This window comes from Microthrixaceae bacterium, assembly GCA_023957975.1.
Taxonomy (GTDB): domain Bacteria; phylum Actinomycetota; class Acidimicrobiia; order Acidimicrobiales; family Microtrichaceae; genus JAMLGM01.
Genome location: JAMLGM010000001.1, coordinates 343,686 through 459,028 on the forward strand (window position 1 = coordinate 343,686; position 115,343 = coordinate 459,028).

Below are 115,343 nucleotides of genomic sequence, written 5' to 3' on the forward strand. Positions count from 1 at the left end.
CTTCGCCGATCGTGGCCGACGAGAACCGTTCCAGCAGGCTGAGCCCCGCGGAGGCGATGGCCGCGACCACCACGAGGAGCGACAGCACGGTGAGCTGTCGGCGGTCCTTGGCTGGGAGCGCGTCGTCGATGATGGCCTTGAACAGAAATGGGGGTGCAAGCCCCAGGAGGGCTCCGAGCACGATCGTGGTGACGAACCCTACGAGTCGGCGGCGCTGCGGACGCGCATAGGCGGCGACGCGACGCGCCAAGCGGCGGTCGATCGAACGGTTGTTCGCTCCCTCGGCAGGGTTGGCCATGGAGTGTAGGACATGCACAGGTGGGCTCCAGCGGGAGGGGTGGTGTGCTCCGCGGCGAGCGGCAACACAACGTGGCTTGATCGGTTTCCCCGCTGACCCCGACGTTGCGGAGGCGAACCGGCCCCGATGCGGGGCTGACTCGCGCTCCAAGCCGTTCGTCTGGCGGAGAGTGGGGGATTCGAACCCCCGGAGGCCGTAACCTCAACGGTTTTCGAGACCGTCCCATTCGTCCGCTCTGGCAACTCTCCGCCGACAAAGATAGCGGAACGTCACCGGGGCCGTGCCAGTCGACCGATGCCGGAGCCCTCGGGCGACCGTGTGGTCAGGCGCCGCGACGGGCCTCGAAGAACTTGGTGAGGATCCCGGCACACTCCTGTTCGAAAACGCGGGGCCGTACGTCGAATTCGTGGTTCAGCCTGGGATCGCTGCCCATGTTGTACAACGAGCCGACCGCACCGGCTTTGAGGTCGGCTGCGCCGTACACGACGCCGCCGATCCGTGCAGCCCACATCGCTCCCGCGCACATCGGGCAGGGTTCGAGGGTGACGACGATCGTCACCTCGTTGAGGCGCCATTCGCCGAGGTTTCGAGCGGCCTGCGCGATGGCGAGCAGTTCGGCGTGGGCCAGCGGATCCGCATCGATCGTGCGACGGTTGTGGGCGCTCGCGATCACCTCACCGTCGTGGATGGCGAGCGCGCCGATGGGAAGATCCCCCGCCTCGATCGACGTCGCAGCTACCTCAAGGGCCTGGCGCATGAAACGTTCGGGGTCGGCGAGTACTGCGGGGTCGATGGGCATGAGGCCGATCGTAGGTGACTGATAGCGTGCGCCCGAGATGGTGCTCGCGACCGTGCTCGCTGTGGGATCCGCCGCGATCCATGCGTCGTGGAACCTGCTCATCAAGACCGGACGTGACCGCACACTGTCGGGTTGGGGACAGTTCAGCGCCGCGGCGGTCCTTGCAGGGTTGGCGCTGTGTGTCGTCGGATTCCCGGGGCGTGCCGCCGTGCCGTATCTCGTTGCCACAGCCACGATTCACATCGTGTACGTCGAGTGTCTGGTGGCGGCGTACCACCACGGTGATTTCTCCATCGCGTATCCGATCGCCCGGGGCAGTGGCGCTGTACTTGCAGCGCTGGCGGCGGTAGTTCTACTCGGAGACTCGATGTCCTCGTTGGCGTGGGCGTCGATCGCAGTGGCGGCCGGCGGGCTGATTTCTCTGCGCTGGGGTGCTGACCTCACCGATGCTTCCGACTCGCTGGCGATGGTGTTCGCGCTTGGCACCGGCGTGATGATCGCCGCCTACTCCGTGGTCGACGCCGCAGGGGCGCGGGCGGTCGACTCGGGTGTCTCCTACGGGTTGGCATCGGTCGGTGCCGCGGGTATGGCGGTGACGCTGGCCAACCTCGCCCGGCCCAGTCGCCGTCGTCGAGCGGGTGAATTGCTTGTCGATTGGCGCCGACACCTCGCCGGAGGTGCGGGCACGTTGGCGGCGTACACGATGGTGCTGGTGGCGGTGCGGCGGGCGCCGGTCGGGTACGTGACCATGTTGCGCGAGTCCTCGGTGGTGCTCGGCGCGCTCATCGGCTGGTTGGTGCTTGCCGAGCCGATGGGATCGCGCCGTGTCGTGTCATCCGCCGTCGTGCTTGCGGGCCTGGTCGCGCTCGTCGTTGTCGGTGCCTGATTCGACCGGGTCGCTCGCCGTGACAAACTGGCGTCGAATGTCCGCTGGCCCCGCACTCGACGCCATTCTCGTGACCTGTGACGTTTCGCCATGGGCCGAGGCCCAACGGGTAGCCCTGCTCGACGCGCTCGAGGCGCTTCACTGCAATGTGGAGGTCGCCTCGTGGGACGAGCAGCGGGACTGGGGTTCGGCGGCGGGCATCGTGGTGGTCAGTCCGTTCAACACCGCGCCGCTCCACGATGAATTCCTCGCGTGGGTCGAGCGGTGCGAGGAACAGGCCACGCTGGTCAATTCGGCGGCGTTGTTGAACTTGGACTCACATCGACGGTACCTGTTCGATCTCGAGGCGGCGGGTGTGCCGATCGTGGCGACGCGTCAGGTGGCGGGGGATGCTCCGTGGCAGTTCCAACGGGCGGTGTTGCGCCGTTTCGAAGGGACCGTCGTGATGAAGCCCGCAGTTGCGGCATCGAAGTTCGGCTATGGGATCGGTCCCGCAGACAGCATCGACACGATGGCGCACCTCGAGGCGCTCTGTCTTCTCGGCGATGCCGTGATTCAGCCGTACATCTCGACCGTCGATACGGTGGGCGTCGCGCAGATCGTGTTACTTCGCGGCGAGGTCCGTCATGCGGTGCGAAAGGTCCGCGACGTCACGGTGGAGCACACGGTGCAACCCGAGGAGCGTGAGGTCATCGCGGCGGCACTCGACGCCTTGCCGGAGATTCCGGTCGCGGCGTCGGTGGAACTCGTCTGGGTCGGCGACGAACCGGCGCTGCTGTCGTTCGATCTCGTCGGGCCGAACCTGCACGCCGGCGCTTCCGGCTCGATCGTGGACCAGTACGCCCGCGTTCTACTCGATACCATCCATCGCCCCCGCATCGGGGTCGTGACGCCCTGACCTTCCCGCCCCACTCGTTCTCCGATAACCAGTGGTCGTGATCACGACCACTGGTTATCGGAGAACGGTCACACAGCGGAGACGGTGGGATTCGAACCCACGGTGAGTTGCCCCACACACGCGTTCCAGGCGTGCCGAATCGTCCGCTCTCGCACGTCTCCAATGAATGTCGGCAGGCATCGTAGCGGCTCAGTCACGTCGGAGCGAAGGCGGTGCCGACTCACACGAGATGGCACCGGTGTCGGGCTCCGCTACACTTGCCACCGGTCCGTGCTCTGGTGAGACGGTCGGGTCCTGTGCAACGTCGGTCCGTGAACCGGGTCAGGGTCGGAAGGCAGCAGCCCTCAGCGATTTCCGGTGGGTGCCGCAGATCGCCTGACCGTCTCACCAGGGTCCGGGCCGATGCAATTTTCGGTCATCGATGCTTCCTGCGCACCGTCAGGCGGCAACGAGCCACAGCAGCAACAGGTTCGCCGAGTTGAAGATGGCGTGCGCGATGACCGCCGCGCCGAGCCGTCCGGTCGCCTTGGTGATGATGCCCAGACACAGGCCCAGGACGGAGAGCGACAGAATCAGATTGACGTTGCCCCAACCCTGATCCGGGGTGAAATGCATCGAGCCGAAGATCACCGATTGGACGATGAGCGACGGCCAGGTTCCCAGCTTGTCAAGGAGCCCGCGAAGCATGGCGCCGCGAAACAGCAGTTCCTCGGTGATCGGAGCGAGTAGACCCGCCAGGACCAACAGGAACAGGAAGTAACCACCGGAGATGCCGTCGGCCCCGACCCCCTCCAGGTTGGACCCGGTTTCGGCACCGAAACCCAGCGTCAACAGGTTGATCACGATCATCGCTGCGTACATGACGACCGCCGTGACCACACCGAGCGGGAGGTCGATCCACCGCACCCTTACCCCGATCGATCGCAGCGCTCCGCGCGAACCCCAGTGGTGAGCACACGCCAGGGCGACCGCCGGCATACCCAACACCGACATCACCAGCACCACGAGCCCGAGAACCGCAGTTCCCAGACCCATCTCGTCGGCGGAACCGGCGACCCACAGCTGGGTGGCGAACATCGCGACCATGAAGACCGCAGTGACGATCGCCGCGGGGAACCGGATCGGTGTCAGTGGCGGCCACCATCGTTCGGGGGCCTCGTCGGGATCCGACACCGCGTTCGGTGGGATCGGGGACCAGGTGGCAGCCGGATCGATCCAGCGGTACCCATCCCACCAGAGCCACCGGCCGACGCCTGGCTGGAAGTGCCACCCGGGCGGGGCGACTGGCGGGGATCCGGGCATCGACATGTCACCAGGATACGGACGGGGAGTCGGCGGTCCGATCGCGAGCCTGCGTGCCGTGCATGATTCGAGTCGTCCACTGGCCACCGCCTGCTCACCGGTGTGGACCCCGGTAGATTGTCGTGATGGCCCATCAGTCGCTCTATCGCCGGTATCGACCGCGTCGCTTCGCCGATGTTCGCGGCCAGGGCCATGTCATCAAGGCACTGCGAAACGCGGTCGCTCAGGGCACCGAAGGCCATGCCTACCTGTTCTCGGGGCCCCGCGGAACCGGCAAGACCTCGACCGCGCGGATCCTCGCCAAGGCGCTGAATTGTCCCAACCTCGTCGACGGTGAGCCGTGTGTGGAGTGCGACAGCTGCCGCTCGATCGAAAATGGCTCGAGCTACGACCTGTTCGAACTCGACGCTGCGTCGAACAACGGCGTCGATGCGATGCGCGACCTGATCAGCCGAACGGTCGTGGGGTCGCCGGGGCGGACCAAGGTGTACATCCTCGACGAGGTGCACATGTTGTCGCCGGCGGCGTCCAACGCATTGCTCAAAACACTCGAAGAGCCGCCGGATCACGTCGTGTTCGTACTCGCCACGACCGATCCGCAAAAAGTGCTCCCGACCATTCGCAGCCGAACCCAGCATTTCGAGTTCTCATTGCTGTCCGCGAACGAACTCGCCGACTACGTGCGGTGGATCGGCACCGATGCGGGCCTCGACATCGACGAGACCGCGGTCGAACACGTGGTTCGCCATGGTCGCGGATCGGCCCGCGACACGTTGTCGGCACTCGACATGGTGGTCGCCGCCGGCGGGGTGAGCGACCGGGCCGACTCGGTCGATGAGATCGTCGCCGCGCTGAGCGGGCGAGATACCGGCCGCGTGATGTCGGCGATCGCGGACGCTGTGGCACAGGGCCGCGAGCCGCGGGTGCTCGCGGAGAACCTTCTGACCACGCTACGCGACGCGTTTCTCACATCGGTCCACGCGACCCTCGATCATCTCTCGGACGCGGATCAGACCAAGATGGCAGAGACGGCAGCAGCGCTTGGCACGGCGACCATCACCAGGGCGCTTGAATCCATCGGTGCGGCGATCGTCGAGATGCGTCAGGCGGCGGATCCCCGTGTGCCCCTCGAGGTGGCGCTGATCAGACTGACGACACCGAGTGCATCTGCGGACCTCGACGACCTGCTGCAACGCATCGAGGACCTCGAGCGCCGAGTTGCCCGAGGCGCAGGCTCGGCAGGTCCGGCCGCCATCGACGCTGACGCATCGGATCAGCGAGCGAACACGCCAATCGACTCGCCGAACGACGCACCCCGTGGAGCGCCCTCCGCTCCGGCTGCCCCGCAGAGGCCCGTCGCTCCGGGAGCGGCGTCGAGCCCTGCCGACATCCGGGCGCAGCTTGCGGCCCGCAAGAATCCCGGCGGTCCCACTTCAGCGCCGCCGATTCCGTCACGTCGCGCCACCGGTGCCGCCGGTGCCGCCGGTGCCGCCGGGGACGACCCTGCCACACGTCGGCCACCCGAGCCGCCCCAGGCCGCGGCCGCCGTATCCGCCCCGCCCACCGTCGCAGCGGAGGAATCGGACCGACCTCAAACAGTCGCCGGTTCCGGGGCCCCGGTCACGCTCGAGCAGCTCGCGGCGGTGATGGCCGAGTCGGTCATCCCAACCTTGGGCGGGATGAACAAGTCGCTGTTCAACGCCGGGCGCTTCGTCGGTGAGCGCGATGGCATGTGGGAGTTCGCCCTCGACAACGCTCCGGAACGCGTGGTGAGCCGGGCCCAGGGGGCGATCGGCGATATCGAGGCCATCCTTGCGTCTCGGCTGGGCGTGGCGGTGCGGGTGCATCTGACGAGCACCACGGCGGGTGCTTCACCACAGGCCATTCGACGTGACGTCGGACCGGCTTCGACGCCGGCCGCGCCGGCGAGCCAGTCGAGCGGTGAACGCAGCGCGGCTGGCCCGCCCGCCACCACCGCAGCGGTCTCGCCCGAGGACGCGGCACCGCACGATGAAGATGACGACGAATATGTCGACATCGATGTCCATGAACTCGAAGACGCAAACGACACGGCAATCTCCGGCCTCGACAAGGTCATAGCGGCCTTTCCCGGCGCGGTGGTGATGGAGGAGGACCAATGACCGACGATTCGAACAACCCGCTCGGCGGGCTCGACCTTGGCGCGTTGCTCGGTGCCGCTCAGAACATGCAGGCACAGATGCACGAGAGCCAGCAGCGACTCGCCGAGACCGTGGTCGAAGGCAGCGCGGCGGGTGGACTCGTCAAGGTGGGGGTCACCGCAGCGTTCCAGTTCGAACACGTCGTGATCGACCCCGAGGCCATCAACCCGCAGGACACCTCCGAGCTGGAGGATCTGGTGTTGGCGGCGCTCCGAGACGCTGCCAACCAGATCGCCGAGTTGCAGGCAGCCGCGAACCCGCTGGCCGGGTTGGGAGATTCGCTCGGTGGCTCACTGGGCGGTCTCGGCGGTCTCCTCGGCGGAGCCTGATGGCCGACTACGCCCAGTCGATTCAGGAGTTGATCGACGCGTTTGGTCGCCTTCCCGGGGTTGGCCCGAAGTCGGCACAGCGCATTGCCTTTCATTTGCTGAAGGTCGACAAGGCTGAATCCCAGCGCCTGATAGCGGCCATCGCGGCGGCGATCGACAAGGTCGGATTCTGCGACCGCTGTTTCAACTTCGCGGAAGCCGAACTGTGCGCGATCTGCGCCGATCCAGGCCGTGACGCTCATCTCATCTGCGTGGTCGAGGAACCCCGAGACGTCGTCGCCATCGAGCGCACTCGAGAGTTCAAGGGCCGCTATCACGTTCTCGGAGGGGCGATCGACCACCTCCAAGGCGTCGGCCCAGAGCAATTGAAGATCCGCGAGCTGCTCACCAGGATCGGTGCCGAGGAGGTCACCGAGGTGATCCTGTGCACCAACCCCAACATCGAGGGCGAGGCCACCGCGCTGTATCTCCAGCGGATGTTGCAGATACCGGATCTGACGGTGTCGAGGATCGCGAGCGGTCTGCCGGTGGGCGGAGACCTCGAGTACGCCGACGAATTGACGCTCGGTCGAGCGTTGGAGGGTCGACGGGTCATCGGGGAGCAGGCTGGCGCGAGGTAACGTCGCCCCCATGTCCGCAGAACGTCAGCTGATCTCCTCCGGCTCACCCTGGGAACTCACCTACGGCTACTCACGGGCCGTGAGATTCGGCAGCCGCGTGTTCGTCGCCGGCACGGCGCCGCAGTACGAGGACGGAGTATGCCCGCAGGACCCGATACTGCAGGCGCGCCGATGTTTCGAGATCGTGGAAAAGGCGCTCGCAGATGCTGGCGCGTCGTTCAAAGACGTTGTGCGCACGCGGATGTACCTCGTCGATGTGGGCGATTTCGATGCGGTCGCGGCGGTGCACGGCGAAATTTTCCACGACGTCCGTCCGGCGAACACCACCGTGGTCGTCGCGGCGCTGCTGGACCCGGCGTGGAAGGTTGAAGTCGAGGTCGAGGCCATCATCAACAAGGACCGCTCGCCCCATTTCTGACCATCTCTGAGCCGCTGAGGTCGTCGGTCGAGTGGTCGCGCCGCTGGCACCGCCTTGGGAGGCGTGGTGGTCAGGAGGCCGTGTCGTCGAAGACGTAGAGGCTTCCGCCGTAACAGGCCACCCATACCCGGTTGTCGGTACGGTCGTAGGTGATGCCGATCGGGTGATGACCGGTCGGCAGGCGTTGAATCTGGGTCATATCCGAGGTGCGAATCTTGCTGACCGCGTCCGAGTCGTAGTTCACCACGTACAACGAGCGGCCGTCGGGCGCGATGGTCATCGAGCGGGGTTGGCTCGGGGAGGCAACCTTGGCAACGACGGTGCGGGTGGCCACGTCGATCTTGGCGACCTTGCCCTCACCGTTCAGCGTCGCGTAGAGAAACTCCCCGGCGGGGTCCAACACGAGATGTCGGGGACCCTGGCCGACTCCGGTGATCCACTGCACCGAGTCGTCGACGAGGTTGACCACGGCGATGTCCTTGGTTCCCATCACCGCCACGAACACGGTCGTGTTGTCGGGCATCACGGCGATGCCGCGGGGGAAACGACCGATCGGGATCCGACGGGTCTCTTTGCCCGTGGCGGCGTCGACCACGCTGAGGTCGTACCCACACCAGTTGGTGGTGAGCACCGTTGCGTCATCAGGGGTGACCGCCACGTACTTCGGAACCGGCCCAACCTCGATGACCTGATCGATCTCCAAGCTCGCGGTGTCGACGCGGTACAGGTACGAGTTGTCCCACGATCCCTTGCTGCACTTGTCGTTTCCCGGATTGGAAAAGCCAGGGCCGGACATCTCGTAGTTGGAGACATAGGCCTTTGTGCCGTCGTGGGAGAACGCCATCTCGACCGGTGAGCCGGTCGTTGTCCCCGCGTGGTCCGGATACCCCCAGTCGGCCGGGTTGATCGAGTCGGGGATCGACTTCACGAGCGCGAACGACCGGTCGTACACCGTGATCGTGTGGCTGTACATCATGTTCTGGGCGAAGAACAGCCCGTTCGCCGAGGCTTCGATCGACTTGGGGGTGAGCGGCCCATCGGTGATGACCGAGAGCTTGGCCATCTGGCGCTGATCCGATGGCACCGGGTGCAGCACCGCCGGAGCCGCGGCCTCGACCGTCGAGTCGATCACGGCTGGATCATCGCCGTCGGTCGCCGGGTCGGTGCTCGACTGTTCAGGTGGCCCAGCCGGAGCGTCCGCCGCTTCGGCCTCGCCAGACGTCGCGTCAGCGGTTGCGACCTGAAGGGCAGCATGGTCGGACTTGTCCTCAGCAGTGACCTCGTAGGCGCCGACGCACCCGCTGCAGACCACGACGACGCCAGCGGACAGTGCCGCGAGTCGGGTCGCGAGGTTGGGACCGCGGCGGGTTCGAATCACGGCGACAGTCTTGCATCCGCCGTCGCCGGCCAGCGACGTGGTGGGCTCACACCATGGTTCCGCACCGAGGTTCGGCGACGGTCGGCTACTCACGATGCAACGCTGCCCCAATCTCCTCGGAGGGTGGAGCCGAGGTTCGCGGCGCGAACATCGGCTGTTCAAAGACCACGTCGACGATGGTCCCATCGAAGGTGAACGGAATCTCGTAGTCGTCGCAGACCGGCAGGCCTGCATCGTGGCCGATCCGCAGCCCGGCACCGCCGATCTGCCAGCGGAACGGTAGGTCGTCGTCGATCGATCCCGCGGCGACCTCCGCTCCGTCGACCTCGATGCCGATCGGTCCGCCACCGGAGCCGTGACGGTCTCGGCGGTACCTCACGGTGACGCGATGGTCGCCGGGATCGAGGCTGATCGGCGCCCGCAGGGTGACCGGGTTGCCGAACAGGTTGAACGTCACCGTCGGTGCCCCTTCGATCAGGTAGAGCGCCCACCCGCTGTTCCAATCTCCGAGCGCGGCGATGATGCCGTCGGCGCGGTCGCCGACCTGCACGTTCGCGTGGACCACGATGCCTCCTCCCATCCCAGGCAGCGCATCTTCATTGATTGGGCCGGCGCCGGGGAGGTACCGCGACAGGTGGACGGGCGGATTCGGATTGGGTTCGAGCGCGATCGCTCGTCCGATGAAGCTGTCGTCGAGCGGGAGTACCTGATGGCGCCCCGCCTCGACCCACCATCGATCGGTGAGTGTCCGCAGGGTCTCCGGGTGGTCCGCGGCGAGGTCGGTCGATTCGGAGAAGTCGTTGCGCAGGTCGAACAGCGACCATCGGTCGGTGGCGAAATCCTGGCTGCCGGTGACCAGTTCCTGTTCGATGCTGACCTGGCGGCCCACGTGGTCGGTGGTCGCCTTCCAGCCGTCGTGGAAGATCGCTCGGCTCCCGAGCATCTCGAAGTACTGCGTGTCGCGGGGATCCGCGGCATCGACATCGTTGAGCGAGGCGACGAGTGAAGCGCCGTGAACCGGTTGCTGGTCGACCCCATCGACGGTGCTCGGAGCCTGCAGGCCGATTGCGTCGAGCAGGGTGGGGAACAGGTCGATGGCATGACAGAACTGGCTGCGAACAGAACCGCGCTCGGTCGACTCGATGGCTCCGGGCCACGAAACGATCAGCGGGGTTCGGGTCCCGCCGAGCCAGGCGAAGCGTTTCCACAGTCGAAACGGCGTGTTGCCGGCCCAGGCCCAACCCCACGCGTAGTGGTTGTAGGCACGCACGCCACCGAGCTCGTCGATGCGCGAGAGCGAGTCGTCGAAGTCGTCGAGGCGATCGTGGGTGAAGCGGTGCTCGTTGTGGCTCCCGATCGGCCCGCCCTCGGCGCTGGTCCCGTTGTCGCTGATGAGCATCACGATCGTGTTGTCGCGTTCGCCGATGTCGTCCAGCACCGACAACAGGCGTCCTATCTGGTCGTCGGTATGGCTGAGGAACCCGGCGAAGCACTCCATCTGACGGGCGAACAGGCGACGCTCGTCATCGCAGAGCGATGCCCACTCCTGCACCCACGGCGGACGCTCGGTCAACACCGTGTCGGCGGGGACCACTCCCTCGGTCACCTGCTTGGCGAACATGCGCTCGCGCCAACGATCCCAACCGTCGTCGAAGTGGCCGGCGTACCGATCGATCCACGGCTGCGGGGCCTGATGCGGTGCGTGCATCGCTCCCGGAGCGAAGTAGAGAAAGAACGGTTTGGCCGGTCGGGCGTGCTTCTGGTCGAGGATGAGCTGGCGCGAGCGTTCGACGAGGTCCTCGGTGAGGTGGTAGCCGTCTTCAGGAGTCGACGGCGGGTCGACGAAGGTGTTGTCGCACACCAGCTCGGGGGTCCATTGGTTCGCGTCTCCGGCGAGGAACCCGTAGTAGCGCTCGAAACCGAGACCGAGGGGCCACTGGTCGAAAGGTCCCGCCGCGGTCTGTTCCCATCGGGGGATGAGGTGCCACTTGCCGACGGCGAAGGTGGAGTACCCGTTGTCTTTCAGGATTCGCGGCAACGTTGCCGCCGACGAGGGGATTCGCCCGTCGTAGCCGGGAAACCCGATCGGAACGTCGCTGAGGAATCCCATCCCCACCGAGTGATGATTGCGCCCGGTGAGCAGCGCGGCACGGGTCGGAGAACACAGCGCCGTGACGTGAAAGCGGTTGTAGCGCAAGCCTTCGCCGGCGAGCGCGTCGATGTTCGGTGTGTCGATGTCGGAACCGAAGCAGCCGAGCTGGCCGAAACCGACGTCGTCGAGCACGATCACCACGACGTTGGGGGCGCCGGGTGGCGGAGTCGGCCGCGGCGAGAAGCTCGGCGTCGATTCGGCGATGGTCATTCCGATGCGTGCGGGCATGGGGCCTCCATGGAGATGGGCAGCGCGTCGGGGGGTGGTGAGGGTCGTTGGTTATGACTGGGGGGGGGGCGGGGACCGCGCCCCCAACAACGACAACACTGACGGAACGCTAGATGGTCTTGACGAGGAGGGCGTCGCCCTGGCCGCCGCCGCCGCACAACGCAGCAGCGCCGGTGCCGCCGCCACGCCGGGCGAGTTCGTTGAGGAGGGTCAACACGATTCGCGTGCCCGACATGCCGATCGGGTGACCGAGGGCGATGGCGCCGCCGTTGACGTTGGTGACGTCCGCGGTGATGCCGAGGTCGTTCATCGAGGCGACGCCGACCGCGGCGAAGGCTTCGTTGAGTTCGAACAGGTCGACGTCGCCGACCCCGAGCCCGGCGCGCTCGAGCGCCTGGAAGATGGCGCGGCTCGGCTGGGTGAGCAGCGAGGTGTCCGGGCCGGCAACCTGGCCGTTGCCGATGATTTCGCCAAGGGGCGTCACGCCGAGCTTGTCCGCAGCGGCCTTCGACGCGACCACGACAGCGGCACCGCCGTCGGAGATCTGCGAGGCGTTGGCGGCGGTGATGTTGCCGGCAGGGTCGAACGCCGGGCGAAGTGAGGCGAGGGATTCGAGCGTGGTCTCGGCACGAACACCCTCGTCCTCGGCGAACACGAGCGGGTCGCCCTTGCGCTGGGGAATTTCGACCTTCACGATTTCGGCATCGAACTTGCCGTCCTTCTGTGCGGCCGCAGCGCGTGCGTTCGACAGGTAGGCGACCTGGTCCTGCTCATCGCGGGTGAGGCCGGCAACTCCGGCGTACTTCTCGGTGGCAGCGCCCATGGCGAGGCTGTCGATGGCACACGTGAGTCCGTCGAACATCATCGAGTCGATGACCTTCTTGTCGCCCATGCGGTACCCGCCGCGGGCGCCGGGAAGCAGGTACGGGGCATTCGTCATCGACTCCATGCCGCCGGCGACGACGATGTCGGCCTGACCTGACTGGATCAGCAGGTCGGCCATCATGATCGAGTTGATACCGGACAGGCAGACCTTGTTGATCGTCGTTGCCGGAACCGTCATCGGAATTCCCGCGGCCACGGCGGCCTGGCGGGCGGTCATCTGGCCGGCCCCGCCGAGGAGCACCTGGCCCATGAAGACGTAATCGACCTGTTCGCCCGAGATCCCTGCGCGCTCGAGCGCGGCCTTGATGGCGAGTCCGCCGAGGTCGCTGCCGCTGAAGTTCGCGAGCCCGCCCGAGAGCTTGCCGATCGGGGTACGAGCCCCGCTGATAATCACCGATCCGGCCATATAGAGTCCCCTTGGTCGTGGATGGTTGTGATCGGTCGATGTTACCGGTCGGTAACCGGCCTCTGCCAACGCCGACCGGCGGCCGGGTCCGGTCTGGGCAAGAGGTATCGTCAGTCGTTATCGTCTTGCGCCATGTCGATGCAACACATCCTCGAAGCCATCCAGAACGGTGCCTCGGGCGAGGAACTCGCCGCGCTGCCTCTCCCAGAGTCCTATCGGGCGGCGTATGTGCTGCGCGACGAACAGACGATGTGGGACGGCGTCGAGTCCGAGGATAAGGACCCCCGTCAGTCGCTTCACGTGGGTGAGGTCGCCACGCCGGAGATCGCGCCGGACGAGGTGTACATCGCGGTCATGGCCTCGTCGATCAACTTCAACACGGTGTGGACCTCGATCTTCGAACCCCTGCCGACCTTCCTCTTCCTCGACCGGCTGGGTAAGGAATCGGTCTGGGGTGCGCGCCACGCTCAGGACTTCCACGTCGTCGGTTCCGATGCGTCGGCAGTGGTGTTGCGTGTTGGCTCCGCGGTGCGCAACTGGAAACCGGGCGACCACGTCACGGTGCACTGCAACTACCTCGACGACCAGGATCCGTCCGCACACAACGATTCGATGCTGGCGGCGAATCAGCGCATCTGGGGATTCGAGACGAACTACGGCGGCCTCGCGGACCTGTCGATCGTGAAGGCCAATCAGCTCATGCCGAAGCCGGCCCACCTGTCGTGGGAGGAAGCGGCGGTGAACGCGTTGTGCGCATCGACGTCCTACCGCATGCTCGTCGGCGATCACGCCGGACGCATGAAGCAGGGCGACAACGTGTTCATCTGGGGAGCGACCGGCGGTATTGGTGCCTATGCGGCACAGCTCGTCCTCAACGGCGGGGGAACCCCGGTTGGCGTCGTGTCCTCGGAGAATCGGGTGAAGCTCCTGAACGCGATGGGCGTCGAGCATGCGATCGACCGTCGCGAGGAGAACTACCAGTTCTGGAGCGACGAGCACACCCAGGACGAAAGTGAATGGCGCCGCCTGGGCAAGAAGGTCCGTTCGCTCATCGGCGATGATCCCGACATCGTGTTCGAGCATCCGGGCCGCTCGACGATGGGCGCCTCGGTGTTCATCACCAAGCGCGGCGGCAAGATCGTCACCTGCGCGGCGACTTCCGGCTACATGCTCGAGTTCGACAACCGCCACCTGTGGATGAAGCTGAAGAGCATCATCTCCAGCCATTTCGCGAACTACCAGGAAGCCTGGAACATGAACCAGCTCATCTCTCAGGGTCGTATCCAGCCCGTGATGAGCGAGGTGTTCTCACTCGACCAGGTCGGCGAGGCCGCCCTCAAAGTCCACCGCAACCAGGCCGAAGGCAAACTGGGTGTGCTGTGCCTGGCTCCGGAGGCCGGCCAGGGCATCACCGACCCGGAGTTCCGCGAGCAGGTCGGTGAGGATCGCATCACGTTGTTTGCCCGCCACGCCCGCGGCGAGCTGTAACGACCGGCGGCCAGGAGCCGCCGGTTTCAACCGAATGCGTCGATGAGGATCGACGCGACCCTCGTGACCGCCCAGATCGTCAACACGAGGATCGGAAGTGCGGCATACAAGCACGCCACGAGCGCAACGCCACGGCCGGCGTTGCGCTCGGCGTGCCAGCGGGTGTCGACGAGGCCCGCCCAACAAAGGCCGACGGCGGCCAACCAGATGGCCCCGCACACGACGAGGGCGATGGTGTTCGAGGTGGCGGAATCGGACCAGGCGAAAAGTCGCTCGAGCGGATCGCTCGCCCAGTCGAAATCGTCGTGGCGTCGATTGCCGAAGTCGAACGACAGGTCGGGCTCATCGGGGCGACCGAATGTCCAGGCTGTCGCGACCGACAGCAGGGCTTGGCCAATGACCGAACAGACGATGGCGGCGATATGGGCGATGTAGGACACGGGTCGTTCCACGATGACCCGTGTGGCCGTGAGCGAATCGGCGATACTGCGGTGCCCGGGCAACAAGATGAGCACGGCCGAGGCCACGATCACGACACCACCGGCGATGGCCACCCCTTGGATCACCCGGTCGAGCCACCCAGCCGGGCCGATCACCCATGAGAACAGCACGAGGATCAACACGATCGCCGAGGAATGGGAGACCCAGGCCCGTAGGTGAAACTGCCGCTGGCTGACGACCGCACCGTAGTGATGCGACACGATGCGTATCCCGACCTGGCGCATCCCGAGGGTCGCACCATTGCGCCACGCTGGCACGACGAGCACCAGGTGCACCGACGCCGCGATCCACATCGCCGCGAGAGCTGCGATGAACCGCGCGATCCAGATCGACGGTTCACAGTCGGCGGGCGCGTCTGACGTCGCGCAGCCTCCCAGTGTCGAGGTCATGATTGCGTCGATGAACGCGATGCCCAGAAGTCCCAACGCGATGCAGTAAGCGAGAACGGTTGCATCGATTCCGAAGGCGACCAGGCGTCGTCCGATCCGTCCGGTGCGCAGCAACGTGACGTCTGACCCGTCTGGCCGCTCGCCGATCGCGGTCATCGTTTCCATGGTTCGGGGACCCTCCTGTCCTCGGTCGGATCGTACCCACTTTGGCGCCGATGACCAGGACTGGGTTCTCGCATGGTCGCTGCGGCATCGGTCGTGGAACACTGGAGGCATGATTCTGACCGAGATTGATCACGTGGCCATTGCCGTCAACGACCTCGAGGCGGCGATCGAGTACTACCGCAGCGCATTCGGCGCCGAGGTGCATCACCGCGAGATCGTCGACTCCGACGGTGTCGAGGAGGCCCTGGTCAAAGTGGCCGATTCGTACATCCAGCTCACCGCGGCAACCCGCCCGGATTCGCCCATCGCCAAGTCGATCGAAAAACGCGGCGAAGGCCTCCACCACATCGGGTACCGCGTGGACGACTGCCAGGCCGCGCTCGACGCGATGGTCGCCGCGGGCGCGACCCCGATCGACAAGGCCCCACGCCCCGGCAGCCGTGGCACCACGGTGGCGTTCATCCACCCGAAGGGCAGCTTCGGGACGCTCATCGAACTCGTGCAGGAAAACTGATCGTCGGCCTCTCTTGAGGGCTTGCGGTCGACGCCTTGGCGTGCGGCGTCCGAGCCGTTCGAGTTGTCACCGTCGAGTTGTGGCAGGGTTCTTCCATGCAGGTCCACCTTGTCGATGGCACGTATGAGCTCTTTCGGTACTTCTATGCGCCGGGTGGCGGCAAGCACCTGAACGACGTCGGTGAAGAGGTTGGTGCGGTTCGCAGCGTGCTGCGCTCGGTCACCGCGTTGCTGGAGGACGGGGCCACCCACGTCGGGGTGGCCACCGACCATGTGATCGAGAGTTTCCGCAACGAGCTCTATGCCGGCTACAAGGACGGATCGGGAATCGACCCGGTGCTGTTCGGGCAATTCCCGCTCCTCGAGGCGGCGCTGGAGGCGGCCGGGTGCACGGTCTGGGCAATGGTGGAGTTCGAGGCCGACGACGCGCTCGGCGCGGCGGCCGCGGTCGCCGCGGCGGACCCCGACGTCACCCGCGCGTTGATCTGCACCCCCGACAAGGATCTGGCGCAATGCGTCGTCGACCCGAAGGTGGCGCAGTTCGATCGCCGGGCAGGCGTTATCCGCGACGAGGCGGCAGTGTTGGAGAAATTCGGGGTGATGCCAGCGTCGATTCCGGATTGGCTCGGGCTGGTCGGCGACACCGCAGACGGCTTTCCCGGTCTCGCCGGTTGGGGCGCGAAGTCGGCAGCGGCGGTGTTGCGACGCTACGAGCACATCGAGAACATTCCCCTCGCCCCGGGGCAGTGGGACATCACCGTTCGCGGATCACAGAAGCTGTGCTCCGTACTCGCCGAGCATCTCGACGACGCACTGCTGTTCCGAACGATCGCCACGATCCGGCTGGATGTTCCTGTCGGAACTCCGGCGCAATGGCGTTGGAGCGGGGTCGGTTCCGGGTTCGACGAAATGTGCGATCGTCTCGACGCCCACGACGTGCACCGCCGACTCACGAAGCTCGCCGGGCAGCGCTTCGGCTGAGGCGGGTTCGCGACCTGGGGCAACGGCTGGGGGTCAACGATCGAACTCTCCGTTGGAGAACAGGTGCGCCAACTCGATCGGCACCGGCGCGTCGAGTTGGTCGTAACGGCACTGATCGGGCGCCTTGTCGGGTCGCCAACGAAGGAACTTCGCCGGATGTCGAAGCCGACCGGCGGTAAGACCCTGATAACCGATCTCCGCGACGAGTTCGCAGCGAAGCGGCACCCATGATTGGTCGCGCTGTTGGTTCCAACGGTTGGGTGCGCCCGGCATGCGTCCAGACGTCGCATGCGCCTCGGCCTCGCCCCATTCGGCCCATGGGTGGCCATCGAGTCCGCCGTCGACGAATGGGGCCAACTCGTCGAGCAGTTCCACCCGCCGCGCCGCGGCAAAGCTTGAGGCCACACCGATGGAATGCAAGGTCGCGTCGTCATCGAGGAGACCCAACAGCAGCGACCCGACGCCGGCACCGTCCTTGTGAACCCGATAGCCGGCCACCACCACGTCTGCGGTGCGCTGGTGCTTGATCTTGAGGATCGAGCGCTTGTTTTGCAGGTACGGATCGCCGGTGGCCTTGGCCATCACTCCGTCGAATCCGGCGCCCTCGAATCGGGTGAACCAGTCGGCGGCCACGGTGCGGTCGGTGGTCGCCGGCGACAGGTGCAGCGGCGGCGACGTCGGGTCCATCACCGACTCCAGCAGCGCTCGGCGCTCGCCGAACGGTGTCGTCTGGTGGTCGGTGTCGCCGAGGGCGACGAGATCGAAGGCGACGAAGCTCGCCGGCGTCTCGACCGAGAGCTTGGCGATTCTCGATTCGGCCGGATGGATTCGTTGGCCGAGTGCGTCGAAATCGAGCCCACGTCCGGTGGCGACCACCACCTCGCCGTCGACCACGATTCGCTCGGGAAGCATCTCGCGTATCGGATCCATCAACTCGGGGAAGTACCGAGTCAGCGGCTTGTCGTTGCGGCTACCGAGCAGAACGTCGTCGCCATCGCGAAAGACGATGCAGCGAAACCCATCCCATTTCGGCTCGAACACGAAGCCGTGGTCCTCGCCGTCGGGAAGCGACGTTGCTGCCTTTGACAGCATGGGTCGAAAAGGGGGGACAACCGGCAACGTCATAGCGACATCGTGCCCGATGGATGGTGAGCAGCGACGGCGTTCAGTACGCGCTCCACCAGCCGTTGGGGATCGTCGTCGACGAAGAGCAACTCGAGGGTGGAGGGCGCCATGAGTCCGTCGGACGCCGCGCGCTGCATGAACTCGAGCAGCCGGTCATAGAAGCCGTTCACGTTCAACAACCCGAGGGCCTTGGGGTGCAGTCCGAGCGCCGCCCAGCACCACACCTCGAAAAGCTCCTCCATCGTCCCGATGCCGCCGGGAAGGACGAGAAACCCGTCGGCGCGCTCGAACATCTCCCGTTTCCGTTCGGGCATATCGCCGACGACGATCAATTCGGTCACGGCTTGATGCGCAACCTCGAGGTCGTAGAGGTGTTCGGTGATGACCCCGGTGACGCGACCGCCGGTGGCGAGGCACGCGTCCGCGATGTCGCCCATCAACCCGGAGCTGCCGCCGCCGTAGACGAGATCGGCTCCGGACTCGGCCACCGCTCGACCGGTGCGTCGGGCCATGTCGGAAAACGCCGGGTCCCCGCCGGGGCGCGACGCCAGGTAGGCGCAGAGTTGAGGACGTGACGTCTTGTTGGTCGAGGTCATGAGTCGCCACGGTAGCGATTCGGTGCGGTTTGGCGTTTCGCCGTAATCTCTCAAACCTATGGATCACTCGCTTGCCGAACGCGTCGACGACCTCCTCCGCCGCAAGGAAGAGGCCCGCCAACCCGGTTCCGAACGCTCGGTCGAGCGTCAACGTTCCCGGGGAAAGATGCTCGCTCGGGAACGGATCGAGTACCTCCTCGACGAGGGGTCGTTCCACGAACTCGATGGTCTTGCCCGCTCACGCTCGGCCTCTGCAACCGAACGCCCCTACACCGACGGTGTGGTGACCGGTTGGGGAACGGTCGAGGGGCGACAGGTCTTTGTCTTCTCACAGGACTTCACGCTGTTCGGCGGAGCGCTCGGTGAGGTCTACGCCGAAAAGATCCACAAGGTCATGGACATGGCGTTGAAGGTCGGAGCCCCCGTCATCGGGCTGAATGACGGCGCCGGCGCCCGTATTCAGGAAGGTTCGGTGTCGCTCGCCAGCTACGGCGGCATCTTCTATCGCAACGTGAAGGCCTCGGGGGTCACCCCGCAGATCTCGGTGATCATGGGCCCATGCGCGGGCGGCTCGGTGTACAGCCCGATCCTGACCGACTTCATCTTCATGGTCGACGAGACGTCGTACATGTTCATCACGGGTCCCGACGTCGTGAAGCAGGTCACCGGCGAGGACGTGAGCCAACAGGACCTCGGTGGCGCTCGGGTTCACAGCTCGAAGTCCGGTGTCGCTCAGTTCGTTTCCGCCGATGACAAGGGCGCCCTCGACGACGTTCGGTTCCTGCTCGGCTTCTTGCCCTCCAACAACCTGGAGGAAGCACCCCGGGTCGACACCGACGACCCCCACGACCGACTCGTGCCCGAGCTCATCGACATGATCCCCGCCTCGGCAAACCAGGCCTACGACATGCGTTCGGTGGTGGAGGCGATCGTCGATGACAACGAGTTTTTCGAGTACGCGCCGGCGTGGGCCCCTTCCATCATCTGCGGCTTTGCCCGCCTTGGCGGCCAGTCGGTTGGCATCGTCGGCAATCAGCCGATGGCGTTCGCCGGGGTGCTCGACATCGAGTCCTCCTCGAAGGCGGCGAAATTCGTTCGCACCTGCGACGCCTTCAATATTCCCCTCGTGACCTTCGTCGATGTCCCCGGCTTCCTGCCCGGCGTCGAGCAGGAACACAACGGCATCATCCGCCACGGGGCCAAGCTGCTGTACGCCTATTGCGAGGCAACCGTGCCCCGTATCTCGGTGATCACCCGCAAGGCCTATGGCGGCGCGTACGTCGTGATGGACTCCAAGTCGATCGGTTCGGATCTGTGTTTCGCTTGGCCGACCGCTGAGTTGGCGGTGATGGGCGCGGCTGGCGCGGTCGAGATCATCAACCGACGCGAGATCGCTGAGGCGGATGATCCAGTAGCCCGTCGCCAGGAACTCGTCGACGACTACACCGAGAACTTCTGCAACCCGTGGGAGGCGGCCGATCGCGGCTACATCGACGACGTGATCGACCCCACCGAGACCCGCATCAAGCTGATCGCCGGCCTGACGATGCTGCGCTCCAAGAGCGAGCAGCTTCCCCCTCGTAAGCACGGAAATATGCCGCTGTGATGTCCGGAACAACCGAGCCGACTTCGGCGCCCACCAATTCGACCATTACCCCGACCCCTACCGACGAGGAGGCCGCGGCGATCGCGGCCTGCCTCACGCTGTTCAGCGGGGCCGGGGCACCTGCCGATTCGAACGACGAGCCGTCGCGGTGGCGGTGGTCAGGGCGATGGTGGTCCAAGCCGGTGCCGCTGCGACGGCAACGGCCGTGGAAGTAGTTCGGCGACGAAGTTTCGCCAGGTTATTGGGCGTTTCGCGGCGATGGCAGGCGTGATCGCGCTACCGAAGGCCGTCGTGTTCGACTTCGACGGAACGATCGTCGACACCGAGACGCCACCGTTTCTCTGCGCCCGCAACGAGTTCGCTCGCCACGGCCTCGAGTTGACCCTGGAAGCCTGGCAGGTGCGGCTCGGCCGCACCGATCTCCCGCATTGGACCGAGTGGTTGGAACGGGCGGTGGGAACCCCGATCGATCGCGACGAGATCCGCAGTCGAGTACTGGAGGAGAAGAACCGGCTGACGGCGACACAGCCCGTTCGCGAGGGTGTGGTGGCGTTGATCGAACGGTGCCACGATCTCGGAGTCGCGGTCGCGGTCGCGTCGAGTTCCCAAGCGGAGTGGGTGCATCCTAATCTGCGGGCTCGGAACCTCTTCGATCACTTCGCGACGATCGTCACCCGCACCGATCGAATCCGTTCGAAGCCGGCCCCCGACTCGTATCGGCACGCGTGCGCGTTGCTCGGCGTGCATCCCGGTGATGCGTTGGCGATCGAGGATTCGCCCAATGGACTGCTCGCAGCGACCTCCGCAGGGGTGCGATGTGTGGTGGTGCCCAACGAAATGACACGGGGAATGGAGTTCACGACAGCCGAAGCTGTCGTGAACTCCTGTGCGGAGATCGCCTTCGCACGAGGTCGCTGAGGCCTATTCCTTGACAAGTTCGAGGCGCAGTTCCAACAGACCGGTGGGGCCGACCTGAGCGAACCCGTTCGAGGGGTCCTCGATTCCCCAGTCGGCGAAGGTGATCTCGTAGGTGGCCACGACGGTGATGACGCCGCCGACCCGCTTCGCTTGAAGTTCGAAGGTCACCGCTTTGGTGGTGTCTTTCAACGTGAGGTCACCGACCGCGTCGACGGTGATCTCCTCACCTTCCGCGGGCTCGGTGCCGAGTTCGATCGGCTCGGTCAGGACGAAGGTCGAGGTGGGGAAGCGATCGGTCTGCATCAGTCGCGTCTGGTATTGGTTGTCGCGCCGGTCGCTGTCGGAGGTGATCGATGCCATGTCGACGGAGAAATCGGCCTCGGTGATGGTCGTGCCGACGATGGACATCGCTCCGGTGACCTGATCGGTACGCCCCACCCCCTCGGTGCTTTGGCCGGCGAGGGTCTCGGCCACCCGGTATCCGGCGACGGTTTCGCCGCCGGGGATCCAGGTGCCGTCGAGGCTGCCGTCGAACTCGGCGGTCGTGTTTGAAGCCGGCGTGGTCGACGCCGGGCCGTCATCGCTCGAATCGTCCGCATCCGGCGTGGTGGTCGTCGAGGAGGCTTCGAGGGTGAGCGCTTCGGGTGCGTCCTCTTTGATCACGTTGATGTAGACCCAGACGCCTCCGACGACGAGGACGATGGCGGCGACTACGAGTCCGAGCACGGTTTTCAGCTTTCCCATGCGGCCCAACCCTAGGCGGTGTTGCTTGGAAAACCCTGGGCGCCACCTCTGATGTCACTCCATGCGAATGGCGGTCGTGCCAGCGTCGACCACCGCGGTCGCGTCGACCCTCGGGGCCGCCGCGGTCACGGTGGTATCGACGACCACGTACTCGGTGCGCCACTGCTGTGGGGTGATCGTGCAACGGCAGTACCCGTGGTCGACGACGTTGAGGTACTCGATGCCCTCGAATTTGACCTGCCCCAGCATCTCGGCTCCGCCGGGGAACGCGTCGATGAGGCTGTTCGAGGTGATCGAGGTGCCGACGAACTCGGTGGCGACGGGGATCCGGGCGAGTTCGGGGCCGGTGTGGAGGGTGCCGGCACCGGCGGAATGAATGTCGCCGGTGAGCACGACGACGTTGTCGATGTCGTGGTCGACGATCGTCGACAGCAATCGGTCGCGGGCCTGCGGGTAGCCGTCCCACTGATCGACATTGAGGACGATGTCGCCGATGACGAGCGAACTCATCACCGTCTGCTGTGCGAGCACCTTCCAGGTGGTGGTGGCCGCGGCGAGGCCCTCGCCGATCCACCGCTCCTGATCGGGTCCCAACATCGTTCGGTCCACCTCGAAGTCGGCACACTGCGCGCGGCTCGTGAGGATCTCGTCTCCGCACGGTTGGTCGTCGCGGTACTGGCGGCCGTCGAGGACGAAGAATTCGGCGAGCGTGCCGAATCGGATGCTGCGGTACAACTCGAGGGTCGGCCCGACCGGAGGCGGCACGCGAAGGGGTTGGTGTTCGTAGTACGCGGCGTAGGCGGCGGCGCGACGATTGGCGAACTCGGCGCCGGTGATGCCGTCCTGGCTCGTGTTGCCGGCGGTGTTGTTTTCGACCTCGTGATCGTCCCAGGTGACGATCCACGGAGCCGAGGCGCGGCTGCGCTGCAACGACTCGTCGGAGAGGTACAACTCGTAGCGGCTGCGGTATCCCCACAGATCCGTCGGTTCGTCGCCCTCGAAGGGGCGAAACGAGTCGGGGCTTCCGGCTGATTCATAGATGAAGTCCCCGAGGAAGAACACCGCGTCGGCCCGATCGGCGGCGATGGCGTCATGGGCCGTGTAGTAGCCGTGGGCGTAGTTCTGGCACGAGGCGAACACGATGTTGAGGCTGTCGAGTTGCTGGTCGTCGGCGGGTGCGGTCCTGGTTCGGCCGGTCGGGGACACGTAGTCGTCGACGCGAAAGCGGTAGAAGTACTCGGTGGCCGGGGCGAGGTCGGTGGCATCGAGATGGACCGAATAGCCCCACTGGGCGGTGGCCTCGACGATGCCGGATCCGATGATCTGCCCGAAGGCCTCGTCGACCGCCACCTCCCACGTGAGCGGAATGTCCACCAACTCCGAGGTGAGGGAGTCGCCGACGATGAGTCGGGTCCACAGGATCACCGAGGTAGGCGTCGGGTCGCCCGATGCCACGCCGAGCCGGAACGGATTCTCGGCGAGCCCGGCGGTCGCGACCTCGACGACCGTGGAGGGTTCGGGGGTGCCTCCGTCGACGCTGGTTTCCGAACGATCTCCGGACCGGCCGTCGTCGCTGCACGACACCACGACGGCGACGCTTCCGAGTCCGAGGGTCGTGAGGAAACGCCGGCGGTCGATCGGAGAGGCCATGGTGCGACGCTACTCATGGTGGGAACCACTTTTCTCGGAGCAAAGCGTCGCCTGTAGTCTTTGCCGTCAACGAAATTGGAGGCAGGCATGTCCGCAACGATCGTCGTCGGAACGCAGTGGGGCGACGAAGGCAAGGGCAAGTTCACCGACTTGATCGCCAAAGAAATGTCGATGGTGGTGCGCTACCAGGGCGGTCACAACGCGGGACATACGCTCGTCGTCGATGGCGAGACGTTCGCCCTGCAGCTCATTCCGTCGGGGGTCCTGTATCCCCACATCACGCCGGTGATCGGCAACGGTGTCGTCGTCGACCCGGTCGTCATGCTCGCCGAGATGGATAAGCTCACCGCGTCCGGGGTCGACTGCACGAAGCTGAAGGTGTCGGGCAATGCCCACGTCATCTTCCCGTACCACCAGGAGCTCGACCGCCTGATCGAACGGCACTTGGGCAAGAACAAACTCGGGACGACCAAACGGGGCATCGGCCCGACCTATGCCGACAAGGCCGCCCGCGTCGGAATCCGTCTGCAGGACCTGTTGGACGAGAAGATCTTCCGCGAGAAGCTCGCCAACGTCGTCGCTGAGAAAAACCTGGTTCTCGCCAAGATCTACAACCGGTTGGGCTTCGACGCCAACGAGCTCGCAGACCGGTATCTCTCCGAGGTCGTCCCGCGGATCCGTCCCCACATCGCCGACACCGTCTCGCTCGTTCACGAGGCGCTCGAGCGGGGCGACCACGTGTTGTTCGAGGGGGCCCAGGCGACGTTTCTCGACATCGACCACGGCACCTACCCCTACGTCACCTCGTCCAATCCGGTCGCCGGCGGTGCGTGTGTGGGCGCCGGAGTCGGTCCCCGTCACATCGATCGCGTCGTGGGCATCGCCAAGGCCTACGTGACCCGGGTGGGTTCGGGCCCGTTCCCGACCGAACTCGACAACGAGGTCGGCGAACGGCTGCGCGCGATCGGTCACGAATACGGGGTGAATACCAAGCGGCCCCGCCGCTGCGGCTGGTTCGACGCTCCGATGATGCGTCAGGCGGCACGGGTGAATTCGCTCAGCGAGATCGCGCTGACGAAACTCGACGTGTTGGACACCTTCGATTCGGTCAAGGTCTGTGTGGCTTATGAGATCGATGGGGAGCGGGTCGAGCATCTGCCGTACCATCAAAGCGACTTTCACGCCGCGACTCCGATCTACGAGGAGCTGCCGGGTTGGAAGACCGACCTGTCGGCGTTCACCCGCAAGGATCAGCTGCCCAAAGAGGCGCTCGACTACCTCAACTTCCTCGAGGCGCAGGTCGGCGTGCCGATCACGCTCGTGGGCACCGGACCCGGCCGCGACCAGTTCGTTCACTTCTCGGAGGCCTGACCTTCTCCGAGGCCTGACCCGCCCGGTTCACGGCCCGCTCAGCAACAACACCATGAATGCCGAAATGGCCCGGGCTCATGCCCGGGCCATTTCTCTGTCTTGGAGTCGAGTGGCTGGCCTACTCGCTCGGGCAGGGGTCGTCGGGTGCGCGGAAGGACCGTTCGAGGTGCTGGTTCGTTGATTTCGAATCGGGGCGCCACTCCACGGCGAGCGTGATGGGCGCGCCCGGCGCGATTCCCGACAGGGCCTCGACCGGATCCAGGGTTCCGAACTCGCCGAGGTAGCGATCGAGGCCGTCGATCCTGATGGCCAGGTGCGTCCTGCCGGCCTCGGCGTCGGTGACGCTGAACTGCAGGCGGTACGTGCCGGCCCCTTCGTCGCACATGAACGTCCCGCCCACCGGTCCGAGGTCGGCAAGCGGGAACCCGTCGATCTCGGTCGTCTCATCCGTGGGTTCCCCCAGCACCACGCCGACGGGGTCGGTGGCCCAGGAGGCGACCTGATCGCGGCGGTTGCGGTCGGTGGACACCCAGATCACCGTGCCGACGATGGCGATGAACAAGGCCATTTCGACCATCCGATTGACCGTGGCCCGACGGGACCTGTCGCGCTTCGGGGTCGCCGACACGTCGACGCGTGCAGCCGTGTGGGGCATCGTCAGTGAATTCGACTCGCCCTGCCAGATGTCGATGCGGTAGCGGGTTTCGAACAGTCGCTCCGGCGGCATCTCCACCGGTGCTGTGGTGATGTACTCAACGACCTTGGTCGCCGGCGCCAGGCGCACCTGGCACACCGTCATCTGGCCGTCTCCGACGACGAGCCCCGGAATTGCCAGGATCGGCCGGACGGGCAGGCCGACGTACGCGGCGGCGATCGCCGCCTGACGTTCGACCGACTCGATGAGGCACTGGGCATCGAAGTCGCCGCGAACAAGGCGACCGTCGCGCACGGAGACCGGCGGATCGTTCGATGCTGACGCGACGAGCCAGACACCGGTCGGACCCACGATCAGGTGCTCGATGACACCCCAGCTCGTGCGAATCCCCGGCCAGTCCCGATACTCGGACTTCAGCCCGCTCAGGGCGCGCGAGACCAACTCGCTGCTGTGTTCACCGTCGTTCCAGTGACTCGAGTCCCGCACAGTTCCTCCCGCCAAGGATTTTCCCGAGACTCCCACACGCGTCGCGCTGCAACAAGCAGAAATCCGACGGCGGCCCGACTTGAGGCGGGCCGTTCGCCGGAGGCCCACGACGCGGCGAGTGAGACCGGCATGCCCGGGCCGAGATCGGCAACCGCCTCAATCGGCTGAAGCGGCTCGAACTCGCCGAGAAAGCGTTCGACACCGTTTGCGGTCGCCGCCGGCTACGGTGACGACGTGACACGGACGAAGCACTCGCCCACCGGTTGGATGCCGGTCGGCACGGATGCCGGGTGACGGAGTGACGGCGACCGGGCGCAGTCGGCGTGCGCGTTACGCACGGCGGCGCACCGCGCGTCTCGCTCGAGTCGACAACGACCTCTCGAACGACGAGTGGCGGGCGCTGGTCGACGCCTGGGGAGCGTGCGCCTACTGCGGCGCGACGGAGCGGGCGTTGCAGCGAGACTGCGTGCTGCCCATCTCACGCGGCGGTCGGTACACCCTCGACAACGTGGTGCCCGCCTGCGGGCCCTGTAACGCCAGCAAGTGCAACGACGAGGTGACGGGCTGGCTCCGGCGCAAAAGGCTCGACGAACGCAGTTTTCTCCTCCGTCACCACGAGGTGTCCTCCGCGCTGGCCGAACGCTTCCCGCGGGCACCGACATGACCTGCGCGATCGCGGCGATCCCGAGGCCGTGACGTCCGAAACCGGCGCGTTTCGACCCGAGAATCCGTCCCGACGGGGCGGCGGCGGGGGCGACGAAATTCCGGACCCGGATCTGCGCTAAAACTACTCTCGTGCACGAGGCCATTCGATGAAGGTCGTGGTCGTTGGCTCGGGTGGTCGTGAGCACGCGCTCGCCGCAACCCTGAGCCGTACCTGCGACGTCGTAGTCACCCCGGGCAATCCCGGCATACCGAATTCGGTCCCCGACGATCCTGAGACGATCGACGCCGACCTGTACGTCATCGGCCCCGAGCAGCCGTTGGTCGACGGCCTCGCCGATCGTCTGCGCGCTGCGGGCAAGCTCGTCTTCGGCCCCGGCGCCGACGGGGCGCGCCTCGAGGGGTCCAAGGCCTACATGAAGGAACTGTTGGTTGAGGCTGGCGTTCCGACGGCGGCGCATGGGACCTTCACCGACGAGGCCGCGGCATTGGAGTTCCTCGATCAGATGACCTCGCCGTACGTCATCAAGACCGATGGACTGGCCGGTGGAAAGGGTGTGCTCGTCACCGAATCGCTCGACGAGGCCCGACAAGCGGTTCGTCGATATCTTTCCGGCGCAGCGTTCGGAGCTGCGGGTCGCACGCTCATCGTCGAGGAGGGGCTCAGCGGGCCGGAGATCTCGGTGTTCGCCATCTGCGACGGCACCAAGGCCGTCCTGTTGTCGCCGGCCCAGGACTTCAAGCGGATCAACGATGGCGACGAGGGGCCGAACACCGGTGGAATGGGGGCCTACACCCCGGTCCCCGGTGTCGATGACGCCGTGTTGGCGGACGTGTTGAATCGCTTCATCAACCCGACGTTGGAGACGCTCCGGTCGCGGGGCATCGACTACCGCGGCGTGCTGTTCGCCGGATTGATGCTGACCGCCGACGGTCCCCGGATGCTCGAGTACAACGTGCGATTCGGTGACCCGGAGTGTCAGGTCGTAACCCCTCGATTGCGCAATGACCTCGCTCAGATCCTGGCCGAGGCGGCCGCCGGCGATCTGCGCACCACTCCCGACTATGGCGAGGATGCCTTGGTGAACGTCGTGTGCGCCGCGTCGGGATATCCCCAGAACCCCCGTACCGGCGATGTGATCACCGGCATCGAGGCCGCTGCGGCCCGCGAGGGAGTCACGGTGTACTGCGCTGGGGTCGCTCGAAACGACGAGGGCGACCTCGTCACCGCGGGTGGCAGAGTGCTGAACGTCGTGGGGCGCGGCGCCACGATCGCTGAGGCCCGCGAACGGGCCTTTGCCGCGATCGACGACATCCAATTCGACGGGATGCATGTACGCCGCGACATCGCGGCCGCTGCAGCCGAAGCGTCGTGGTGATGGCGCAGATCGAAATCCGAACGGTGGGAGACCCCCGCCCCTCTTGCATGGAGATGATGTGAAGGTTGCAATTCTGATGGGGTCCGCATCGGACACCGACAAGATGAAGCCGGCGAGCGAGACGCTCGCCAAATTCGGTATCGAGGCAGATGTCCGGGTGCTGTCGGCACACCGCAACCACTCGCAGGTCTCCGATCTGGTATCGAGCGCCCGCGACAACGGTTACGTCGCGTTCATCTGCGGCGCCGGAATGGCTGCGCATCTCGCCGGAGCCGTGGCCGCCCAGACCACCCTGCCGGTCGTCGGTGTGCCGCTGTCGGGTGGTGCGCTCAACGGAGTCGACGCCCTGTATTCGACCGTGCAGATGCCCAAGGGCATTCCGGTTGCGACGGTCGCGGTCGACGGGTCGATGAATGCAGCCCTGCTCGTCGTGCAGATGTTGGCGATCAGTGACGCGGATCTCGCTGCCAAACTCGCCGATCACCGCGCCGAGATGGCCGGCGCTTGAACTCCCAGCACCCCACCCGATGAGGACTCCGTGAGCGACACCTCGATTCCGAACGTACTCGCAGCCCGCTACGCATCGACCGAGATGGTCGAGGTGTGGTCGCCGCGCCGCAAGGTGATCCTCGAGCGGCAGTTGTGGATCGCGGTGATGCGTGCGCAGGCGGAACTCGGCATCGACATCCCCGCCGAAGCGATCGCCGCGTACGAGTCGGTGATCGATCAGGTCGATCTGACATCCATTGCGGAGCGTGAACGGGTCACCCGCCACGACGTGAAGGCGCGCATCGACGAGTTCTGTGCACTGGCCGGCCACGAACACATCCACAAGGGGATGACGAGTCGCGACCTCACCGAGAACGTCGAACAGCTTCAGATCCGCCTGGCGCTCGAGTTGGTACGCGACCGAATGGTGAGCGCGCTCGCGAAGCTGGGCAATCGGGTCGGCGAATTCGCCGAGCAGCCGCTGACCGGCCGGAGCCACAACGTGGCGGCGCAGACGACCACGCTGGGCAAACGCTTTGCCAACGCCGGCCAGGAGCTGCTCGTCGCGTTCGACCGCATCGAAGACCTGTTGGAGCGCTACCCGCTGCGGGGATTGAAAGGCCCGGTGGGCACCCAACAGGATCAAATGGATCTGCTGGGAGGCGATGCGAGGGCGATGGGTGAACTCGAAGCTCGAGTTGCTGCACACCTCGGGTTCGGGCACGTGCTCACCAACGTCGGTCAGGTCTACCCACGAAGCCTCGACTTCGATGTCGTTGCGGCATTGGTGCAGGCCGCGGCGGCTCCCTCCAGCCTGGCGACGACCATGCGCTTGATGGCCGGTCATGATCTTGTGACCGAGGGGTTCAAGCCGGGCCAGGTGGGTTCGTCGGCGATGCCGCACAAGATGAACAGCCGCAGCTGCGAACGCATCTGTGGGTTTCACACCATCCTCAACGGGTATCTCACGATGGTCGGAGGCCTCGCGGGAGACCAGTGGAACGAGGGAGACGTCAGTTGTTCGGTGGTGCGCCGCGTGGCGTTGCCCGACGCGTTCTTCGCCATCGATGGTCTTTTCGAGACGTTGTTGACGGTGCTCGACGAACTCGGCGCGTATCCGGCGGTGATCCAGCGCGAACTCGACCGCTATCTGCCATTCCTCGCCACGACCAAGGTGCTCATGGCGGCGGTTCAACACGGTGTCGGGCGCGAGGTCGCCCATGAGGTCATCAAGGAGCATGCCGTGGCCGCAGCTCTGGCGATGCGCGAACACCTGGACGGTTCAAACGACCTCGTCGAGCGCCTCGAGACGGATGATCGCCTCGGCTTGGCCCCGGGGACGCTCGCCGCGCTCTTCGCGGAACCGTTGCGTTTCACGGGCAACGCCGTCGCCCAGAGCGCGGCGTTCGTCGACCAGGTCGAGGCCCTGGCACGTCGTTACCCAGCAGCCGCAGCCTACGCTCCGGCCCCGATCCTGTAGTCGCTTCTCCTCCCGCCCCAGAAAGGGCCACCCATGATTGATCTCGGTCTCCCCCACATCTACTCCGGCAAGGTCCGCGACATCTATGACGCCGGCGACGGGCGCTGGGTCATGGTCGCTTCGGACCGCATCAGCGCCTTCGACGTGGTCATGAACGAGCCCGTTCCCAACAAGGGCAGGGTCCTCACCGCAATGTCGGCGTTCTGGTTTGAACAGTTCGCCGATCTCGTCGGGAGTCATCTCATCTCCACCGATCTCGCCGATCTGCCGGAGGGCGCCCGAAACGATGAAATCGCCGGACGGTTCATGCTGGTCCGCAAGGCGGAGATGCTGCCGATCGAGTGCATCGTGCGCGGATATATCACCGGATCGGCATGGAAGGAATACAAGAACCACTCCACGATGCACGGACAGCGGCTCGCCGCCGGGCTACAGGAATCGGACAAGCTCCCCGAGCCGGTATTCACGCCCTCGACCAAGGCCGAAGTCGGGGACCACGACGAGAACATCAGCTTTGAGCAGGCGGTCGACATCGTCGGCGCCGAGTTGGCCAGCAAGGCTCGCGACCTGTCGATTGAGTTGTATCGGCGTGGTTCCGAGCTGGCGGCGCAACGGGGCATCATCATTGCCGATACGAAGTTCGAGATGGGGATCCTCGATGGCGAACTCGTGCTCGCTGATGAGGTGCTGACGCCGGACTCGTCGCGCTTTTGGCCCGTCGATTCGTGGATCCCGGGAACCACCCCTCCGAGCTTTGATAAGCAGCCGGTTCGCGACTATCTCGAGACCCTCGACTGGGACAAGACCCCGCCGCCCCCGCAACTTCCCGGTGAGGTGGTCGCTGCATCGAGCCAGCGTTATGCCGAGGCGTACGAACGGGTCTCCGGTCGGCGGCTGAGCGAGTGGCCCGGAGCCTGATCCTCCCGGTTCAAACCGGCCCGGACCGAATCACGGTCCATGTCGCCCCCGTCAATGTGAAAGAGTTTCCAACATGATCTTCGACTGTCACGTGGATGTGCAGCTTCGCCCCGGCATCGCCGACCCGCAGGGATCGACGATTGAACGGGCGATGCCCGCACTGGGTTTCGATGGAGTGAGTGGGGTGCGCGTCGGAAAGAGCATCCGTTTCCAGGTCGAGGCGAGCGACGAGGCATCCGCTCGAAGCGAGGTCGAGGACATGTGCGCCCGATTCTTGACCAACCCGGTCATCGAGGACGCCGTCATCGATCTCGTGGAGCGCAGCTGACATGGCCGTCACGGTTGGGGTGGTTCAGTTCCCTGGGACGAACTGCGAACTCGACGTGATCGAAGGCGTCGCCTCGCTCGGAGCCCAAGGTTCCATTCTGTGGCACGGAGATGACTCGGTGGGGTCGGTGGATGCCGTGGTGATAGCTGGTGGGTTCGCCCATGGCGATTACCTCCGCCCCGGGGCCATCGCCCGTTTTTCGCCGATCATGGCGGCGGTCGCCCAATTCGCGGCAGATGGAGGCCCGGTCGTCGGGATCTGCAACGGGTTCCAGGTTCTGACCGAAGCAGGGCTGCTGCCCGGGGCGTTGCAGAAAAACGCCGGTCTCAAATTCAAGTGCGCCGAGACGGAACTGCGAGTTGAGACGACCGATTCGGTGTTGACGGGAGACGCCCGGGCTGGTCAGGTTCTTCGCATGCCCATCAATCATTTCGAGGGCAATTACACCTGTTCGGCCGAGACGTTGGCTCACCTGCGTGACGAGGACCGCGTCGTGGTGCGCTACGTCGACAATCCGAATGGCTCGATCGACAACATCGCCGGGGTCTGTTCCGCCGGTCGCAATGTCGTGGGGCTGATGCCGCACCCCGAACGGGCCACCCACGAGTTGTTGGGCTCAACCGATGGTCGCGTGTTGCTGGGATCGCTTCTGAGCGCAGCAACACAGTAAAGCCCGGCGGTGTTCGATCCGCCGACGAACGGGATCGACCGGTCGTCGGCGGATCGCCCGCGGGGCTTCAGCGCTTGATGCCGGCCTTGGCCAAGACCTCGGCGCTCACGCCGACCTTTCGCCAGGTCGAATACTCGATGCCTTTGGCCTTGGAGTATGCCTGACCAACCTTGATGAACTCGGCTTCGAGTTCGGTGATATCGACATCTGTATCGATGGTCGAGAGTTCCTTTTCGAGGTTGGCCTGCTCCTGCAACAAGAGAACTTCTTGCAGCGCATCTGCGGTCGGAAGTTCGTCGGCGATCGCGCCGAGACGCTTGGTGATCGATTCTGTGGTGCGCTTGCGGCCACGTTTCGGCTTGTTGGACTGAAGCGCGGTGAGATACGTCTTGACCGCTCGGCTCTGGTGGCGTCCGGCGGCCAATGCTTCCTTGTGCGCGTCACTCATAGGACGTGTCGTACCGTCTTGCATTATTCACATCTCCGTCATGGATTACTTGGGGCGACGCTCGTCGCCAACGGGGGCCGATCCGCACACTTACCAGGCCATCGTCAGATCGAGCGAACGTCCAAATGTTACACGGCCTATTTCGGTGCCGGTGGACACCCGTTGATTTGTTGATCTGACTTCGCCAGCATCTTCATCAACCGTATTTCACCGCATTGCCGAAATCGCGAAGGCGGCATCACCCGGTGTCGCAACCGCGACGGCCGACCCACCGCCGGTTGCCCGCTAGATTTTCGCTATGGCCGCACCCGTAGATGTTCCCGTCCACCAAGCGTTGGGGCTCACCGACAGTGAGCTTGACGACATCATCGAGACGCTGGGACGCGAACCCAACCATCTGGAATTGGCGATGTACTCGGTGATGTGGTCGGAACATTGTTCCTACAAGTCGTCGCGGGTCCACCTGAAGCGCCTCCCCACCGAGGCCGAGTGGGTGATGGTGGGGCCTGGCGAGAACGCCGGAGTGGTCGATGTCGGCGACGGCATCGCGCTGGCGATGCGTATCGAGAGCCACAACCACCCCTCCGCGATCGAGCCGTATCAGGGAGCAGCGACCGGGGTAGGTGGGATTCTGCGCGACATCTTCACGATGGGAGCACGGCCGATCGCGTTGATGGACCCGTTGCGGTTCGGGTCGCTCGACGACGCCCGCAGCCGTTGGATCGCCGAAGGGGTCGTGTCGGGGGTGAGCGGCTATGGAAACTCCGTCGGTGTCCCCACGATCGGCGGCGAGACCGTTTTCGACGCGACCTACCAGGGCAATCCGCTCGTGAACGTGTTCTGCGCGGGGATCCTGCCCCACGAGCGTCTCGTGCTCGCCAAAGCGTCGGGTCACGGGAACCTCGCGGTGTTGTTGGGGTCGAGCACGGGACGTGACGGCATCGGTGGCGTGTCGGTGCTCGCTTCGGCAGGCTTCGGCGATGAGGAACAGGAACAGGCCAAGCGGCCGTCGGTGCAGGTGGGCGACCCCTATGAGGAAAAGCGCCTGATCGAGGCGTGTCTGGCGCTGCTCGATGCGGGCTATGTCGTCGGCATCCAGGACCTCGGGGGAGCGGGCCTGGTATGCGCCACGTCGGAGACGGCTGCGAGCGGTGGCGTCGGCATGGACGTCTACGTGCGCGCCGTACCCCAGCGAGAAGCCGACATGGAGCCCTTCGAGATCATGACTTCGGAGTCGCAGGAGCGGATGTTGGCGATCGTCGAGCCGTCGAATCTCGAGGCGGTGCTCGGCATCTGTCGCCGGTGGGAGATCAACGCTGCGGTGGTGGGCACGGTCAACACCGAGGCGGATGGCATGTTGAGGATCTTCGACTGTGCCGATGCCTCCTCAGCGACCCCGGAGCGGATGGTGGGCTGTGTGCCAGCCAAGTCCCTCGATGAGGACAGCCCGGTGTATCACCGGCCGATGGCCGAGCCTGAGGGCCATTCGAAGCGTCGGGCGAACAGTGCGAACGGCCTTGCCGCGCCGGATGACGTCGCCGCAGACCTGCTGGAGATGTTGTGTGACACGAGTTGGGTGTACAGCCAGTACGACCATCAACTGTTTCTGAACACGGTGGAAACCCCCGGTGGCGATGCCGCGGTGTTGCGGCTCAAGCACCCGTCGACCGGCGCGGACACCGGCAAGGGCCTGGCGTTCACCACCGACGGCAATCACCGTTGGTGCGCGGTCGACCCGAGGGTGGGCACGGCGGCGACCGTGGCGGAATCCATCATGAACCTCGCCTCGGTGGGTGCACGCCCGCTAGCGGTGGTGAACTGCCTGAACTTCGGCAACCCCGAACACCCGGTGGTCATGTGGCAGCTTTCCGAGGCGGTCGACGGGATGACCGAGGCTTGCCTCGCGTTCGGGGTGCCGGTGATCGGCGGCAACGTCAGCCTCTACAACGAGAGCCGCGGTTCCGACATCGATCCCACCCCGGTCGTGGGAACCCTTGGCCTCATCGACGAACTCACGGTTCGACCGCCATCGGTTGCGCTGGTCGAGGGTGGGCGGATTCTGTTGCTCGGCGAAACGCAGCGAGAGCTGTCGGGTTCGTTGTGGGCGCGCAACCAGGGCCATGTCGAGGGGACGTTGCCCGAGGTGGATTACGACGCGATCGCCAAGGTCGCGGGTCTGGTCCGGCAACTGGTTGCGGACCGGATGGTCGTCGGCACCCATGACGTGAGTTCCGGAGGCGTCGGCTTGGCGGTCGCGGAGATGGCGGTGCGAAGCGGGGTTGGGGCACGCCTCGCCCGGATTTCCGACCACATCGATCTGTTCTCCGAGTCCGTTGGCCGAACGATCGTGTGCGTCGAAGCAGACCGTGCCCGCGAGGTCCTCGACCTGTGCGAGTTGCACGGGGTGCCGGTGACACAACTCGGTGCGGCAGGCGGCGAGGTGCTGTCGGTGAAAGACCTCTTCGAGGTGCCGCTTTCCTCGGCGGTCAGCGCCTGGCGGGACCGGCTCAGCGACGCGCTCGGCTCGGGCACCGTCCAGGGTTGAGCACCCGCCGGGGCGGGCGCGCGGTCGCGGGTTCGCGACAGTCCCCGTTCGTGTGAAACGATGGAGATGTGACGGCAATCGAGTCATTTCCCGGTGAGCTCTCGGATCGGGATCTCATCGATGACGGTCGACCCGGCGAGGAGTGTGGCGTCTTTGGCGTCTACGCCCCTGGCAAGGCCGTCGGCCACCTCTGCTATCTCGGAATCTTCGCGCTGCAGCACCGCGGCCAGGAGTCTGCAGGAATCGCCACCAGCGATGGCCATCACCTGACGGTGGTCAAAGACGTGGGGCTGGTCTCATCGGTGTTCGACGACCGCACGCTCGCGGCGCTCGACGGCCAGATGGGGATCGGCCACACCCGTTACTCGACCACCGGCTCAAGCGCGTGGATGAACTCCCAGCCGATGTTTCGCGATGTCGGCCACACCCAGTTAGCCCTCGCTCACAACGGAAACCTCGCCAACACCGCCGACCTGGCGGAGGAGGCGGGGATGCTTCCGGGTTTGGCGAGTTCCGATACCGAGGTGATGGCGGAACTGCTGAGCCGTCAACTCGGCAGCGTTCCGGGAGGCTCGGGCAACGAGCTGGAACAGGCGCTGTGCGCGGTGCTTCCTTCGTTGCAGGGAGCGTTCTCGTTGGTGATCACCGACACGAACCACATCTTCGGTGTCCGCGATCCGAACGGTTTTCGTCCGCTGTGTCTCGGCCGGCTCGACGGTGGGTGGGTCCTCGCAAGTGAGACTCCAGCGCTCGACATCGTCGGAGCCCACTTCGTGCGCGAGATCGACCCCGGCGAAATGGTGGTCATCGATCGCGACGGCGTGCGCTCGTTGCGGGTGTTTCCTGAGGAACGGATCGATCCGACGCTTTGCTTGTTCGAGTTCGTGTACTTCGCCCGACCCGACTCGACGTTGTACGGGCGAAGTGTCCACGCCGCCCGGGTTCGTATGGGCGAGCGCCTTGCCCAACAATCGCCCGTCGAAGCCGACCTCGTCATGGGGGTTCCCGAGTCGGGGGTGCCGGCGGCGGAAGGATACGCCCGCCATTCGGCCATTCCGTTCGGACAAGGCCTGGTCAAGAACCGCTACATCGGAAGAACGTTCATCGCCCCGACCCAGGACATGCGGTCGATGGCGGTGCGGATGAAACTCAATCCGTTGCGCGAAAACATTGCCGGCAAACGTCTGGTGGTGGTCGACGATTCGATCGTTCGGGGAACGACAACTCGAGCGATGATCCAGATGCTTCGTGAGGCGGGAGCGATCGAGGTACACCTGCGCATCAGTTCGCCGCCGTATCGCTGGCCGTGTTTCTACGGCATGGACACGGGCACCCGATCGGAGTTGCTCGCCGCGAACATGACGGTCGACGAGATCCGTGACTACCTCGGCGTCGACACCTTGGCGTATCTGTCCCTCGATCGGCTGATCGAGGCAACCGGTGCGACGAACGCCGGGTATTGCACCGCCTGCCTCACCGGGAACTATCCGGTTCCCGTTCCAGTGGAGTTGTCGACCGCGGCCGGGTCGACCTCGGACCTTTCGTCGGCCGATGAACGAGGGGATCACCGGATCGTCGACGTCGATGTCGCCGCCGGACCGAAGCCATGAACGACAATTCCACGGCCCAGCAAGGTGCCACCTACGAAGCGGCAGGCGTGTCGATTCATGCCGGCGACGAGGCGGTAGCTCGCATCAAGAACTCGGTGCGTTCGACGTTTCGACCTGAGGTGCTCGGCGACATCGGCGGGTTCGGAGGCCTCTTCGCCCTCGGGACTAGGTACCGCGACCCGGTGCTGGTGTCGACAACCGACGGCGTCGGCACAAAGGCGATGGTCGCGACCGCCGCGGGCCGCTTCGACACGATCGGACTCGATCTCGTGGCCATGTGTGTCGACGACCTGGTGTGCCAAGGCGCCGAGCCGCTGTTCTTTCTCGACTACATCAGCATCGGCAAACTCGACCCCGACCACGTCGCCAAACTGGTCGACGGGGTCGCTGAAGGTTGTCGCCAGGCGGGCTGCGCTCTGATCGGCGGTGAGATGGCCGAGCACCCGGGGGCCATGGATCCGGGAGAGTTCGATCTGGTCGGGTTTGCCGTCGGCGTCGTGGAACGAACCGAGATCATCGACGGATCCCGAGTGGCACCCGGCGACGTGTTGATCGGACTGCACTCGCCGGGGCTTCGTTCCAACGGCTACTCGCTGGCTCGCCACGTGGTGTTCGATGTCGCAGGCATGTCGCTCGAAGACCCGGCATGGGACGCGCAGGACGCCCCGAGCCTTGCGGATGAGTTGCTCGTTCCCTCGGTGATCTACGCGCCGACGGTTCGTGAACTGGGTTCGCAGGTGGAGATTCACTCCGTCGCCCACATCACCGGCGGTGGGATCGGCGGCAACTTGAATCGGGTACTCAACGACCACACCGACGCCATCGTCGAGCGAGGGTCGTGGGAGCCACCGCGGATCTTCGCGGAGATTCAGCGGCTCGGGTCCATCTCCGACGAGGAGATGGCGAAGGTCTTCAACCTGGGTATCGGCATGATCGTGACCATTCCCGAAAGTGAGTCGCAGCGAGCGCTTGAGGTGCTCGAATCGCTCGGCCAGCGGGCGGCGGTGATCGGGCGGATCGTCGAAGGCACCGGTGCGGTGGTGCTCTCGTGACGACCGCCAAAGACCGTCTCGTTCGGCACCTGCTCGACCATTCGGTCAAACACGGTGATTTCACCCTCAAGTCGGGACGCAAATCGCCGTACTTCCTCGACTCCAAACAGACCGCGTGCGACCCCGATGGGGTTCAGCTCATGGCTGAGGTCGCACTCGAGTTCATCCCGCCCGACGCCACCGCCATCGGCGGCATCACGGTGGGGGCCGACCCGGTGGCCTACGGGATCGCGGCAGTAGCCGCCACGAAAGGTCGCCGTCTGCGTAGTTTCACCATCCGCAAGGAGGCAAAGGACCATGGCGTCACCGGTCGAGTTGCCGGGGCGCTGCGGCCAGGGGACAAGGTGGTCATCACCGAGGACACGACGTCTCGTGGCGTCACCATCGCTGACGCGGTGGAGACCGTACGCTCCTTTGGAGCCGAGCCAGTGTTGGTGCTGGCGCTTGTCGACCGGGGCGGTACCGCGGAGGGTTACGCCACCGCCGCAGGCGTGCCGTTCGTCGCGTTGACCACGGCGGAGGATCTCGGGTTCGCGCTGGACCGCGACACTGCCGAGGGCTGAGCGGCCGCGCTCGGTTCGCACGGCGCTCGATCCGCAGAGAACTCGATCAACGAAACCCCATCTCAGGTTCGTTCCGCAAACGTCCGTTTCGTAGACTGCCGGTTCATGGATCATTCGACGACCGCCGCCTATTCGGTCCGAGTTCAAGTTCGCATGTCGAACGAACCCGGCATGCTCGGACGCCTGACGCTCGCTATCGGCGAGGCCGGCGCCAACATCTTGGGGATGGGCGGATTCGAGGTGAAGAGCGAGACCGTCGTCGACGACATCATCATCAACTGTTCGAGCGTCGCGCATCAGGAGGCGGTCCGCAGCGTCATCGAGGGCCTTGAGGGCATCGAAGTGCTCGACTGGCAAGATCGAACCTTCGCCATGCACGAGGGGGGCAAGATCACCTCGATCGCGAAGTCGCCCCTGGTCGACGCGGACGACCTGTCGATGGCCTACACCCCCGGGGTCGCGCGGGTCTGCATGGAGATCGCGAAGAACGAGGCTCGCAGCCACGATCTGACCATCCGCAAGAACACCGTCGCCATCGTCTCGGATGGCACAGCGGTGCTCGGCCTCGGAGATATCGGCCCCTACGGCGCCATGCCGGTGATGGAGGGCAAGGCATTGTTGTTCAAGCACTTCGCCGATGTCGATGCCTTTCCGATCTGCATCAAGGCCAGCACCGCGGATGAGATCGTGGACCTTGTCATGCGCCTCGAGCCGACCTTCGGGGGCATCAACCTCGAGGACATCAAGGCCCCCGAAGCCTTCGAGGTTGAAGAGCGTCTCGTCGAGGCGCTCGACATCCCGGTCTTTCACGACGACCAGCACGGCACCGCGATCGTGACGTTGGCGGCGCTGCAAAATGCCCTCAAGATCGTCGACAAGCGTATCGATGAGGTGAACGTCGTCGTCGCCGGTGTGGGTGCGGCAGGCGTCGCGGTCACGAAGATTCTGATGAATGCCGGCGTTCGCCACGTCATCGGTGTCGACCGCTCCGGGTGCGTCTTCTCGGGACGCGAGGGGCTCAACTCGTCAAAGCAATGGTTTGCAGAAAACACCAACCGTGGCGAGGTGCAGGGCCCGATCTCGAATGCCATCAAGGGCGCCGACGTGTTCATCGGGCTGTCCGGACCCGATCTCATCACGGTCGACGACGTGCGGTCGATGGCCTCGGATCCGATCGTGTTCGCTATGGCGAACCCCGACCCTGAGATCCGACCCGAACTGATCCACGACATCGCGGCGGTCATCGCGACCGGGCGTTCCGACTTCCCGAACCAGATCAACAACGTGTTGGCCTTTCCTGGAATCTTCCGCGGGGCCTTCGACGCCGGTGCCCGCAAGATCACCGAGAACATGAAGGTCGCTGCAGCCAATGCCATCGCCGAGGTCGTGGGCGACGATCTCACCGCCGAGTACATCATCCCCTCGGTGTTCGATGATCGGGTTGCACCAGCGGTTGCCGAGGCCTCGCGTCGAGCCGCGATCGCCGATGGTGTGTGTCGGTCGTAGCTGATCGGAGAAGCGACAAGGGCCCCGCCGTGGCGGGGCCCTTCTCATTGGAGGTGGTCAGGCGGGGCGTCGATCCCCGGACCTACCGCTTTTCAGGCGGTCGCTCTGCCGACTGAGCTACCTGACCGAGTGTCGACGAGGGACGAACGCCCGATGACGACGACACCCCCGCCGAGGCGAGGGGGTTGCGGTCCCGACGAGATTTGAACTCGCGACCTCCGCCTTGACAGGGCGGCGTGCACTCCAGACTGCACCACGGGACCTTCTGGCCGATTGGCCGACGGCTACTTTACAGATGGGCGGTCGGGCGATGCCAACTCGGTCGAAGAAAATTCGTGTGGGTCGATCACGGTGACGTCTGATGGCGAGCCGACCGATTAGGACTGAGACGACGTGGGGCTGCTAAGCTGCATCGCGCCCTAACGGGCAGGCCCCCATCGTCTAGCGGCCTAGGACACCGCCCTTTCACGGCGGCAGCACGGGTTCGAATCCCGTTGGGGGTACACCGTTGGGGTACGCGCCGAGTGCGGGCCGCCGAGACGACTTGCCTGACGTCAGATTTCGACCTGGACTCCGAGCTCGACGGTGCGGTCGGGCGGCAACTTGAAGAAGGCGTCGGCCGGGGTCGCGTTGCGGAGCATGAACACGAAGAGGTGTTCACGCCAGATCGCCATCCCCGGTCGCCCGGTCACGCGCAGGGTCTCACGGCCGAGGATGAAGGTCGCCGAGTCGAACGAGAGCGGCGTGTACAGGGGTGCTTCCTCAGCGAGCAGCGCCGGTATGTCGATCGTGTCGGAGAACCCGCTGTGGTGCACGATGCGGTGCACTCCGTGCCCGAGGTCGGTGTAGGCGATCCGATCCTGTCCGGTGACGTACGGCCGGTTCTCGAACTTGATGGCGAGGACGACCACGGTCGACGGGAGCACCCGCGCATGTCGCAGGTGTGAGGAAAGGGCTTGGGGAACGATGTCGGGATTCGATCCCATATAGACCCCGAGCCCGGGATTGCGCATGATGTCGCGCTCGTCGAGCAGTTCGATGAACGACTCGAGCGGTTTGGCTTCAGCGGCGAGACGCCGTGCGGTGATGCGACGCCCGGTGTACCAGGTCGTGAAGACGGTCAGGAAGGCTGCCCCGATGGCGAGCGGAACCCAACCCCCGTCGGGAATCTTCGGAATGTTCGCCGACAGAAAGCCCAGATCGACGATGAGGAGCCCGCCGAGGACCCACATCGCCTTGGCCTTCGGCCATCCGAACCGGTCGCGGGCGACGCGGTAGAACAACACCGTCGTGATCACCATGGTTCCGGTGACCGCGAGGCCGTACGCGGCGGCGAGATTGTTCGAGGTGCGAAATCCCAGCACCAAGGCGACACATGCGGCACACAGCAACCAGTTGATCGCCGGCACGTAGATTTGGCCCTCCTCGCTGTCGGAGGTATGGGAGATCCGCACGCGGGGCAGATAGCCGAGTTGTACCGCTTGGCGCGTGAGGGAGAACGCCCCGGAGATGAGGGCTTGAGATGCGATCACCGTCGCGGCGGTCGACAACACCACCAGCGGCCACACCGACCAGGACGGAGCCATGCGATAGAAGGGATTGTCGATGTAGCCAGGATGACTGAGCAGCATCGCCCCCTGTCCGAAGTAGTTCAACATGAGCCCGGGGAGCACCATGGCGAACCAGGCCAACTTGATCGGACGCCGACCGAAGTGGCCCATGTCGGCGTAGAGGGCCTCGCCACCGGTGACGACCAGTACGACCGATCCCAGGCAGAACAGCCCGAGCATCCCGTTCTGAATGAAGAAGTCGACTGCGTACCACGGTGCGATAGCTCGAAACACCGACGGATCATCGAAGATGCGGATCAGCCCGAGCACCCCGAGCGTGAGGAACCACACCACCATCACCGGCCCGAATATCCGGCCGACCGTGGCGGTGCCCCGTCGTTGAATCCAAAACAGCGCCACGAGGATCACGATCGCGATCGGCACGACGTACCGCGTCATCGAGTCCGTCACCGTCTCCGTACCTTCGAGCGCGGAAAGCACAGAGATGGCGGGGGTGATCATGCCGTCTCCGTACAGGAGAGCGGCACCGAACAGGCCGAACAGCACCAACTTGCCGGCGTTGGCTTTGGCCTTCGTCCCATCCGGACGCACGAGCGCCGTCAACACCAAGATGCCACCCTCGCCGTCGTTGTCGGCGCGCATCACGTAGAAGATGTACTTGATCGAGATCACGATCACCAGCGACCAGAACACCAGCGATAACAGCCCGAGAACGCTCGCGTCGCTGATTTCGAGCGTCCGATCGTGATGTTCGTGGAACGCTTCCTTCAGCGAGTACAGCGGGCTGGTTCCGATGTCGCCGAAGACGACGCCGAGCGCACCGATGGTCAGCGCGGCGATGGGCTTCGGAACCCCGTGACCGCTGTCGGCGGCCTCGGAGGTGCTAGCGGACTCGGCGAGTTCGGGATCGGTTGCTGATTCGGCGGGCTCGGGCTCGGATGCACCGTGCTGGCCCACCGAGGAATCGGCGTCCGCGACACCATCTGAAGGCGACTGATCGGTCATAGGTTCTCAGCACTGTACGCACTCGGCACGACCCGGGCGTAGTTGGCGAGTTGAACCGTTGCTACAGCGTCGAGCGGAGTGCGGTGACGGCGTCATAGACGATTCCGCCCAGCAACTCATAGACCCGGTGAAGCCGCCGTTGTTCGTCGGTCCCGGTGGCGACTCCGCCGGGTTCGGTGATCCCAAGTTGGGTGCCGAAGACCAGGCGGGAGTCGTTCACCGTCCTCATCAACATCGAGAGCTCCTCGGCCGTCGCTCGCTTGGTGTCCATCAGGCGACGAACGGTCTCGAGTGACGCTCGCCGCCGATCGACCAACTCCGAGCGGGCAAGAATGCTCCACGCGGCATTGCGTTCCTCGTCATCCCCGTATGGGGCAGGAAATAGCCGTTCGATAGCCGGGTCATCCGATTCCAGCAGCCGGTCCAGTTCCTCGACTGCGTCCTCGATGAGCTTGCGATCGGCGGGGTGCCAGCGGAGCGCGAAGGTCCCGTCGCGCCGTGGGCGGAATCGGGTGAACAGCATCGTCGTGCAGTTTGTTGTGAGGTGGTCGAGCGCGTCCACCCAACGAGCGCGCGGGGAAACGTCTTGCCCGCTGAGCCGGCGATGTTCGAGGTCTGCAGACGCGACAGTGGCCATGGTGGAAACGGCGCCGGCGAACTCCTCGAGCAGTCCCTCGGTGAAGTCCTGGTGTTCGAGGCCGTAGCGCACCTTGTCGGCACACATGTCGACGATGGCCATCAACTCCTCGCGGCCCAGTATCCGGCGTCGCCCGCGGTCGTTTTCGGCGATCTCGACACCGGCGGCGACATCGTCGGCCAGGTGGGCCAGCCCCGCTGTCAGGACTTCATGCGCGTCGACTGGGAGGTGCAACTCGAAACGGTCGTCGTCGAGCTGGCTGAGCCAAGGGGAATCAGGGGCCCATCCGCCGTCGCGCGGGACGTCATCGAAGAGGTCTTCCCCGTCGGACATCGACATCAGGTGTCCTGTTGCATGGTCGCCCACAGGCCGTGCTCGTGGAGCCGCAGCACGTCGACCTCGGCGCTGGCACGATCTCCCGAACTGACCACCGCCTTTCCCTCGTTGTGGACCTGCATCATCAACCGGGTGGCTTTGGTCTTGGAGTAACCGAAGACCTTCTGGAAAACGAAGGTCACGTATTCCATGAGGTTGATCGGGTCGTCCCAGACCAGCACGACCCAGGGGGAATCGACCTCGCTCGCCTCGTCGCGTTCAAGAACGCCGACGGGTCCGCTCGGCTCCAACGGGGAGTCGTCGGTCATGAGGCCTCCGCCTTCGAGCCGGCCAGTGCCGGGGTGGACGGGTACGGCTTGCGGCCGTCGGCCTCAGGGTGCGCACGAGGCGTGACCGCCGCCTCGGCAAAGGCGAGACGCAGCGCAAGGATCCAGACCAGTGTCGCGCCCGCCACGTGGAACCCGACGAGGAGGGCGGGCACTCCGGCGAAGTACTGCCAGTAGCCGAGAGCGCCTTGGGCGACAACCGCGATGAGCAAGTCCTTGGCCTCGCGAGAAGGCACTCCTCGTCTCGCCGACCGTAGGACCATCCAGACGGTCATCAGACACAACAGCCACACGGTCGCTGAGTGCAGTTGGACGACGGGACGCAACTCGATGGGGAGGCGTTCGATCAGGATCTCGGTCCCGTCGTGGCCGACCTTCGCTCCGGTGTGTGCCCCCGCGCTCGTCACCATCGCCCCGCCGAACAGGACCAACGCCCCCAAGGTCACGAGCAGCTTCGACTCGAAGGACCACGTTCGCCGGATTGCGGCGACGGCCTTGCCGGGTTCGGTCTCATGATCGGGATCGGTCGAGCGTTTCCAGAGCACCATCGCGGCCCACACCAGCATCATGGAGACGAGGAAATGCACCGCGACGACCGAGTAGCGCAGCTCCGACAGCGTGACCGCCGCGCCGATCAGAATCTGTGCGACCACCCCGATGACGAGGACCCACGACCAGCGGGTGAGATCGGAGCGTCGCGGCCGTCGACGCAGCGAGCCGAGCACCGCGAGCACCACCGCGATCGATACGAGGCCGGTGATCAGGCGGTTGACGAACTCGATCATCGGGTGAAACGACAGGGACGCGACGAGCTCACCGTCCTCACAGGTCGGCCAATCGCTACATCCGAGCCCGGACCCCGTCAGGCGCACCGCCGCGCCGGTGACGATGATGCTGGAAAGCGCCGCGACGGAGATCTGCACGATGCGTTCGTAGCCCCGCGGCGTCGGACGGAATCGTTCTGCGGCCACGGGGTCACGCTAGGCGTTAGGGCGAAGCGGGTTCACATCGGCTTGTCCATCGGGCGTGCCCACTCGCCTGAACGGCTGCATTGGCCCACCGCCGCCGGCTGGGCGTAACTTGGGCCGTGGTGTCTTCCACGATCGTGTCATCCACCCCGTCCACGTCGCCGGGAATCGTCACGAAGCTCGGCGGCTACGTCGCGCTCACGAAGCCGCGCATCATCGAACTCCTGCTCATCAGCACCGTACCGACGATGTTCGTCGCTCAGCGTGGGGTTCCCGGCATCTGGCTGATGATCGCGACCGTCGTCGGTGGGACGTTGTCGGCTGGCGGTGCGAACGCCATCAACATGTACGTTGACCGCGACATCGATGCGTTGATGAGCCGCACGAAGAACCGCCCCTTAGTGACCGGAATCATCGCGCCGCGCAATGCGCTCGTGTTCGCGGTGGGCCTTGAGGTGGTGGCCTTCTTCTTCCTCTGGATCACGGTCAACCTGCTGTCGGCAGCGCTGGCCGTGGCCGCCTGCCTGTTCTATGTGTTCATCTACACCCTTTGGTTGAAGCGGTCCTCGGAACACAACATCGTGATCGGCGGGGCCGCCGGCGCGGTGCCTGTCTTAATCGGCTGGGCGGCGGTCACCAACGAAATCACGTTGGCGCCGATCGTGTTGTTCGCCTTCATGTTCTTCTGGACCCCACCGCATTTCTGGGCCCTTGCGATCAAGTACAAGGACGATTACTCAAAGGCAGCGGTACCGATGTTGCCGTCGGTGGCGAACTACGACACCGTGACGCGAAAGATCCTGAATTACACATTCTTGGTCGTGGTGTTCAGCCTGCTCTTCGCGGTGACCGCCGATCTCGGCGTCATCTACTGGACTGCAGCGACGGTGCTCGGAGCGCTGTTCATCTGGCTGGCGGTACGAGTCCGACGCACCGAGTCGCCGGCGATCGCCATGAAGCTGTTCACCTACAGCATCACCTATGTCACCGTGCTGTTCGGCGCCATGGCGATCGATGTCCTGGTGGGAGGCTGACGCTGAGATGGGCTACAGGATCCACCTTGACCCGGACGCGCCGACCCGCCGGTTTTTCCCAGACGCCGTTCCTCCAAGTATTGTCCCTTGCTGCAGTACCGTCCGACGTGCCCGCACCTGCGAGGTGGGGGTCGCCCGGAAGATCGACCACAAGCCTCGAGGCATCACATGGCACTGACCGAGACCCGACCCGAAACCGCTGTGTCCCCAGTCGTCGCCTCCGGCGGCGTGGAGCCGCGAACCACCCCGACCGCCGTGGAACGCGTGCTGGGATCGGGTGATCACGCTGTGGTCGGACGCATCCTGATCGGTGCGTCATTGCTGTTCCTTGCGATCGGCCTCGTCATCACAGCACTGTCCAACCTTCACCTCGCAGCGGGTGACTTCCTTGAAGAGAGCGTCGGGCAGCGGTTCGCTTTGGCCCACCCGCTGTTGCTGCTCTTCTGTGGAGTGCTGCCGCTTGTGCTCGGCCTCGCCTTTTCGATCGTGCCTCGGCAGTTGGGGGCGTCGACGCTGCTGTTTCCTCGTGCCGCTGCGATGTCTCTGTGGGGCTGGCTGTTCGGTGCGGTGCTCTTCTTGGTCTCGGTGTTTGCAAAGGGCTCCTATGGCGGAAGCAGCCTCGAGATGGTCCGTATGGGCCACGTTGCGATTGGGCTGATCGCCGTCTCATTGTTGGTCGGCATGGTGTCGGTCATGACCACGATCATGAGTGCCCGACCGGCCGGACTCGGAATCGCGCGAATCCCGTTCACCTCTTTCGCCTACCTGGTCACGGGGGCGCTCTGGCTCGTCACGATCCCACCCTTCCTCGCCCAGATCGTCCTGTGGCACATTCGCCAGCCGAACGTCATCGACCTCACGAACTCCGCGTACCCGCAACTCACCTGGATCTTCTTGCAGCCGGCGCTCTACATCGCCGCGATTCCGTTGCTCGGTTTCCTGGCCGACTCGGTCGCTACTGCGGCCGGAACACGTCAGGGCGGATACGGCGCCATGCAGGCGCTGATCGTCGGCTTCGGCGTGTTCTCCTTCGGAGCGTGGGCACAGACGGAGGTGTCCCGCGACAATTTGGTCTGGATCGCCACGTCGGTCCTCGTCGCCGTTCCGGTGCTCGGCGCGCTCGGTGCATCCCTCAATACGTTGCGGCGTGGCAACAAGCCGGTCGCCACCGCCGGGTTGGTTGCAGCGTTGCTCGCGACGTTGACGCTGTTGTTGGCCATCGCCGCCGGGGCGGTGCAAGGAATTGCGACCGCCGGGGACGGCGAATTGTTCGATCTCGCACGGGGAGACTTTGCGACCTCGTCGCCGGGAATCTCGACCGGTCAGTTCTATCTGGTGATCGGGGCGGTCGTCGTCGGTGGCCTCGGAGCGTTGTTCGGATGGGGTAGTCGGATCGTCGACGGTGGCCTGCCGAAGGGCGCTGGTTTGGGGTTGGTTCCGCTGGCCGCTCTCGGAGCATTGGTGATGGGCCTCGGCGCCGCGATCATCGGGCTGACCAACGCCGGCGATATCGGTGCCTTGGCGACGGTTTCTGGGATCGGTGCGTTGATTCTCGGGGTCACCACCTTGGCCGCCTTGGCTGCACTCGGTGCAGCTGCGACCGGGCGGGCAGGCGACAACGACGACCTCGTCGGCGGCACGCTTGAGTGGTTCGACGGCGCTGAGTTGCCGGCGATCGAAAGTGAGTATCCGGTGCTCGATCTGAACGAAAAGGGAGCGAACTGATGTCGATCATCCCGGCAGAAATTCCGGCAGCGGTGTTGCCGCGCCGGAGACAACTGCTCTTCGGCACGGTCTTCGTTTCGATTGCCGTCGCGATGTATCAGCTCGCGCTTGTGGGGCTCTACCTCCAGGAGCGCTCCGCTCGGTCGAATGTGTGGTTCGCCGAGCACACGATCCCGCTGACGCAGCCGAACATGCAGCTCAGCGCCCTCGGGCTGAGCGTGGTCTTTGTGCAGTGGGCCGTGTGGGCGATCGCACGCAACCAACGTGGGCAGGCCTACTTTGCGCTCGGCTGCACGTTGCTCATGGGGTTCGCGTTTCTGAACCAGACCACCTTCCTGTGGACTGAGATCGGGCTGCCGATGACCAACGTCGAAGGTCCGCTGTTCTATGCGGTGACCGCGAGCCACTTCGCGATCATCGTGGCCGCCATGGTGTTTTTGCTGGTGACGGCCTTTCGGACCCTCGCCGGTTCCAATTCCGCGGAACATCCTGAAGGCGTGTCGGCGGCGGCACTCTTCTGGCATGTTTCGGTCGCTCTCTACACGGTGGTCTGGCTCGCCGTGTACATCATGAAGTAGCCGGAGTCGAACATGATCACACGTGCTTCCAGAGTCTTCTTCGCCCTCGGTTTAGCGGCCTATTTCGCGGCCATCCTGTACGGCGTCATCACCAACGGCATCAATTCGGGTGGTGTCGTCGACACCCTCACCGGTGATGGCGTGGTGAACGCGTTGGTCGGACCGATCAGCTTCGGCTACAAGGGCGGGGTCGGTGAACACGTCGGCTACACCCTGTTCATGGCCGCAGCAGTCAGTTCGTTCTTTGCCGCTGGGGCATGCCTGGCCTTCCGCGACGGCGACGCCGAGGCCATCGCTCAGCTTGCTGGCACCGACACGGCTCCCCCCGTCGTCGCCCCCGGCGATCTCAGCCCGTGGCCGATCGTGGCCGCGGGTGGCGCTGCCGTTGCGGTGATCGGCTTGGCTTCCAACCCGTTGCTGTTCGCAATCGGCTGCGTGGTCATCGGAATTGCCGGCGTCGAGTGGATCGTGAAGGACTGGTCCGAACGGGTGTCATCGGATCCGCAGATCAACGCCGTGGCCCGTGCCCGGCTCGCGCACCCCGTCGAATTGCCCGTCGGGGGCCTGCTGGTCATGGCGGTCCTGATCGGATCCTTCGCGAAGATTCTGCTCTCGTCGACCAAGACCGAAGCGATCATCGTGGCATCGATCATCGCGGCGCTGATCTTCGCGGTAGCGGTGATCATCGGAACTCGCCCGCAGATGCGCCGTACTGCGGTGGTCACCTCGGTCATCGTCGGATTTCTCGTGGTGATTGTGTTGGGTCTGATCGGAGCGATCCGCGGCGACTCGCCGGTTGAGCACCACGACAGCGGCGACCATGCATCGGCCGTCGCGACGGATTACCGGTTGGCCTCTGCCTTGGGAGAGACTGAAGCATCATGATTGAGCGAATGACGAAGCCCCACCGACTTTCGAGGTTGGTGTCGGTCAGCGCTATCACCTCCGCGGCGTTGTTCCTGTCGAGCTGCGGATACGTGCGCGACAGCGAGAATCACCCGCTCACCACGCTCGACCCCAAGGGGCCTCAGGCGCAGATGATCGACGATCTCTCGACGCCGGTCTTCGCGGTGGCGGGGGTCGTGTTTGTCCTGATCCAGGCACTCATGATCTACCTGATCGTGCGCTACCGCCGTCGCCCCGACGATGTCGACGGCGTCGACGAGCCCACTCAGATCCACGGCATGGACCGGCTCGAATGGGCGTGGACCATCACTCCCGCGGTCATCCTCGCCGGCCTCGCGATTCTCAACGTCCAGACGATCTGGAAGATGGAAGAACGCAACGATCCGAACATGATCACGGTGGAAATCATCGGTCAGCAGTGGTGGTGGGAGTACCGCTACGACTTCGATGCCGATGGGTCCGTCGACGTCATCACCGCCAACCAGATGGTGATTCCCGAGGACACGCTGGTCGATTTGCACATCCGGTCCAACGACGTGATCCACTCGTTCTGGATCCCGGCGCTCAACGGAAAGCGCGACGCCGTTCCTGGCCGCACGAACCGCTGGCTGTTGCAGGCCGACGACCCCGGCCTCTACGAGGGGACCTGCACCGAGTTCTGCGGTCTGAGCCACGCGTATATGCGCATGGAGGTCAAGGCACTCGATTCAGCGGATTGGGAGCAGTGGAAATCCGACCAGCTCGAACCCGCGAACATCCCTGCCGATCCCACGCCGGATGACGATTCCGACGATGACGCGGTGCTCACCGGCTACAAGACGTTCATCGCCAACTGTGCGTCGTGTCATCAGCTCAACGGCGTCGACGCAGGCGGCGAGGAGACCGACGGCACCCCGGATGCGGACTATCGCGGTGAGGATCATCCACTGACGGCGGGCAATGCCCCGAACCTCACCCACCTGATGAGCCGTAATCGCTATGCGGGCAACCTGTTTTCGCTGTGGACCACCGATAGCGACGGCAACTACACCGACCAGGTCGACACGTCGACCCTCGGCGACTGGTTGCGCGATCCCGGGGCGCTGAAGCCGATGGCAGCCGACGCGAACCGCGGCATGCCGAACCTGCAACTGTCCGAAGATCAGATCTCGTCGCTGGTCGCGTTCCTGTCGACGCTCAAGTAGGAGACCGATATGGCAATCATTGAAGCTCCGGCGCCGGTGGCTCTCGAATCGGGTCAGCCAGCCGCACGCCCCCTGGGCATTTTCGCCCGACCGACCTCCGCGCAAACCGGTTGGAAGTCGTGGCTCACGTCGGTCGATCACAAGCGCATCGGCATCATGTACGGCATGGCCTCGATGTTCTTCTTTGTCATCGGTGGCAGCGAAGCCTTGTTGATCCGGCTTCAACTCGCCCGACCGAACCAGGCGTTGTTGAGTGCTGACCTGTACAACCAGGTGTACACGATGCATGGCGTCACGATGGTGTTCCTCGTGGTCATGCCACTCGCCGCAGCGTTTGCGAACTACCTCCTGCCACTGCAGATCGGCGCCCGGGATGTGTCCTTCCCGCGAATGAACGCGCTGTCGTTCTGGCTCTACTTCTTTGGTGGCCTGTTCCTGAATTCGTCGTGGTTCCTCGGCGGAGGCGCCGACGGTGGCTGGTTCAACTACGCACCGAACTCGGGTGTGCTGTTCAGCACCAGCCACGGCATCGACTTCTACGTCTTTGGTTTGATCATCACCGGTATCGCCTCGCTGGTGTCGTCGATCAACCTCATCGTGACGGTGATCAACCTGCGTGCACCGGGCATGACGTGGTTCAAGCTTCCGTTGTTCACGTGGATGACGTTGGTGACGCAGTTCCTGTTGCTGTTCTCGCTGCCGGTGATCACGGTGGCGTTGTTCCTGCTGATGTTCGACCGCACGTTCGGCGCCACCTTCTTCGATGTCGCCCTGGGCGGCGATCCGATGTTGTGGCAGCACCTGTTCTGGATCTTCGGACACCCCGAGGTCTACATCATGGTCATGCCGGCCTTCGGCATCGTGTCGGAGATCATCCCGGTGTTCTCCCGCAAGCCGCTCTTCGGCTACTCGTTCATGGTGTTTTCCGGCATCGCCATCGGGTTCATGGGGTTCGGCGTGTGGGCCCACCACATGTTCGCCTCCGGAATGGGTCCGATGTCGGTGATGGCGTTCTCGCTGTCGACGATGTTCATCGCCGTGCCGACCGGCGTGAAGATACTGAACTGGGTTGCCACCATGTATGGGGGCCGGCTCCGGTTCACGGCCGCGATGATGTTCGCGATGGGGTTGGTGTCGATGTTCACCATCGGCGGCCTCTCGGGTGTGACGCACGCCTTCGCCCCGGCCGACACCCAGCAGACCGACACCTACTACATCGTGGCCCACTTCCACTACGTGCTGTTCGGCGGCGCGCTGCTCGGATTCTTCGGCGCCATGTATTTCTGGTGGCCGAAGATCTTCGGCCACTTCCTCGACGAGCGCATGGGTAAAGCCCATTTCTGGATGACGCTGGTCGGGTTCAACCTGACCTTCGGCCCGATGCACATCCTCGGCCTCCAAGGCATGAGCCGTCGCTATTTCACCTACAGCGACGGCTACGGGTTCAACTTCTGGAACCTGGTCGCGACGATCGGTGCGTTCATGATCGCCATCGGCCTCGTGCAGTTCCTCGTCAACTGCTGGGTGTCCTATCGCAAGTGGAAGCGCGAGCCATACGATCCGGGAGCCGACCCGTGGGATTCCCGCAGCTTGGAGTGGATCACTCCTTCGCCGACCCCTGAGTACAACTTCTCGGAGACCCCGGTCGTCCACGAGCTCGATGATTTCTGGCATCGCAAGTACGGTCACGACGAGCAGGGTCGAATGGTCCGCATCGCCGAGACCGACGACATCGTGCAGAAGCGTGTGTCGGGCGACGACATCCATCTGCCCTCTCCGTCGTATTGGCCGATCGTGCTTTCCGCCGGTCTGCCGTTCATCGCCTACGGCCTGATCTTCAGCTATTGGTGGCTGATTCTCGGCGCTGGTCTGACGGTTGCCGGTATCGCCGGATGGATCGTCGAGCCGTCGACTGATCCCGATGCGGGACACGATCATCACGACGCTCACGACGACGGCGACGACGATCATGGTGAAGCCATCACCGCCACCGATGTTGCCGGTGAGCTTGAGACCGTAGGCGCCGGCGTTGCCGGTGGCGCCGCTGCCAGCGAGGAGAACGCAGGTGAGTGAAGCACTGACCATGCCCGTCGCGGCGGTGGACGATCACGGCCACCCGCCGACCAATACCGGGATCTCGAATGAGAAGCTGGGCATGTGGGTGTTCCTGGGATCGGAATGCCTGATGTTCGGTGGCCTCATCTCCACCTACTTCCTCTACAAGAACCGTCCCGGCTCCATCGTGTCGGTTCGCGGCCGGGAGATCACAGGAAGCGACATCCGCCCGTCAGACCTGTTCGCCAACGGGTTCACGTCGGTCACTTCGTTCATCTTGTTGGCGTCCTCGCTGACGATGGTCTTCGCCGTCGCCGCCGCGAAGCGCAACGAGATGGCTCGCATGCGCTACTGGCTCGGCACGACCGCAGTGCTCGGCTCGCTGTTCATCGGCGGCCAGGTGTACGAGTTCACGACCTTCGTCCGAGAGGGCATGGGGTACACCTCGAACGTTGCGGCTTCAGCGTTCTACACCCTCACCGGCTTTCACGGTGCCCACGTCACGATCGGCATCTTGATGTTGCTGATCACGATCGCCATGTCCGCTCGAGGCCGGATTCCGCATGCGAAGGCCGAGGCGGTGGAAATCGTCGGGCTGTACTGGCACTTCGTCGACGTGGTGTGGATTCTCGTGTTCACCATCGTCTACCTGATCAAGTAAGCGAGGACGTATGTCTGCAGTTGGCGCAACACACGCCCATCACGATGACCACGCCGACCACGGCGACGGCCTGTATTGGAAGACCTTCGTCGCGTTGGCGATTCTGACCGCCGTTGAGGTTTCGACCGAATGGTGGCCCGAGGGGCTCGGTTGGATCACGACCGCAGCGCTGATCGTCATGATGACGATCAAGTTCATTCTCGTGGCGCAGATCTTCATGCACCTCCGTGACGATCACAATCTGCTCGGGCAGCTCTTCTATTTCGGGGCGATCCTCGCTATTGCGGTGTTCATGGGCGTGTTCGGCTCGATGCGAATCTTCGAGAAGTCCGGCCTCGGTGGTGAGTTCACCTTCAACGATCCAACGATGCAGCGGCCCCTGCCCCCGCCTCCGACCGATCCGCCGCCGATCATCCGCGAGACCACCGGCGGTCACTGACCGTCCGGGCGGGCTCGTCGGCCGACCGGGGCGAGAACGCTTCGAGACAAACCCGTCGCTCACCGCGCATGACCTGCACGGTGAGCGGCGGGTTTCGTCGTTTCCGCGAAGGTGCCGCTCTGCGCGTCGTACGGGCGGGCGGGCGTTCTGGTGACGATCACTCCCAGCGGAAGAATCTAATCGCCAACAGCGGGGTCACGACGGCCCAGACGATCAGGACGAGCCACGCGTTCGAAGGGATCGATTCCGCCGGATGGAATGCCCCGAGCATGATCTGTGACAGTGCGCCCGCCGGAAAGACCTTGGCTGCCGTCGCCATGGGGGTCGGCATCTCTGCGAGTGGGATGACCATGCCGCCGGTGACGAGCAGGACGAGGTAGAGCGCGTTACAAAGGGCGAGGTTGGTGAGCCCCTTGAGGGTGCCGGCGAGGAGTAATGCAAGCCCGCCGAACGCCGACGTGGCGAGCGCAGCGGCAGCGATCGCCGGCAACCACCCCGATGCTTGAGGGGACCACCCCAGCGCCAGGGCGACGGCGACGATGACGCACCATTGAACGAGTTCGATGCACATGATCGATCCGAATTTGGCGGCGACCCACCGGCCGCGACCGAGCGGCGTGGCGCCGAGCCGCTTCAGCACTCCGTAGAACCGTTCGAAACCGGTTCCCACCCCAAGACTCACGAGCGAGGAGCTCATGACCGCGAGGGCCAAAATGGTGGGTCCGAGGCGTTGAATCGGTTCGGTCGACTCGTCGAAGATGTCGATGTTTGCCATGAGGACGAGCAGTCCTAGCGGAATCAATAGGTTGACGAGGATCTGCTCGCCGTTGCGGAAGGCGAGGATCAATTCGAGGCGGAGCTGGGCGGTGAACGCTCTCATCGCTGTCCCGTCCGCGGGGAGCGTCGCTGTGCCCGTGTGCGGCGCCCCGACTCGCTGCGACGGTCGGCTCCCGCCGTCTCGGAGGTGAGGCGCACGAAGAGCTGTTCGAGCCCCTGGCGGCCGGCTTGAAGGTCACCGAGCAGTATCGAACGTTCGGCGAGCCATCCCGTCAACGACGCGACGAGCGGCGGGGTCGGGGACGCTTCGACGTCGTACATGCCCTCGCCGAGGTCGGTGACGGCAACGCCGAGCACAGCGCTGAGCGCGGCGAGGTCGAGTCCGGGTTGGGCGCGGAACCGAAACGACGGTGCGTCGGCTCCAGACAGCAGATCGCTTGCGGACCCGGCGGCGACCACCCGTCCGTGATCGATGATGACGATGTCGTCCGCGAGGACTTCGATCTCCGCAAGGTCGTGGGTGGTCAACAACACGGTGACGCCCTGCGCCGCCAGGTCGGCGATGAGGTCGCGGATCAGCTTGCGGCCGGCGATGTCGACGCCGGCGGTCGGTTCGTCGAGCAGGACGACCTGTGGGCGTCCGATCACGGCGAGCGCAAGCGCCAACCGCTGCTGTTCTCCTCCGGATAGTGATCGCCACGGGGACTTCGCCCGATCTTGCAGGCCGACGAACGCCAACATGTCCGCCGGGGAGTGGGCATTGTCGTAGAGCGCCTCGTACAGGCGCAGGATCTCCATCGGTCGAACCGCGGGCTGGATTCCGCCGTGTTGCAACATCACGCCGACCCGCCGGGCGAACTCCCGGCGTTCGGTGAAGGGATCGATGTTGCCGATTCGGATCGTGCCGCCGCTCGGCCGTCGATAGCCCTCGATACATTCGATGGTCGAGGTCTTCCCCGCCCCGTTTGGGCCGAGAAGGACGGTGATTCTGGCCGGTTCGGCGACGAATCCGATGTCGTGTACCGCCACGAGGTCGCCGTAGCGGACGCTGAGGTGGTCGACGACGATGGCGGACACGCGTGTGAACCTACCGGTCGATGAGAACCGAGGCGAGTTGGCTGACGGTGTCGACGATGACGTGGGCGCCGGCAGCTTCGAGCTCGCCGGTGGGGGCGTATCCCCAATTCACCCCGATGGTGTAGAGCCCGTTGGACAGGCCGCCCTCGATGTCGAAGTTCCGGTCGCCGACCATGACCGCCGAACGGGTGTTGAGGTCGGTGAGCGCTGCGGCGATGAGGTGTACCTTGCCGTGCGCGGCGGTCGCCATATCGGCGGCTCGGATGGAGTCGAAGTACTCGGTGAGTCCAAACGCCTCCAACATCCGGTGTGCGGTTTCGCGTCCCTTCGAGGTGGCGACGGCCATCGGTCGTCCATTCGCCGAGAGTCGTTCGAGCAGCTCAACAATGCCGGCGTAGACCTCGCACTCGGCCTCGCCGTGCTCGAAGTATCGGCGTCGGTACTCGAGGCGACCGGCCTCGATCTGACCGGACGGAAAGCCGAGGTCGCGAAGCATCATGTCCAGCGGCGGCCCGAGCGCGGCGCGCAGCGCATCTTCGCCGGGCACTTCGAGGTCGAAGTACTCGAAGGTCTCGACCAAGCAGCTGAGGATTCCCGGCGCGGAATCCCACAACGTCCCGTCGACATCGAAGATGACGGCATCGTTCGCTGGGTCGTGGTTCACGTGTCCAGAAGCTAACCGCTGGAGGGACCGTGGCGCCGATGGGCGACCGCGCCTGGCGTAGGGTACCGGTGGTGGAGGTTCGTTCCTGGATGGTTCCCTTGGTGGCGGCCGCGCTGTTCGCGGCCGTCGCCGGAGGATGCAGTAGCGGCGATGGCACCTCGGCTGGAGATTCGACGGCGCGGTCGAGTGACGACGTGTCGACTTCAGCCACCGTCGCAATCTCCGAGGAGTCACCGGTGCAGGTGGCGCTTGCGAAGCTCACCTCAGTGTCGACCAACGATCTGCGGATGGGCGCTGCGTTCAATCACGACTTGGTCTCGATCGGGATGCGTTCGATGGGTTTCGACCTCGGCGAGTCCGCCTGCATTGCGGACGCTGTCACCGCGTCGATGGGGGAGGCGTTCGACCGTACGCCGGTCGCCTCGCTTTTGGTGCCGACTCGATGAGCCCACAAGTACTCCTGGGTTGCACGACGTTGGAACGTGCCCAGGAGCTGGCCTCTGGCGCAGACGCTGCGCAGGTGCCAGAAGCGGAGATGCGCCGGGTGCTCGTGGGCCTCGCGTCGGCGGGGTACGAGCAGGCGGGGTTGAGCCCCACCGAGGCAACCTGTCTGGCGGCCGATGCGGTCGCGACGCTCGAAGACGACGGGTCGTTCGCGGCGCTTCAGTCGGGCGGCCTTTCCGACGGGATCAACGAGGCAGCGCTGCGGAGGTGTGTGAGCGACGACCGGATCGTCGAACTCGCGAAGTAACCGGGATTCGGTTGGGTCCGGTCGGCGATAGCGTTGCAGGAATGTTGGACATCAGACTGTTCCGCAACGACCTCGAAACCGTGAGCGAAGGCTTGGCGCGTCGCGGTGAGGATCCCGAGGCGATCGCCGCCGTCGTGTCGCTCGACGCCGAGGTTCGGCGGGTGAACGCCGAGCGTGACGAATTGCGTTCGCGTATTCGCGCGTTGTCGAGCGAGGTCGGTCAACTGATGCGCGACGGACAGCGTGAACTCGCTGCGGAGTTGCAGGCCGAGTCCCGCTCCCTCGGTGAACACGAAAAGGAACTCGACCAGCGATCCGATGTCGCCTCTGCGGAGTTGCACGAGTTGTTGTTGCGCATTCCGAACCTGCCGTCCGACGATGCCCCGGCGGGTCGATCCGAGCACGACAACGTGGTGGCGCGCATCGAGCAGTTCGAGGAGTCGGCCTACGGCGAGCACCAGCGGGTGGCGCACTGGGACATCGGTGAGGCACTCGGGATCCTCGATGTCGAGCGGGGCGTGAAGATGTCGGGCTCGATGTTCGTCATGTACCGCAAGGCTGGTGCCCAACTCGTTCGTGCGCTCTGTCAGCTGGCGCTCGACCGCAACGCCGACCTCTACGAGGAGGTGCGGCCGCCGACGCTGGTGCGTACCGACACGATGGTGGCGACCGGCCACCTTCCGAAGTTCGCCGACGACGCCTATCACCTCGAGCGCGACGATCTGTACGCCATCCCGACCGCCGAGGTGCCGCTGACCTCCTTGGCCCGTGGGGAAATCATCGCCGAGGCCGAATTGCCGATGCGGCTGATGGCGCACACGTCGTGCTTCCGGCGCGAAGCCGGGTCCGCTGGCAAGGACACCCGTGGGCTCCTGCGGGTGCACGAGTTCGACAAGGTCGAGATTCTGGCGCTCGGAACCGCGGCGCAGGCGGCGGAACTCCACGCAGAGATCCTCCAACGCGCCGAGTCGCTCATCCGAGATCTCGGCCTCGCCTACCGGGTGCTGGACCTGTGCGCGGGCGACCTCGGCAATTCCTCTCGTCGCACGTTCGATCTTGAGGTGTACGCCCCGGGTGTCGACCGTTGGTTGGAGGTGTCCTCGGTGTCGTGGTTCGGCGACTACCAGGCCCGTCGTGCCAACATCCGCTACCGGCTGGCCGAGGGCAAGGGAACCGAGGTGTGTCACACCTTGAACGGCTCCGCGCTTGCCGTGCCACGGGTGTGGGCGGGCATCGTCGAGACCTATCGACAGCCCGACGGCACCGTGGTCATCCCGGAGATTCTGCGCCCGTACATGCGAGGTCTTGAACGCATCGAGTTGCCGGTACGCCCATGAGTGGTGTCGATCCTGCGAGCGTCGTGGGCGCCGACGATGCCGCAGGCTCAGACGGATCGGCGACGGGATCGTTCGTCGGCGAGCGGTCGACCTACGAACACGGCGTCCTGATCGAATCCGAGGTGGCCGACAACCCGATCGACCAGCTTCGTCGCTGGATCGACGAAGCCGAACAGGCGGCGGTCCCCGAACCGACGGCGATGACCCTGTCGACGGTGTCGAGCACCGGCAGGCTGACCTCGCGCACCGTGCTGCTCCGACAGCTGAGCGCCGAGGGTCCGGTGTTCTACACGAACTACAGCAGTGCGAAGGCCGACGACCTTGAGGCGCATCCGAACTGTGCGGCGCAGTTGCTGTGGATCCCGCTTCAACGACAGGTGCGGATCGAGGGCACGGCTCGGCCGGTTCCCCCAGCGACGTCGGACGCGTACTTCGCCGACCGTCCTCGCGGCAGCCAGGTGGGTGCGTGGGCGTCGCCGCAGTCGGAGGTCATCGCCGGGCGTGCCGAACTGGAGGCGATGGTCGCCGACGCCGAGGCGAGATTCGAACATGTCGAGAACGTCCCGAGACCACCGCATTGGGGTGGGTACGAACTCGTGGCCGATGTGGTGGAGTTCTGGCAGGGCCGGCCGAGTCGCCTTCACGACCGACTGCGCTACCGCAGGGTCGGGCCTGAGGGCGAGCGCGGGTCTGATGGCGAGCGCGGGTCTGATGGCGAGCGCGACTGGGTGCTCGAACGGCTTGCGCCGTGATCAGCCGCCGGTCGAGTTGAATACCGCCGCGGCGTCGTCGGTGACGAGCCATGGTGCGCCGTACCAGCCGATCTCGGTCGGGCCGAACCCGTCGGCATGCATGGCGCGAGCGAACGCCGCGGTCGAGTCGACATCAGCGGTGATCAGGATCGCGGTCGGCTGGGCCGCTGCGACGATCGCCGCCACCGCGGCGGCCTGACCGGCCGATGTGAGCTCGACGCGACTCGTGATGGTCCCGTCCAAACTGGTGAACGCCATCGCCATGTTGTCGGCGACGACTCGTTCGTCGTCGCTCGCACCGTCGACGATGACGACGCCCGTGTGTCCGTCGAACGACGCAAGTTGTCCGACGACCCAGCCCTGCAACTCGGTGGTCGGCGTGGTGCGGAAGAACCTTCCGTCGGCGCCGGCCGTTTGGGCTGCGCCACCATCCAGCGGCGAGATCAAGACGACGCCCGCCGGTCGGACCACGTCGAGCACTCGTTGCGTGGTCGTCGAATCGAGGCCGCCGATGATGACATCGGCGCCAGCATCGACGAGGGCCTGCGCTCCTCGGGCGATGTCGTCGGGGGTGCCGGTGCCGGAGGCATCGTCGAGGAGGTCGAGGTCTGAACCGATGACTCCACCCACCGTGTACTCGTTGATCTCCTCAACCGCGAGACGCACCCCGGCCATAGCGGAGCGCGAGGCCGTGGTGAGTCCGGGGCTGTCGAGGTCGGTCGGCAGCAGGGTCCCGACGCGAAGGATGCCGTCGGGCAATGGCCCTGAGCGGGGGTCGGCACCCGAGGACTCGCCGAGTTCTCCGGGGCTGCGCAGCTGCCCACCGACGGACTCTGAAGCGGTTGGCACGCCGTTGGTGGAGATGCGCACGACCTCGAACTCGCCCTCCAACGGGATGCCGTTGCGTTCGAGCGCGGCCGAGCCGGAGTAGCCCGTGTACGCGATGTCGGTTCGTTTGAGGATCTTCGCGCGACAGTTCGCGAACCCGAGACACGGCTCGCCGCCGACGGTGATACCGGGGATGGCGCTGGCGATACGGCCCGGGGCGTCACTGCGCGCCTCTTCGGCGGCCAATGCAGCGATGATCACGGCGTCGTAGGCAGAGGCTGCAGCCGCTTGATCGGTGGCGGTCGGATCGATTCCGGCCAGGCGTCCGCTGAAGTCGGGATTTGAGCTCCACGAGCGGGCGATGCCGGTCATCGTGGCGAACGGACTGTCGTCGACCGTCGCCACGTCGTTCGTCGACGGGGTCACAAATGTTGGCGCTGGAGCATCGCCGATCGTGTCGTCAAAGCTCGCGTTCGTGCAACCGCCGATCACGGCCGCCGCGCCGAGGAGCGCCACGGTTCGGCGGATGCGGCGTCGAAACGTGGTGCGCACAACCATCGCTGTCATGTTAGAGGTGCCCGGGTGGTGTCACGGCTCGCGATGTCTTTGGCTGGCGGCAGCCGACCGGCAATACTGGCGAGATGCCTGATACCGCGCAGCCACAGCTCGACCAGACCCTCGTCGGACTTTCCTTTGAGGACGGGTTTCGGGCGACCGAGTTCCTGACGGCGACGGCGCGGTTGGCGGCGAGTGGCTATCTGCGGATCATCGACGCGGTGATCGTGACCAAGGACGAGCAGGGCAAGACGACCGTGCGTGAGACGACCGATCTTCAGATCGGCGAGTCGGCGTTGTCGGGAGCACTGTGGGCCGGACTGTTCGGCGTGGTCCTTGGCGGTCCGGTCGGATGGCTCGCCGGCATGGCGGTCGGAGCGGGGGCAGGCGCTTTGACGGCCAAGGTGGTCGACCTGGGCCTGTCGGATGAGTGGGTGGATTGGTTCCGGGAGGTGGTCCAACCCAACACCACGACGGTTGCCCTACTCGCCACCGATATCGACAACAACGCCCTCGTTGCTGAAGCCGAACGATTCAGCGGAGCGCGGCTCGTCTACACCAACCTCCCGCCGGCAACCCTCGACCGGGTGAAACAGGCCCTCAACGACAACAGCGCGAGCGACTGACCGGCGTCGTCCTCCGGGGGGTTACACGCCGCGGGGCTTGAACAGCGACTCTTGAGCGAGCTGTTCGAACAGGTCGGCCTCGCGGTCGGTGAGTGACTCGGGAACGACGATGGAGATGACGGCATACAGGTCGCCGTCGTCGCCGCGCCGGTTGGGCAGCCCGCGGCCGCGTAACCGCAGTCGCTTGCCCGACGACGACCCCGGGGGCACCTTGACCTGGGCGGGGCCGCTCAACGTGGGCACCGTGGCCTTGGCGCCGAGCGCCGCCTCCCACGGGCTCACCGCGAGTGTGACCGACAAGTCCCGTCCGTCGACGGTGAAGGTCGGATCCGGTGCCAGCTTCACCTTCAACAACAGGTCGCCGGCGGGTCCGCCGCCGGATCCCGGTCCCCCCTCGCCGCGGACCCGGATCTTTTGGCCCGCGGTCACTCCCACGGGGATCTTCACGGTGATGTTGCGGACGCCTGTCGGGCCGCTCATCGTGACCTGACGCTCACCCCCGCCGAAGGCCTCCTCGAGCGACAGGATGATCTCTGCGTCCTGGTCGGCTCCGCGTTGCGGGCCGCTGCTGCGACGGCCCTGACCGAACAACCCGCCGAGCAGGTCCTCGAAGCCGCCTCCTCCGCCACCTCCGCCTCCGAACGCACTCCCGAATCCTCCACTGAACCCGCCGCCGCCGAATCCGCCTCCGTTGCCAGTGGTAGCGCCCCGTTGCGCTCGGGCCCACGCCGCCGGGTCGGTTCCGGGCGGCACCTTGCGGAAGTCGGCACCGAACGCGTCGTAGCGTTTGCGGGTCTCGGCGTCGGACAGGACGTCGTAGGCCTCCGAGATCGCCTTGAAGCGGTCCTCGGCCTCGGACGACTGGTTGACGTCGGGATGCCACACGCGGGCGAGCTTGCGATACGCCTTCTGGATCTCGTCCGAGGTGGCGTTGCGGGAGACCCCGAGCGTGTCGTAATAGCTGCTCGCCATGGCGTTCACGGTAGCGGTCCACGCCCGTCGCTGGGTGCGGAGGGTCGTGCGGATCGTCCGGCGGCCACTCGCTCGACGCGACGGTCGCCGATTCGGCGAAGTTCGGCCATCATGGAACTTGGAATCGGCGGTCGCGGCTGTCGAATGGGAGCATGTGCGCGTGGATTTCGACGAGATCGAACACCTGAAGGCCAGACATGGCGCGTGGTCGCTGCTGCGCGCCGACAACGTCGCGCTGGTGCTCAGTTTCTTGAGCCGGGTCTTTCTCGACGCCAACCAGGCCAACCTCCCGGCATCGAAGGTGCTGAGCGAACTCGACGACGAGCTCTATGCGCTCAACCAGCGGATTGGTGAAAGCCGGTTTCCGAAATCGGCCAAGGCCTACCTCGACGATTGGTCCGCCTCCGAACGGGGTTGGTTGCGCCGCCACGTTCCCGCCGGTGCCGACGAACCCCACTATGACCTCACCCCGTCGGTGGAAAGGGCGGTCGCGTGGGTCGAAGGCCTCCGATCTCGCAGCTTCGTCGGAACCGAGTCGCGCCTTGGCATCGTCGTCGAGCTCTTGCGTCAGCTGATCTATGGAGCCGCGGAGGACTCGTCTGAACGTCTCGCGGATCTGCGACGGCGCCGCGATGAGATCGATGCCACGATCGCCCAGCTCGAGGCGGGAGAACTCGGCGTGGACGACCCGGTGGTTCAGCGTGACCGTTATCAGCAGTTCTCCCGCACGGCCCGCGAACTGCTCGGCGATTTTCGCGAGGTCGAGGAGAACTTCCGGGAACTCGACCGAGACCTTCGGGCCAAGATTGCCGGATGGACCGGGTCGAAAGGCGAATTGCTCGACGATGTCGTGTCGACGCGCAGCGGTATCGCCGACTCAGATCAAGGCCGGAGTTTCGCGGCGTTCTACGACCTGTTGCTGTCGGGGGAACGTCAACAGGAGTTGGCCGATCTGTTGGCTCGGCTTCGCGACCTCGACGACATTCCCGAGTTCGACCCCAGGCTGGAACGGATTCAGCGTGATTGGCTCGATGCGAGCGAGCGAACTCAGGCCACGATCCGCCAGCTTTCCGAGCAACTCCGACGGTTTCTCGACGACCAGGTCTGGTTGGAGAACCGCCGGGTGTTCGACCTGCTCCGTTCGATCGAAGCCAACGCTCTCGCGGTGCGAGATGTTGCTGTGGTCGATGTCCACACCGAGGTCGACGACACCAGGGTCTCGCTGCGCCTCCCGATGGAGCGTCCCCTCTACCAGAAGGTGCGAACCACGTCGCTGCAGAACTCGACGATCGAAATCGGCACTGGCGATGTCGATTCCAAGCTGCTCGCAGATCATCCGTTCATCGACACCGTGTTGCTCACCCAGCGGGTGCTCGCCAGCCTCGGCGCGGGCGAGCAGGTTGGTTTGAACCAGGTGATCGACGAAACGCCGCTCGACGAGGGACTCGCCGAGGTCATCGCGTACCTGACCCTCGCCGACGAGTCGCTTGACGTCGACATCTCCGAACAGGATCGCACCGAGCTCAGCTGGACCGAGTCCACGTGGCCCCATGGGGTCGCGCCCGACGCCGACGACGTCGAGGATGCCGAGGATGTCGAGGATGTCGACGAGGTAGTCCTGCGCGTCCTCGATCTTCCCGCTGTCACCTTCAAACGAACCCCGGGAGGCCCGTCGTGACGACCCGAAGCCCAGGCGAATCGAGCCGAAGCGGCCAGGCCACCCACAGCGCGCACCTCGCCCCCGACGATCTCTCGCTCGTCGCCATCGCGCTGATGCGAGGCCCGATCACCCGCGAGCACGACCAGAAGCTGTGGCCGGCCCTGATCAAGATCGAACACCGGGTCGCCGACTATGTCGGGGTGCTCGGACTGCGGCTCGTGCTCGACGAATCCGACGGTTATGCGTTCCTCCGCAGCGCCCGAGAAGACGAAGTCGAGGGCGAATTTCCTCGACTCGTCAACCGGCATCGCCTGCCCTTTCAGGTGAGTCTTCTGATCGCGTTGCTTCGCAAGCGACTCGCTGAGTTCGACGCCACGAGTTCGGACGCCCGGCTGATGTTGACCCGCGACCAGATCACCGACCTGATGCGTACCTACATCCCTGACAGCTCCGACGACGTCAAGTTGCGCCGCAAGGTCGATGAGCACATCGCGTCGGTCGAGAAGCTGGGATTCCTCAAGAAGCTCCGCAGCGACTACGACGCGTACGAGGTGCGTCGCATCATCCGTGCGTTCGTCGACGGGCAGTGGCTTGCGGACTTCGATCGTCGCTTGGCGGAGTACGTCGAACAGGCCGGCCTGGCCGATCAGGAGGCGCCATGAGCCTGTTCGAGGTCGAGCCGGGCACCGACCATGACGAGCAGGCCCCTGCGGTGGGTGCCGGAACGCGGTTGCACCGAATAGAGATCTTCAACTGGGGCACCTTCCACGAGAAGGTGTGGACCCTCGACCTGGGTGGGCGCAACGCGCTCCTGACCGGTGACATCGGGTCGGGGAAATCCACGATGGTCGATGCGGTCACCACGTTGTTGGTGCCCGCCCAGCGCATCTCCTACAACAAGGCTGCGGGGGCGGAGACCCGAGAGCGAGACCTCCGCTCCTATGTGTTGGGGTTCTACAAGTCCGAACGCAACGAGGAGGCCGGTGGTTCCCGCCCGGTCGGGTTGCGCGGCCCCGAACACTTCTCGGTGATCCTGGGGGTGTTTCGAGACGTCGAACGCGCCACCACAACCACCCTCGCGCAGGTGTTTCGGGCACGTGAGGACACCTCCCAGCCCGAGCGGTTCTTCGTTGTCTTCGACGGCGAACTTTCGATTACCGAGCATTTCTCGAACCCAGGCGACTCGCTTGCCGACCTCCGCAAGCAACTCAAGTCGCTCGGCGCGAACGTCAGCGACGGGTTCAACGAATACCGACGCAGTTTCCGTCGGCGGCTTGGCATCACCTCCGATCAGGCGCTCGACCTGTTCTTGCAGACCGTGTCGATGAAGGCGGTCGACAACCTGAACGAGTTCGTGCGGTCCCACATGTTGGAACCCGTCGATATGTCGAAGCGGATCGATGCGCTCGTCGCGCACTTCGACGACCTCACCAAGGCCCATGACGCGGTCGTTCGCGCCCGAGACCAGCTCGAATTGCTCGTGCCGCTCGTCGGGCACCTCGACGCCTACGACGAACACAGCGAAGCGGCGCAGCGGTTGGGTCGCCTCATCGAGACGGCACCGTTCTACTTCGCGACGGCACACGACTCGCTGTTGGAAATCAAGGCGGAGCGGCTTGCGGGTGAACTCGACCGGCTGCAACGTCTCGACGCAGATATCGGGACCCGCCTCGATCAACTTCGCACCGACGAACGTCATCTGCACGCTCAGATCGACGGAAACGGCGGCAACCGGCTGGCCCTCATCGAGAGCGAACTGCGACGCCTGCGAGGCGAGCTTCCCCGACGCCAACACGCGGTGGACGAACACAACCGCAAGCTGGAAGCGGTTGGGCTCGAACCGGTTGGCGACGAAGCGCAGTTCATCGAGCGCCGAAGCCAGCTCGGCCAACGCGAACGCTCGGTCGAGGCCGAGCGTGTGGATGTCGACAACAAGATCGGGGAATTGACGGTTCGCGACCGGGACGAGCGCGTCGCGATCGACGAAATCACCAACGAACTCGACAGCCTCGCGAAACGGCGGTCGAATATCCCGTCGCGCAGCCTCGAGCTTCGGGAGCGGCTGATCGGCGACCTTCGACTCACCCCTGACGAGTTGGTGTTCGCCGGGGAATTGATGGCGATCGACGACCAATACGACCGCTGGGAGGGCGCGGCGGAGCGGGTGCTTCACAGCTTCGCACTGTCGCTGCTCGTTCCCAACGAGCGGTATCGCGAGGTTGCGGCGTGGATCGATTCGCACCACCTTCGAGGCCGCATCGTCTACTACCGGGTGCCCGAGCGGGTCGCGCCGGCCGGAGACCCGAATCGTCACGCTGCGTATCCCTTGCTCATGGACATGGTGAACATCCGGCCCGATACCCCGTTCGCGGAGTTCATCAGGCGCGAGCTCACCCATCGAGCCGACTACCTCTGCGTCCCCGACACCTCGACGTTTTCAACCCTCGATCGAGCGATCACCCCGGCGGGTCAGATCAAATCGAAGGACCGTCACGAAAAGGACGACCGCAGCCGTATCGACGACCGGTCGCGATACGTACTCGGCTGGGACAACCGGGCAAAGGTCGAGGCCCTGCGGGCTGAGCGCGAGACACTCATCGGCAACCACGCCGAGTCGCGGCGCCTGCTCGACGTCGCGCAGGCCGACCAACGACGCCTGATCTCGATGGGCACCACGTTGATCGATCTCGCCCGTGTGGACGATTGGGTCAGCCTCGACGTCGAGTCCCTCACCAAGCAGGTGGAGGACCTGTCGGGCGAACACGAAACGCTGCGGGCAGCGTCGGTCGAGCTGCAGGGACTGACCGCACAACTCGACGCCGTCGTGGCCAAGATCGTCGAGGAATCAACCGAACGCGACTCGGTGAAAACCGAGATCGGACGGGTGACCGGAGAGGCCGAGCGGACCGAGGCCCAGCGCAACGATCTGCAGCAGCTCTTGGGTCTTGTCGAAGCCGAGGTGGCCCGCGGGTACTTCGATGAACTCGAGGAACACCTCAGCATCGAGCATCGTCGAGGCGCGCTGCAACTCGACGGAATCGACAGCGCCCGCAGCGGTGCAACGGAGGGCCTTCGAAGTGCCCAGCACCGCGCGACCGAGCGTGCACATGGTGCAGAGCGTCAGGCCGAGCGGGCCATGGCCGGTTTCCGAGCACGCTTCCAACGCGAGACTGCGGAACTCGACGCGTCGGTGGCCGCGGGGCCGGAATACCGCGAGATGTACGAACGCGTGCGCACCGACGACCTACCTCGTTTCGAGGCGGAATTCCGGACCTCGTTGCGCGAGAACACGATCAAGGAGATCGCGCAGCTTTCGGCCGACCTCGAAGGCCGTCAGCGCGACATTCGCCGCCACATCGACACGATCAACGGGTCGCTCCACGAGATCGATTACAACCCCGGGCGTTTCATCCGGCTACTGCCCGAAGCGACACCGAACACCGAAATCCGCGGCTTTCGCGACGAGCTGCGGGCCGTGACGAGCCGTACCACGAACCCTGGCGACGACGACTACTCCGAGCACCGCTTCTTACAGGTGAAGGCGTTGATCGATCGTTTCGTCGGCCGGGAGGGATCGACCGACCAGGACCGGGCTTGGACGAAGCGGGTGACCGACGTTCGCAACTGGTTCGTGTTTTCGGCATCGGAGCGATGGCGAAGCGACGACACCGAATACGAGAACTACGCGGACTCCTCCGGTAAGTCCGGCGGCCAGAAGGAAAAGCTCGCCTACACCGTGCTGGCGGCCTCGCTCGCGTACCAGTTCAGTCACGGTTCGACCGCGGGTGCCGGATCGTTTCGCTTCGTGGCGATCGACGAGGCGTTCGGCCGCGGCTCCGATGAGTCAACCCGGTTCGGCCTCCGGCTCTTTCGCACACTCGGCCTGCAGTTGCTCATCGTGACGCCGTTGCAGAAGATCCGCGTGATCGAACCGTTCGTGTCGACGGTCGGCTACGTCGTCAATCCCGAGGAGAACAACTCCCAACTGGTGCAGATGACGATGAGCGAACACCATCGCCGCCGTGAATCCGCCGGGCAGGCGTGAGGCCGCGCGAGGTGAACCCGGCATCCGCGAGCGGTGGATCCGGGCCGAGGCCGCGCTGGAAGACGTACCGGGATGTGGTCGCAACCCTGAACGCCCGGTGGCAGCGTGGCCGGTACCTCCGTGAAGCGCTGCTGGGCGAACCCTTTGAGCCGGTGAGGGTTTCGCTCGGCGGTCCGAAGGCAGCCGACCTGTCTCAGCATTTCAGTGAGGTCATCGATTGGGCCGATGCGGTGCATTCGGCGGCCGCGCCTCACGGCCGGGTCGAGACTCGAACGATGAAGACCCGATCGATCGGGGAGAACGAGATTCCGGTCGCCGTGTGGTTCGATTCGATCGACCAACTCATTGCCGCGCTCGGCGTGCGTCGCGAACTGCAACAGGCCGAGCAGTTGGTGGCGGCGACCGGAGCGGCGCTCGGCGACGAGGCGGCGCGGTGGGTCGCTCAACACCCACACCCGGCACTCGGATCGCAACCGTGGTGGCCGGGAATCATCGCGGTCACTCAGTGGATCGCGGCGACCGATGTCTCGGGGCTCGACCTGCGCCATGTCGATGTCGGGGGAGCGGGAGCGCAATACGGGATCGACACCAAGTTCATCACCGCCCACGGTGCGATCATCGGGTCGTTGCTCGATGTGGTGTTGCCCCCCGAACGGGTCAACCCCATCGAATCCGAGTTCGTTGCGCGGTACGGATTTCGTCGGCCACCTCGCTACGTGAGGTTTCGGTTGCTCGACGAGGTCGAGGAACTGCCGGATGGAATCAGCGAGCTCACCTTGCGAACCGACGAACTCGCGGCGATGCCGCTGTCGGTGGAGCAGGTCTTCATCGTCGAGAACCAGGCGACGTACCTCGCGTTTCCCCCGGTCCCACGGTCGATCGTCATCTTCGGCGGAGGCTTTGGGGCAACCCAACTCGGCGATATCGCCTGGCTGGCCGAACGACGGGTGCTCTACTGGGGGGACCTCGACCTCGCGGGTTTCGCCATCCTGGACGCCGTTCGCCAGCGGGTCGGCAACGTCGAGTCCATGTTGATGGATCGCGCCACACTCAGCTCGCATCTTGCCCATGTGGTGAACGACGCGAAGGCAAAGCCAGCCATGCTCACCCACCTCACCGCGGAGGAGTCGGCGACCTACCGTGATCTGGTGGAGGACCGCTATGGCGCATCGCTGCGGCTTGAACAGGAGCGGATCCGGTTCTCCCACGTGAGGGCAGCGCTCAGCGAGCTACGGCGCGGCGACATCGACTAGCAAAGAGCTGTGAGCCAACCCTCGTCCGACAGGCCGGCAGAGCCCGACCACGCCAACCCCAACGGCAACACGGCGCCGTTTGACACCGACCTTGCTGCGATGCGCGAGTTGTCCGACCGCCTCATCGCCGTGGCCACCGTCGGCGTGCATCGGTGGGTACTCGACGTGGTCGCCGAACGGATCTCCGGCCTCGACGCCACTCGTGCGGCGGCGGTTCTCGACGCGGCGCGGGGCGCGGCCGACGAGGCGGCTACCGACGTGCACAAGCATCTCACCGAACTGCTCGCCGTTCCGGTCGACGAGCAGTCGACGACGCCGCTCGCGATCCTTCGGGGCGCGCACCGCTACCCGACGGCGGTGCTGAGCGAGGCCGGAGCAATTCCGGTGCAGCGCGATCCGTTCGAAGAACGGGTGAATCCCGATGACCTCTTTGGCGTTGCGCCGGGCTCATGGGCTGACTTCGGCGAGGAGGTGCTCGACGCCGGTATGGCGTGGGGAGCAGCCAAGGCGTTCCTGCACAAGCGGGCTCGGCGCCAAGCCCCGTAGGCGGGGCCACCCGACCCATTCGGCGCGCGATCTGTTCACGCTGCGTTCACCATCCGTAGGCAGGACGGGGATGCGTCGGCGGTAGGTTCGACCCACCCGAGGATCCGACGGAGGCGCCTGCCCATGAAGGTGGAAACCGAACTCGCCGCCCTGCTTCAACGCAGCGACCTGTTGGGCCGGGCCTTTACGACCGACTACACCGCCGTCGTCGAACGATGGCTGTGCTCGCTCTACGAAGATCTGGTCGGTCTCGGCGATGGGGTGGCGCTCGTCGCGACCGGCGGGCAAGGGCGCGGGGAGCTGTCGCCGTTCAGCGACCTCGACCTGCTGTTGTTACACGATGGTTCGCTCGACGGCTCCACCGCTCAGTCGCTGTGGTATCCGCTGTGGGACGCGAAGATGAAGGTCGGACATGCGGTGCGGACCCCGGCGGAAACCCTGCAACTCGCCGCGACCGACCTGGCGACGGCTACCGGGCTGTTGAGTGCGCGCCATCTCGCGGGCGACGCGTCATTGACCGCGGCGCTCGTCGAGGCCCACCTCGTCGAGTGGAAGCGTCGCGCCAAACGGGCCTTCGGGGAGCTCGTCGACACGACCACTCGTCGTCACGCTGATGCGAGCAGTGTCGCCAACGCGCTCGAACCGGACTTGAAGGAGGGTCGGGGCGGCCTGCGCGACGTCCACCTGCTGAGCTGGATCGAGGCTGCGGACCAGGGCCTGGACATCGCCTCGGCCGACGACCTGGCCGAGGACTACGACCTGGTGTTGGCGGTACGCGTCGAACTGCACCGTCTGAGCAACCGGCCCGGCGACGTGATCCGGCTCGACGATCAGGCGGAGGTTGCGTCGCGCCTTGGGTTCGCCGACGCGATGGAGTTGATGTCGGAGCTTGCGGGCAGTGCCCGCCGCATCGCATGGGCGGCCGATGACGCCTGCAGTCGCCTGCAAGGCTGGCTGCGCCCCAGCTCGAGGCTCCGACCGCGGCGATCACCGTCGCTGGAGGGCCCCTACGAGCTCGATGGTGGGTTCGTGGTCGTGGCGCCGGACGCGCCGAGCAGCGTCGATGCCATCGAACCACTGCTCGTCGCGCTTGCAGCGGCGCGACACGGCGCCAGAATCCACCGCGGAGCTCTCGAGCGGATCAGTACGGCGGCCGCAGCCGAGGAGCCGTGGCCGGATGAGCTGCGGCGGCGGTTCGTCGAGTTGTTGGCGTGCGGACCAGCAGCGATCGAGGCGATCGAGTCGCTCGACCTCGTCGACAGTTGGGTTGCGCTGATCCCCGAGTGGGCACCGTTGCGATGTCGATCGCAGCGAAACGCCTATCACCGGTTCGCGGTCGATCGGCATTCGTGGGAATGCGTCGCCATGGCCGCGGACTTCTTCGATCGGGTCGATCGCGGTGACCTGCTGTTGTTGGCGGCGCTCTTTCACGACATTGGCAAGGGGTACCCGGGCGATCACAGCGTCGTCGGGGTGCAGGTTGCCAGACCGGCCTTGCGTCGCATGGGGCTCTCCGAAGCCGACGTGCGAACCGTCGAGGTGCTGATCGAACATCACCTGCTGCTCGCGGACGTCGCGACGCGTCGAGACCTCGATGATCCGCTGACGATTCTGTCCGTCGCCGCGCGAGTCGAGACGGTGCAACGCCTCGGCCTCCTCGAAGCCCTGACCACCGCGGACTCGTTGGCGACCGGATCCACCGCCTGGAGCCCGTGGAAGGCCGGTCTCGTCGCCGAGCTGGTGCGAAAGGTCGGTCACGTGCTCGGCGGGGGCGCAGTCGAGGACGTGACCGGAGCGGCGACGCTGAGCGCCGATCGGCGGCGCCTCATCGAAGGGCGCGACCCGAACGCCGAGCCGGTGGTCGAGGCGGACGGGAATCGGGTCACCATCGTGTGCATCGACCGTCCCGGAGTGTTCAGCCGCATCACCGGGGTGCTCGCGCTCAACGGACTGGATGTTCTCGAGGCGACGGTGCAGTCCGACGACGGCTGGGCCGTCGAGGAGTTTGTCGTCGAGTCGACATTCGCTTCGGAGATTCCGTGGGCGAAGGTTGCCCGCGACATCGACCGGGCGTTGCGCTCGAGATTCGCACTCGAGGCGCGCCTAGCAGAACGCCGACGCAGCTACCGCCGTGCCGTTCGAACCGTTGGGACCCTGGAGCCGAAGGTCCGTGTCGTGCGAGGGGAGGCGTCGGATGGCGCCACCGTGGTCGAGGTCATCGGGCGGGACCGAATCGGTCTCCTGCACCAGCTGACGCGCGTGCTGTCGGATCTCGATGTCGACATCGTCCGAGCCAAGATCGCCACCCTCGGCGGCGATGTGGTCGACACGTTCTATGTCCGCGGTCGCGACGACCTGCCCATCGACGACGATGACCTCGTCGAGATCAAGTCGGCGCTGCTGTTCGAACTGCGTCGCCCCGATGCCTGAGCCGGGCGGCGAACGCCGATGCCGGTCGCTACTACTGGTCGCGTAGGAACGCCTCGACCTCGCTGACCAATGCGTCGGCGCTGTGTCCGGCGAGCGCTTCGCGGTCGTAACGCTCTTCGAGATGGGCGACATAGGTGACCGTGTCGTCGTCCTCGGACACCATGTCGGTGATCTGGCGGTCATAGTCCTCGACGTCGTCGTCGAGTTCTTCGATGGGAAGGTCGATCCCCAGAATTCGGCTGACCTCGACCGCGAGGGCTCGGGTCGCCTTGGGTGACGGGGCCGACGGAACGTAACTGGGTACCGTCGCCCACAACGACGCGCTGTGGGTGCCACGTGTTGCGCACAGTTCGTGAAGCACGCCTGAGATTCCGGTGGGCCCCTCATACCGGGACGGCTCGTAGTCGAGAATCCGCGACACCTCGACGTTGCCGGCGGCCCCGAAGACCTGAGAGGGGCGAGTGTGGGGAACCTCCGCGAGGAGGCTTCCGAGCGTCAACACGAGTCGGGCGTCGAGGTGTTGTGCCACTTCGAGCACGCAGTGCGAAAACGCTCGCCAACGAAGCTGGGGTTCGATTCCACACAGCAGCACGATCGGCGGTGAACCTTCGGGCGTCGCCACACGAAAGACGTTCTCGGGCCAGTCGATGCGCCGAATACCGTCCCCATCGCTTCCGATGTGGGGCCGAACGACGGTGAAGTCGAAGAACTCCTCGGGGTCGATGTCGACGAAGGGGGTCGCGTCGAGCCAGCGCTCCAACAGACGAACGGTCTGTGATGCGGCCTCACCGGCGTCGTTCCAACCCTCGAACGATGCGATGACGATCGGTTCTTTGACCGCCGGTCGGTCGAGCCATCGAAGATAGGTCACCCACAAAACGCTATCGACGAACACGTCAGTTCCCTCCGTCTGGAACCGAAACGCGATCCCGTACGCTGGAGCCATGGGAACCGATGCCACCGTGACCGTTCGCGAACTCTCCGCCGCCGATGTCGACGCCTCCATCGCCGAGGCCTTCGTCGGCCTGCTCCCGCAGTTGAGTTCGTCGTCGCCGCGCCCGACGGTCGAACAACTCGCCCGGATTGCCGGCTCGGACTGTAATCACCTGCTCATCGCGGAATCGGAGGATTCCACCGTGCTCGGCTCGATGACCTTGGTGGTCTTCGAGATCCCCACCGGGGTCCGCGCCTGGATCGAGGACGTGGTGGTCGACGAGTCGGCTCGCGGCCGTGGCGTGGGAGAAGCCCTCAACCGGCGTGCGATCGACATTGCCCACGAGGTTGGAGCGAAATCGGTGGACCTGACCTCGCGGCCGAGTCGCGAGGCGGCGAATCGCCTGTATCAGAAGCTGGGTTTCGTCGCCCGGGAGACGAACGTCTATCGCTATCAGGGTTCGCGATAGGCGAGGTCGGGTGTCGACCCCGGCCAGCTCAGGCCGGGTCGACCCGCCAGACCGTGCCGCTGAGTGAGGCGATGTACACCTCGTCATTCGGGCCGACGCCAAAGCTGACGACCGAGTTCATCGTCGTGTCGTTCGTGTCGATCTCTCCGGAATCGACGACCGCGTCACCGTCGACGCGTAGGCCCCACAGCTTCGCTGCGGCGAAATCGGAATAGAGGTAGACCCCGTCAAGTTCGCCGAGGCGGGGATCGCGCACGACGACGCCGCCGGTGATCGACGCTCCCTGGTCGTGGCCGTAGTCGAGGATCGGCTCATGAAATCCGCCGTCGGGGTGCGACCCGTCGTCCTCGTCGGTCGGGTGAGTGCCCTCGCGCCGGTCCCAACCGAGATTCGCGCCGCGTCCCAAGCCGTCGGCGGCTCGCAACACGTTGACTTCCTCCCACGAGTTCGCGCCGACATCGGCGATCCACAGGTCACCGGTCGCCTGGTCGAACGAGAAGCGCCAGGGGTTTCTCACCCCAGCGATCCAGATCTCACGACGCGCCCCTCCGGGGCCGTCGACATAGGGGTTGTCGGCGGGAATGGTGTAGGTCGGTGCGGCGACGTCGATCCGCAGAATCTTTCCGAGCAACGACGTCAGGTCTTGAGCGCGGTTGCCCGGATCGCCCTGCCCTCCGCCGTCGCCGAATCCGATGTACAGCATCGAGTCCGGTCCGAACTCGACGTGGCCGCCGTTGTGGTTCGTGGCGGGTTGAGCGACGCGAAGCAACTCGGTTGGGTCGGCCGATGGGCTTTGGGCACCCGCTTCGAAGGGGTAGCGCTCGATCACGCTCGCACCGCCGTCGTCGCCGTCGGTGTAGGACACGATCAACACGGTACCGTCGAGGTTCCAAGCGATCCCCAACAACCCCTGCTCGCCCTGATAGTCGCCGACGCGGTCGCGCAGGTCGAGCAACATCGACGGGTCCGAGCCATCGAGCGGTATCCGTTCGATTCGCCCGTCGCGGGACGCGACGTACATCGCGTCATCGTCGCCGAAGCGTCGAGCGAGGGCGATCGCCTCGGCCACGTCGGCAACTTCGGTGAGGGTGACCCGGGCCGTCGCGAGCGGTGCGGCCGACGTCGCCGGTGCGGAGGTCGAGGTCACGGAGACTGTCGTCGAGGTGACAGCGGAAGCCACGGGAGCCGTGTCCGGCGTGTCGGAACCACCTCCGTCTCCGCACGCGCCCAGCGTCGCCAACGCCGAGACCCCGAGCACGGCCGCCAACCGGCGGGTGGGTGGCGTAGGGCGGTGGCGCATCACCACCTCACCGCTGCGAACGCCCGTCGGCGTCGGGCCTCAGCACCGGCACGCGAGCCGGACGAATAACCCCCTCCTGCATCACCGACGCGACCAGGGTTCCGTCACTACTGAAGATCAGCCCACGGCCGAGCCCCCGCCCGCCCTGCGCTGTTGGGGTGTCCTGGTGATACAACAGCCACTCATCGGCGCGAAACGGGCGGTGGAACCACATGGCGTGATCGAGGCTGGCCATGAACACATCGCCCAACCCGCTGCCGCCGTGGGGTTTCAACGAGGTGTCGAGCAACGTGATGTCGGAGGCATAGGCCATCACGCACTGGTGGAGCACGGGGTCGTCCGGAAGTACGCCGTTGGCGCGAAACCAGACATCGTCGATCAACGTCCCCGGCGAGCGGTCATCAGGCGGCTGCCAGTTGCAGTAGCGGGTGTCGATGGCCCGCGGCCGGTCGTACCAGGAGCCCAACAGGTGGCGGTAGGGGGCCATGCGGTCGCGAAAGTCCGGTAGCGACTCGGGTTCGGGCAGACCCAACGGCATTGGCACCTGATGCTCATAGCCCTCTTCAGCGCGTTGAAACGACGCGGTCAGCCCGAAGATCGGACGTCCGTGTTGAATCGCCTGAACCCGACGGGTGCAGAAGCTTCGGGCGTCGCGAATTCGCGCGACCTCATACAGGATCGGGACCCCGACATCGCCGCTTCGCAGAAAGTATCCGTGCAGCGAATGGACGCCGAACCCAGCCTCCACGGTCCGGGTCGCCGCAACGAGCGCCTGCCCGGCGACCTGGCCGCCGAAGGTGCGCTGGCGCTCCTCGTCGGGGCTTTGACCTCGAAAGATGTTCACCTCGATCGGTTCGAGGTCCAAGAGAACGATCAACGAATCCACGGCGGCCTGATCCATGCCAACCATCTTGCCCGACGCCGACGGATGAACGGATCGTCGTTGATTCGGACTGCCGTCGTCAGGGCGATACGATCTCACGTCGTGAAGCTGACTCCCTCGGGACTGATCGAGCACGCCAGGAGCGACGAGGGCCGAAAGCAGCTTCGTTACGCCGCGGTCTCGGTGGTGTTCGTGCCGCTCGGACAGGTGCTGGTTCAGGTGCTGCGCTGGGTGTTCGAGGTTCGCGAGTACTGGGCGGTGCTGATTTCGGCATGCATCCTCACCATCCCGAACTACCTGGCCAACAAGTTCATGGTGTGGCGCGATAAGTCGAAGGACAATCGAACCACCGAGGTCATCGTGTTCTGGAGCGCAGCGGTGCTCGGGACCGGATTTGCGATGGGCTTCGTCTGGTTGGCCGGGCAATGGTTCCCCGAAGACCGTGGTAAGGCGGTGCACGGTTTCGCCATCTTCATCGCTCAGCTCGTCGGCTACGGCATCGTTTGGGTCGCCCGGTACGTGTTTCTCGACCGCTGGCTGTTCAAAGCGACCCACCACGGCGAAGAACCGCCCAGGGAGTTCCTCGAAGACCTTCACGGCGAGCTTCCGCTGTGACGGGCACCGGCAACGAGGCCCCCATGGACGAGACCTTGCGCAGTGCCGCTCAGGCGGCGCGTGGCTTCATGCCGATCGACGAGGGTGATGCCCTGTATGAGGCGGGCCTCGAGGCGACACGTCGGGTGCCGGGCCTCCCGCTGTTGGAGATCGGAAGCTACTGCGGTAAGTCCGGGGTCTACCTCGGGGCCGCGGCGCGAGCCGGTGAGGTCGTGTTGTTCGCAGTCGACCATCACCGCGGATCCGAGGAGAACCAACCGGGTTGGGAATGGCACGAACCCGACCTTGTCGATCCCGCGGTGAACAAGATGGACACGTTGCCGATCTTTCGGCGCACGATCCACGATGCCGGTCTCGAACGCCATGTCGTGGCAGTCGTTGCCGACTCTCCGACCCTCAGCCGCTTCTGGACGACGCCGCTGGCCCTGCTGTTCATCGACGGTGGGCATGGCGAGGAGCCGGCGCATCGTGATTACGAACGCTGGAGCGCTCACGTTGCCCCCGGCGGAATTCTCGCCATCCACGACGTGTTTCCAAACCCTTCCGACGGCGGCCGTCCACCCTATGAGATCTACCTCCGGGCGTTGGAGTCGGGGAACTTCACCGAACTCTCGGCCACCGGCTCGTTGAGGGTCTTGGCGCGAGCCGACAACGCTCGGGTTCACCGACCAGAGCCGAAGCGGTTCGACTGACGGCCGACGCCTCCAGGCGGCGCTAACGCTCGGCGGTCGGATCGTCCTGTTCGTAGATCGTCGTGGGGTCGGGCATCTTGGTGCCGAACTCCTCGCGTTTGCGGCGTGACTCGAGGGTCACGGCGATGACGATCGTCGCGAGTCCGCCGATGATCACCGCGAAGACCAGGTACTGCTCCCCGCTGCCCGGCTCGCCGGGTTGGACTTCGTAGTCTCCTGAGGAGTGTGGAACCGGGATGATCGAGGGGGCCTCACCCGGGCGCAACTCGGGCTCTGTCGCGCTCGACGCCGCCGGAGTCGTCGTGGTCGCGATTTCGCTGCCGTCGTCTTGTGCCCCAGCGTGCGGCGCTGCGCTGAACAGCCCGATGGCAAGTGCCACGAACGCGGCCGCCCCAAAGGCTCGCACGCGGTGCGCGAACCCAGCCGCGTTCACGCGTCTCCTGAATGCTCGGTGACGGCGTCGTCGGCCCCGATATCGATCAGTGCAGGGAACGCGCCGTGGTCGGTGAACAGGTGCGATGCAGGGCTCTTGGCCGCAAGCGCGTCGGCCCCCAGCACCACTGCAGCAGCGGTGTACGACGACTGCTCGCCACCCGGAAAGTGCACCTCATCGGGGTACACGATGCCGGTCCAGTAGCGGCCCTCGTCATCGCGATGCCGCTGGGCCCAGCCGAACAGGGCCTCGCCGCGTTCGCGATCGTCGATCGCCAACAAGGCCATGACCAACTCGCAGGTCTCGGCCGCGGTGATCCACGGTCGATCCGACACGCACCGCACGCCCCGGGATTCCTCGACGAACGCGTCGTAGCGCTCATCGATGCGCTGTTGGGCGGCCTCGCCGACGATCGCCCCGCACAGCACCGGGTAGTACCAGTCCATCGCCCAACGGTGCTTGGGAGCGAACGCCTCGGGCACGTTGCGGATCGTGTTGCCGAGCCGCGCGGCGGACAACTCCCATTCCGGTCGGGCTTGATCCAGGGTGTCGGCGATAGCGACCGCGCAGCGGATGCTGTGCAACATCGATGACGAACCGGTGAGGAGTGCGAAGGTCCACGGAGTCCCGTCGGCGTGGCGGGCCCAGATGATCTCGCCTCGAGGTGTCTGGAGTTCCAGCACGAACCCGATCGCCCGGTCGACCATCGGCCACATCGATTCGAGCCAGGCGCGATCCCCGGTGAGTAGCCAGTGGTGCCATACCCCAGCGGCGACGTACGCGATCACGTTGGCGTCGAGCTTGTCCTGTTCGACGCGGTCGGCGAGGTAGTACTGGTGCCAGGCGCCATCGGGGCGTTGAAGGTCGCGAAGCCAACTGAATCCGAGCCGGGCTTCGTCGATCCGTCCGCCGAGGGCCAGCGCCATCAACGCCTCTGTGTGGTTCCACGGGTCGGCGTGACCGCCTTCGAACCACTGGACCATTCCGTTCGGAAGTTGCAGGGATGCGATGTAGTCGACGGTTTCGCTCAGTTGGTCGGCCGTGACGATGCCGTCGACATCATGCAGCCACACGGTCGTCGCTCCTACGGTGAGTTGGGGTGTTCGGCTTTTCTCCGTAGACGACGACGGCCTTGCCCAGGATGGGGTTGAGGAGGCGGTCGGCAGCCCGTGTGATGGCAGGTGCCTTCATCATGTCCCACACCAGGAAGTCGTGGTACGCCTTGACGAGCGGATGTGAGGAATTGGTTGGGCTGACGATGCAGCGCAGCGCCCAATAAGGAGAGTGCAGCGCGTGCTCTCGATGGGACTCCCCGAGGGTGAACCCCGTGGTTTCCAGGCGCTCACGGAGCAGTCGTTCGGTGTAGATGCGCAGGTGACCACCCTCGGCGAGGGGGGCGTGATACTCGGCTGAGAGGGTCCAGCAGATCTTCTCGGTCAACCACGTGGGAACGGACACGGCGATACGCCCACCCGGCTTCAGCACCCGGAAAAGTTCGGCCATCGCCGCGGCGTCGTCGTTCAGGTGTTCAAGGACTTCCGAGCAGATGATGCGGTCGAAGGTGTCATCCGCGAATGGCAACTGGTAGCCGTCGCCACGAACGGCCTGAGCATGGTGGGTCCTGGGGACCTCGTCGGTCTCGTGCATCGCCCAGAACAGGTCGCGGACCGATTCGAGGTCGCTGAAGGAATAGTCGAGCGCGACCACCTGGGCCCCGCGTCGAAACGCCTCGAAACTGTGGCGGCCGGCCCCGCACCCCATGTCGAGCAGTGACATGCCGGGCTGCAGATCGAGGCGGTCGTAGTCGATGGTCAACACGGGCAGGTCCTAGCTCAACGCGAGTCGCGCACGATAATGGTCGACGGTGCGCACCGCGGTGTGTCGCCAACTCCAGCGGCTGATAACCCGTTCGCGTCCGGCGATGCCGATTCGCTTCGAGTCGTCCGGATTCTCGATCGCTCGACGGATCGCCGCTGCGAGCGCGTCGCTGTTGGCCGGTTCGCACGAGTAGCAGGTGTCGCCGTCCTTGCCGGTGACCTCGGGCAGCGCCCCACCGGTGGTCGCGACGAGAGGGCATCCGGTGGCCATCGCTTCGATCGCCGGCAAGGAGAATCCTTCATACAACGAGGGCACCACCGCGCAGGTGGACTCGTTGTACATCTCGACGATTCGTTCGTCGGGGACGCCGGAAACGAACTCGACGACACCGTCGAGGCCAAGCTCTTCAATCGTCCGTTTCGCCGCGGAACCCTCTTTGAGTTTGCCGATGATGACGAGCTTGAGCTCGGGGAACTCGGCTCGGAGCTTCGCGAGGGCCTCGAGAAGGAACCGCTGCCCCTTCATGGCGACGTCGGCCGAGGCCGTCGAGATGATCTGAAAGGGCTTGCGCTCGATGTCGTCGAGCGGCTTGAACAGATCCGGGTCGACCCCGACCGGCACGACGAACAACTTGTCGGGACTCACGTCGTGGGTCCGGCAGATGTCGTCGAAACTGTTCTGGGAGACGGTGATGATTCGCTTGAGGCGTTTCGCCACTCGGGTCTGCATCTTGGTGAACGCGTACCACCGTGCCTTGGAAAGGCGTTGGTAGGTCGTTTCCGCGTGTTCCATTTCGATGCGGCGATCGACGGTGATGGGGTGGTGGATCGTTCCGAGGACTGGAAGCCCAGCGGACTCGATTGCCAGCAGGCCGTAGCCGAGGCACTGATTGTCCTGGACGAGATCGAACTCGTTCACGCGGTGCTTGAGGTGGTCCCAGGCTCGCAGCGAAAACGCGAGGGGCTCGGGAAAGGTTCCGGTGCTGAACGCGGTCACCTCGGCGAAGTCGGTCCAGTTCTTGAGTTCCCAGAGCCCAGGCATCCGCATCGGGAAGTGGTCGTTGTAGATGTCGAGACTGGGCAACTGAACGAGCGGGACCCGCGGGTCGACAATCGGGTAGGGCTGGCCCGACAACACTTCGACGGAGTGCCCGAGGTCGACGAGTGCCTTGGTCAGGTGGCGTGTGTAGACGCCCTGCCCACCCACATGCGGCTTCCCCCGATACGTCAGGTACGCGATCCGGAGGGGATCGTCGTCACCTGGCCGTCGCTTCGAGTTGTTCTGCATAACAAACCAGCTTCCCTGCCCAGGCAGGCGCCGGTCAAACCCTGCGAGCAGCCACCTCGGCGATCGATGTGTTGTGGAATTCTGGGCGCGATGTTCGAGTGATCGAATTCGTGGCCGGGGGGTGGGGTTGGGACGTGAAACGGGCGGGGTTCGTATGAACCCCGCCCGCCGGACGATTCATTCCCAGGGGTGTTCAGTTGCTCTCAGCCGTTGTCCGCAACGGTGATGGCGACGGTGTAGTTGACCAGGCCGTCGTTCCAGGTCAACCAGCTGCCGGTTGCCCTGGCGGAACTCAACGACCCTGAGACCGGGGAGGCGAAGACCAGGGGCGTGGAGAGGTTGCGAATTCCTGCTCCGGGGTCGTTCACCGAGATGGTGCCGAAGCTCCACCACAAGAAATTGGAGGCGTTCACGGTGACTCGCGCCGTGCCACCGTTGACGCCGGGGTAGGTGCCACTGCCGGAGATGGCGGAAGCCGACCGATTCGTGAGCGCGACCTTCAAGTTGCCGCTCGTCAGGCTGCTGGAGGCGTTGTAGTTCAGCCCACCACGGATCGCTACCGTGACGACATCATCGCCGGCGGGGGCAGCGGTAGTTGGTGCAGCGGTAGTTGGTGCAGCGGTAGTTGGTGCAGCGGTAGTTGGTGCAGCGGTAGTTGGTGCAGCGGTAGTTGGTGCAGCGGTAGTTGGTGCAGCGGTAGTTGGTGCAGCGGTGGTCGGTGCAGCGGTGGTCGGTGCAGCGGTGGTCGGTGCAGCGGTAGTTGGTGCAGCGGTAGTTGGTGCAGCGGTCGTCGGTGCAGCAGTCGTCGAAGCGTTGCCAGCGATGACCGTGCGGCTCAACACTCGCGGCGCCGGTACATCGCACTGAAGGTTCAGGCGGTTGAGGTCGCCGAAGACGGGAATCGACAAATTGAGGTCGAGGCGCACGTTGGCGGGCCCGGCGAGGTAGTCGATCACATACGCGCCCGGCGTCGGGGTGAAGCTGCCGGCGAGCTGTTCCCTGATCGAGATCGCTCCTGGCTGGTTGAGGCTGATCGTTCGGGGCTCAAGGTCCTTGTTGACCTGCGCCGGGGTGGCCCCGGAGGTCTTCATCGAGATGTTGCCCGCTCCGACCTTGATGCTGTACTTGTTCAGCTTCTTCACCGTGTCCACCAGCGCCTGCGGGACATCGATTGCATAGTCGAAGGTGGCGGTGGCGGCGCCTGCGGCGTTGACCGAGGCCGGAGCGTTCGCGTCGACGGTCACGGGCACAATCAACGGAAGCTCGATGCTGCTGTCGTACTTCTGTAGTTCCGTCAGCATGGTGGCGGAGTTGACCCAACGGTTGCCGACCGAGATCTTGCCAGCCGTGTCGTTGGTTGCGCCCGCACATGTGTAATAGACGACCTGGGTGATCGCTCCGGCCGGCGCCATGGCTATGCCCGTTGCGCCCGCTGTGGCGATGAGCGTCACAGCTGCAGCGACGCGTTGGGTCCGAGACAACTTCACTGGATCCTCCAAACGATACCGACCTCGCCCAAGGTCGGCGCGACGTGCAATTTAAACGCATATCGGCACTTGTGTCGAATTTCACTCGTTGGAGCGACGCATGTCGGAGGGCGGTTTCGTCAGGGAGTTCGGACAGAACGTAAAGGGGGGAGCGACACCGAAGCGTCGCTCCCCCCTTTACGTTCAATGGTCCTTGATGATGGCGGTTAGGCCTTGACGGTGACCGTCCTGCAGACCCGCTTCTTGACCCACTTGCCTTTCGACTTCACCTTCTTGTAGCTGCAGCGCTTGACCTTCTTGGTCCGTGTTGCAGTCGCAGACTGAACCTGAGCAGCGAGGAAAGGATTGGGGACGATGAAGTAGCCGATCTGGAACGGGCTGCACAGCGGCCCGGTTTCGGAGGCGGGAATCGTCGTCTTGCCGGCGTTGACCACGGCAACTTCGGGGCTCTTGGGGAACATGGCGGTGATGTTCGCAATCATCTCGGGGGTTGTTGCGCCCGCGATGATGTTGGCCTTCAGCAGTTCGCCCTGGCCCTCGAGCCACTCGTCGAACTTGATCGCGCCGCTCATCAACTCGTTGTTGAGTTGATCGGCCGTCTTCGGGGCCGCGCCGCCCGCCTCGCCGCCGCTCGCACCGGGCATCAGTGCCATGAGTGATGCCAGACCGTCGGAGGGAAGCCAGGTGTTCCACTCGGCGATCTCGATCGCCGGTTGCGGAGCATCGGCCAAGGAGCCGACGAACTCGATGTCGTAGCCGCCGCCTTCGTGCCGGGTGACTTTGACGTTCCCCTTACCGATCGTCGACAGCTTCTCCAGCGCGGTCTGCACGGCGGTTGGTGACGGAGCGACGAACTTGCCGAAGAAGCGGTGGAAGAAGTCGAGCATCTTTTCGTTGCTCGGGGACGGTTGACCGTTGAGCTGAGCGAGCGAGATGGGGCTCGTCGTCTGGCCCTTGAAGCCCAGCCTCATCGACAGCGGATGGGCGTTGAGCCCCTTGTCGGCATAGCTCTCGGGCCAGGTGAGGGTCTGGGTCGCGTTGGCGCCCGGTATGGCCGCGACGGGGAGTGATCCGGCGCAGACGTTGTAGTTGGCGACGTAGTAGCCCGGCTCCTGTGGGGCGAGGAAGAACGCTGCACCACCACCGACAGCGGTGTATCCACCATTCGGCGCTTGGGCGGTCACCGCGAGGGTGTCCGGGTGAATCGCGTTGTTGTTGTCCGGGGTGATGTTCGAGCCGAGAAGCCCAAGGCCCGTCACCGCGGCGGTGTAGCCAGCGACGTTGAGCGGCTGGGCGACGTTGGGCGACCCGGGGATCTGTACCGCGGTCATGCCGATGTCGTTGCCGCCGGTGCAGGTCACGGTGAGGGCGTTGATCTGCACTCCGGCGACCGACTGGTTGATGGCGATGGTCAGGCGAGTCGACGCGGAGACGCTGTAGATGATCGCTCCCGGACCCGTGGGAGTGATGGTTCCCGACATGGACTGCTGGATGACCACCGGGTTGGACGTCAGCGAGATGACCTCAGACGGCACGGTCTTGGAGATCAACGTGCTCGCAGCGCCGCTCGCCTGGATCGCGTAGGTGGCGTCGGTGACGGTGACCGCGGACAGACCGAGAAGGTCGCGGGCGGGGCCCATCAACGATGCCGGCATCGTCATCGTCAAGTTGAAGTCGGCGTTGAAAGGACCTGCGTTGGGCTGAACCTTTGCCGGGGCGTTGGTCGTGATCTCGGCCGGGAAGGAGAGCCCGGAGCCGCCGCCGGGGCTGATCGATGAGAGGAGTCCGAGCGTCGCTTTCGAGTCGCCCAACGACGAGGCGTTATCGCCAGTGATCCCCTGACAGTTGATGCTGACCGCTGTGGCGCCAGCACCAACTGGTGCGATGGCCTCAAGGCCCACGGTTGCGACGGCGGCTGTGAGGCCGACCGCAATCCAACGTTTCACCTTCATAGCTCCCCCGGAAAGTCCGTTCGGTGTTCGCCCGTAGACATGCGGACGCGTGTCTACCTAGGCGTTGGACGGTAGCGGGTTGTCCTCACCATTACCAGAGGGAACCTGAAAACGATCTTCCCCCGAGGATTCGGGGTTTTTCCGTGTCGCGTGGCGCCTCCACGCGAATGCCACGGCGATCGCGGAGAGCACGAGGACCGGTACTTCGTTCCAGCGCATCGCGAGCGTGGTGCCGGTTCGGAGTTCCGCAGTCGCCTCCAGGACGGTTGCCTCGCCGATCCCGGAACGGGCAACGACATTGCCGCTTGGGTCGATGATGGCGCTCATCCCGGTGGGGGCGGCCTGAACCAGCCACCTGCCGCTTTCGACCGCGCGCAGGGTCGAGGAGGCGACCTGTTGTGTCTGCACCTGGGAGAGCCAGTAGCTCGAACCGTTGGTCGGGTTGGTGAGAATCTCCGCTCCGTGATGGAGCGAGTCGCGGACGCGTCGGGGAAAGAACGTCTCCCACGAGATGACGACGCCGATCGTGGCGAGGTCGGTGTGCAGGACTGCCGGCAGGTCGCCAGGGACGGCATCGCGTCCCGGAAGTTGGCCCGACGCGAATCGTGCGATGAGTCCGCGCAGCGGGACGTACTCACCGAACGGCACGCGGCGCACCTTGTCGTATCGACCTTCGTCGTTGCCGTTCGGATTGAGCGCGGTCGCGAAGTTCCAGAAGTGATCGGCGCTGTCTCGATCCTCGACGACCCCCACGATGAGGGTGGTCTGGAGTTTGCGGTTGAGTTCGACGAGACGTGCCCGTTCCGATGAGGTCTCCCACCGCCCATTGACGTTCACGATGTTCTCCGGCAGGACGACGAGGTCCGCATGGCCGCTCAGGGTGAGGGACGTGTCGATGTGTCGCTGCAGGACCTCGTCGTAGTCGGTCGCGAAGTGCTCGGTCTCCTGTTCCCCGCCACCTTGGACCGCAGCGACGCGAATCTGGCTGGTGGCGGTGCCGCGCGGGGCGACGACCCCACCGAGGGTCACGAGGATGAGCGCGGCAGCGGTGATCGCCGCGTTTCGATAGGTGTGACGCCGAACCAGCCCGGCGAGCGCCACTCCGGCCATGGCGACCGCTGCGGACACCGCGAGGGTGCCGCCGATGCGGGCAACCGGCAGCAGTGGGCCTCGGGCCTGGGTGTACGCGAACATCGACAGCGGCACACCACCGAACGGCGCGTGCCAGCGGACCCACTCGGCGAGCACCACGGCGCCGGGGAGTGCGAGCGCGACACCCGACGGCGGACAAGACGCGGAAACGAGACCGAACACGAGTGGGAACCAGATCGACACGCCGATCGGCCAACCGAGCGGTGTCATCTTCACCATCCACATCGTGGACGGCAGGTACAGCGCGAGGCCGACTCCGGCGCCGATCCAGAACCGCGCTCGTGCCGGCTGGTCGTGCAACAGGAGCGCCCAAACCGCCACACCGACGATCGTGAGGGGCCACCATCCCCACGGCGGAAGCCCGGCGCACATCGCCAATCCGGCCCCGAGCGAGAGCGCGATTCGGGCAGCCCGAGAGCTTGGCGGGGTCACGTTCACGGCGCTCAGCATGGCAGCAATCGGGTGTTCAACGCGAGTCGTGCCCCAGGTTCTGAACGCGATCGATCAGCCCACTCGCTGCTCGACGCGCCTCGCGAACACACGCCGGAATCCCCACACCGCGATGGGCCATGCCGCACAACGCGACCCGCGGCGCGCCTGTTGCCAGGAGTTGTTCGACCCGCTCGGTCAACTCAAGGTGGCCGACCCGGTACTGGGGAAATCCCTTCCGGAACCGTGCGATTCGAACGTCGACCGGCGCCGCGGTGATCCCCATGGTGGTGTTCAGGTCGCGGCGGATGGTGGCGATGACCTCATCGTCGGAGGCATCGATCGAGCGATGATCGTGGCGGTGTCCCATCGAGACGCGAAGGATCGCCGGATCGCCGGCAAGGTGCGCCCACTTGGTGGACGACCACGACGCGGCGGTGACGGTGAGCCCGGCACCTCGGGGGACGAGGAACCCCGAGGCATCGAGGTCGGTGGGGAGATCGTCGGCGGCGAATGCGATGGCCGTGAACACAACCGACGCGAATTCGATCGACGACAGCAGCTGGGCTGCCTCGGGAACCCGACCGCGCAGCAACTTCGCATGCAGCGCCGCATCAGCGCTGAGCACCACGCCGTCGGCATCGGGGAGCCGGTCGACCGGGGTATTGAGGCGAAACTCGACCCCCCGTTCGCGGAGGCGCTCGATCAGTGTGGAGATGAGCACCTCCATCCCGCCTCGAGGCGCGGCGAAGACCGGCTCGACACCCGCGGTCGACGTCGTTGATTCGAGCGCGGACCGCAGCGCGGCGGTCATCGACGGCCCTTGCCGTGCGGCCGCAGCCAGCTGCGGAGCACACGCGTCGAGGCTCATCTCGTCGAGGTCGCCAGCGGCGATTCCTCCGAGTAGCGGGCCGACGAGTCGCTCGGCCACCTCGTCGCCGTAGCGAGCCCGGATGAGACCTCCGATGGCGGCGTCCTCGTCGATCGGCAATCCCGCCAACCCCGCTTCGCCGTGAGCGCGTTCGAGTCCGGCCGCGCTCAGAATCGTGGAACGGTCGAGATCGTCGAAGTGGGCGGGTGCGCCGAGCACGAGGCCGGTGGGGATCGGGACCAGCGCGCCGTCGAGGTAGACGCGAGCTGTGCCGTGGGCCGGAGCGATGAGATCGTCGAGGCCGATTTCGGCGCACAGGGCCAGCGCGTCGGGGACGCGCCGCAGAAACGCATCGGGTCCCAGGTCGACCTCGCGGCCCACGAACGGTTCGGTGCGGATCTTGCCACCCAAGCGGTTCGACGATTCCACGACGGTGACGTGAACGTCGGGGTGTGCGGATAACTCCCATGCCGCGGCGAGTCCGGACACCCCGCCCCCGACGACTGCGATGTCGGTCACGAGGCGAGCGCCCGGATCTGTGCCGCGAGCGCGCCCATCACGGCCGGGTCGGCGTTGACCACCGAAGGACGGCGCAACTCGAGTCCCCGGCGGGCCGCATGGCGCGACGCTTCGATGTCGATGTCGTAGAGCACCTCAAGGTGATCGGAGGTGAAGCCGTGAGGCACCACCACGATGCCTTCGGCTCGGCCGGTGTCGGCCAGGTCGTCGATGACCGTCAACAGGTCCGGTCCCCGCCACGGTTCGGGTGTTCGTCCGGCGCTTTGCCAGGCGATCCCCCATCCTGCCCAACGGGCCAGCCCGGCACGGGTCGCGATGAGCTCGGCGCCGGCGAAGAGTTGGTCGGCGTAGGGGTCGTCCACCAGCACGCGTTCGGGCAGGGAGTGAGCGCTGAACACGACTTTGGTGCGTTGAGGCATCTCGTCGAGCACCACCCGCAGCGCGCTCGCATGGAACGAGACGTGGGCGTCGAGCGCGTACCAGTCGTCGATTCCCACGTACTCGATGTCGCGCTCGCCGGCGGTCTCTGCGGCGCGGGCGTGGTACTCGCCGACCGAGGCGCGTGAATAGTGGGGGGCCAAGACGACCCCGATGATGCGATCGACGTCGTACTCCGCGAGGGTGGCGACGCCGTCCTCGATGAACGGGGACGTGTGCTTCTGGCCGAGTGCGACGACGAAGCGGCCAGGGTCGGTGGCGTCGAGCGCGTCGGCGATGGCGGCTCGTTGCGCCTCGGTTCGTGCCGCGAGCGGGGAGGTGCCGCCAAGGGCGTCGTATCGTGCCGTCAGGTCGGCGAGTTGTGTCGGCTCGGGCGGACGACCATGGCGAATGTGGGTGTAGTAGGCCTCGATGTCCTCGGTGGATCCCGGAGTGCCGTAGGCCATCACCAACACGCCGATCCGCTGGTTCATGGTCGGCCTCCGGCGGGCTGCTCGTGCAGCCATGCGACCAGTTGTTCCAACACACCGGGATCGGTTTCGGGAAGAACTCCGTGTCCCAGGTTGAAGATGTGGCCCGGATGTCCGGCGTTTCGAACGAGGATCGATTCGGCCTCGGCCCTGGTTGCCTCCCAGCCGGCGATGACGACGGCGGGATCGAGGTTGCCCTGCAGCGCGCACCGCTCCGGGACCCGGCGGCGTGCTGCGTCGAGCGGGGTGCGCCAGTCGACCCCGACCACGTCGGTTCCGGTCTCGGCCATGAGTCCGAGCAACTCGCCGGTGTGCACGCCGAAGTGGATCGTCGGCACGCCCAACGAGCGGATTCCGTCGAACACCTTTTGCGACGACGGCAGGACGAAGCGTCGGTACTGGTCGGGAGAGAGCGCTCCCGCCCATGAATCGAAGATCTGGGCGGCGCTCGCGCCGTTGGTCACCTGGCTCGTGACCGAGGCGATGGCCAGGTCGGCCAGCCGATCCATCAGCCGGTGCCACAGCGCCTCATCGCGGTACATGAGCGACTTCACCTTCGTGTAGGTGCGCGACGGACGCCCTTCGATCAGGTAGCTCGCGACGGTGAACGGAGCACCCGCGAACGCGATGAGTGGGCAGGGCAACTCGGCGACGAGATTCTTGACCGTCTCGATGACATAGGGGGTGTCGACGTCCGCTTCGAGCGGGCGGAGCCGGTCGAGGTCGGCGGCCCGCTCGAAGGGGCGCTCGACCACCGGCCCGACTCCGGGGACGATGTCGACCCCGAACCCGATGGCGTGAACCGGGGTGACGATGTCGGAATACAGGATCGCGGCGTCGGTGCCATAGCGACGTACCGGTTGCAGCGTGATCTCGGTCGCCAGGTCCGGTTGGGCGATGGCATGCAGAATCGAGCCCGACCCGCGAATCGCCCGGTATTCGGGAAGGGAGCGGCCCGCCTGTCGCATGAACCACACGGGGATGCGGTCGTGTGGTTCGCTGCGTGCCGCGGCGAGGAATGGATCGGATGGCGAAGCCGGTGAGGTCACCACACCAAGCTATCGGTGCTCGGGGGTTCGGCCGCGACGGGGAGCCGCTCAGATCGCGGTCGTTGACGGGCGAATGGGTCCGCTAGTCTCGTCTACCCCCGATTTTCCATGGTGACCCTCCCGGAGTGTTTCGCGCATGCCGACCAAGTCCGAACTCGAGGCCGAACAGGCGTACATCGACCGTGCGTATGACTGCCTCGAGCGGACGCGGGAGCGTGCCCGCTCGGTCGGCAGCGACCCCGAAGCGGATCGGGGTGGAACTTTTCAGGCGCGCTACGAACGCGACGTGCTCATCGAACGCGCTCAGCATCGGCTCGCCCAGACCGACCTTGGCGACCAGTCGTTGTGCTTCGGGCGGATCGACCTCGAATCGGGCGAGCGGTACTACATCGGTCGCATAGCGGTCAGCGACGAACGTGCCGAACCGGTCGTGGTCGACTGGCGCGCGCCGGTTTCCGAGCCCTTCTACCGAGCTACCGGCAACGATCCGATGGGGTTGTCACGGCGTCGCCACTTCGCATCGTCGGGCAAGGTGCTGCGGGGCATCGAGGACGAGTTCTTCGGCGAGGCCCGCGACCGTCTCGGCGACGGTCGGGTCAACGGTGAGGGCGCATTGATCAGCGCGCTCGAGACCGCACGGTCGGGCAAGTTGGGCGACATCGTCGCGACGATCCAGGGCGAGCAGGACGAGGTCATTCGTGCGCCGCTTTCCGGGGTGTTGGTCGTGCAGGGTGGGCCGGGCACCGGAAAGACGGTCGTCGCACTGCACCGGGCTGCGTACCTGCTCTACACCCACCGCTTCCCCCTCGAAGGCCAAGGCGTGTTGGTGCTCGGTCCGAACCGTCTGTTCCTCTCCTATATCGAGCAGGTATTGCCCTCCCTCGGCGAGGCTGGGGTCGAGATCGCCGTCATCGCCGATCTGGTTCCGAACGTTCGGGCGACCGGGTTCGACCCGCCGGAGGCGGCCCGCCTCAAGGGCGACCTTCGCATGTGCAATGTGATCGCCAAGGCGGTGCGCGATCGTCAACGTCCGTTGCGCGAGACCGCGGTCATCCCGCTCGGGGTCGAACGCCTCCGCATCACCCCGGAGGACACCCGCGAGTTGATCTCGCAGACGCGGCGGCGCTCCCGCACCCACAACGGTGGCCGAAAGGCGTTCTTGGAGGGGTTCTACGCGCTGGTGGCGTCGAAGATGCGCGAGCCGCTCGACCCCGGCGTCGTACGCGACCGGATCCGGTCCTTGCCCGAGACGCGCGAGATCGTCGAACGGGTCTGGCCGACGTTGTCGCCGGCGCAACTACTGAACGACCTGTTTTCCTCGAAAGGCCTGACTCGTCTCGCCGCCAACAAGTGGTTGAGCGACACCGAGCAACTGCTGTTGTTGCGTTCCCGGGCCGACGACGCGGACGACATCGTCTGGAGCGTTCACGATGTCCCGTTGCTCGACGAAGCGCTCGAACTGCTCGGGCCGCGACCCAAATTCCGCGAGACCGAGACCGTACGAACCTATGGTCATATCGTCGTCGACGAGGCCCAGGACCTGTCGCCGATGGAGTTGCGGGTCATCGATCGGCGATCGCTGAACGGCTCGATGACGATCGTGGGCGACATCGCTCAAGCGACCTCGGCCTCCGCCCATGACAGTTGGGACTCGGTGCTGGCCAACCTGCCGGCCAAGCGCTCACCTCGGTTCACCGAGCTCGCTATCGGATACCGGGTGCCGGCGCCGGCGATGGAACTGGCGAGTCGCGTGCTTCGCCTCGCGGCCCCCGGTCTGCGCCCACCGAGGTCGATCCGAGAGGTCGGCGACGAGCCGATCATCGAGGCGACTACCGTCGACAGGTTCGCCGAGGCCTTGGCTACCGCGGTCCGACGCGAGGTCGCGGAAATCGGCGCAGGAAGCGTCGCAGTGATTTGCGCCACCTCGTGGATCGCCCGCGTCGAGGACGCATTGACGTCGGGAGGAGTCGACTTCGGGCGGGCGCACCGCGGGCGATTCGACCACCAGGTCACGGTCGCACCGATCACGCTGGTGAAGGGGTTGGAGTTGGACGCCACGATCGTGATCGAGCCCGAGGCGGTGCTCGACCAGGAGTTCCGGGGCGCGCAGGCGCTGTATGTGGGGCTCACCCGCGCGACCAAGCGGTTGTCGTTGCTGCACGTCGGCCCGCTCCCCGACGTGCTCGTCGAACCGCTCTAGCCGCTCGCCGGTTCGCCCGATCGGTCGGCCGCTCGCCGACCTAGCCGTTTGCCCCGCGCAGCCAATAGGCCAACGAGGCCGCGAGCGGGTTGTCGTCGAGCGTGGTCTCGACATCGAAGCGCACCACCGGGCGCGAGCCGTTGCCGGGCAGATGCGGCCAGGAGTCGAGTGATGCGATCGAGGGGATGCCGTCACGGGCGAAGGTTGCCCAGGCGTTCGACATGGCATCGGCGACCTGCTGAGGTGGCTCGGGTCCGAACAGCGGCGCCAGGCGGGTGTCGTGCAGTTGCGAGAACACGAACGGCAACTCCACCGCGTGTGCCGCCCCGAGCATCGGGCTCTCCCAATCGAACTGGTATTGCCACACCGGAGCGTGTGACGAATGTGCGGCAGCCAATTCGGCGGTCGGTACTCGAAAGACGATGTCGGTAATGATCGCGCATTCGAGCTCGGCGGGTGACGCCTCGGGATGATCGATGCGATAGGCCTCGATGAGGGTGGCGGCGTCGGCCCCGAGCAGGGTGGCGCGCTCGACGAGTTGTTCCTCGGTCTCAGCGCCCGGCATGAGGAGCGCGAACAGACGCCACTCGTCGCGGTTGTGTCCGATCACCAGCGGGACACCGGCTGCGGCGCCTTGGGCGATCGCGGCCAGCGGGTCGGTCGGAACGGCGTGGCCGTCGCGGACCGGTCGAAAGGCCATGGCAGCGAGAAGTTCGCCCGATTCGGCGAGGGTGGCGTTGGGGTTTCCCCATCGCTGGGCCATGATCGTCGCGTGGACTGCGAGCAGGTCGGCGAGGGGCGCGTTCTGGGCTTCGGTGACGCTCGACCACCCGCCAAGGCGCATCACCTCGGCACCTTCGGTCCTAGCGAATTCGAGGTCGCGGGCGGCATTCACGCCACCGGACTGACAGATCGCTCGGTGGAAGAGCCCGTCGGTGAGCGAGGAACTCATGAGCAGCGAGGTGCTCATCGACCCGGCCGACTCGCCGAACACGGTCACGTTGTCGGGGTCGCCACCGAAGCCGGCGATGTTGGTCTGCACCCATCGCAGCGCCTCGATCTGGTCGAGTAGGCCGGCGTTGCCGGAACCGAGGAACTCGTCGTCGAGACCACTGAGTTCGAGGAACCCGAGCGGGCCGAGGCGGTAGTTGATCGAGACGAACACTGCCCCCTGTTTGGCGAACGCGGTGCCGTCGTAGATCGAGGTCGACCCGCTGCCCATCTCGAAAGCGCCGCCGTGAATCCAGAACATGACGGGCAGTGCCTCGTCGCCGCTGAGTCCGGGATCGGGGGTGTAGATGTTCAGCCTCAGGCAGTCCTCGCTCTGCGGTTCCGGTTCGAGGCCGAACAGCAGGTCCATGAACGAGGGGTTCTGCGGTGCGATCGGACCGAATTCGGTGGCGTCGAAGACGCCCTGCCAGGGGTTTCGGGGTTGTGGTGCACGGAAGCGAAGCGCCCCGACCGGCGCCTCGGCGTAGGGGATGCCGGCGAATCGGGCGACCCCGTCGAGCCACTGCCCCCGCACCGTTCCGGCCGCGGTGTCGACCGTGAGTGTGCTGTGATCCTGCTGGGTGGTCATGGACCGATGCTTACCAGAATCCGTTCGCTCGCGAAGGCTCCGAGCGCGACGGTGGCCCCGGCGATCTCGACGACCTGTTCACCTCGGAGTCCGCTCGACACCACGGTTCCCTGCTTGCCGGGTTGCAGCGAGTGGTCCTCGAGGAAGTCCAACATGCCGTCGGCAAATTCGAGTTCTTCGGGGATTCGACGCACCGTGAACGTCGTGCCGACGGGCAGGTTGGCCAACGCGATGGTCTCGGGGGGGCGATAGTTCGATCCCGGGATCGGGTTGCCGTGCGGGCAGGTCGACGGGTTTCCCAGCAGCTCGGCGAGGCGTTCCTCGACGAGTGGGCTGATGACGTGTTCCCACTTGCCGGCCTCTTCGTGCGCGAGCGCCCAACTGAGTCCCAACACGTCGGTGAGCATGCGTTCGGCCAGCCGGTGGCGACGCACGACGGCCTCGGCGAGGCGTTGGCCCTCCTCGGTCAGCGTGATCGAGTCGCCGATGACGATGAGGCCTTCGTTCGCCATCCGGCGGATCATCTCCGACACCGCTGGTCGCGAGATCTCCAGGCGCTCGGCGATCCGGGCCTGGATGACGTCGAGGTCGTCTTCCTGGAGTTCGAAGATCGCCTCGCAATACTCCTCGAAGGCCGGGTGGAACTCGCCTGCCTTGTTGCCGCGCGACGGTCTCCGAGCATTCGTCATGTCCGCATGCTATCTCGTGTTAGGAATGCCGAACAACGGGATTCGCTCGAGCGGTGCCAGACGTTCGCTGTCGGTGCCCGGCGGTATCGTTCCGGCCATGGGCCTCGCCGAGTTCAGCGAACCGACCACGGCGTGGTTCACCACCACCTTCGGTCAACCCACCGAGGCCCAGGCGCGCGCGTGGCCCGAGATCGCGGCCGGCCGAAACGTCCTGTTGTGTGCGCCGACGGGTTCGGGCAAGACGCTGGCGGCGTTTCTCGCGGCGATCGACCGGTTGGGGTCGAGTCCGGTTTCCCAGAAGGGCTCGGGCAAGGCGATCGAACGAACGACGGTGCTGTATCTCTCGCCGATCCGCGCGCTGGCGGTCGACGTGGAAAAGAACCTGCGTGCTCCGATTCGCGGTATCAACCTGGCGGCACAGCGTCTCGGTGTCGAGTTTCGTGAGCCGACGGTCGGAGTGCGCACGGGCGACACCCCGGCATCGCTCCGGCGTGCACTCGTCAACCATCCTCCCGACATCTTGATCACGACCCCCGAGTCGTTGTTCCTGATGCTGACGAGCGCGGCCCGAGAGTCCCTGCGCTCGGTCGACACGGTCATCATCGACGAGATCCATGCGGTCGCCGCGACGAAGCGAGGGTCGCACCTGGCGCTGTCGCTCGAACGCCTTCACGACCTCGCCGATGCTGCACCTCAACGCATCGGGCTGTCCGCGACGCAGCGGCCCCTGTCGGAAATCGCTCACTTTCTCGGCGGCAACGAGGTTGATTCCGACGGCGAGCTCCGTGGCCAGCGAGCCGTGACGATCATCGACGAAGGCGGTCGCAAACCGCTTGAACTCGAAGTGGTCGTGCCGGTCGACGACATGGGCGGTGTCGGTGAGTCGGACCTCACCCCTCGGTCGATCTGGCCGTCGGTGAACACGGCGGTGCTCGACCTCATCGAGGCCCATCGATCCACGATCGTGTTCGTCAACGCCCGTCGCCTCGCCGAGCGCCTCGCAACCCGGCTCAACGAGTTGGAGGAGGAACGCGACCGCACCGGCGACGTCGCGCTCGCCGCCGAGCGCGGCGGCGAGAACTTCGGTGTGTCGCCGTCCGTTTCGGGCCACGAACTGGTGCGGGCACACCACGGCTCGCTGAGCCGCGAGCAGCGACTCGTCGTCGAGGACGAGCTGAAGGCCGGCACGCTGCGCGGGCTGGTCGCCACCAGCTCGCTCGAACTCGGCATCGACATGGGTGCGGTCGATCTCGTCGTGCAGGTCGCGTCCCCGGGGTCGGTCGCGAGTGGGCTGCAGCGCGTCGGCCGGGCGGGCCACCAGGTCGGCGCTCCCAGCCGCGGTCGGTTCTTCCCGAAGCATCGCGCCGACCTGCTCGAGACAGCGGTGGTGGTGCAACGCATGGCATCGGGCGACATCGAAACGACCCGATTCGTGCGCAACCCACTCGACGTGTTGGCCCAACAGATCGTGGCGATGGTCGCGCTCGACGACGTCACCTGGACCCAGCTGCGCTCGGTCGTGCGGGCGAGTGCCCCCTTCGGCGACCTGAGCGACGAGCTCCTCAACGCTACCCTCGATCTGCTCGACGGGCGATACCCCTCCGACGAGTTCGCCGATCTCCGACCTCGAATCGTGTGGGACCGTTCGTCGGGGGTCATCCGCTCGCGTGCGGGGGCACAACGCCTGGCGGTGACCAACGCCGGCACCATTCCCGACCGCGGCCTGTTCGGGGTATTCCTGCCCGACGGGACGCGGGTCGGCGAACTCGACGAGGAGATGGTCTACGAGAGTCGCCCGGGCGAGACCTTCCTGCTCGGGGCGACCACCTGGCGCATCGAAGACATCACCTTCGAACGTGTCGTGGTCACCCCGGCCCCGGGGTTGCCCGGCAAGATGCCCTTTTGGCACGGCGACGGCCCGGGGCGCCCCGTCGAGTTGGGCCGTGCGGTCGGGCGCTTCACCCGCGAGATCCGCTCGATCGACCGCGACGCCGCCCGGCGGCGACTGCACGAGGAACACTTCTGCGACGACCTGGCTGCGGAGAACCTGCTGACCTACCTCGACGAACAGGTGGCCGCCACCACGGCGGTGCCCGACGACCGCACCATCGTCGTCGAACGGTTCCGCGACGAGATCGGCGACTGGCGTATCTGCGTGCTCACCCCGTTCGGGGCGCGGGTCCATGCGCCGTGGGCGATGGCGATTCGTCAGCGACTCCAGGCGGCCGGCGGCGGCGACGTCGACATCATGTGGTCCGACGACGGGATCATCTTTCGGCTACCCGAGGCCGAAGAGGTGCTCGATCCGGCCGACCTGATGCTCGATCCCGACGAGGTGACCGAGGTCGTGGTGTCGATGCTGCCGACCACCGCGATGTTCGCGTCCCGGTTTCGAGAGGCGGCGGCCAGGGCGTTGCTGTTGCCCCGGCCGCGGGTCGATAAGCGAACCCCGCTGTGGCAGCAACGACAGAAGGCGGCAACGTTGCTGAGCGTCGCGTCGAAGTACCCGACCTTTCCGATCCTGTTGGAGACCACCCGCGAGTGCATCAACGACGAGTTCGACCTGCCGTCGCTCGTCGATCTGATGACCAAGATCCGCTCGCAGGAAATCCGCGTCGTCTCGGTCGACACCGACGTCGCCTCGCCGTTCGCCGCGTCACTGCTGTACTCGTGGATCGCGGTGTACATGTACGAGGGAGATGCTCCGCTCGCCGAGCGCCGCGCCGCCGCGCTCGGCCTCGACAAGAACCTGTTGCGAGAGCTGCTCGGCAGCGAGGAGTTGCGCTCGCTGCTCGACGCCGAGGTCGTCGCCGCGGTCGAGGACGAACTGCAACGTCGCGCGCAGGGGCGCCGTGCCCGCGACCTCGATGAATTGCACGACCTGTTGCGGGTGCTCGGCCCGCTCGAGGTCGACGAGTTCGGCCCGCGCCTCGAACCGTTGAGCCCGCTCGCGTCGACGGCGGCGCTGCGCCGGGCGATCGACGAGTTGTTGGCCTCGCGCCGCGTCATCGAGGTCGCGATCGGGCACCGGCGCGTGTTCGCTGACGCCGCCGATGCCGGTCGACTGCGAGACGGTTTGGGGGTGGCGCTACCGCTCGGACTCCCCGCAGCGTTCACCGAGTCCCACGATGCGCCCCTGCGTTCGTTGTTTGAACGGTATGCCCGCACGCATGGCCCATTTCTCACTCACGATCTCGTCGAGCGTTTCGCGTTGTCGAACGAAACCACCGAGGCGATCCTGCGGGCGATGGAGGAGGACGGGTCGTTGCTACGCGGCGCGTTTCGTCCCGACGGCGTCACCGACGAGTGGTGCGACCCCGAGGTGTTGCGGACGATTCGGCGGCGAACCCTGGCGTCGTTGCGCCGCGAGGTCGAGGCGGTCGATCCCGAGGTACTCGGGCGGTTTCTGCCCGACTGGCAGCGCGTCGGACGATTCGACCGCGGGATCGATGCAGTTGCCGATGTCGTCGGCCAACTCGCCGGAGTCCCGCTCGTCGCGTCGTCACTCGACCGTGACATCATGGCGACGCGGGTGGGTGACTATCGGCCGGCAGACCTTGACGAGTTGTGCACCCGCGGCGAGGTGGTGTGGGTCGGAGCCGGTTCGATCGGCGGGTCGCGCCAAGGTAGCGATGGCAGGGTTCGGCTGGTGTATCGCACCGATCGGGCGTTGTTGAGCGCGGCGATCGCCTCGGTCGACCCCGACCTTGCCCCCGCCGGTGACCATCACGTCGTGTTGCGGGCGGCGCTGGGTCGGCGTGGCGCCTGTTTCTGGGCCGACCTCGTCGGAGAGGTGGCCGCGGCCGGTCTCGTGTACGACGACGCCACCGTGGGCGATGCTTTGTGGGATCTCGTCTGGAACGGCGAGGTGACCAACGATTCGTTCGCCGCGTTGCGCGCTCGGATCGGGCCCAAGCGCTCCGGTTCGTCGCCTCGGCGACGAAGCCGTGGGCTTCGCGCATTGGCCGCGACCCCGCCGAGCGCGGTCGGTCGATGGTCGCTGGTGACCGACCTGGTGGCCAGCGCCCCGACCTCGACCGAGATCGCCCATGCGGTCGCGCAACAACTGCTCGACCGCTATGGCGTGCTCACCCGCGAGATGGCGTTGGCCGAGGGAGTGGCGGCGGGATTTGCCGGGGTCTATCCGGTGCTGAAGGCGATGGAGGAACAGGGACAGATTCGCCGTGGCTATTTCGTCGCCGGCCTGGGAGCCGCTCAGTTCGCATCGCACGCAGCGGTCGATCGACTTCGTTCGATGCGATCCGAACCCGACGACGCGATGAGCGCGCCTGCCGCGGTGTTGCTCGCCGCGACCGACCCCGCTCAGCCTTATGGCGCCGTGCTGGCATGGCCCGACAACGACGGCCGACCGACCCGATCCGCAGGTGCTCGGGTGGTGCTGTGTGCGGGCGAGCCGATCGCATGGCTCGACCGCAATGGCCGCAAGGTGGTGACCTTCCCAGCGGCCTCATCGAGTTCGGTCTGGGTCGACACCGTCGTCGACGCGCTCCGCATCGGGCGCTTGGACAAGCTGGAGATCGTCGACATCGACGGTCGGCCGGCGTCGGCAGGCCCGTGGGTGGAGGTGCTGCGCACGGCGGGGTTTTCCGAGGGGTACCGCGGAATGGTGCTTCGGCGGTGAGCAGCGCGGCGCCGTGCTCGTCCTGCGAGCGGGCTTAGGAACATGTCGATGGGGCGACCCGCGGACTGTCATGATCGGACGATGCCGAAGGGTCAGGGTCGAAGCGGTCGGGTTCTGGGGATGTTGGTCGCAGCGTCGGTGCTGTTGGTGGTGGCGTGCAGCGACGGCTCATCGTCGACACTCGAGCGCTCCCGGACCCAACCGACGACCACCGTTGTCGAAGGGAGCACTCCGACCACGACGGTCGGGGCCCAGACCCCGACGACGCGAACGAAGGTCGACGAGTTGCCCGGGCTCTGGATCGCGACCGAGCACAATGTCCAGGACGACGCGGGGGTCGTCGTGGCTGAGGCGCAGGATGACTCCGAGGTGTTCCGGTCGCCGCTCGACGATGGGGCGGGCGGAGTGATCTATCTCCGATGCACCGACGGATCCGAACGCGCGTGTGCGATCGAGCGCGTGGCCGCCGGGACTGAGGATGCGGTCGTGTTGGGCAGCGCGCTTCGGCTCTTCGCGCTCGGGACCTGGAATGAACGACCGGTGGTGGTGACGGGCTTCGTCGACCCGGCCAGGACGGCTGACTTCGAAACCGACCGAAGCGACCTGCTCGTCGGTCTCGTCGACCTGGAGACCGGCGAGCTCGTTGCTGCCGCCGACTGGTACGGCTGGGAGTCCGGTCCATTCGCTATCGATGTCGAGGCCGCCATGGTCGCCGTGTGTATCGGGGAAGGGGAGACCTGTGAGCTCGGCACCGCAACGGACCCGGCCCAGATGCCGTTGGCACTCGAGGGCGCGGCCGACGGCGCCACGGTGACCTCGTTGGCGCTGTCCGCCGACGCGACCGTGCTCACGTGGGTGGAGTCCGAACCGATGGGCGGCACCGTGGTCGCTCATCACCGCGACCTGCTCGGAACGGCGACCGAGTCGATCGAGCTCCGCAGCAGTGACGCGTCTTCACCTCAGGAAGCGATCACCGACGGGTACTGGGCGGCGGTGCGCGTCGACGAGGTGGTTTATTTCACCGAACTGCTCGGCGGAGTGGGGACTGGCTCGAAGATGGTGCCGATCGACACCCGAGAGGTGGCCCTGCGCGCTGGCGGCGGCGCGTCCGGAGCGCAGAGCAAGCTCTGATATCGGCCGCCCCGTGGCCTCGACACCGTTTCGTCTTGCCGAGGCCGAACTCAGGCCCGGCCCAGGATGCGATCGACGGATATCTCGATCACCACTCGGTCGTCGCTTTCGCCGGGTTGGCGATACCTCGCCGCGTACCGCTCGACCGCCTCGGCCACACGATCCGGCGCGCTCGACACCTCAGCGGGGCCTTCGAAGGTCAACCATCGGCCACCGTCGACCGATGACACCGAAACCCGATGTCCCGGTCTCGCCGCGATGTTGCGCACCTTTCGAGAACCGGACCGGGTGATGATCCGAACGAGTTGCGTCTCGGGGTCGTAGGTGAACCCGACGGGCACGAGGTGGATCGAGTGGTCGCTGCGGTGAGTGCCGAGAACTCCAAGGTGGTACTCGGCAAGAAATGCCAGCGCCTCCGGGCCAGGGTTGCGGGGATCGATCGTCATGGTCGGAGTCCTTTTCGGGTGCGATCGGCGGTCACTGAATCGGAAAGTAGCCGGGAACCAGGTCGAACGGTGTGTCGAGGTACACCTTGGCCTCCGGCGGCCCGTTGAAACGGCCGTGGCTCCAGCGGATCTCAACGTGCCCCCGGACTTCGTGGTCGCCGTGTTCGTCGCGGTAGCGGGCACGCCAGGTCACCATCGGCTGGCCGCCGTCGAGTGGGGCGACCGAGAAGTCGCGGAGCTGAAACCGCTGTCGCCAGTCCCACGGCGAGGCCACTCGGACTCGTAGGGGCGGCGCCGCCGCCGAGAGGTCGCTTCCGAGCACGAAGTAGGGCGCGTTGCCGATGCGTAGGAGCCGCCACAGCATGGCCTCGGCGGCGCCGCGCTGCTTCGCGAGACTCTCGCTCCAGCGCTGTGCGCTGCGCTGAGACACGGCGACGCACAGCTCGCGATAGGGCTCGACCAACTCCGACGGCCACGCCTTGGACCTGACCCGCAGGCGGCGGGCGAGTTCACGACGGCCGGTTCTGTCGAGGTCTCCTGGGTCGTGCGGAGCTTCGAAATCGTCGAACGTTTCGTGCAGCCATTCCCGACAATGTCGCCACAGGATCTCCCGCTCAGGCGACGCGACCTCGCAGAACCAGTCGGTGCTGCGCCGTCCGTGGCCACCGGTCAGGAGACGGTCGAACAGGTGCGCCGGTGACGCATTCATCGTGATCTTCGACAGGTACTTGCAGCTGACGAGATAGACGTGGTCGACGCGCAGATCGATCGGAGCCACCTCATCGCCGGGGCTTCGTTGTGGTCCGGTCCACTCGATGATTCGCGGATGGCGACCGCGCAGTGCGTCGGTCGCCTCGCGGAAGAATCGTCCGTTGTCGAAGGCGGCGTCGAGCAGAGGTCGAACATCGGGCTCGTTCCACGATTGCACGAGTTCGGCCCAGGTCGCATCGTCGACGTTGCGGAGTTCGGCCGGCTGCACCGGCAGCACGGCGAGGGGGTGGTCGCCGCCCAGCATGGCGAGCGCGGTGACCAATTCCGTCAGCTTGGTCTTGTCGCTCATCGAGTGCCGATCCTACGGGGATCGCACCCGCATCTGAGCCCTCGCGTCGGGGCCTCGTCGGGTTGCGGAGGCTATCGTGGCGGTCGCATCGGCCGCCGCGGTCGAGGCTTGAGGAGGACGACGTGGACACCGCTGCGATGAAACAAGCCGTCGAGGCGTACACCCGGCTGCACTCCGCACGAGATCTCGACGCCCTGGTCGATCTGTTCGCCGAGGATGCGGTCGCCTACGACCCCGTCGACGCCGACCCACACGTGGGCAAGGCCGCGATTCGCGAATTCTTCTCCGGGACGCACCAAATGGCCGACGAGTTCAAGCTCGAGCTGACCGGACCGGTGCGTGCGGTGGCCGACTTCGCCGCGTTCCCGATGACGGTGACCACGAAGATCGGCGAGATGTCGATGCAGCTCGACATCATCGACGTGTTCACGTTCAACGATGCCGGCAAGGTCGTCGAGATGAAGGCCTATTGGTCGATGGACGACGCCCGGTTCGGCTGACGACCCAGCCCGTCGGGGCCTCCCGGGTTCGACAACAGGCTCGACAACGGTGGCACCAGCGAGCGCACGACGGTTCCGGCTGCGAGGTCGTGCAGGCCGCGACGGTCGGGTCGCAGGAGAATCGGCAGATACACGATCAGCGGCACCGCGACCTGCACGACGGCGAGTACGTCGTGCAGAAGGCCGGTCTCGAGCCGGGCGATCCAGGGTCCGAGTGCAAATGCACCGAAGGCCACGGCGAAGCGGGCGAAACTCCGGATCCATCCGATCGGTGCGTCGGAGGTGGTGACCACGACGAGCCGGCACATCCGCTTGCCCAACGTCTGTCCGATGACCGCGTGGGAGACGACGAAGTAGGCGACGGCCACGCCGACCGAGATCCATGTCGAGGCACTCGTGGGAACGGTTTCGCCGCCGCGTTCGGTGGTCCACGACAGTTGTAGGACCAGCATCACGACCATCAGCACCGAAAAGTCGAGCACCGCGGCAACGAGGCGCATTACCGCTGAGCAAGGATGCAGTTCGACCGTCGGTTCGTTGTTCACTCGGGTCCGGGTGCCCTGATCAGTCGCCGAGCGCCTTCATCTTGTCGAGCACCTTGGCGGCCGTCGGCTCGAACATCTCGTCGACGAGTTGGCCATCGGCGAGAAACAGCACTCGGTCGGCGTGACCTGCCGCGTTCGGATCATGGGTCACCATGACGATGGTCTGACGCAGTTCGTCGACCGCCTTGCGCATGAAGGTGAGGATCTCGGTGCCGGTTCGACTGTCGAGGTTACCGGTCGGCTCGTCGGCGAAGATGATCTGCGGTCGTGATGCGAGCGCCCGTGCGACGGCGACACGCTGCTGTTGCCCGCCCGACAATTCCGAGGGGCGATGGGTGAGGCGTTCGCGCAGCCCGACGGTGTCGATCACCGTGTCGAGCCACGCCTTGTCGGGCTTGGTTCCTCCGAGGTCCATCGGCAGGGTGATGTTCTCGAGCGCGGTGAGCGTCGGGATGAGGTTGAACGCCTGGAAAATGAAGCCGATCTTGTCGCGCCGCAACAGCGTGAGCTCCCGATCGGACAGGGTTGAAAGGTCGTCGTTGCCGACGCGGATCGTGCCCGATGTCAACACGTCGAGGCCGGCGAGGCAGTGCATCAGCGTGGACTTACCAGAACCGGATGGTCCCATGATCGCGGTGAACTGACCGCGGTTGAACGAGGCGGTCACCTTGTCGAGTGCGACGACACGCGTGTCGCCCGAACCGTATTCCTTGGTCGCGTCGACCGCTGATGCGGCGACGGTGGTTGACCAGGTCTGGGTGTCGCTCACGGCTTCCTCCGTCATCGTCCGAGTGGTGACACGGTATCGGCTTCGGGCGCTCGGGTGCGGGCAGTGAATCGTCCCCGAGCGCCACGCTGGCCGACGTTTGGCTACTTCGCCGTCGCCTGGGCCGCCACGGCGGCGGCCTTCGCGGCGATGGCGTCCGCATCGCCCAGGTACCGCTGCGAGGTCGGCTTGGCCTCGCGAGGCCGGAAGTCGTCGCCGAGTTCGTAGTGCAGCGGAATGCCGGTGGGGATGTTGAGTTCGGTGATGTCGGCGTCCTCGATCGAGTCGAGGTGCTTCACCAACGCTCGCAATGAGTTGCCGTGGGCCACCACCAGCACCGTGTGCCCCGCGGCGAGGTCGGTGGTGATCGAGTCAAACCAATACGGCATGAGCCGGGCCACGACGTCTTTGAGGCACTCCGCGGCGGGGATGATGTCGGCGGGCAGTGACGCATACTGTGCGTCGTCGTTGGGGTTCGTCTCGTTGTCCGAACCGATCGCGGGCGGAGCGATGTCATAGGAGCGCCGCCAGATCTTGACCTGTTCCTCGCCGTACATCTCGGTGGTCTCGGCCTTGTTGCGCCCGGTGAGGTCGCCGTAGTGCCGCTCGTTCAGCCGCCACGAACGACGTACGGGCAACCACATCAGATTCGCGGTGTCGAGCGCGAGCTGGGCGGTACGAATGGCGCGCTTTTGCAGGGACGTGTGCAGGACCGTCGGACCCAGGCCGGCGTCGAGCAAGGTGGCACCGGCCGCGGATGCCTCTGCTCGTCCGGTGTCGGTGAGGTCGCAGTCGTACCAACCGGTGAACAGGTTCAGTCGGTTCCATTCGCTTTCGCCGTGGCGAAGCAGGATGAGATCGGACATGGGGTCCCTCGCTCTCGATCGTCGGTGGGTCTCCATGATGAGCCAACCGACGGCTCGACGGAAATTCTGCGCACCCAGCGATGGGGGACATCGATGCGGCGCGGCGTGCGGAGGGGTGCCTGAGGATGCATTAAGTCGACCTGTGGATAAAAGTTGATAGCGAGTGACTCAAGGTTTATGATCGAAACAACTCAGCTGCAGGGTGAACCGGTCGAGAGGCCGCTAAGCTTGGCGGCAACATCATGATTTCGGCCACGAGGCCGCAACCAAACAGCGGCGCCACGCCGTGAGAGGAGACCCCCCAAATGCCAAAGGCAGTCGGAATTGATCTGGGTACGACCAACTCGGTGGTCGCGGCGTTGGAAGCCGGCGATCCGGTCGTCATCCCCAACAGCGAAGGCGCCCGCACCACGCCGTCGGTCGTAGCGTTCACCAAGGACGGTGAGGTGCTCGTCGGGGAGGTCGCCAAGCGCCAGGCCATCACCAACCCGGACCGTACGATTCGGTCGGTCAAGCGTCACATGGGCACCAACTGGACCATCGGCATCGACGGCAAGGACTACACGTCCCAGGAAATCTCGGCACGCACGCTGATGAAGCTCAAGCGCGACGCCGAGGCGTATCTCGGTGATGCGGTGACCCAGGCGGTCATCACCGTGCCGGCCTATTTCGACGATGCGCAGCGCACCGCCACCAAAGAGGCCGGTCAGATCGCCGGGCTTGAAGTGCTGCGCATCATCAACGAGCCCACGGCGGCAGCGCTCGCGTACGGCATGGAAAAAGAGGGTGAAGACGAGGCGATCCTGGTGTTTGACCTCGGCGGCGGCACCTTCGATGTGTCGGTGCTGGAGATCGGCGACGGTGTTTTCGAGGTGAAGTCGACCCACGGTGACACCGAACTCGGCGGCGACGACTGGGATCAGCGGATCATCGACTGGTTGGTCGAGGGGTTCAAGAACTCCCAGGGCGTCGACCTGGCAAAGGACAACATGGCGATGCAGCGTCTCAAGGAGGCGGCGGAGAAAGCCAAGATCGAACTGAGCCAGGTTCAGTCCACCCAGATCAACCTGCCCTACGTGACGGCCACGGCCAACGGTCCGTTGCACCTCGATGAGACGTTGACTCGCGCCAAGTTCCAGGAGATCACCTCCGATCTGCTCGATCGTTGCAAGATCCCCTTCGAACAGGCGATCAAGGACGCCGGGCTCACCGTCGGTCAGCTCGATCACGTGATCCTCGTCGGAGGCTCAACCCGAATGCCGGCGGTTCAGGAATTGGTGCAGTCGGTGAGCGGCCGTGAGCCGCACAAGGGTGTCAACCCCGACGAGGTGGTCGCCATGGGTGCGGCGGTTCAGGCCGGCGTGCTCAAGGGCGACGTCAAAGACGTCCTGTTGCTCGACGTGACCCCGCTGTCGCTCGGCATCGAAACCCGTGGCGGGGTGATGACGAAGCTCATCGAGCGCAACACCACCATCCCGACGCGTCGCACCGAGGTGTTCACCACGGCCGAGGACATGCAGGCGCAGGTCGAGATTCACGTGCTGCAAGGCGAGCGCGAAATGTCTCGGTACAACAAGACGCTCGGCACGTTCCAGCTGACCGATCTGCCCCCGGCGCCGCGTGGCGTGCCGCAGATCGAGGTGACCTTCGACATCGACGCCAACGGCATCGTGAACGTCTCCGCCAAGGACCGCGCGACCAGCAAGGAGCAGTCGATCACGATCACCGGTCAGTCGACGCTGTCGAAGGATCAGATCGACCAGATGGTCAAGGATGCCGAAGCTCACGCCGAGGAGGACGCGAAGCGTCGCGAAGAGGCTGAGGAACTGAACAAGGCCGACTCGCTCGTGTATCAGACCGAGAAGTTCCTCCGCGACAACGACGACAAGGTCCCCGCCGATCAGAAGGCGAGAGTCGACGAGGCGATCGCGGCGTCCAAGGAAGCCATCGCGTCTGGCGATCTCGATCGGGTGAGGTCGACGACCGAAGCGTTGACGACCGCCAGCCAGGAGCTCAGCCAATCGCTCTATGAGGCGGCTTCCACCGAAGGCGCCGACGGGTTCGGTTCCGCCGGGGCGGCCGATGACGACGTGGTCGACGCCGAGATCATCGATGACGAGGCGCAATGATGAGCGACGATCAGTTCAGCGCTGAAGCGTCCGAGGAGGTGGGGGCCGTCGAGGAGGCGGCCGACACCTTCAGTGTGGGCGGTGCCGAGGAGGCCCAGCCGTCACTCGAAGACGTGTTCGTCGACGTGGTCGATGACCTCGAGTCGGTCACCGCTCAACGCGACGAATATCTCGACCTCGCACGCCGGGTCCAGGCCGACTTCGAGAACTACAAGCGGCGTGTTGCGAATCAGGAGTTGGAGACGCGAGCCCGTGCCGCCGAGGCGCTGGTGACGGAACTGCTCCCGGTGCTCGATGCATGTGACGCGGCACTCGACCATGGCGCCGAGGAAGTAGCGCCGATTCAATCGGCACTCATCGCCGCCCTCGAACGCAAGGGCCTCGGAACCATCGCGGCAGCGGGTGAGGACTTCAATCCTGAGCTCCACGACGCGGTGCTCTCGGAGCCCGGCGAGGGTGGAGAAAACGGGCCGGTTGTCGTCGAGGTGATGAGGTCGGGTTATCAGTGGAACGGCCGGGTCGTGCGCCCGGCGATGGTCAAGGTTCGCGGCTAGGAGAGGAGGTGTCGCGATGACCGTGCAACGCGAATGGTTCGAAAAGGACTACTACGCAGCGCTCGGGGTGTCCCCCACGGCGTCGCAAAAAGACATCACTACCGCCTACCGACGCCTGGCGCGCCAGTTCCATCCCGACGCGAATCCAAACGATGAGTCGGCCGAGGACCGGTTCAAGGAGGTCTCGGCGGCCTACGACGTCGTCGGCGACGCCGAGCGGCGCGCCGAATACGACCAGGTGCGGTCGATGGGCACGTCGATGGGGTCATCCATGGGCGGCTCGGGCGGCTTCGGCCGCCCGGGCGAACCCGGGTTCAGCGACGCCGACATCAGCGATCTGCTCGGCAACCTGTTCGGCCGCGGGCAGTCGAGCGCCTGGTCCGGATCGGGACCCTTCTCGCGTGGACCGCAGCGCGGGCACGACCTTGAGGCCGATCTGTACCTGTCGTTCCTCGACTCGATCCGAGGGGTGACCACCTCGGTCAACCTGGTCAGCGATGTCACCTGCGGTGACTGTCACGGCAACGGGGCCGAAGCGGGGACCACTCCACGTTCCTGTCCGGATTGTGGCGGTCGCGGCGTCATCGAGGACAACCAGGGGTTCTTCGCCATGAGTCGTCCGTGCGGCCTCTGCAACGGCCGGGGGTCGATTATTGATACCCCATGTGCAACATGTCGTGGCACCGGTGCGGTGAGCCGCCCTCGGGCTGTGCGGGTGAAGCTTCCTCGTGGGGTGCGCGACGATCAGCAGGTACGGCTCAAAGGCAAGGGCGGGCCCGGCCGTGGCGGTGGCCCGGCAGGCGACCTGTACATTCGGGTTCACGTCGAACCGGACCCGGTCTACTCGCGAGATGGGGATGACCTCATCGTGCGGGTGCCGGTCACTTTTGCCGAGTTGGCGCTTGGGGCCGACATCAAAGTGCCGACGATCGATGGCGAACCGGTCACGATCCGGATCCCGGCAGGTACCCCGAACGGACGCCAATTCCGTGTGGCAGGACGCGGCATCGAGTCCGCTTCGGGACCGGGCGCACTTCTTGTCGCCGTCGACTTGTCGGTCCCGACACAGATGTCGGCGCTCGAGCGGGCGGCGCTGGAGAAGTACCGCGATCTCTCCACCCAGAATCCCCGGGAACATCTCGGGGTGTAGATGACAAGGAGGTAGGCGATGCCCGAGTTTCACCAGGCGGTGTACGTCATCTCGGTGGCGGCGGAACTGGCCGGAGTGCATCCGCAGACACTGCGCATCTACGAACGCAAGGGCCTGTTGCGCCCTGCGCGAACCGGCGGAGGAAGCCGTCGATACAGCGAAGCTGATATCGAGGACCTCCGCCGCATCCAACAACTCACCAGCGAGGGACTGAACCTCGCCGGGGTCACGAAGGTGCTCGAACTCGAGCGGCGTATCGCCCATCTCGAGCGGGAACTGAAGCGGACCACCGAGGACGCGGCGACGGCGCTCGACGCCATCGCGCGTCAACGTCGATCCGAGCTCGTTCCCATTCCGTCGGCCGCCGTCGTGCTCTATGACCAAACCCGCAGGAGGCGGTAACCATGGCATTCGATCCGAACACCTGGACTCTCAAGACCCAAGAAGCCGTGAACGCGGCGGTCGAACGCGCCAGCGCGGCGAACAACCCGGAGGTCACTCCCGAGCACCTTCTCGCAGCGTTGCTGTCTCAGGACGACGGCATTGTGTTGCCGATCGTGCGCAAGATCGGGCTGAACCCGCTGTCGTTGCGCAACGGCGTCGACGAACGCCTCGCCAAATTGCCGACGGCATACGGTACCGACACCCGGGTGTCGAAGGCGCTGACCTCGCTCATCGAGTCCGGCGACGCCGAACGCGTCGACCTTGGCGATGATTACCTGTCGACCGAACACCTGCTGTTGTCGTTCGTGCGCGCCGACGAGTCCAAGCCCGACGCCGACAAGTTGCTGGGTGGGACGAATCGCGAGCAGGTGCTTGCGGCGTTGGCGGAAGTTCGAGGCAGCCATCGGGTGACGTCGCAGAACCCCGAGGATCAGTACCAGTCGCTCGAGAAGTACGGCCGCGACCTGACCGATGCGGCCCGGCGCGGCAAGCTCGACCCGGTGATCGGGCGCGACGACGAGATTCGGCGCGTGGTTCAGGTGTTGAGCCGCCGAACCAAGAACAACCCGGTGCTCATCGGAGAGCCAGGGGTGGGCAAGACCGCCGTCGTCGAAGGGCTCGCTCAACGCATCGTGGAAGGCGACGTGCCCGAGACGCTGCGCAACAAGCGTCTCATCGCTCTCGACCTGGCGTCGATGGTCGCCGGAGCGAAGTACCGCGGCGAATTCGAGGAACGGCTCAAAGCCGTCCTCAAGGAGATCACCGACTCCGATGGGGAGATCATCACGTTCATCGACGAGATGCACACCGTCGTCGGCGCTGGTGGCGGCTCCGAGGGTGCCATGGACGCCGGCAACATGCTGAAGCCGATGCTGGCCCGCGGCGAGCTTCGCATGGTGGGTGCCACCACGCTCGACGAGTTCCGCAAGTACATCGAGAAAGATCCGGCGCTCGAGCGTCGTTTCCAACAGGTGTACGTGGGCGAACCGACCGTGGAGGACTCCATCGCCATCCTGCGCGGCCTCAAGGAGCGCTACGAGGTGCATCACGGTGTGCGGATCGCCGATTCGGCGCTCGTGGCGGCCGCCATGTTGTCGGATCGCTACCTCACCGGCCGGTTCCTGCCGGACAAGGCGATCGACCTGATGGACGAGGCGGCGAGCTCGCTGCGTATCGAGATCGATTCGGTTCCGACCGAAATCGACGTGGTCGAGCGACGGATTCGCGGCCTCGACATGGAGCGCGTCGCGCTGTCGAAGGAGACCGATGCTGCCTCGACCGAGCGGTTGTTGGCGATCGACAAGGAACTCGCTGACCTGCGCGAGCAGGCCGACGCGATGCGGGCGCACTGGCAGTCGGAAAAGGACGCCATCGCCGTGATCCAGGAACTGAAGGAACGTCAGGAACACCTCAAGGCAGAGGCCGACCGCTGCGAACGCGAGGGCGACCTGAGCCGCGCCTCGGAGCTGCGTTACGGGCATCTGCCGATCCTCGATCGCGAGGTGGAGGCGGCGTCGGAGCAGCTCGCGGCACTTCAGACCGACAAGCAGATGCTGAAAGAGGAGGTCGACGAAAGCGACATCGCCAAGGTGGTCGGACGCTGGACCGGCATCCCGGTGTCGCGACTTGTCGAAGGAGAGATGGGCAAATTGTTGCGGCTCGAAGAGGTGCTGCACGAACGGGTCGTCGGCCAGGACGAGGCGGTCGAGGTCGTGTCGAACGCGATCCGGCGAAGCCGTGCGGGTCTGTCGGATCCCCACCGTCCCATCGGTTCGTTCCTGTTCCTCGGCCCGACCGGTGTGGGCAAGACCGAACTCGCTCGAACGCTCGCTGATTTCCTGTTCGATGACGAGCGGGCGATGATCCGCATCGACATGAGCGAGTACATGGACAAACACACCGTGTCTCGGCTCATCGGGGCCCCTCCCGGCTACGTCGGCTACGACGAGGGCGGCCAGCTGACCGAAGCCGTGCGGCGTCGGCCCTATGCCGTGGTGCTGCTCGATGAGGTCGAAAAGGCGCACCCGGACGTGTTCAACGTGCTGCTGCAGCTGCTCGACGACGGGCGTCTGACCGATGGGCAGGGTCGCACGGTCGACTTCTCGAACGTGATCTTGATCATGACGTCGAATCTCCCGGGAGATCCGATCGACTTCTTCCGGCCGGAGTTCATCAACCGTCTCGACGACATCGTTCGGTTCCGTCCCCTTGCACAATCGGATCTGACCCACATCGTCGATATTCAGCTGGCCCATCTCCAGCAGCGTCTCGCCGATCGTCGCATCACGCTCACCGTGAGCGATGCCGCGAAGCAGCGGTTGTCCGAGCAGGGCTACGACCCGCAGTTCGGCGCCCGTCCGCTCAAGCGGCTCATCCAGCGTGAGATCGGTGACCGGCTCGCCGTTGCGTTGCTCGACGGCACCGTGACGGAGAACTCAACCGTGGTGGTCGACCTCGTCGACGACGAGTACGCCATCACGGCCTGAGCGAGGCGGCCGGTCGAGGTCGAGATCGTCAGCGAAACGAGGAGGTCGGGGCGCCATTGTTCGTCGCGACCTCCCGCGTTTCGAGGCGGGGTTGAGCAGCGTCGGCGCGGTGTTGTTCAACCCACAGCTCCAGCCCGCGAGGCTCGAGCGCACGCGAGAAGTAGAAGCCCTGGGCGTAGTCACACCCGATGTCGCTCAGGATCGCCAGCTGTTCCTCGGTCTCGATGCCTTCGGCGACGACGTGCATGCGGAGGCTCTGGGCGAGTTCCACGGTGGCGCGCACGATGATCTCGGCGGTCGGCTCCGTTCCGAGCGGTGTGATGAAGCTCCGATCGATCTTGAGTTCTGTCGCCGGAAGGTTGGCGAGGTAGGACAGCGATGACTGCCCGGTTCCGAAGTCGTCGATGGATATGCCGATGCCGAGCTGTCGGATGCGCTCCATCACCGCGACCGCCCGGCGTGAATCGGAGATGACGGCGGACTCGGTGAGTTCGGCGACGAGCAGTTCGGGCGGGAGCCGGTGGTGGGCGAGGAGTTCGGAGTACAGGTCGACGATCGACTCATTGGTGAGGTTGTAGGCGCTGAGGTTCATCGAAACACGGCGTGGAGTGCCTGCGGCGTACCAGATGGCCGCCTGCTCGACGGCGCTGGACACGACGAATCGGGTCAGCTGATGAATCAACCCGGTGTGCTCGGCCAGGCTGATGAACGAGTCGGGCGGCACGAACGAGCCATCGGGTTGGGGCCAGCGCACGAGGGCTTCGACCGACTCCACGACGCCTGAACGAATGTGAACCTGAGGCTGATAGTGCAGAACCAGTTCGCCGTGATCGATCGCGGCGCGAAGTCGGCTCGCCATCGCCAAGCGTTCGGGGTTGTAGTGGTCGCGTTCGTTGCTGTAGCACTCGATGACCGTTCGGCCCTCTTTGGCGAGGTACATCGCGACGTCGGCCTGGCGCAGCATGGTGCCGGCATCGAGTCGGCGTCCCCCGTCGGGGCCTCGCGGATCCACCGGCAGCGAGATGCCCACGCTGGCGGCGATGTCGATGGCGACATCGCCGATGGCGAATGATCGGTGGAGATTGTTCGCTATGTTGCGCGCCGCGACGAACGCATCGTCGGTGAGGGCGCCGGTATCGCACCGGCTGCCTCGTCGCACGATCACGGCGAATTCGTCGCCGCCGAGGCGCGCCGCCATTTCGCCGTCTTCGAGCAGGGAACTCAGACGTGCCGCGACTTCGATCAGCACCAGGTCGCCGTTCTCGTGGCCGAGGGTGTCGTTGACCTCCTTGAACCGGTCGAGGTCCAACAGGATCACGGCGACGTCGTCGCCACGGCCGAGCATCTCGTCGAGGGTGTGTAGTAGCAGCGATCGGTTCGGAAGGTCGGTGAGCGAATCGTGGGAGGCGAGGTAGTCGGACTCCTGCACCTGCAGCCGGAGTCTCTCGACGAGATCGACGTTCTGCAGCGACAGGTTGGCGTGCACACCAACGGTGCCCAACATGTCGGCATCTTCTCGATCGAATGGCCGAACCTCGGTGCTGCGGTCGGCGATGACGAGCACCAGGCGAGTCGAATCTTGGCGGGTCAACTCGACGGCCACGATCTCCTCGTGACCGGAGTCGTTCAGGGCTTTCGCGAACGCGCTCGGAGTCGTTTCGTCCTCGACGGTGAAGATCTGGGGCTCAATCGGAGCGAGGTCGAGCAGAAGCCGATCGAGTTGCGTTGACGGTGTCTGCACAAGCTGCCGGTCGCGAATCTCGAACCGGGTCACCTCACCGAACCGCTCGAGGGTGATCCACGCCGTCTCGGCGTGAAGGGTCTCGGCGGCTTGATACAGCAATTCCTCGAAAACGGTACCGTCGTTGACCGCCGAGGAGATGCCGATCGCGAAGTTGTTCAGCCGATTCATTCCCCGATAGCGGGTGCTGATGCGGGTGTATTCGCGAGCCAGCAGGTACATCGTGACCCCGATGACGAGCACCAGTGCCGCAGCAGCGCTGTTGAGGCGCAGCAGTGTCACGAACACCACTGCCAGCGTGACGTCGGCGACGATGCCGATGAGGGTGAGAACGAGGTCGGTTCCGCTCGGGGTGATGAGCCTGCCGAGAAAGCTGCTCATGACCGCGATCGTGACGAATCCCCCGGCCGCCTCCGCCAGCACGAATCCGCCCAGGAGCACGAACCACGAGAGTACGCCGCTGTTCTCTGGCCCGATCCAAAGCCAGAACACGGTGGCGGCGACGACGGTGTCGAGGCCGACGATCGCGAGGTTCACCACCAGCTTCATCAGCGGTTGATTCTCGACGACGCGATAGGTCAACCCGGCGACCGCGAGTTGGATGGCTAACAGGGTCAGTGGCGAGAGAAAACTCAACCCGACGAGCATCGGGATGGCAAGAAACATGAACCGGTGGTTCTCGTGGCGGAACTCGAAGTCGATGTTCACGTTGTTGAACACCGCCGACAGCCCGGTCACCAGCAGGATGATCAGTGCGCTATCCGGCCCCTGAAATTGGGTGAGCCACATGATCATCGGCGTCAACGCGGCGATGACGAGCGCGGTCACGAACAGAACCCGGGAACGTCCCTGGTCCATGTCGTGGGTCGCTTCAGTTGCCGATGCAGTTGCGGCCATAGCACAAAACCTCATGCCTTCTATCGGCACGCTGGCCTATGAGGTGAGCAATTTTCCACCCGCCCGAAGAGGTGAGGTTGCCCGTGAGCCGGGAGCCCTACTCGGAGGTCGCGACCTCGATGCGGTCCTGCTTCCACTCTCGGGCGGCCCCGAGGGCGGCCGTGGACTGCTCAAGCAGTTCCTCCGAGGAGAAGGCATGGGCCGGATAGCACGCCACCCCGGCCCACATCGTGTGGTGGCCGTAGCGGGTGGTGAGGTTTCGACGAATACGCTCGACGGTCCACACCGCTCCGTTTTCCGGGGTGTCCTCGAGGATGATCGCGTAGCGGCCGTCGGTCATCCGGCACGCGGTGTCGGCGTCCCGCAGGGTCTGACGGATAGCGCCGGTCACCTTCTGAGGATCGGCTTCCTCCCCGAACTGCGGATCGTCGCCTTCGAGTACTTCGACGATCGCCACGGCCACGGGACGCAGGTGACGACGAGCGGACGCAATCCGAGCATCGAGCGCGACGCGGAAGTAGGCCTCACTGAACAGGTTGGTCTCGGGGTCGGCGAGCAACTTCGTGTCCGACAGGTCTCGCGGATCGTTCACAAGCGGCGTCGCGGTGTCGTCGAACTTGCGGTTGAACGAACCGGCGCTGTCGGTGGAGAACTCCGCGAGGGGTGGTTGTGCATCAACGCGTTTGGTGCGTTCGTCGGCGAGTTCCACCTGCAGCCGCTCGACCTCGGCCCGAAGCCGGTTCGTCTCATCCGACGCGGTGATCGCCTTGGCCTGGAGGGCCTCGTTGTTGGCGGTCTCGCTGAAGCCGACGACACCGGCGGCGAGCGCAGCGAGCCCGGCGACGATGCCCAGCCAGGACGCGTCGGCCAGCATGGCGGTGGCGCCGGTGATCAGGCCGAGGCCGCCCAAGATGATTGCAGTCAGTCGTCGCACAGGATTGTCGCTCCAGTTACCGTTTCAGCAGGTGACCGGACATCGGCGCCATGGTGGCTTCGGTGTCGTCGGTCAGAGAATGTCTCGACGCGTCTGTGTCGGAACTCAATAATTAATTTCCTCACTTCTCATCGGCATCCGATAGCGATCCGTGAGATCTCGGTGAGGAGTTCCGAGTCGATGTCGCTGCCGTCGTCGGCGGCGATCGCAAGCGGTGAGATGCGCTCTTTCAGGCCCTCGACGATGCACTCGATCGTAGAGCCCGGAAGCCCGAGATCGGTGAATTGTCCCGCGATCGTGGCGTAGATGTCGCGTTCGTCAGGGTTCTGCTCGCAGTCGGTGGGGGTGAACGCAACCGGATCGGTGAGGAACGCTACGAGTTGGGCGGACACACACGGCTGCGACAGAGCAACACCATGTCCGGTCCCGCTGTAGGTGATGCGTTTCGGCGTTCCGAGCGCGTCGGCCATCTGGGACATCCAAGCGTAGGGTGTCGCCGGATCGCCGACGGACCCGATGACCAGGACGCGTTCGGCCGCCGTCGACGTGGTGATCTCGGTGGCCGCACCGGTCGGCAGGATCGTGCAGCTGGCGGACGGCTCAGCGTCGTCGGGTAGCAGCAGGGTGGGGGTCGATTCCGCGATCTGCTCGGCCTCCTGGGAGCTCAAGGGCGCCTCGGCATCAGCGCAGCTGACGAGCGTTTGGACTTCGAACCCGTTTCCGTAGGTGCCGTCGGGCTGACGTGAATGCTGCAGGCCGGCGAGGCGCAACAGAAAGGCGGCGGCGCGTTCGCGTTCGGCGCCGCTGGCGTCGAGCGCGACGATCGCCTCGGCGAGCGGCTGGGACATCGCCGGGTCATACATTGCGGTGATCAGGGCGGTTTCGAACATCGAACCGTCGAGTTGTTCCAGCCCGTTCTCGCCTTCGACCTCGATCGGGGTGACTTCGAGTCGTTCGGCCTGTGACCGGGCCGCACTCGCTGCGTCCGGCTGAAGCGCGCACTCGGGATCGGCGTCACACCACCGGTAGAACTGAGCGAGACTCTCGGCGAGGCTGGCCGCCTGGCCACCAGCGAGCGCTGCGAGCGATCGGTCGGGGGTCACCGGGGAGTCCAAGATGATGGCGCGGACACGGTCGGGGTGCCGGCTGGCGTACAGCGCTCCGATGCGTGTCCCGTAGCTGATGCCCATGAAGTTCAGCTGGTCCTCGCCGAGCGCCTCGCGTATGAGGTCGAGGTCCTCGATGACCGCGTCGGTGCCGATGTTCGCGTACAGGGCGGCGTCGTCGGCCTCGCAACCCTGTGCAACGGCGGTTTCGAATTCCAGGGCCATCTCCGGAGTGTCGGCGACCTCGTCGGAGGAGCGGGAGATCCACTCCTCGCGTTGGTCGGGGGTGAGACACTCGAGCGGACTCGATGCTCCGAGCCCGCGAGGGTCAAAGGACACGAGGTCGAAACGTTCCGCGATGTCGGGGCTGATGAGCGCTGCGCTCGAGGCGAGGAACTCCAGGCCGGAGCCGCCGGGTCCGCCGGGGTTGAACACCAGCGACCCGATTCGTTCGCTGGGTTTGGTTGCGGGAACCCGCGCGAGCGCGAGCGTGATCGTCGCCCCGTCGGGTTCCTCATGGTCGACGGGGACCTCCATCGAGGCGCATTTCATGCCCTTGGCGGCCGCTTGATTCAACACGAGTGACTCGACCGCGATGGTGTCGCCGTCGCAGCGCGACCAGTCGAGGGCCCCGGTTTCGTCCGGTGTCGAAGCGCCCGTATCTCCGGAGTCCCCCTGTGGCGAGATCGAGCCGGACTTGCCCGAGGTGCAACCGGATACGGCGACGATGGCGGCGATGCTGAGCGCGGCGATTCGGCGCACCCCTCGAGATCTCGATGACATGGCGTCGACCGTATCGGTCCGCGCCGACTGAAGCGGGGCACCGACCTCAATCGTGCTGTGCGTCGTCACATGAGCGCGGCGTTGGTGGCCGACACCGCACGACGTGGGCAGTACCTACGTCTCGTCGCGATGGCGGAGCGCGAGATCGGCGATCGCGGTCATCAGCTCGGCGAGTTCGTAGTCCTTCGGGGAAAACACTGCAGCGATCCCGTCGGCGAGCAGCTTCGGCCGGTCGTCGGTGGGGATGATGCCGCCGGCCACCACCGGACAGGTGACGCCTTCGGCGCGAAGGAGGCGCACGACCTCGGGAAGCAACTCCATGTGGGATCCCGACAGAATCGACAGGCCGACGATGTCGACGTCCTCGTCCCGTGCGGCCGCGGCGATCTGTTCCGGTGTCAGGCGGATGCCCTGGTAGATGACCTCCATCCCGGCATCGCGGGCTGCGACGGCGACCTGCTCGGCACCGTTGCTGTGGCCGTCAAGGCCGGGTTTGGCGACGAGAATGCGCGGCGGCCCGCCCGCTACGGTCTTGAGACGCTCGGCCAGTTGCGCCATGGCCGGAATCGTCGAAGCGGTGC

At 65.5% G+C, this 115,343-nt stretch carries 101 protein-coding genes, 5 tRNA genes and 1 other RNA gene (2 of these 107 cut by a window edge); 57 read left to right on the forward strand and 50 right to left on the reverse strand.

Going from position 1 to position 115,343, the window contains the following annotated elements; translation table 11 throughout:
• From M9952_01735 to tadA, 3 genes are all read right to left on the reverse strand, one after another.
• A protein-coding gene (locus tag M9952_01735) for an ABC transporter ATP-binding protein/permease (GenBank protein MCO5311646.1) crosses the window boundary here: on the reverse strand, positions 1-298 show its beginning. The gene continues 1,532 nt to the left of window position 1, outside the view; only the first 298 of its 1,830 coding nucleotides appear in the window; it begins with the start codon at positions 296-298; its stop codon lies off the left edge, out of view.
• 160 nt (positions 299-458) lie between these two features.
• A tRNA-Ser gene (locus tag M9952_01740) sits at positions 459-546 on the reverse strand.
• Positions 547-620: 74 nt separating this feature from the next.
• The gene (gene tadA, locus M9952_01745) at positions 621-1,097 is read right to left on the reverse strand and encodes a tRNA adenosine(34) deaminase TadA (protein MCO5311647.1); all 477 of its coding nucleotides are present in this window, start codon (positions 1,095-1,097) and stop codon (positions 621-623) included.
• 37 nt (positions 1,098-1,134) lie between these two features.
• Here tadA and M9952_01750 point away from each other — a divergent pair, with 37 nt between their 5' ends.
• Positions 1,135-1,983, forward strand: coding sequence for an EamA family transporter (locus tag M9952_01750; protein MCO5311648.1), 849 nt, complete (start codon positions 1,135-1,137; stop codon positions 1,981-1,983).
• Between the two features lie 37 nt (positions 1,984-2,020).
• Positions 2,021-2,881: a hypothetical protein gene (locus M9952_01755; GenBank protein MCO5311649.1), complete on the forward strand. Its 861-nt coding sequence runs from the start codon at positions 2,021-2,023 to the stop codon at positions 2,879-2,881.
• 76 nt (positions 2,882-2,957) lie between these two features.
• Here the strand turns inward: M9952_01755 and M9952_01760 are convergent.
• A tRNA-Ser gene (locus M9952_01760) sits at positions 2,958-3,042 on the reverse strand.
• 124 nt (positions 3,043-3,166) lie between these two features.
• Here M9952_01760 and ffs point away from each other — a divergent pair.
• An RNA gene (gene ffs / locus M9952_01765) (signal recognition particle sRNA small type) lies at positions 3,167-3,265 on the forward strand.
• A 54-nt stretch (positions 3,266-3,319) separates the two neighbouring features.
• Here ffs and M9952_01770 read toward each other — a convergent pair.
• Positions 3,320-4,189 carry a CPBP family intramembrane metalloprotease gene (locus M9952_01770; GenBank protein ID MCO5311650.1) on the reverse strand — a complete coding sequence of 290 codons (870 nt, stop codon included), beginning with the start codon at positions 4,187-4,189 and terminating at the stop codon, positions 3,320-3,322.
• A gap of 119 nt (positions 4,190-4,308) precedes the next feature.
• Between M9952_01770 and dnaX the strand changes: the two genes are divergently transcribed.
• From dnaX to M9952_01790, 4 genes are read left to right on the forward strand one after another with little or no spacing between them, the layout of a single operon-like run.
• Positions 4,309-6,324, forward strand: a complete 2,016-nt coding sequence (gene dnaX / locus M9952_01775) for a DNA polymerase III subunit gamma/tau (GenBank protein MCO5311651.1) — start codon at positions 4,309-4,311, stop codon at positions 6,322-6,324.
• Positions 6,321-6,692 (forward strand): YbaB/EbfC family nucleoid-associated protein, encoded by a 372-nt coding sequence (locus M9952_01780; GenBank protein MCO5311652.1) that lies wholly within the window; start codon positions 6,321-6,323, stop codon positions 6,690-6,692. The genes dnaX and M9952_01780 overlap by 4 nt, the downstream gene beginning before the upstream one ends.
• On the forward strand, positions 6,692-7,312 hold the full coding sequence (gene recR / locus M9952_01785) for a recombination mediator RecR (protein ID MCO5311653.1): 621 nt from the start codon (positions 6,692-6,694) through the stop codon (positions 7,310-7,312). Before M9952_01780 ends, recR begins: the two co-directional genes overlap by 1 nt.
• Positions 7,313-7,322: 10 nt before the next feature.
• Positions 7,323-7,730: a RidA family protein gene (locus M9952_01790; GenBank protein ID MCO5311654.1), complete on the forward strand. Its 408-nt coding sequence runs from the start codon at positions 7,323-7,325 to the stop codon at positions 7,728-7,730.
• Positions 7,731-7,800: 70 nt separating this feature from the next.
• Here the strand turns inward: M9952_01790 and M9952_01795 are convergent, their stop codons facing one another.
• The 3 genes from M9952_01795 to M9952_01805 all read right to left on the reverse strand — a co-directional run bounded on the left by M9952_01795 (position 7,801) and on the right by M9952_01805 (position 12,779).
• Positions 7,801-9,108, reverse strand: coding sequence for a YncE family protein (locus M9952_01795; protein ID MCO5311655.1), 1,308 nt, complete (start codon positions 9,106-9,108; stop codon positions 7,801-7,803).
• A gap of 85 nt (positions 9,109-9,193) precedes the next feature.
• Complete coding sequence (locus M9952_01800) at positions 9,194-11,488, reverse strand: arylsulfatase (protein MCO5311656.1); 2,295 nt, start codon at positions 11,486-11,488, stop codon at positions 9,194-9,196.
• A 109-nt stretch (positions 11,489-11,597) separates the two neighbouring features.
• A complete protein-coding gene (locus M9952_01805) occupies positions 11,598-12,779 on the reverse strand; it encodes an acetyl-CoA C-acetyltransferase (protein ID MCO5311657.1) in 1,182 nt (393 codons plus the stop codon).
• 132 nt (positions 12,780-12,911) lie between these two features.
• Between M9952_01805 and ccrA the strand changes: the two genes are divergently transcribed.
• A complete protein-coding gene (gene ccrA / locus M9952_01810; protein MCO5311658.1) occupies positions 12,912-14,267 on the forward strand; it encodes a crotonyl-CoA carboxylase/reductase in 1,356 nt (451 codons plus the stop codon).
• 26 nt (positions 14,268-14,293) lie between these two features.
• Here the strand turns inward: ccrA and M9952_01815 are convergent, their stop codons facing one another.
• Positions 14,294-15,313: an RDD family protein gene (locus M9952_01815; protein ID MCO5311659.1), complete on the reverse strand. Its 1,020-nt coding sequence runs from the start codon at positions 15,311-15,313 to the stop codon at positions 14,294-14,296.
• A 118-nt stretch (positions 15,314-15,431) separates the two neighbouring features.
• Here M9952_01815 and mce point away from each other — a divergent pair, with 118 nt between their 5' ends.
• Both mce and M9952_01825 read left to right on the forward strand, forming a co-directional pair.
• On the forward strand, positions 15,432-15,836 hold the full coding sequence (gene mce / locus M9952_01820) for a methylmalonyl-CoA epimerase (GenBank protein MCO5311660.1): 405 nt from the start codon (positions 15,432-15,434) through the stop codon (positions 15,834-15,836).
• A gap of 95 nt (positions 15,837-15,931) precedes the next feature.
• A complete protein-coding gene (locus M9952_01825) occupies positions 15,932-16,816 on the forward strand; it encodes a flap endonuclease (GenBank protein MCO5311661.1) in 885 nt (294 codons plus the stop codon).
• A gap of 33 nt (positions 16,817-16,849) precedes the next feature.
• On the opposite strand, the gene M9952_01830 is transcribed toward M9952_01825, so the two are convergent.
• Both M9952_01830 and M9952_01835 read right to left on the reverse strand, forming a co-directional pair.
• A complete protein-coding gene (locus M9952_01830; GenBank protein ID MCO5311662.1) occupies positions 16,850-17,908 on the reverse strand; it encodes an ATP-dependent DNA ligase in 1,059 nt (352 codons plus the stop codon).
• Between the two features lie 29 nt (positions 17,909-17,937).
• On the reverse strand, positions 17,938-18,537 hold the full coding sequence (locus tag M9952_01835) for a TIGR00730 family Rossman fold protein (protein ID MCO5311663.1): 600 nt from the start codon (positions 18,535-18,537) through the stop codon (positions 17,938-17,940).
• A gap of 58 nt (positions 18,538-18,595) precedes the next feature.
• On the opposite strand from M9952_01835, the gene M9952_01840 reads away from it, so the two are divergent.
• Both M9952_01840 and M9952_01845 read left to right on the forward strand, forming a co-directional pair.
• Positions 18,596-20,143 carry an acyl-CoA carboxylase subunit beta gene (locus M9952_01840; GenBank protein ID MCO5311664.1) on the forward strand — a complete coding sequence of 516 codons (1,548 nt, stop codon included), beginning with the start codon at positions 18,596-18,598 and terminating at the stop codon, positions 20,141-20,143.
• 258 nt (positions 20,144-20,401) lie between these two features.
• Positions 20,402-21,061 (forward strand): HAD-IA family hydrolase, encoded by a 660-nt coding sequence (locus tag M9952_01845; GenBank protein ID MCO5311665.1) that lies wholly within the window; start codon positions 20,402-20,404, stop codon positions 21,059-21,061.
• 3 nt (positions 21,062-21,064) lie between these two features.
• Here the strand turns inward: M9952_01845 and M9952_01850 are convergent, their stop codons facing one another.
• Positions 21,065-21,805 (reverse strand): YceI family protein, encoded by a 741-nt coding sequence (locus tag M9952_01850; GenBank protein MCO5311666.1) that lies wholly within the window; start codon positions 21,803-21,805, stop codon positions 21,065-21,067.
• A gap of 54 nt (positions 21,806-21,859) precedes the next feature.
• On the reverse strand, positions 21,860-23,455 hold the full coding sequence (locus tag M9952_01855; GenBank protein ID MCO5311667.1) for an alkaline phosphatase D family protein: 1,596 nt from the start codon (positions 23,453-23,455) through the stop codon (positions 21,860-21,862).
• 87 nt (positions 23,456-23,542) lie between these two features.
• Between M9952_01855 and M9952_01860 the strand changes: the two genes are divergently transcribed.
• Positions 23,543-24,826: an adenylosuccinate synthase gene (locus M9952_01860; protein MCO5311668.1), complete on the forward strand. Its 1,284-nt coding sequence runs from the start codon at positions 23,543-23,545 to the stop codon at positions 24,824-24,826.
• Positions 24,827-24,944: 118 nt separating this feature from the next.
• Here the strand turns inward: M9952_01860 and M9952_01865 are convergent, their stop codons facing one another.
• A complete protein-coding gene (locus tag M9952_01865; GenBank protein ID MCO5311669.1) occupies positions 24,945-25,967 on the reverse strand; it encodes a hypothetical protein in 1,023 nt (340 codons plus the stop codon).
• Positions 25,968-26,250: 283 nt separating this feature from the next.
• On the opposite strand from M9952_01865, the gene M9952_01870 reads away from it, so the two are divergent.
• From M9952_01870 to purQ, 7 genes are all read left to right on the forward strand, one after another.
• Positions 26,251-26,631, forward strand: coding sequence for an HNH endonuclease (locus M9952_01870; GenBank protein MCO5311670.1), 381 nt, complete (start codon positions 26,251-26,253; stop codon positions 26,629-26,631).
• 148 nt (positions 26,632-26,779) lie between these two features.
• Positions 26,780-28,009, forward strand: a complete 1,230-nt coding sequence (gene purD / locus M9952_01875; GenBank protein MCO5311671.1) for a phosphoribosylamine--glycine ligase — start codon at positions 26,780-26,782, stop codon at positions 28,007-28,009.
• Between the two features lie 58 nt (positions 28,010-28,067).
• Positions 28,068-28,517: a 5-(carboxyamino)imidazole ribonucleotide mutase gene (gene purE / locus M9952_01880; protein MCO5311672.1), complete on the forward strand. Its 450-nt coding sequence runs from the start codon at positions 28,068-28,070 to the stop codon at positions 28,515-28,517.
• Between the two features lie 30 nt (positions 28,518-28,547).
• A complete protein-coding gene (purB, locus tag M9952_01885) occupies positions 28,548-29,978 on the forward strand; it encodes an adenylosuccinate lyase (protein MCO5311673.1) in 1,431 nt (476 codons plus the stop codon).
• Positions 29,979-30,011: 33 nt separating this feature from the next.
• Positions 30,012-30,896, forward strand: coding sequence for a phosphoribosylaminoimidazolesuccinocarboxamide synthase (locus M9952_01890; protein ID MCO5311674.1), 885 nt, complete (start codon positions 30,012-30,014; stop codon positions 30,894-30,896).
• Between the two features lie 73 nt (positions 30,897-30,969).
• Entirely contained in the window at positions 30,970-31,224 is a 255-nt protein-coding gene (gene purS, locus M9952_01895; GenBank protein MCO5311675.1) for a phosphoribosylformylglycinamidine synthase subunit PurS, read from the forward strand.
• 1 nt (position 31,225) lies between these two features.
• Positions 31,226-31,894, forward strand: coding sequence for a phosphoribosylformylglycinamidine synthase subunit PurQ (gene purQ / locus M9952_01900; GenBank protein MCO5311676.1), 669 nt, complete (start codon positions 31,226-31,228; stop codon positions 31,892-31,894).
• A gap of 67 nt (positions 31,895-31,961) precedes the next feature.
• Here purQ and M9952_01905 read toward each other — a convergent pair whose 3' ends face one another.
• Positions 31,962-32,342, reverse strand: a complete 381-nt coding sequence (locus tag M9952_01905) for a hypothetical protein (GenBank protein ID MCO5311677.1) — start codon at positions 32,340-32,342, stop codon at positions 31,962-31,964.
• A 298-nt stretch (positions 32,343-32,640) separates the two neighbouring features.
• Here M9952_01905 and purL point away from each other — a divergent pair, with 298 nt between their 5' ends.
• The 5 genes from purL (at position 32,641) to M9952_01930 (ending at position 39,618) form a co-directional block, all read left to right on the forward strand.
• Positions 32,641-34,887, forward strand: coding sequence for a phosphoribosylformylglycinamidine synthase subunit PurL (gene purL, locus M9952_01910; GenBank protein ID MCO5311678.1), 2,247 nt, complete (start codon positions 32,641-32,643; stop codon positions 34,885-34,887).
• A gap of 68 nt (positions 34,888-34,955) precedes the next feature.
• A complete protein-coding gene (gene purF / locus M9952_01915) occupies positions 34,956-36,497 on the forward strand; it encodes an amidophosphoribosyltransferase (GenBank protein ID MCO5311679.1) in 1,542 nt (513 codons plus the stop codon).
• Complete coding sequence (gene purM, locus M9952_01920; protein ID MCO5311680.1) at positions 36,494-37,549, forward strand: phosphoribosylformylglycinamidine cyclo-ligase; 1,056 nt, start codon at positions 36,494-36,496, stop codon at positions 37,547-37,549. The genes purF and purM overlap by 4 nt, the downstream gene beginning before the upstream one ends.
• A complete protein-coding gene (gene pyrE, locus M9952_01925; GenBank protein MCO5311681.1) occupies positions 37,546-38,112 on the forward strand; it encodes an orotate phosphoribosyltransferase in 567 nt (188 codons plus the stop codon). The genes purM and pyrE overlap by 4 nt, the downstream gene beginning before the upstream one ends.
• 105 nt (positions 38,113-38,217) lie before the next feature.
• Positions 38,218-39,618, forward strand: a complete 1,401-nt coding sequence (locus M9952_01930; GenBank protein MCO5311682.1) for an NAD-dependent malic enzyme — start codon at positions 38,218-38,220, stop codon at positions 39,616-39,618.
• A 54-nt stretch (positions 39,619-39,672) separates the two neighbouring features.
• Here M9952_01930 and M9952_01935 read toward each other — a convergent pair.
• Both M9952_01935 and M9952_01940 read right to left on the reverse strand, forming a co-directional pair.
• Positions 39,673-39,745 (reverse strand) — tRNA-Phe (locus tag M9952_01935).
• A 61-nt stretch (positions 39,746-39,806) separates the two neighbouring features.
• Positions 39,807-39,881 (reverse strand) — tRNA-Asp (locus M9952_01940).
• Between the two features lie 167 nt (positions 39,882-40,048).
• On the opposite strand from M9952_01940, the gene M9952_01945 reads away from it, so the two are divergent.
• Positions 40,049-40,121 (forward strand) — tRNA-Glu (locus M9952_01945).
• 51 nt (positions 40,122-40,172) lie between these two features.
• On the opposite strand, the gene M9952_01950 is transcribed toward M9952_01945, so the two are convergent.
• The 4 genes from M9952_01950 to M9952_01965 all read right to left on the reverse strand — a co-directional run bounded on the left by M9952_01950 (position 40,173) and on the right by M9952_01965 (position 44,464).
• On the reverse strand, positions 40,173-42,194 hold the full coding sequence (locus M9952_01950) for a KUP/HAK/KT family potassium transporter (protein MCO5311683.1): 2,022 nt from the start codon (positions 42,192-42,194) through the stop codon (positions 40,173-40,175).
• A 61-nt stretch (positions 42,195-42,255) separates the two neighbouring features.
• Positions 42,256-43,170 (reverse strand): DUF2017 domain-containing protein, encoded by a 915-nt coding sequence (locus M9952_01955; GenBank protein MCO5311684.1) that lies wholly within the window; start codon positions 43,168-43,170, stop codon positions 42,256-42,258.
• A complete protein-coding gene (gene clpS, locus M9952_01960; protein MCO5311685.1) occupies positions 43,170-43,475 on the reverse strand; it encodes an ATP-dependent Clp protease adapter ClpS in 306 nt (101 codons plus the stop codon). The genes M9952_01955 and clpS overlap by 1 nt, the downstream gene beginning before the upstream one ends.
• Positions 43,472-44,464 (reverse strand): COX15/CtaA family protein, encoded by a 993-nt coding sequence (locus M9952_01965; GenBank protein ID MCO5311686.1) that lies wholly within the window; start codon positions 44,462-44,464, stop codon positions 43,472-43,474. The genes clpS and M9952_01965 overlap by 4 nt, the downstream gene beginning before the upstream one ends.
• Before the next feature lie 119 nt (positions 44,465-44,583).
• Here M9952_01965 and M9952_01970 point away from each other — a divergent pair, with 119 nt between their 5' ends.
• The 8 genes from M9952_01970 (at position 44,584) to M9952_02005 (ending at position 53,043) form a co-directional block, all read left to right on the forward strand.
• Positions 44,584-45,495, forward strand: coding sequence for a heme o synthase (locus M9952_01970; protein MCO5311687.1), 912 nt, complete (start codon positions 44,584-44,586; stop codon positions 45,493-45,495).
• A 168-nt stretch (positions 45,496-45,663) separates the two neighbouring features.
• Entirely contained in the window at positions 45,664-47,220 is a 1,557-nt protein-coding gene (locus M9952_01975) for a cbb3-type cytochrome c oxidase subunit I (protein MCO5311688.1), read from the forward strand.
• Positions 47,220-47,798 (forward strand): cytochrome c oxidase subunit 3, encoded by a 579-nt coding sequence (locus M9952_01980; GenBank protein ID MCO5311689.1) that lies wholly within the window; start codon positions 47,220-47,222, stop codon positions 47,796-47,798. Before M9952_01975 ends, M9952_01980 begins: the two co-directional genes overlap by 1 nt.
• Positions 47,799-47,810: 12 nt before the next feature.
• Positions 47,811-48,683 (forward strand): hypothetical protein, encoded by an 873-nt coding sequence (locus M9952_01985; protein ID MCO5311690.1) that lies wholly within the window; start codon positions 47,811-47,813, stop codon positions 48,681-48,683.
• An 8-nt stretch (positions 48,684-48,691) separates the two neighbouring features.
• The gene (gene coxB / locus M9952_01990; GenBank protein ID MCO5311691.1) at positions 48,692-49,888 is read left to right on the forward strand and encodes a cytochrome c oxidase subunit II; all 1,197 of its coding nucleotides are present in this window, start codon (positions 48,692-48,694) and stop codon (positions 49,886-49,888) included.
• A gap of 9 nt (positions 49,889-49,897) precedes the next feature.
• On the forward strand, positions 49,898-51,961 hold the full coding sequence (gene ctaD, locus M9952_01995; protein ID MCO5311692.1) for a cytochrome c oxidase subunit I: 2,064 nt from the start codon (positions 49,898-49,900) through the stop codon (positions 51,959-51,961).
• Positions 51,954-52,604, forward strand: a complete 651-nt coding sequence (locus tag M9952_02000; GenBank protein MCO5311693.1) for a heme-copper oxidase subunit III — start codon at positions 51,954-51,956, stop codon at positions 52,602-52,604. The genes ctaD and M9952_02000 overlap by 8 nt, the downstream gene beginning before the upstream one ends.
• 10 nt (positions 52,605-52,614) lie before the next feature.
• Complete coding sequence (locus M9952_02005) at positions 52,615-53,043, forward strand: cytochrome C oxidase subunit IV family protein (protein MCO5311694.1); 429 nt, start codon at positions 52,615-52,617, stop codon at positions 53,041-53,043.
• A 157-nt stretch (positions 53,044-53,200) separates the two neighbouring features.
• Here M9952_02005 and M9952_02010 read toward each other — a convergent pair whose 3' ends face one another.
• Genes M9952_02010 through M9952_02020 form a run of 3 tightly spaced genes read right to left on the reverse strand, consistent with a single transcriptional unit; the run spans position 53,201 to position 55,561 of the window.
• Positions 53,201-53,923, reverse strand: coding sequence for an ABC transporter permease (locus M9952_02010; protein MCO5311695.1), 723 nt, complete (start codon positions 53,921-53,923; stop codon positions 53,201-53,203).
• Positions 53,920-54,897 carry an ABC transporter ATP-binding protein gene (locus M9952_02015; GenBank protein MCO5311696.1) on the reverse strand — a complete coding sequence of 326 codons (978 nt, stop codon included), beginning with the start codon at positions 54,895-54,897 and terminating at the stop codon, positions 53,920-53,922. The genes M9952_02010 and M9952_02015 overlap by 4 nt, the downstream gene beginning before the upstream one ends.
• A gap of 10 nt (positions 54,898-54,907) precedes the next feature.
• Positions 54,908-55,561: an HAD hydrolase-like protein gene (locus M9952_02020; GenBank protein ID MCO5311697.1), complete on the reverse strand. Its 654-nt coding sequence runs from the start codon at positions 55,559-55,561 to the stop codon at positions 54,908-54,910.
• A 71-nt stretch (positions 55,562-55,632) separates the two neighbouring features.
• Here M9952_02020 and M9952_02025 point away from each other — a divergent pair, with 71 nt between their 5' ends.
• The 4 genes from M9952_02025 to pdxH are packed head-to-tail and all read left to right on the forward strand — an operon-like array spanning position 55,633 to position 58,401.
• Entirely contained in the window at positions 55,633-56,007 is a 375-nt protein-coding gene (locus tag M9952_02025; GenBank protein ID MCO5311698.1) for a hypothetical protein, read from the forward strand.
• Positions 56,004-56,312: a hypothetical protein gene (locus M9952_02030; GenBank protein MCO5311699.1), complete on the forward strand. Its 309-nt coding sequence runs from the start codon at positions 56,004-56,006 to the stop codon at positions 56,310-56,312. The genes M9952_02025 and M9952_02030 overlap by 4 nt, the downstream gene beginning before the upstream one ends.
• Before the next feature lie 41 nt (positions 56,313-56,353).
• Positions 56,354-57,649 carry a serine--tRNA ligase gene (serS, locus tag M9952_02035; GenBank protein MCO5311700.1) on the forward strand — a complete coding sequence of 432 codons (1,296 nt, stop codon included), beginning with the start codon at positions 56,354-56,356 and terminating at the stop codon, positions 57,647-57,649.
• Positions 57,646-58,401, forward strand: a complete 756-nt coding sequence (pdxH, locus tag M9952_02040) for a pyridoxamine 5'-phosphate oxidase (protein MCO5311701.1) — start codon at positions 57,646-57,648, stop codon at positions 58,399-58,401. Before serS ends, pdxH begins: the two co-directional genes overlap by 4 nt.
• On the opposite strand, the gene M9952_02045 is transcribed toward pdxH, so the two are convergent.
• On the reverse strand, positions 58,402-59,787 hold the full coding sequence (locus M9952_02045; GenBank protein MCO5311702.1) for an ABC transporter substrate-binding protein: 1,386 nt from the start codon (positions 59,785-59,787) through the stop codon (positions 58,402-58,404). It abuts the gene before it with no gap.
• A gap of 83 nt (positions 59,788-59,870) precedes the next feature.
• Here M9952_02045 and M9952_02050 point away from each other — a divergent pair, with 83 nt between their 5' ends.
• Positions 59,871-60,410, forward strand: a complete 540-nt coding sequence (locus M9952_02050; protein ID MCO5311703.1) for a DUF1269 domain-containing protein — start codon at positions 59,871-59,873, stop codon at positions 60,408-60,410.
• A 21-nt stretch (positions 60,411-60,431) separates the two neighbouring features.
• On the opposite strand, the gene M9952_02055 is transcribed toward M9952_02050, so the two are convergent.
• The gene (locus tag M9952_02055) at positions 60,432-61,382 is read right to left on the reverse strand and encodes a DnaJ domain-containing protein (GenBank protein MCO5311704.1); all 951 of its coding nucleotides are present in this window, start codon (positions 61,380-61,382) and stop codon (positions 60,432-60,434) included.
• A 160-nt stretch (positions 61,383-61,542) separates the two neighbouring features.
• Between M9952_02055 and M9952_02060 the strand changes: the two genes are divergently transcribed.
• The 6 genes from M9952_02060 to M9952_02085 all read left to right on the forward strand — a co-directional run bounded on the left by M9952_02060 (position 61,543) and on the right by M9952_02085 (position 71,316).
• Entirely contained in the window at positions 61,543-63,060 is a 1,518-nt protein-coding gene (locus M9952_02060) for a DUF3375 domain-containing protein (protein MCO5311705.1), read from the forward strand.
• Positions 63,057-63,704 carry a DUF4194 domain-containing protein gene (locus M9952_02065; protein ID MCO5311706.1) on the forward strand — a complete coding sequence of 216 codons (648 nt, stop codon included), beginning with the start codon at positions 63,057-63,059 and terminating at the stop codon, positions 63,702-63,704. Before M9952_02060 ends, M9952_02065 begins: the two co-directional genes overlap by 4 nt.
• Complete coding sequence (locus M9952_02070; protein ID MCO5311707.1) at positions 63,701-67,087, forward strand: hypothetical protein; 3,387 nt, start codon at positions 63,701-63,703, stop codon at positions 67,085-67,087. Before M9952_02065 ends, M9952_02070 begins: the two co-directional genes overlap by 4 nt.
• A gap of 74 nt (positions 67,088-67,161) precedes the next feature.
• Positions 67,162-68,340, forward strand: a complete 1,179-nt coding sequence (locus M9952_02075) for a DUF2220 family protein (GenBank protein MCO5311708.1) — start codon at positions 67,162-67,164, stop codon at positions 68,338-68,340.
• A gap of 9 nt (positions 68,341-68,349) precedes the next feature.
• The gene (locus M9952_02080; protein MCO5311709.1) at positions 68,350-68,886 is read left to right on the forward strand and encodes a hypothetical protein; all 537 of its coding nucleotides are present in this window, start codon (positions 68,350-68,352) and stop codon (positions 68,884-68,886) included.
• Between the two features lie 123 nt (positions 68,887-69,009).
• Positions 69,010-71,316: a [protein-PII] uridylyltransferase gene (locus M9952_02085; protein MCO5311710.1), complete on the forward strand. Its 2,307-nt coding sequence runs from the start codon at positions 69,010-69,012 to the stop codon at positions 71,314-71,316.
• Positions 71,317-71,347: 31 nt separating this feature from the next.
• On the opposite strand, the gene M9952_02090 is transcribed toward M9952_02085, so the two are convergent.
• Entirely contained in the window at positions 71,348-72,187 is an 840-nt protein-coding gene (locus M9952_02090; GenBank protein ID MCO5311711.1) for a PAC2 family protein, read from the reverse strand.
• Positions 72,188-72,260: 73 nt separating this feature from the next.
• Between M9952_02090 and M9952_02095 the strand changes: the two genes are divergently transcribed.
• Positions 72,261-72,719: a GNAT family N-acetyltransferase gene (locus tag M9952_02095; GenBank protein MCO5311712.1), complete on the forward strand. Its 459-nt coding sequence runs from the start codon at positions 72,261-72,263 to the stop codon at positions 72,717-72,719.
• 28 nt (positions 72,720-72,747) lie between these two features.
• On the opposite strand, the gene M9952_02100 is transcribed toward M9952_02095, so the two are convergent.
• Both M9952_02100 and M9952_02105 read right to left on the reverse strand, forming a co-directional pair.
• Positions 72,748-73,866, reverse strand: a complete 1,119-nt coding sequence (locus M9952_02100; protein ID MCO5311713.1) for a PQQ-dependent sugar dehydrogenase — start codon at positions 73,864-73,866, stop codon at positions 72,748-72,750.
• A 160-nt stretch (positions 73,867-74,026) separates the two neighbouring features.
• On the reverse strand, positions 74,027-74,920 hold the full coding sequence (locus M9952_02105; GenBank protein ID MCO5311714.1) for an acyl-CoA thioesterase II: 894 nt from the start codon (positions 74,918-74,920) through the stop codon (positions 74,027-74,029).
• Positions 74,921-75,004: 84 nt separating this feature from the next.
• Here M9952_02105 and M9952_02110 point away from each other — a divergent pair, with 84 nt between their 5' ends.
• Both M9952_02110 and M9952_02115 read left to right on the forward strand, forming a co-directional pair.
• The gene (locus M9952_02110) at positions 75,005-75,517 is read left to right on the forward strand and encodes a GtrA family protein (protein MCO5311715.1); all 513 of its coding nucleotides are present in this window, start codon (positions 75,005-75,007) and stop codon (positions 75,515-75,517) included.
• Positions 75,518-75,540: 23 nt separating this feature from the next.
• The gene (locus tag M9952_02115) at positions 75,541-76,209 is read left to right on the forward strand and encodes a class I SAM-dependent methyltransferase (GenBank protein ID MCO5311716.1); all 669 of its coding nucleotides are present in this window, start codon (positions 75,541-75,543) and stop codon (positions 76,207-76,209) included.
• Positions 76,210-76,231: 22 nt separating this feature from the next.
• On the opposite strand, the gene M9952_02120 is transcribed toward M9952_02115, so the two are convergent.
• From M9952_02120 to hemE, 10 genes are all read right to left on the reverse strand, one after another.
• Complete coding sequence (locus tag M9952_02120; protein MCO5311717.1) at positions 76,232-76,642, reverse strand: hypothetical protein; 411 nt, start codon at positions 76,640-76,642, stop codon at positions 76,232-76,234.
• A complete protein-coding gene (locus M9952_02125) occupies positions 76,639-77,715 on the reverse strand; it encodes a hypothetical protein (protein ID MCO5311718.1) in 1,077 nt (358 codons plus the stop codon). The genes M9952_02120 and M9952_02125 overlap by 4 nt, the downstream gene beginning before the upstream one ends.
• Entirely contained in the window at positions 77,702-78,460 is a 759-nt protein-coding gene (locus tag M9952_02130; GenBank protein MCO5311719.1) for a class I SAM-dependent methyltransferase, read from the reverse strand. The genes M9952_02125 and M9952_02130 overlap by 14 nt, the downstream gene beginning before the upstream one ends.
• A gap of 9 nt (positions 78,461-78,469) precedes the next feature.
• On the reverse strand, positions 78,470-79,747 hold the full coding sequence (locus M9952_02135; protein MCO5311720.1) for a glycosyltransferase family 4 protein: 1,278 nt from the start codon (positions 79,745-79,747) through the stop codon (positions 78,470-78,472).
• A gap of 203 nt (positions 79,748-79,950) precedes the next feature.
• Complete coding sequence (locus M9952_02140; protein ID MCO5311721.1) at positions 79,951-81,234, reverse strand: hypothetical protein; 1,284 nt, start codon at positions 81,232-81,234, stop codon at positions 79,951-79,953.
• 206 nt (positions 81,235-81,440) lie between these two features.
• Positions 81,441-83,186, reverse strand: coding sequence for a hypothetical protein (locus tag M9952_02145; GenBank protein MCO5311722.1), 1,746 nt, complete (start codon positions 83,184-83,186; stop codon positions 81,441-81,443).
• A gap of 57 nt (positions 83,187-83,243) precedes the next feature.
• A complete protein-coding gene (gene lnt, locus M9952_02150; GenBank protein ID MCO5311723.1) occupies positions 83,244-84,788 on the reverse strand; it encodes an apolipoprotein N-acyltransferase in 1,545 nt (514 codons plus the stop codon).
• 16 nt (positions 84,789-84,804) lie between these two features.
• Positions 84,805-86,157: a protoporphyrinogen oxidase gene (gene hemG / locus M9952_02155; GenBank protein ID MCO5311724.1), complete on the reverse strand. Its 1,353-nt coding sequence runs from the start codon at positions 86,155-86,157 to the stop codon at positions 84,805-84,807.
• Positions 86,154-87,068 (reverse strand): ferrochelatase, encoded by a 915-nt coding sequence (gene hemH / locus M9952_02160; protein MCO5311725.1) that lies wholly within the window; start codon positions 87,066-87,068, stop codon positions 86,154-86,156. The genes hemG and hemH overlap by 4 nt, the downstream gene beginning before the upstream one ends.
• A complete protein-coding gene (hemE, locus tag M9952_02165; GenBank protein ID MCO5311726.1) occupies positions 87,065-88,114 on the reverse strand; it encodes a uroporphyrinogen decarboxylase in 1,050 nt (349 codons plus the stop codon). Before hemE ends, hemH begins: the two co-directional genes overlap by 4 nt.
• A gap of 136 nt (positions 88,115-88,250) precedes the next feature.
• Here hemE and M9952_02170 point away from each other — a divergent pair, with 136 nt between their 5' ends.
• A complete protein-coding gene (locus M9952_02170; protein ID MCO5311727.1) occupies positions 88,251-90,314 on the forward strand; it encodes an AAA family ATPase in 2,064 nt (687 codons plus the stop codon).
• A gap of 40 nt (positions 90,315-90,354) precedes the next feature.
• Here M9952_02170 and M9952_02175 read toward each other — a convergent pair whose 3' ends face one another.
• Positions 90,355-91,893, reverse strand: coding sequence for a carboxylesterase family protein (locus M9952_02175; GenBank protein MCO5311728.1), 1,539 nt, complete (start codon positions 91,891-91,893; stop codon positions 90,355-90,357).
• Positions 91,890-92,582, reverse strand: coding sequence for a metal-dependent transcriptional regulator (locus M9952_02180; protein MCO5311729.1), 693 nt, complete (start codon positions 92,580-92,582; stop codon positions 91,890-91,892). Before M9952_02180 ends, M9952_02175 begins: the two co-directional genes overlap by 4 nt.
• 25 nt (positions 92,583-92,607) lie before the next feature.
• On the opposite strand from M9952_02180, the gene M9952_02185 reads away from it, so the two are divergent.
• Positions 92,608-97,224 (forward strand): DEAD/DEAH box helicase, encoded by a 4,617-nt coding sequence (locus tag M9952_02185; protein MCO5311730.1) that lies wholly within the window; start codon positions 92,608-92,610, stop codon positions 97,222-97,224.
• A gap of 81 nt (positions 97,225-97,305) precedes the next feature.
• Positions 97,306-98,355, forward strand: a complete 1,050-nt coding sequence (locus tag M9952_02190; GenBank protein MCO5311731.1) for a hypothetical protein — start codon at positions 97,306-97,308, stop codon at positions 98,353-98,355.
• A 50-nt stretch (positions 98,356-98,405) separates the two neighbouring features.
• Here the strand turns inward: M9952_02190 and M9952_02195 are convergent, their stop codons facing one another.
• Positions 98,406-98,801, reverse strand: a complete 396-nt coding sequence (locus M9952_02195) for a TIGR03618 family F420-dependent PPOX class oxidoreductase (protein ID MCO5311732.1) — start codon at positions 98,799-98,801, stop codon at positions 98,406-98,408.
• A 31-nt stretch (positions 98,802-98,832) separates the two neighbouring features.
• The gene (locus M9952_02200; GenBank protein ID MCO5311733.1) at positions 98,833-99,861 is read right to left on the reverse strand and encodes a hypothetical protein; all 1,029 of its coding nucleotides are present in this window, start codon (positions 99,859-99,861) and stop codon (positions 98,833-98,835) included.
• 122 nt (positions 99,862-99,983) lie between these two features.
• Here M9952_02200 and M9952_02205 point away from each other — a divergent pair, with 122 nt between their 5' ends.
• A complete protein-coding gene (locus tag M9952_02205) occupies positions 99,984-100,361 on the forward strand; it encodes a nuclear transport factor 2 family protein (protein ID MCO5311734.1) in 378 nt (125 codons plus the stop codon).
• On the opposite strand, the gene M9952_02210 is transcribed toward M9952_02205, so the two are convergent.
• From M9952_02210 to gpmA, 3 genes are all read right to left on the reverse strand, one after another.
• Positions 100,328-100,906: an RDD family protein gene (locus M9952_02210; protein MCO5311735.1), complete on the reverse strand. Its 579-nt coding sequence runs from the start codon at positions 100,904-100,906 to the stop codon at positions 100,328-100,330. The genes M9952_02205 and M9952_02210 overlap by 34 nt on opposite strands.
• Positions 100,907-100,925: 19 nt before the next feature.
• Positions 100,926-101,675: an ABC transporter ATP-binding protein gene (locus tag M9952_02215; protein MCO5311736.1), complete on the reverse strand. Its 750-nt coding sequence runs from the start codon at positions 101,673-101,675 to the stop codon at positions 100,926-100,928.
• A gap of 101 nt (positions 101,676-101,776) precedes the next feature.
• Positions 101,777-102,538: a 2,3-diphosphoglycerate-dependent phosphoglycerate mutase gene (gpmA, locus tag M9952_02220; protein ID MCO5311737.1), complete on the reverse strand. Its 762-nt coding sequence runs from the start codon at positions 102,536-102,538 to the stop codon at positions 101,777-101,779.
• A 305-nt stretch (positions 102,539-102,843) separates the two neighbouring features.
• On the opposite strand from gpmA, the gene dnaK reads away from it, so the two are divergent.
• From dnaK to M9952_02245, 5 genes are read left to right on the forward strand one after another with little or no spacing between them, the layout of a single operon-like run.
• Positions 102,844-104,667: a molecular chaperone DnaK gene (dnaK, locus tag M9952_02225; GenBank protein MCO5311738.1), complete on the forward strand. Its 1,824-nt coding sequence runs from the start codon at positions 102,844-102,846 to the stop codon at positions 104,665-104,667.
• Complete coding sequence (locus M9952_02230) at positions 104,667-105,221, forward strand: nucleotide exchange factor GrpE (protein ID MCO5311739.1); 555 nt, start codon at positions 104,667-104,669, stop codon at positions 105,219-105,221. The genes dnaK and M9952_02230 overlap by 1 nt, the downstream gene beginning before the upstream one ends.
• A gap of 16 nt (positions 105,222-105,237) precedes the next feature.
• Positions 105,238-106,371, forward strand: a complete 1,134-nt coding sequence (gene dnaJ / locus M9952_02235; GenBank protein MCO5311740.1) for a molecular chaperone DnaJ — start codon at positions 105,238-105,240, stop codon at positions 106,369-106,371.
• Between the two features lie 18 nt (positions 106,372-106,389).
• Positions 106,390-106,773: a helix-turn-helix transcriptional regulator gene (locus M9952_02240; GenBank protein MCO5311741.1), complete on the forward strand. Its 384-nt coding sequence runs from the start codon at positions 106,390-106,392 to the stop codon at positions 106,771-106,773.
• Positions 106,774-106,775: 2 nt separating this feature from the next.
• Positions 106,776-109,301, forward strand: coding sequence for an AAA family ATPase (locus tag M9952_02245; GenBank protein MCO5311742.1), 2,526 nt, complete (start codon positions 106,776-106,778; stop codon positions 109,299-109,301).
• Between the two features lie 28 nt (positions 109,302-109,329).
• Here M9952_02245 and M9952_02250 read toward each other — a convergent pair whose 3' ends face one another.
• From M9952_02250 to M9952_02265, 4 genes are all read right to left on the reverse strand, one after another.
• Entirely contained in the window at positions 109,330-111,939 is a 2,610-nt protein-coding gene (locus M9952_02250; protein ID MCO5311743.1) for an EAL domain-containing protein, read from the reverse strand.
• Between the two features lie 97 nt (positions 111,940-112,036).
• Entirely contained in the window at positions 112,037-112,873 is an 837-nt protein-coding gene (locus M9952_02255; protein ID MCO5311744.1) for a diguanylate cyclase, read from the reverse strand.
• 128 nt (positions 112,874-113,001) lie between these two features.
• Positions 113,002-114,762, reverse strand: a complete 1,761-nt coding sequence (locus M9952_02260; protein MCO5311745.1) for an alpha/beta hydrolase — start codon at positions 114,760-114,762, stop codon at positions 113,002-113,004.
• Positions 114,763-114,876: 114 nt separating this feature from the next.
• Positions 114,877-115,343: the end of a protein meaA gene (locus M9952_02265; protein ID MCO5311746.1), read on the reverse strand. Its footprint extends 1,528 nt past the window's final position; 467 of the gene's 1,995 nt are visible here — the last part of the coding sequence; its start codon lies off the right edge, out of view — the gene reads right to left on this strand; it ends in the stop codon at positions 114,877-114,879.

Excerpts from the sequence above, each read along its gene's own strand:
- dnaJ (MCO5311740.1), top strand. The coding sequence starts at position 105,238 with ATGACCGTGCAACGCGAATGGTTCGAAAAGGACTACTACGCAGCGCTC.
- M9952_02185 (MCO5311730.1), top strand. The coding sequence starts at position 92,608 with ATGCCGAACAACGGGATTCGCTCGAGCGGTGCCAGACGTTCGCTGTCG.
- M9952_02250 (MCO5311743.1), bottom strand. The coding sequence starts at position 111,939 with ATGGCCGCAACTGCATCGGCAACTGAAGCGACCCACGACATGGACCAG.
- purL (MCO5311678.1), top strand. The coding sequence starts at position 32,641 with ATGGCCGCACCCGTAGATGTTCCCGTCCACCAAGCGTTGGGGCTCACC.
- M9952_02085 (MCO5311710.1), top strand. The coding sequence starts at position 69,010 with ATGAAGGTGGAAACCGAACTCGCCGCCCTGCTTCAACGCAGCGACCTG.
- M9952_02005 (MCO5311694.1), top strand. The coding sequence starts at position 52,615 with ATGTCTGCAGTTGGCGCAACACACGCCCATCACGATGACCACGCCGAC.
- M9952_01825 (MCO5311661.1), top strand. The coding sequence starts at position 15,932 with ATGCAGGTCCACCTTGTCGATGGCACGTATGAGCTCTTTCGGTACTTC.
- lnt (MCO5311723.1), bottom strand. The coding sequence starts at position 84,788 with ATGCTGAGCGCCGTGAACGTGACCCCGCCAAGCTCTCGGGCTGCCCGA.
- gpmA (MCO5311737.1), bottom strand. The coding sequence starts at position 102,538 with ATGTCCGATCTCATCCTGCTTCGCCACGGCGAAAGCGAATGGAACCGA.
- M9952_02045 (MCO5311702.1), bottom strand. The coding sequence starts at position 59,787 with ATGGTTGTGCGCACCACGTTTCGACGCCGCATCCGCCGAACCGTGGCG.
- M9952_01790 (MCO5311654.1), top strand. The coding sequence starts at position 7,323 with ATGTCCGCAGAACGTCAGCTGATCTCCTCCGGCTCACCCTGGGAACTC.
- M9952_02245 (MCO5311742.1), top strand. The coding sequence starts at position 106,776 with ATGGCATTCGATCCGAACACCTGGACTCTCAAGACCCAAGAAGCCGTG.
- M9952_01930 (MCO5311682.1), top strand. The coding sequence starts at position 38,218 with ATGGATCATTCGACGACCGCCGCCTATTCGGTCCGAGTTCAAGTTCGC.
- dnaX (MCO5311651.1), top strand. The coding sequence starts at position 4,309 with ATGGCCCATCAGTCGCTCTATCGCCGGTATCGACCGCGTCGCTTCGCC.
- M9952_02195 (MCO5311732.1), bottom strand. The coding sequence starts at position 98,801 with ATGACGATCGATCCCCGCAACCCTGGCCCGGAGGCGCTGGCATTTCTT.
- M9952_01750 (MCO5311648.1), top strand. The coding sequence starts at position 1,135 with ATGGTGCTCGCGACCGTGCTCGCTGTGGGATCCGCCGCGATCCATGCG.
- M9952_01780 (MCO5311652.1), top strand. The coding sequence starts at position 6,321 with ATGACCGACGATTCGAACAACCCGCTCGGCGGGCTCGACCTTGGCGCG.
- M9952_02095 (MCO5311712.1), top strand. The coding sequence starts at position 72,261 with ATGGGAACCGATGCCACCGTGACCGTTCGCGAACTCTCCGCCGCCGAT.
- serS (MCO5311700.1), top strand. The coding sequence starts at position 56,354 with ATGTTGGACATCAGACTGTTCCGCAACGACCTCGAAACCGTGAGCGAA.
- clpS (MCO5311685.1), bottom strand. The coding sequence starts at position 43,475 with ATGACCGACGACTCCCCGTTGGAGCCGAGCGGACCCGTCGGCGTTCTT.
- M9952_01830 (MCO5311662.1), bottom strand. The coding sequence starts at position 17,908 with ATGCTGTCAAAGGCAGCAACGTCGCTTCCCGACGGCGAGGACCACGGC.
- M9952_01805 (MCO5311657.1), bottom strand. The coding sequence starts at position 12,779 with ATGGCCGGATCGGTGATTATCAGCGGGGCTCGTACCCCGATCGGCAAG.
- purD (MCO5311671.1), top strand. The coding sequence starts at position 26,780 with ATGAAGGTCGTGGTCGTTGGCTCGGGTGGTCGTGAGCACGCGCTCGCC.
- purQ (MCO5311676.1), top strand. The coding sequence starts at position 31,226 with ATGGCCGTCACGGTTGGGGTGGTTCAGTTCCCTGGGACGAACTGCGAA.
- M9952_02175 (MCO5311728.1), bottom strand. The coding sequence starts at position 91,893 with ATGACCACCCAGCAGGATCACAGCACACTCACGGTCGACACCGCGGCC.
- M9952_02135 (MCO5311720.1), bottom strand. The coding sequence starts at position 79,747 with ATGCAGAACAACTCGAAGCGACGGCCAGGTGACGACGATCCCCTCCGG.
- M9952_01985 (MCO5311690.1), top strand. The coding sequence starts at position 47,811 with ATGATCACACGTGCTTCCAGAGTCTTCTTCGCCCTCGGTTTAGCGGCC.
- recR (MCO5311653.1), top strand. The coding sequence starts at position 6,692 with ATGGCCGACTACGCCCAGTCGATTCAGGAGTTGATCGACGCGTTTGGT.
- M9952_01955 (MCO5311684.1), bottom strand. The coding sequence starts at position 43,170 with ATGTCGATGTCCGACGGGGAAGACCTCTTCGATGACGTCCCGCGCGAC.
- purM (MCO5311680.1), top strand. The coding sequence starts at position 36,494 with ATGAACGACAATTCCACGGCCCAGCAAGGTGCCACCTACGAAGCGGCA.
- M9952_01815 (MCO5311659.1), bottom strand. The coding sequence starts at position 15,313 with ATGACCGCGATCGGCGAGCGGCCAGACGGGTCAGACGTCACGTTGCTG.
- M9952_01855 (MCO5311667.1), bottom strand. The coding sequence starts at position 23,455 with ATGGCCTCTCCGATCGACCGCCGGCGTTTCCTCACGACCCTCGGACTC.
- M9952_01950 (MCO5311683.1), bottom strand. The coding sequence starts at position 42,194 with ATGACCGATCAGTCGCCTTCAGATGGTGTCGCGGACGCCGATTCCTCG.
- M9952_02230 (MCO5311739.1), top strand. The coding sequence starts at position 104,667 with ATGAGCGACGATCAGTTCAGCGCTGAAGCGTCCGAGGAGGTGGGGGCC.
- M9952_02180 (MCO5311729.1), bottom strand. The coding sequence starts at position 92,582 with ATGACGAATGCTCGGAGACCGTCGCGCGGCAACAAGGCAGGCGAGTTC.
- ctaD (MCO5311692.1), top strand. The coding sequence starts at position 49,898 with ATGGCAATCATTGAAGCTCCGGCGCCGGTGGCTCTCGAATCGGGTCAG.
- M9952_01980 (MCO5311689.1), top strand. The coding sequence starts at position 47,220 with ATGTCGATCATCCCGGCAGAAATTCCGGCAGCGGTGTTGCCGCGCCGG.
- M9952_01860 (MCO5311668.1), top strand. The coding sequence starts at position 23,543 with ATGTCCGCAACGATCGTCGTCGGAACGCAGTGGGGCGACGAAGGCAAG.
- M9952_01835 (MCO5311663.1), bottom strand. The coding sequence starts at position 18,537 with ATGACCTCGACCAACAAGACGTCACGTCCTCAACTCTGCGCCTACCTG.
- M9952_01770 (MCO5311650.1), bottom strand. The coding sequence starts at position 4,189 with ATGTCGATGCCCGGATCCCCGCCAGTCGCCCCGCCCGGGTGGCACTTC.
- M9952_02240 (MCO5311741.1), top strand. The coding sequence starts at position 106,390 with ATGCCCGAGTTTCACCAGGCGGTGTACGTCATCTCGGTGGCGGCGGAA.
- M9952_02115 (MCO5311716.1), top strand. The coding sequence starts at position 75,541 with ATGGACGAGACCTTGCGCAGTGCCGCTCAGGCGGCGCGTGGCTTCATG.
- M9952_02170 (MCO5311727.1), top strand. The coding sequence starts at position 88,251 with ATGCCGACCAAGTCCGAACTCGAGGCCGAACAGGCGTACATCGACCGT.
- M9952_01850 (MCO5311666.1), bottom strand. The coding sequence starts at position 21,805 with ATGGGAAAGCTGAAAACCGTGCTCGGACTCGTAGTCGCCGCCATCGTC.
- dnaK (MCO5311738.1), top strand. The coding sequence starts at position 102,844 with ATGCCAAAGGCAGTCGGAATTGATCTGGGTACGACCAACTCGGTGGTC.
- M9952_02070 (MCO5311707.1), top strand. The coding sequence starts at position 63,701 with ATGAGCCTGTTCGAGGTCGAGCCGGGCACCGACCATGACGAGCAGGCC.
- M9952_02030 (MCO5311699.1), top strand. The coding sequence starts at position 56,004 with ATGAGCCCACAAGTACTCCTGGGTTGCACGACGTTGGAACGTGCCCAG.
- hemH (MCO5311725.1), bottom strand. The coding sequence starts at position 87,068 with ATGAACCAGCGGATCGGCGTGTTGGTGATGGCCTACGGCACTCCGGGA.
- M9952_01840 (MCO5311664.1), top strand. The coding sequence starts at position 18,596 with ATGGATCACTCGCTTGCCGAACGCGTCGACGACCTCCTCCGCCGCAAG.
- ccrA (MCO5311658.1), top strand. The coding sequence starts at position 12,912 with ATGTCGATGCAACACATCCTCGAAGCCATCCAGAACGGTGCCTCGGGC.
- M9952_02200 (MCO5311733.1), bottom strand. The coding sequence starts at position 99,861 with ATGAGCGACAAGACCAAGCTGACGGAATTGGTCACCGCGCTCGCCATG.
- M9952_01870 (MCO5311670.1), top strand. The coding sequence starts at position 26,251 with ATGCCGGGTGACGGAGTGACGGCGACCGGGCGCAGTCGGCGTGCGCGT.
- M9952_01755 (MCO5311649.1), top strand. The coding sequence starts at position 2,021 with ATGTCCGCTGGCCCCGCACTCGACGCCATTCTCGTGACCTGTGACGTT.
- M9952_02105 (MCO5311714.1), bottom strand. The coding sequence starts at position 74,920 with ATGGATCAGGCCGCCGTGGATTCGTTGATCGTTCTCTTGGACCTCGAA.
- M9952_01890 (MCO5311674.1), top strand. The coding sequence starts at position 30,012 with ATGATTGATCTCGGTCTCCCCCACATCTACTCCGGCAAGGTCCGCGAC.
- coxB (MCO5311691.1), top strand. The coding sequence starts at position 48,692 with ATGACGAAGCCCCACCGACTTTCGAGGTTGGTGTCGGTCAGCGCTATC.
- M9952_02190 (MCO5311731.1), top strand. The coding sequence starts at position 97,306 with ATGCCGAAGGGTCAGGGTCGAAGCGGTCGGGTTCTGGGGATGTTGGTC.
- M9952_02055 (MCO5311704.1), bottom strand. The coding sequence starts at position 61,382 with ATGGCGAGCAGCTATTACGACACGCTCGGGGTCTCCCGCAACGCCACC.
- mce (MCO5311660.1), top strand. The coding sequence starts at position 15,432 with ATGATTCTGACCGAGATTGATCACGTGGCCATTGCCGTCAACGACCTC.
- M9952_02050 (MCO5311703.1), top strand. The coding sequence starts at position 59,871 with ATGCCTGATACCGCGCAGCCACAGCTCGACCAGACCCTCGTCGGACTT.
- tadA (MCO5311647.1), bottom strand. The coding sequence starts at position 1,097 with ATGCCCATCGACCCCGCAGTACTCGCCGACCCCGAACGTTTCATGCGC.
- M9952_01800 (MCO5311656.1), bottom strand. The coding sequence starts at position 11,488 with ATGCCCGCACGCATCGGAATGACCATCGCCGAATCGACGCCGAGCTTC.
- M9952_02010 (MCO5311695.1), bottom strand. The coding sequence starts at position 53,923 with ATGAGAGCGTTCACCGCCCAGCTCCGCCTCGAATTGATCCTCGCCTTC.
- M9952_01845 (MCO5311665.1), top strand. The coding sequence starts at position 20,402 with ATGGCAGGCGTGATCGCGCTACCGAAGGCCGTCGTGTTCGACTTCGAC.
- M9952_01975 (MCO5311688.1), top strand. The coding sequence starts at position 45,664 with ATGGCACTGACCGAGACCCGACCCGAAACCGCTGTGTCCCCAGTCGTC.
- purS (MCO5311675.1), top strand. The coding sequence starts at position 30,970 with ATGATCTTCGACTGTCACGTGGATGTGCAGCTTCGCCCCGGCATCGCC.
- pdxH (MCO5311701.1), top strand. The coding sequence starts at position 57,646 with ATGAGTGGTGTCGATCCTGCGAGCGTCGTGGGCGCCGACGATGCCGCA.
- M9952_02260 (MCO5311745.1), bottom strand. The coding sequence starts at position 114,762 with ATGTCATCGAGATCTCGAGGGGTGCGCCGAATCGCCGCGCTCAGCATC.
- M9952_01905 (MCO5311677.1), bottom strand. The coding sequence starts at position 32,342 with ATGAGTGACGCGCACAAGGAAGCATTGGCCGCCGGACGCCACCAGAGC.
- M9952_02145 (MCO5311722.1), bottom strand. The coding sequence starts at position 83,186 with ATGAAGGTGAAACGTTGGATTGCGGTCGGCCTCACAGCCGCCGTCGCA.